Raw genomic sequence first — 113,473 nt, 5'->3', positions numbered from 1 at the left:
AAGTAACCGGCGTGGACCTCACCCAGCATGCAGAGTCTGCCTACGAGTTTGGCCTCACGGCCCACGGCCACTTCCGCCAGCAGCAGGCGCACTTGTCGTCGCTGATCAAGGGTGGACGCAAGGAGTCGGAGCAGGCAAAGGAAGACAGCTTCGCCTAGCCGCATCCCCGACGCTGGGGCCGGATTTCGTATCAGCCGAAGCCGTTCCAGAGCCGCTGCCACCAAGTACGTTTGATTGGTTCCCCGGGCTCCGGCTCGGGCGGCGCCGCCGCGGCACGTCGTCCGCGCCAGCGTTCCAGCTCGGCGTCAACATCCCTCAGCTTGGTGATCACTGGCGGCCCACCCTGGAGCTGTCGACGAGCCTCAACGACCCGCTTGTTGAAGTCCTCAAGAATGTCTCGGACCTGTTTCTCCGTGTACTGCTGATCCAGCTTCGCGTCGAGTTCAGCGTCTTCGATCCGTAGGAGAATGGCTGGCGGGCCGATCCCGCTGAGTTGCTCGCGCTGGATCAGACCTTTGACCCACCAGTCCGGGTCATAGTGCTCCCCCAGGCCCGGGATCGGCTTGCCGGCGTATTTGAGGTTGTCGAATTTGCCCTGGTTCATGGCATCCCGGATCAAATATTCGACCCGCGCGGCGTCGTCCACCTTGCGGCGTTTCTCCCGCTCCTCCGCCTCTGCCGCCTCAAGCTCTGCATCTTCCTCGGCATTGCCGCCCCACGATCGGACGGCCCGCAGTTCCGCGCCCCGTTCGAGCTTCCGCCTGAAGGCGTTGTTCCCGGCGCTCACGTTTCGCCACCTCCTCGCACGGCAGTCCTCTCCTGCCGGAAATCGTGGTTCCGGCTCCAGTATTCCGCACTTTGCTGGGCCACGGGGAGGGCTGGGGGCTACTCTCAATCCAAATATCCCCACAGGAAGGGCCGCGCGTGACTACTGTTTCCAATGCATTCATTCCCGTCTCGGATCCGGGCCGGGCAGCCATGTGGTATTCGGAACACCTGTTGCTTCGGATTGTCACCGTTTCGGAGTGGTCGGCAGTTCTAACGGGCGACGGCGGTGCCACAGTTACGCTGATGGGTCCCCTCAGCGGGATCGCGGCTGAGCCCGGGCTGGCTTGGGCGACGTGCGGATTCCTGGTGGAGGACCTCACGGGCATGCGGGATCGTTTGCTCAGGAACGGACATGGTGTGTCGGTGGTGGAGGGCGATCCTGACGTGTGCTTGTTCTTCACCGTCCGGGACCTCGACGGGAACGTCCTGCTGCTCACGGACCGCTAGGCTCCCTCGTTCCACGAACGCCGAAGCCTGTTGCTTCACGCCCCCCTTTGACAGCCTGGCGGCCCCGACACGCCGCAGTTAACGGCGTGTCGGGGCCAGCGTCAGCTCAAAGCAGGTCGTGAAGCAACGCAAGCCAGCTGGCAGGCTAGTGAACGGCCATGCTCGGATCCAGTTGCTCGATGCCCTGGGGAGTCACAAGGACCACGCGGGCCGTGCAAATGTCGTAGAACAAACCCGTGGCCTGCACTCGTCCAGATGCCAGGGCTGGCCCGGTGACCTGGTGCTCTTCGAGCTTCTGGAGCTGGACAGCTACGTTCACCATGCTGAGCTGGTCCAGGCGGCTGTAGCCCTCAGCTTCGGCAGCAAGGGCCACAGGATGACCGTCCAACAGCGCGCGGTAGCTCGGCCGGGCGTGCTCCAGCCAGGCATCGAAGCCCCCACCCAAAGCTGCGGCCGCACCCTCGGCGTCGGCGATAACGGCCTTCATCGCGCCGCAATTGGAGTGGCCGCAGATCACGATCGAGTCCACGGACAAGCCCTTGACCGCGAATGCCAGGGCAGAATCGATCGAGGCATCCCGGCCATCACGGCACACTACGTTGCCGATGTTCCGCAGTGTCAGAAGGTCGCCGGGGCCGCTGCTGGTGATCAGGTTCGGATTGACGCGGGAGTCGACGCAGGCAACAAACAAGGTGTCCGGGTTCTGCCCCTCGGTCAGGTCCTGCACCAGCGGGCGAACCTTGTCTGCGTAGCGTCGATGGTATTTGTCGATGCCAAGGAGGATCGACCGCAACGGAAGCTGCCCGCCGTCGTCGTGCGCTTCCTGGTGGGTACCATCCAGCGGCGACGACTGCCAGGAAGTCCTGGGTGGCAGCGGGAATTCGCGTGGATCCTGACGCTGGGGAGTGCTGTCCGCGGCGTCGGTAAAAGCGGTGGTTCCGTGTTCCTCCAGCATCACCGAGGCGCCGCTGGAGCGGTGCTGCGTCTGCCAGGCGACCAGAACCTCGCGGAAGGCGTGATCAAGGTAATCGGCGTTGAGTTCAACCACTGCGTCCTGTCCTTCGGGCACGGAGTGAAGCACGCGGTTCAGTCGGGGCAGGGCGAAGAAGCTGCAGGACCCGGCGACCGTGACCCGCCACGGCAGCTGCTCCCCGGCGGGAGCATGGGCATGGATCTGGGCACGGAGTACCCGCCACAACACGCAGAGGGCCGCGAGTGCCAGGCCGATAATGACGCCCTCGAGCAAGTTCAGGACAACAACGCATGCCAGCGTGACCACGTAGACCAGGAGGTCGCCGGTGCGCAGGCTGGTTTTGATGTCGGCAACCTTGATGAGCTTGGCGCCGATGACGAGCAACAGGCCTGCGAGCACGGACAACGGAATCAGCTGGATGAGACCGGCGAACAGTGCAGAGAACACCAGGACCCACACGCCGTGCAGGATGGCGGACGCGCGGCTCGCGGCGCCGGCTTCAACGTTGGTGGCGCTGCGGACGATCACGCCCGTCACCGGGAGGCCGCCGAGCATACCGGAGACCATGTTTGCCGAGCCTTGTCCGACGAGTTCCCGGTTGAGGTTGGTGCGCGTGCCTGCATGCATCTTGTCCACCGCCACCGCGGAAAGCAGCGATTCGATGCTTGCGATCAGGGCTACCGTGATGACCGCCATGACCGCACCACGCCAGTTACCGTCCGGCAAACTGGGAAGGGCGACGGCGTCGAACAGGGAACCGCTGAAGCTGATGCGCTCGACGCTGGGCGCAACTGCTGCAGACAAAGCGGTAACAGCGACGACGGCGGCAAGCGGCCCGGGAATCTTCCGCACCGCAGTGGGCAGGTATTTCCACGCCAGAAGAATCGCGACGACGGCCAGTCCCAGCAGCGCCGAATGCAACTCGACATTGGTGATGGCCGCTGGAAGTGCGGTCAGGTTTTCGACGGCGGACCCAGCGGCCTGGCCGCCGAGCAGCACATGCAACTGCTGCAGGATGATCGTGATGCCGATGCCAGCGAGCATGGCTTTGACCACCACCGGCGACACTGCCAGTGCGGCCCGGCCTACGCGGCTGACACCCAGCAGCAACTGCACGACGCCGGCGGCAGCCGTAATCGCACACGTCACCTGCCAGCCGAACTCGTCAACCAGGCCGGCAACGACGACGGTCAGGCCCGCGGCGGGACCGCTCACCTGGAGTGGAGAGCCGCCCAGGCTGCCCGCTACGATTCCTCCGATGGCAGCTGCGATGAGCCCGGCCATGACAGGTGCTCCGGAGGCCGCCGCGATGCCGAGGGACAGCGGAAGGGCAACGAGGAAAACCACCAAGGACGCGGGGAGGTCGGCGCCGAGGTTGCTGAGGAAACTTTGGGCTTTGCGCGGGCTGCCGGACGGGTTCTTGCCGGGCGGATTCTTGCCGGGCGGACTGTGGGAGTCGGTTGATATGGAAGCGGAGTCGTTCGGCTGTGGCACTGGAATTCCTAAGGCTCGGGAACATTGACTCCTCCAGCGTAGGAATCCTGTCATGTTAAATGACAAGATGATGTGATTCTTGTGACAAAACTTGTGAAAAGGCTGCGTCATGTGGCGACAAAGGGGAACTTTTCCGCGGGCGGAACTCGTTGGAAACCCAGCGCAATGCTCACCTCCGTCCCACCTCGGCGCGATGCAATAAATGGCTCGACACCTGGGAAGTCGGCAGTGATGCCCCTCCGCCGTCGTTCTTGCTTCTCGCAGCCCATAAACTAAGGCTCCTTAGTTTAGGCTTGAGTCCATGAGCGACCCCGAAGCCCAACCCGTACGCATCAGTTCCGAGTCCGTTCAACTTCAAGCCCTCGAACCCGTACTCGAACAAATCCGGGCGGCCGTGGGTAACATCCCTGAACTGTTGGCCATTGCCGGGGAGATAGGACACACTGTTCCGAAGCCTGGCGAGGGCAACACAGCCAAGCTCTGGGAACTCCTGGCGTCCGTCACGGCCGTGGACGTGGCCGCCGGACGCGTCCTTGAACCCCACCTGGACGCCCTCGCGATCCTGGCCCAGTCCGGTTCCGAAGCAATCGCGACAGGCCCGTGGGGAGTCTTCGCGGCCGAAGGTCCCGGCATGAAACTCGAGGCCAAGACCGACCCTGCCGGAAACTACGTACTCAACGGCGCCAAACCATGGTGCTCGCTGGCCGCCCAGCTGGACAATGCCATCATCACAGCCCACACGGAGGGCAACGGCAGGACGGCCTTCGCCGTCAGCCTGAAGGACCCTGGAGTATCGTGCGAAACCCCGAGGTGGACCAGCCGGGGCCTGCAGGAAATCCCCAGCGGCACCGTCCACTTAGAGCATGTGAAGGCAGCACCGGTGGGCGACGAGGACTGGTATTTCAAACGTCCCGGCTTCGCGTGGGGTGGCATGGGAGTGGCCTCGTGCTGGTTCGGCGGAGCCGTGGCAATGGCCCGTGACTTCAGGGCAGCCCTGGCCGCGGGCGTAGGAAACGGCCGGAACCCGGACCAGATCGCCCTCGCTTCACTGGGCGAGGTGGACCGGATCCTCACCTCCGTCGGCGGATACCTTGCCGCAACAGCCGAACGGATCGACGCCGGCCGGCTGGCCGATTCAGGTGGAGACGGCTCCAGCGCCTGGAGCGAAGCCTTGCGCGTCCGCGGGACTGTTGCCGCCGCCGTCGAACGTGTCCAAACGGTTGTGAGCCAGAACCTCGGACCGGGCCCGCTGGCTTTCAACGAGGCGTACGGAAAACGAATGGCGGACCTGTCCTTATACATTCGCCAGCACCACGCCCTGAGAGACGACGCGCAGTTGGGCGCCTTGACTCTGGATGGGGACGCCGGATGGTGAGCTTCTCGCACGCAGACACGGGAACAACCGAGGCGGAATGGGCGGCCAGCGGCGTCGCTGCCTTGCCGGAGTTGCCGCTGGACGCAAGCGAACTCACAAGCATGGCCTTTGTGGTGCTCGCCGCGCACCCGGACGACGAAACACTCGGCGCGGGCGGCCTCCTGGCCAAGCTCCACCACAGCGGGGCCACCGTGAAGCTCCTGCTCTGCACTGCCGGCGAAGCGTCGCACCCGGAGTCGCAAACCACGACGTCGGAACAGCTTGCCGCTATCAGGCTCATTGAGTTCGACACGGCTGTGTCCGGGCTGGCTCCCAGCGCGGCGTGGCAATTCCTGGAGCTGCCGGACGGGCGGCTGGCAGCCCATGAAGATCGAATCGAAGAGGCGGTTCGCGGAGCAGCGTCAGGCCATCCGGCGGACAACGTGGTGATCGTGGCGCCGTACCGGTCGGACGGGCACACAGACCACGACACCTTGGGCTCGATCGCAGCCAGGGTTGCCGCCGCCGGAGGCCATGGCCTGCTGGAGTACCCCATTTGGTATTGGCTCTGGGCAGGACCCGGCGATGCCGCTTGGCAGTCATGGGTACGGGTCCCGTTAACAGCGGCGGAGCGGGACGCCAAGAACGACGCGATGGGCGCCCATGCCTCGCAAGTGGAACCATTGTCCGAGCAGCCGGGTGATGAGACGCTGCTGTCCGGGACTTTCCTGGAGCACTTTTCCCGCCACTTCGAGACCTTCGCCTGGCACCCATTCACGGCGGGGAGCAACACAGCAGCAGACGCCGAGCGGATCTTCGACGAGGTCCACTCCCGTGAAAAGGACCCGTGGGACTACTCCTCCAGCTGGTACGAACGCCGCAAGCGTGCCCTGACGTTGGCGGCCTTGCCCAAGGAGTCGTATGATTCCGGCCTGGAAGTGGGCTGTTCCATCGGCACGCTCAGCGAGGAACTCGCCCGGCGCTGCCGGCAATTCCTTGGAGTGGACGCCAGCAGCACGGCATTGCTCCAGGCAACACAGCGGCTCTCCGGATACCCGTCGGCCGAAGCCCGCCGCCTCACTGTGCCGGATGAGTGGCCGGAAGGGACCTTCGACCTGGTGGTGTTGTCCGAGACGGGCTATTACCTTTCGCCGGAAGAACTGAGCGAACTACTGGACCGGATTCGAGCTTCCACCCGACCCGGCGGCACCCTGCTTCTTTGCCATTGGCGGCACCCGATCTCGGGCTGGCAACTGGACGCAGAGGCAGTTCATGCAATGGCCCGCAGCCATCTTGCGTGGCCCGCGCATGGGATCTACCGGGAAAGGGACTTCATGCTGGAGATCCTTATTGCCCCGAGTGAAACGCTGTGACCACTGCGGACCGGCAAAAAATCCGGAGCGTCGCGGTGGTCATGCCGGCCCACAACGAGGAACGGCACATCGGCTCAGCATTGGCGGCGTTGCAGACCGCGGCGGATGCCCTGCAGCGCGAGCACCCCGGAATCGGGGTTTCAATCGCTGTGGTCCTGGACGCCTGCACGGACCGATCCTCCAGCATCACGGCTGCGTACACTTCGGCTGATCTCCGTTTCCTCTCGGTCGAGGTCGGATTTCGCAGCACGGGCGACAGCCGCGACGCCGGCATCCGTGCCGCCCTGGAACGCCTGCCCTTCGCCGCAGGCGCAGGCGCAGGTACGTGGTTGGCCACCACCGACGCCGACTCCACCGTCCCGGGACACTGGCTGGTGCGACAGGTGGAACTTGCCAACGCCGGTGCCGACGCCATCTTGGGATCCGTGGAGCCGGACTCCCGGGACATGGACGAGGCAGTCCTGGAACGCTGGCGGGAACTGCACCCCTTCCGGGAGGACCATCCCCATATTTACGGGGCAAACCTTGGCGTCCGTGCTTCTGCGTACCTGGCCGCGGGCGGCTTTCCCAGGCTAAGGTCCCACGAGGACCGGGTCCTGGTTGAACGCCTTCGGCGGCTCGGGCTGGCGGTCATCGCCACGGACACCACCAAGGTGACAACCTCCGGGCGGCTGCAGGCCCGGGCACCCGAAGGATTCGCGGCCTATCTCCGGACCCTTGGCTCCGGGCTTTCTTCCGTGGCGCGCTAAACCGCCAGTGCCTTCTCCACCGCAGCAATGGCCTTCGCCGTAATCGATTCCCGATCGCCGGAGCCGTCCACCATCAACAGGATTCCGCGTTGCGTGTACGCAGTCACCACAGGCTGCGTCTCATCCCGGTACAGCTCCAGCCGGCGCTGAATCACGGGTTCAGTATCGTCGCTGCGGCCCTGTTCCTGAGCCCGTTGAAGCATGCGGGCAACGAGTTCGGCATCCTCCACATTCAGCACAAGAACCACTTCGAGCGCCTGATGCCTCGCGGCCAATATCTCATCAAGGGCACCAATTTGGATGACAGTGCGCGGGTAGCCGTCAAGGAGGAACCCGTTCCCCGTGTCACCTTCCTCCAGCCGCTGGCGGAGCATGGCCGTGGTGACGTGGTCGGGAACAAATTCGCCCCGGTCCATGTACTCACCCGCTTCTGCGCCGAGTTCTGTCTTGTCCCGAACATGTGCACGGAAGAGGTCTCCCGTAGAGATCGCGGGGATCGAGAAATGCCGGGCGATCACTTCCGCCTGCGTGCCTTTGCCGGAACCTGGAGGGCCCATGATGATCAATCGCGCCATGACACAAGTCCGTTCCAAGAGGCGGCCGGGACTTAAACGATACGCCGGCGACGGCGCGACGCTCCCGCCGTCGCCGGTTTTTCTTGGCGGCCGCTACTGGAGTGAGGCGTTGGCCGGCTCGGCGAGGAGTGCGTCGACCTGACCGATGGCCTCCCGCAGACCTTCCTCCATGCCCATGTCCGACATCATTTGAAGCTGTTCTTCAGAGTCAAAGCGCGTGGACATGGTCATGCGGGTGCGGTCGCCAATGGGCTCAAGCTTGACGGTGGCGTGCGCGGCTCCATGCTCGCCCATGGGGGTGCCCTGATCGTCGGCAAATCCGTAGTCGAATTCGAGGTGGTCCGGGGCGTTGATGCTGGTGAACTGCCACCAGCCGTGGGCCTTTGTTCCGTCGGGCACCGTCATGTAATAGGCGGCCTTGCCTCCGGGCGTGAAATCGTGGGTTTCGAACGTGGCCGGGACGGTAGGCGGCCCCCACCATCGTTCAAGTTGGCGTGGGTCCTCCCAGATTTTCCAAACGCGCTGGACGCCGGCATCGAACTCGGCAACGACTGTGAGGCTGAGGGCCTCCGTATTCTTGTCCACGCTGACCACGGTCATGGCAGATCCCTTCCTAGTCTTCAGCGAGAATTTCGGCGATCCGGTCGGCACGTTGCCGCCAGATCATTTCGTATTGGTCCAGCAGACGCCGGGCTTTTTGCAGTCCATCACGGTTCCCCCGCACGATCTGCTCCCTCCCACGCTTCTCCTTGGTCACCAGGGAGGCCCGTTCCAGGACCGCGACGTGCTTCTGCACGGCCGCGAAACTCATGGTGTAGAGCCCAGCCAATCCGGACACCGAGTACTCCCCGGATGTCACCCTGGCCACAATGTCCCGCCGAGTGCCATCTGCCAACGCGTGGAACAACCGGTCAAGGTCCACATCACTGGAGGGTACGGAATTGAGCTGATCTACAACCATTTGGTTGTACGATATCGCCGTTATGCAGGCGTGTCAACGGTTCGCTAGGAATCATCCAACGGTCACCCCTTGCGGCTCACGACACCCGGAGGTAAGTTTTTTGAAACGTAACAAAGAAAGCGCTTTCCAAAACTTTTAGGTGGACTCGAACATGACCCAGCACGCTCCCATCACGTGGCTCGATGGCGCACCGCCCGCCGCCCTGAGCGGTGGCACAACATGGGGGATGCCCTTTGCACGCGGCACCGTCGCGCAGGCGTCAGAGCTATCCGTTATGGATGCCCGCGGACGCCATGTCAACGCCCAAACCTGGCCGCTCGCGACTTGGCCCGACGGCTCCCTCAAGTGGGCGGGCATCGCCCTGGGCGCGACGGGCAACCCGGCGAGCGCATACTCCGTCACCTCCAGCGAAAAGCAAGCGCACGACGGCGGCCCGGCAGCCGGCGTCGAACGCTCGCCTGAAGTGACGGTCACCGAAAGGGAAGAGTCCGTGACCGTCTCCACCGGGACCCTGGAAATGGTCCTGCCGCGGTCTGGAGCGAGCCTTTTCAGTACGCTGACCCGCGACCGTTCAGTGGTGGCGAAGGACGGACGGCTCGTGAGCCTGCTACAGAACGACGTTGCGGAGGGAGCTGGCAGCACAACGCGCGAAGGCTTCACTGGCGAAGTCACGTCCCTGACGGTCGAGCAGCGCGGCCCCGTTCGCGCCGTCGTGCGTCTGGAAGGCCGCCATCGGGCGGACCTGGGCGAAAGGGAGTGGCTTCCATTCACCGTCCGCTTCTACTTCTATGCCGGCGCGCGGAGCATCCGGTTGATGCATTCGTTCATCTGGGACGGCGATGCCGGGCAGGATTTCCTGGCCGGGCTTGGTGTTCGGTTCACTGTCCCGCTGGAGAGTGAATTGCACGATCGCCACGTCCGGATCGCCGGAGCGGACGGCGGATTCCTTGTGGAGGCGGTCCGCGGACTCACCGGCCTGAGAAGGGATCCGGGTGAGAAATTCCGCCAAGCCCAGGTCGCCGGGGAACCCACTCCGCCGGTGAACGAATGGAGTCCCCTGGTTTCCGAACGGCTCCATCTCATACCCACATGGAACGACTACTCCCTCACGCAGCTGAGCGCGGACGGCTTCGAGCTACGCAAACGCACGGCCCCGGGCCACGGGTGGGTGGGCATCTCCGGCGGGACGCGATCGGCAGGATTCTGCTCCCTGAGCGACCCTCGAGGTGGCCTCGGCGTTGGCATGAGGGACTTCTGGCAGTCGCACCCGGGCCAGCTGGACATCCGCGGAGCGGCCACCCGGGAGGCAACGCTGACCGCTTGGCTCTACTCCCCCGAAGCCCAGCCGATGGACCTGCGTTTCTATCACGACGGTCTCGGCCAGGACACCTTCGAGGAACAACTCGAGGGGCTCGAGATTACGTACGAGGATTACGAGCCTGGATTCGGGAATCCCACGGGAATTGCACGGACCCACGAGCTCACGTTGTTCGCGTACGACGCCACGCCCAGCGCCGAATCCCTCGCCATGGACGCCCGGGCAGCGTCCACTCCCCCGCTATTGCAGCCATCGCCTGAGTACTTGCACTCCGCGGGCGTCTTCGGCGACTGGACGCCGGTGGACCGCAGCACTCCGGCGCGGGCGGCGCTCGAAGACAAGCTCGATTTCCTGTTCGACTTCTACCAAGGCCAAAGAGAGCAGCGCCGCTGGTACGGATTCTGGAACTACGGCGACGTCATGCACACCTACGACTCCGACCGGCACGTCTGGCGCTACGACGTCGGCGGCTACGCGTGGGACAACTCGGAACTCTCACCCGATCTCTGGCTCTGGTACATGTACCTGCGCTCAGGCCGGGCCGACGTCTTCCGCTTTGCCGAGGCAATGACGCGCCACACCGGCGAAGTGGATGTGTACCACCTTGGCCCCTGGCGCGGGCTGGGCTCGCGGCACAACGTGCAGCACTGGGGTTGCAGCGCCAAGCAGCTTCGAATCAGCACCCCGGCCTACCGACGCTTCTACTATTACCTGACCGCCGATGAGCGCACCGGCGATCTCCTCACCGAACTGGTGGACAGCGACCAGAACTTCCTGGGGTTGGACCCGGTCCGCAAAGTGCGTCCCGACGCCGAGACCTACCGCCCGGACCGCGGCGCCTTGGGCGTCGGGCTGGGTACAGACTGGGGCTCGCTCGCCGCCACGTGGCTCACCGACTGGGAACGCACCGGCAACCCCCGTTCACGCGACCGCCTCCTGGGAACCATGGCCGATATCGGCGCCCTCAAGTACGGATTCCTCACCGGCGAGGCGCTCTACGACCTGGACAAAGGAAGGTTCGACGCCGGACGCGAGGTCATCAGCGTCTCGCACCTGAGCGCCGTTTTTGGTTTGGTGGAAATCTGCAGCGAACTGATCAGCCTGGTGCCGGATGCCTCCTTCGAGAAAGCATGGATGCAGTATTGCCGGCTATTCCTGGCTTCGCCGGAGGAGCAGACCGCCGAAGTAGGACAGCCTCTTGCAGGCATCTACCTGACTCAGGCGCACAGCCGGCTCACGGCCTACGCGGCAGCCCGACTGGGGTCCCCGGACCTGGCGGGGTTGGCGTGGGACAGCTTTGCCCAGGGCGGGGAGAACTTGAACCATGCCGAGGCGTTCACGCTGAAAAAGATCCTGCCGCCGCATGTCCTCCAGCCCGTGGACGAGGCTCCGACGGTGTCCACCAATGACACCGCCCAGTTCGGCTTGGCCGTCATCCAAAACCTGGCCCTTGTTGGAGGCGCGCTGCCGGGTGAGGAGGACCCGGCGTCGTAAGTCCTGTTGGTTCCCGACCCTCTTTGCCGCCGCGGCGGGCGGAAAGTGAGCCAAACGGGTTGATTTTGCGCGCTCAAAAAACCAAAAGGGTCAGGAAGTCCCACGGTAAGTAAGCTTATTAATGGATGGCGCATGACGTCGTCTCGGGCAAAACCGAACCGAGTCAGAGGAGGACATTGTGACCACGAAGGTAGACAAGACAATCCTGGTCAACGTTCCGGTGAGTACGGCCTACAGTCAATGGACGCATTTCGAGGAGTTTCCCCGTTTCATGGGCGGAGTGGAACGCGTGACGCGCCTGGGCGAGGACCGTCTGGAATGGGTAGCCGAGATCGCTGGCGTCCATCGCCGCTGGGAAGCAAAGATCGTCCAGCAGGACATGGACCGGGCCGTGGCCTGGGCCGCGGTGGAAGGTGCCAAGAATGCCGGCTGGGTGGACTTCAAGGAAGCCGGACCGAGCCAAACGTCCTTGCATCTGTCGCTGGAATACGAACCGCACGGCGTCCTTGAATTCCTGGGCGACAAATTACATGTGGTTGAAAGGCAGGCGGAGTCGGACTTGAAGAAGTTCAAGGAATACGTCGAGCACAAGGCACCCGAACGGGCTGCTGACACGAGCACCATGGCTACACCTGCCGACACAACAACCGGCACAAGCGCGACAACCAGCACGAGCGCAGCAGCCGGTGCCGCAACAGCGGCCAGCACCAGCGCAGCAGCAGGGGCTTCAACAGGGGCCGACAAGGATGCACCCACCGACGTCCCGATCGTAGATCCCATCACGCACGCCTTCGATCAGACCAACGGCCTGGCAGATCTGGACGGCGATTCCGACGAGACAGCGGACAGCGATACGCGCAGTGCCGCGGAACGGAAGGACGACGAGGGCTTCGGCCCGGGTTACATCCCACCTATGGGCGGGCTGCCCGGCCAGCGGTAGCGGGCACCCCCACAGAAGAAACAACCAGTGCCGCCCGGATCACCAAGATCCGGGCGGCACTCCTGTTAATAACCTCTGGTTGCAAGGGCGTTGTTAAGGGCCGCTAGTTCTGACCGGCATAGGCGACGGCGGGCATCGCCGGCACCTGTATGCCCTCGCCGATGTAGAAGCTCGGGTGCGGCGGCTGGTTGTAGGCCACGTTCTCCCGGGCGACGGACGTACGGTATACGGTGTCGTGCATCAGCGTCCGCAGGCGAACATCGGTGGGAGCCGTGGTGGTGTAGATGCGCAGCTCGGTGCTGTCCGTGGATGGCCAGGCGATCTCTTCACGCCAGTCTCCCAGGATGTCTGCCTGGATGGACGGGTTTCCCTTGGTGGTGTTGTTACTGCGGGCGCCGTCGGCCGTCAGGAGACGGTCGCTCTGTTCGGTTTCCCAATTCCACTTGGAGATGGTCGGAACGCCACGGGACACCGTGGCATCGTAATCGTGGTCCACAATCTCACGGAGGAGATCGCCATCCCACCAGGCCAGGAAGTTCGCTGCGGGAATCTTCTCCGCGATCAGCTCTCCCTTGGCAGACATCAGCTGGCCTACGGGTGAATCCCACGCAGCGGAACCGCCTACCGCCCAACCTTCAGCCCCGGCATATCGGGGATCGATGTCCCCTGCTGCTCCGCGGCCGGTGTCCTTGATGGCCGGGATGCTCCAGAGAACCTCACCCGTGGCAGCGTCACGGAAGGTGGCTCCCCTGTTGCCGCTCTGGCTCATGCTTTCGTGGACAGCGAAGGTTTCAAGGCCGGGCCTGGACGGATCAAGGTCGCTGGTGTGGATCGCGTCGCCATGGCCCAACTTGGTGTTGTAAAGCGGCTGGCCGTTGTCATCGATGGTCATGGAGCCAAAGACGAACTCGTCCTTGCCGTCCTGGTCCACGTCCACTACGGAGAGGTTGTGGTTGCCTTGCCCCTTGTATTGGTCACCGGCCAGGTTGGAATCGAACGTCCACCGCTTCACGAGCTTGCCGTTCACGAGGTCGTACGTCACCAGGACGGTGCGGGTGTAGTAGCCACGGCTGAACATCATGGACGGGTGTTCGCCGTCGAGGTACGCCACGCCCGCAAGGAACCGGTCCACGCGGTTGCCGTAGGTGTCGCCCCAGCTGGAAACGGTGCCGCGCTCGGGTGCGTAAGCCACCGTATCCATGATGGTTCCGGTCTCGCCCTTGAAGACCGTCAGGAATTCCGGGCCGGACAGGACATAACCGGAACTGTTACGGAAGTCGGCGTCGGCGTTTCCGATCACCGTGCCCGCCGCGTCACGGGTGCCGTCCGCTGTCTTGAAGGAAACTTCGGCCTTGCCGTCGCCGTCGAAGTCGTAGGCCAGAACCTGGGTGTAGTGTGCGCCGGCGCGGATGTTGCGTCCCAGATCGATGCGCCACAGCTTGGTGCCGTCCAGCTTGTAGGCATCGACGTAAACGTTGCCCGTGTAGCCGGACTGCGAGTTGTCCTTGGCGTTGGACGGCGCCCACGTCTGAATGACCTCATACTTGCCGTCGCCGTCGAGGTCGGCCACGGTGGCATCGTTGGCCGAGTACGTGTAGGCCTTGCCGTCCGGGGTCACGCCGTCGGCGGGCTTATCGAGCTTGATGGCCAGGTAGTTCTGCGCCAGCGGCGTGACGGCTTCGGTCAATTTGTCCTGGCCTTGGCCATTTCCAACGGTCTTGATGACGTAGCTGGACTCCGCGGTTCCGTCAGGGTCCACGAACATTGTGGCGTTGCGGATGGGCTCCTCGGTGATGTTGACGCCGTCACGCAACACCTGGAAACCGACGGTGTCCTCATCCAGGCCGAGCATTCGCCAGCTCACGGTAACGCCTTGATCGGTTAAGACGGCGACGGGTGCGCGGTCCAGGTATTCCACCTGGCGCTTGAGCGTCGGGCCAGTCTTTTCGGCAGGCACGACGCCGGGAAGACCGGCTTGCGTTGACGGGCCGACCGGGGCCGGAGCTGCTTGGGCGACCGGGAGTCCTGTCAGGGCTATGGCTGCGGCGGCCAGGGAAGCTGATGCTGCCAACGGCAGGCCCCTGAACGCACGGCCGTTGGTACTGCGGGAGGAACACTTCATGGGGTAAGCCAAAGAACATCTCCTTTGATGCTGGGCGGCAGTGGGCCTGCCGAACGCGATTTGGAACGTTTCAATACATGGCAAAGCGCATCCCTCGCAATGGTTCAAGGGGGTGAGAAAACGCTTTCCGCCTCAATGTTTACCAGTGGCAAAACACGGCAGTCAAGAGTTTGACAGAAGTGAACAGGCCGGGACTCGCTTCCTCCTGACCTTCTTTGCTGCCGAAGGGCCCGCAAATCCAACTGATTGGAGTTGTTTTGACGCCGTCGAAGATTCAAAGAAAGTCAGGAGCCCACGCCCGTTCCTCTGAGGGGTAGCGTTCCAAGGGAGTGGTCCACCCTTGAAAGGAACATCATGACTACCTGGCTCATCACTGGCTGCTCCACCGGACTCGGCCGCGCACTGGCCCAAGCCGTGCTCGCGCGGGGCGATAACGCCGTCGTCACCGCCCGCGACGTCTCCAAGCTGCAGGACCTGGCCACAGAATTTCCGACGTCGGCCCTCGCCGTCGCACTCGATGTCACCGAGCAGTCGCAGATTGAAGCCGCCATGAAGGAGGCCGAAGAACGCTTTGGCGCGGTGGACGTCCTGGTCAACAACGCCGGTTATGGTTACCGCGCAGCCATTGAAGAGGGCGACGACGGCGACGTCCGGGCGCTGTTCGATACCAACGTTTTTGGTCCGGTGGCCATGATCAAGGCCGTCCTGCCTGGGATGCGCTCCCGCCTCTCCGGTGCGATCGTGAATATCTCCTCCATTGGCGCCCGGATCTGCCCTCCCGGTTCCGGCTATTACTCAGCAACGAAGGCCGCGCTGGAAGGCCTGTCCGGCTCGTTGCAGAAGGAACTGAAGCCTCTGGGAATCTCCGTGACAGTGGTGGAGCCCGGTGCATTCCGGACCGATTTTGCGGGGCGTTCGCTGACTCAATCTGCCCAGGCGATCCAGGACTACGCAGAGACGGCCGGGAAGCGTCGCAAGGAAAATGACACCGTCCACGGCACCCAGCCCGGCCACCCGGACAAAGCAGCAGAGGTGATTATCGCCGCGGTCCAAGCAGCTGAGACACCAGGCTTCCTGCTGCTGGGCGCCGACGCCGTCTACGCCTACGGTGCGGTGGAAGAGGCCCAGCGTGCCGAGGTGGACCGTTGGCGCGAGCAGAGCCTCAGCACGGGTTACACGGAGTAACTTCAAACGTGTAATCGGTCACACTTGGCCGGATCAGCTTGTCAATCGCGGTAGGCAACATGAACCATGAATGAGGGAATTCGTTCCCATACAAGCTGAATCAGCAATCCTCACCGACGAGGATGCGGCCCCTGCGAAGAAGCTTGGGGCTGTTAACGGCCTGAGTGAAAGTACTGACAATGACGACACATACTGACTCCATCACGCTGAAAATCTGGGACAAGTCGGCAATCGACCACACCATCGACGCCGCCATCCGGGATCTTTCCCCCCGCGCCGCTGCAGAAAACTGCGGCATTGCAGTAACGCTCAGCGGACCGAAAACCTTCACCGTTAGCCTGAGCCGCTAAGCAGCTCAAACGCACCACAAGAGGACGACGCCGGGACCTCCCGGCGTCGTCCTCTTGCGTTTTCTGCATATTGACGCCGTCCGGGAACTCCTGATCAAACCTTGAGACTTCCTTGATGCTTTGCGGGCAGCTTTCTTGCGTTCGCGTTGGAACCCTAAGTGAAACACCACTTCAAGGTTCGAACGGAGGGATCCCAGCATGTATCGGGGCGTCAATTCAGAGACAACTCCTGCACCACGAGGATCCCATCGTGCCCCTGGCGGTGTGGTTACGGTCCTGGTCCCGGCACACAACGAATCCGCTGGCATTACCCAAACCCTTATCTCGCTGAACAACCAGACCCGCCGCCCTGATCGCGTGATCGTGGTGGCCGATAACTGCACTGACGATACTGAAGAACTGGCTTTGGCCCAGGGCGTCGAAGTCTTCCACACGATCGGCAACAAGGATAAGAAGGCCGGTGCCCTGAACTTCGCACTGGGCCAATTTCTTCCCGGAGCTGATCCCGACGACCTGGTTCTGGTGCAGGACGCCGATTCGCAGCTCGCCCCGGACTTCATCGAGAATGCCACCAACAACCTCCTCAACGACGAACTGCTGGGCGCCGTGGGCGGAGTGTTCAGCGGTGGACCCGGAGGCGGATTCGTAGGACACCTGCAACGAAATGAGTACGCCCGCTACGCCAGGGATATAAAGCGCCTCCACGGCAGATGCCTGGTAGTCACAGGGACTGCGGCGTTATTCCGCATTCGAACCCTTCGGGACGTCGTCTCAGCACGATTGAACGGTACGCTTCCTCCCGGAAACGGCGAGGGCGGCGTCTACGATACCTCGGTGCTGACCGAAGACAACGAATTGTCCTTCGCGCTCCTCACCCTCGGATACCGCATAGCTTCACCATCAAACTGCACGCTGGTTACCGAAGTCATGCCCACGTGGCGGGAACTATGGTCGCAGCGGCTTCGCTGGAAGCGCGGAGCCGTGGAGAACTGTGTGCAGTACGGGTGGACCAAAGTCACCAGGGCCTACTGGGGACGGCAGTTCCTCTCCATGCTCGGCCTCCTGGTGACCTTGGCCTATCTCGGATCCATCGTCTTTGCCCTGACCACCGGAATGGGGCTGAATCTCCACCCATTCTGGCTCGCTGTCACCTGCATCTTCGTCCTGGAACGCATAGTAACCCTGCGTTTCCGGGGTTGGAGGTACATGTTGCTTGCCGCAACCATGTACGAAACCGTCATCGACGTTTTCCTCCAGGCAGTCCACGCCAAGGCCTACCTGGACGCCGCACTCAACAGAAAGAAAGTTTGGTAAACGACTCATGTACAACAACCCGGCAGGATCCGTAGGCGCAGCAATTGCGGGAGGGGCCGGCTCCGGCACTCTTGCTATGACCGGCGCCGGGGACCTCTTCTGGTTCGCATTGGCCGCCTTCGCCATGCTGGCTCTTGGCCTGGCCATCAAGAGGATGGTCCCGGTCCGCGCGCAGAAAAACTAGCGCGCACAGAGAAACCATCAAGCCCAGCAAACCCGCAGTTGTGTCGGATCACGCCCCCAGCGCGACACAACTGCGGGTTTGTTGCCCTAACCCGACGTTCCTTAACTTACGAGTGCCGTGTTGGCGGAGTACTTGGATACCGAGGTATACCCGGCCTTCGTTCCTGTAACCCGCACCCGCATGGTGTCTCCCTGATCGGCGCCCACTAGAACGTAGGTCCTGGCAGTTGCCCCAGTGATCGCAACACCGGAGCGGTACCACTGATAAGTCAAGGTGGTTCCCGAGGTCCACGTCCCCGGGTTGGCAGTCAGTGTGGAACCAACAGTGAGCGTCCCTGTGACCGTGGGAGCAGGGGCAAGCAGCGTACCGGCCACCACGGCAGCCGTGGGTGCCGATTCCTTGGTGGCGGTGGCGTAGCCGGCTTTGGTGCCTGTAACCCGGACGGTCAGCGTGGCACCTTGATCCGCTGCTGCAAGGACACGCGTGGGGGCCGTTGCACCGGCGATGGCCGTGCCGTTCTTGAACCACTGATAAGTCAACGCGGTTCCAGTGGTCCACGCGCCTGGGTTGGCAGTCAATGTTGATCCCACTGCCGCCGTTCCGGAGATAGTGGGTGTTGGGGCCGTCAACGGGATGCCCGGTACAAATGAGAAATCACGGATCGTCACGGATTCAGGTGACACATGGGCAGCATCGCCGCCGCCACCTCCGGTAACCCAGAGATTGAAATGGATCTGTTCCTTTGCCGGAAGTGGAACTGTGGAGCCCTGCAAGACCGTCCGCTTCAGCAGCGTTCCTCCGTAGCCTTCGCCGGCAAACGTCTCAAAGGTGAGCTTGCCGGGCTCCCAAACCATCCTGTGGGTAAGGATCGGGGCGTTCGTGACATCGAACGTGACAGTGTTGTTGCCCTGTCCTGGAGGCAGTGTGGCGTCAAACCAATAGCCATGGCCTTGTGTGACAGGCCAGTTCTGGCCATAGGCAGCTCCGCCTCCCCAAGCGGACGCCTCGCAGAGGTCGATCTCCGTGTAGCCAGGTTCCGCCGCGGGGTCGTAGGTGAACAGGCAACCCCAGACCACTTCCTTCTGGAGCGCGCTCACGTCCTTTTCCACAGTGGTGCTGTACGTTCCGTAGCCGAATCCCTCACGCGTGGACTGGAACTCTGCACCCTTGGGAGCCGAACCGGTTGGGTTGGTGATGGACAGTTTGACGTACCCATTGGCGTCCGGGTTGCTTACGTTGTTGGCGTCCCAGCTCGCGTTGTACATCGGAGCCCCGCCCCAGAAGCGCTTCTGCCAGTTGAAACCCTTCCAGGCAAAGCTGCCCACAGGGCCGGGATCCTCAGCCATGGGGGTTGTATCGGCCGCCCGGGATGGGCCCGCTCCAGCGAGCATTGATAAGCCCACCGCCAGCACAACGGCCAAACCTGCTGCTTTTATTCGCCCATGCGGAATGAGCCCTACTGACCATGCCATAGCCGTGTCCTCCATTGATGCGCCCAGACTCGTCGTCGGCAAAAACCGGCGACCGCAAAGACGTTCCACCCCCACGAGGAACGTGCAGTTCCTCGATTATCAAGTAGACGTGAGCCCGTAGGAAGGGAATTGACGAACCAAAACGGGCGATATGCCATCAATTGGATAACGGCAGCGTGGCCGGGAGTAATCTTGGCTTTGTCTATTCATTTCGCGTTCACATCATGACGCCGGGAGGTCGCATCACGATTCGCAGCGCTGGGATCCTGCTGTACCGGCAAGGTTCCACTGGAGAGTTGGAACTCTGGATTGCCCACATGGGTGGGCCTTTTTGGGCGCACAAAGACGAGCATGCGTGGTCAATTCCCAAGGGTGAATACCTTGAGGATGAAGACCCGCTGATTGCTGCCCGACGCGAATTCACCGAGGAAATTGGTACTCCACCGCCACCCGGCGACTACATGTTGTTAGGGGTTTTCAAACAGCCCTCCGGCAAACTCATCACAACTTTCACTGCAGAGGCAGACTCCTTCCAGCCCGATGAAATCGTCAGCAATACCTTTCCCATGGAATGGCCCAAGGGGTCCGGCTCCATCAAGGAATTTCCTGAGATAGACGATGCCCGATGGTTTGGGGAAGCCACGGCCCGGACAAAGCTCGTCAAAGGGCAGCTGCCGATTGTGGACGCTTTGGTCCGGCACCTTGGCGGGAAAGCCCTTTAGAAGCTCTCGTCAAAGTGCCGGAATTAGGCGCCCTTTTTGGTAACAAATTGCCGAATCCAGTCAATGGTCTCCGGGTGGTCCAAGTGCAGGCCATGTTGTGCTCCGGGAACCCTGACAAGCACCGAACGGCAAATGTGCTCGCGGAGCAGGACGGCGTTCGGTAACGGCGTAAGGGCATCCTCGGTGCCATGAATTATCAGAGTCGGGGCCTTGATATCGCCTAGCCGGCTCCAGGCACCGTGCTCACGACTGGCCTTGAAATGCCGCGCCTTGGCCCAGGCCGAAGCGTGGGAAGCGAAGAACGTCTGCGTGGCCTCCGGGTTGTTGCGCACCCAGTCTTCATCAAAGAAGAGCGGTACCAAGCGGTCCATATCCCCGCTGACGAGGGCTTGCAAGGCAGCCTTGGCCGGGGCCATACCCTCCCCCGGCCACTTGCCTCCACTGGTGGCTGCCAGGACCAGCGTCCGTACTTTCTCCGGATAGTCGATGGCCAACCACTGCGCTACGCGTCCGCCCATGGAGTGGCCGTACACGTGTGCTACATCAACGCCCGCAGCTTTGAGGACCTCGGCTGCATCCCCGGCCATCAGCCTCGTGGTGTACCGCACGGCGTCACCCTTGGTGCTGCGGCCAATGCCCCGGTGATCGAAACGGATGACGCGGTAGGAGCGGGAGAGAAGCTTCGCCGTCGGGCCCCAACCGTCCATGGCGGTCGCTTGGCCGGCAATCAACAGCATTGGTTCGCCGTCGCCTTCGGACGTCCAGGCGAGTTCAGCGCCATCGGGGGCCACGGCAAAGTTCACCGTGCCACTGTATCTTCCGGACGACGCCGGCGCTGTGGCGTACGACATAAGGAGCTGCCGTTCGAAGCGTCGAAGCATTAGCGTTGAATAATGACCGCTGAGTACAGGTACGACGTCGAGGTTCTGCATCTTTTGGTGTCGCCGGCGCACGCCTATTTTGGCCGTGCCCGCGAAGGTGCTGCGGACGTTCCGACGACGGATGCTAGGCAGGCCGAGCTTGTGGCCGGCAAGGGCATCGTCGGGGACAGGTTCTTCGGCAAGGCCGCCCACATGGACGCCGCCGTGACGGTATTCGCGGTGGAAGCACTCGAGTCCATCGCCGCTGAACTGGATGCCGGACCTTTCGATCCGTTGGCAACCCGGCGAAACGTAGTGCTTCGCGGGGCCGAGCTGGCTCCGTTGCTGGGGCATGAGTTCACTCTGGAGTCCGGCGGCGACTCCGTGCGGCTAAAGGCAGGCAGGCCGGCACATCCTTGCGCCTGGATGGACCAGATGCTGGCACCGGGGGCACACAAGGCGATGCGCGGCAGGGGTGGGGTTCGCTGCCAGGTGATTTCCGGGGGTCTCCTGCACCGCGGACCTGCTGTCTTGGTAAGCCCCGTGTCATTGGACCCATCCCGGGCGGGCTAGGCCACGGTGCTACGGCCATCCCGGCTTCCCTGATTACAGCAGGCTCACACCTCTTCAGCCGCCGGCGCGGCAAACTGCGCCTCATAGAGTCGTGAATACGCCCCACCAGCAGCGAGCAGCTCAGCGTGTGTCCCCTGTTCCACGATCTGCCCGGATTCCATGACCAGGATGAGATCGGCGTCGCGGATGGTGGAAAGCCGGTGCGCGATGACGAAGCTGGTCCGGTCAGAGCGGAGTGCGTTCATGGCTTTCTGCACCAGGACCTCGGTACGGGTATCCACCGAGCTGGTGGCTTCATCAAGGATCAGCACCGACGGACGGGACAAGAAGGCGCGGGCGATGGTGAGCAGCTGCTTCTCGCCGGCGGAGACATTGCCGCCTTCGTCGTCGAGCACTGTGTCGTAGCCCTCGGGAAGGGAACGGACGAACCGATCCACGTAGGTGGCCTGGGCAGCTTCAAGGATCTCGGGTTCGGAAGCAGTGGGCCGGCCATAGGCGATGTTGTCGCGGATGGTCCCGCCGAACAGCCACGTATCCTGCAGGACCATGCCCATCCGCGAGCGCAGTTCCTGCCGTGACATGGTGGCGATGTCCACGCCGTCGAGGGTTATGCGTCCTGCGTCCAGTTCGTAGAAGCGCATCATGAGGTTCACCAGGGTGGTCTTGCCCGCACCTGTTGGCCCAACGATGGCAATGCTTTGACCGGGCTCGGCCACCAGGCTAAGGTCCGTGATGAGTGGCTTGTCGGGCAGGTACCGGAAGGACACATTCTCGAAGACGAGCCGCCCGCGCGCGGGGCCCCTGGACTGGCCGGAAACAGGTTCCGGGGATTCTTCCTCCTCATCCAGAAGGTCGAACACGCGTTCCGCCGAGGCAACGCCGGATTGGAGCATGTTGGCCATGGATCCCAGTTGCGCCAAGGGCATGGTGAACTGCCGTGAGTATTGGATGAAGGCCTGCACGTCACCCAATTGCATGGCTCCAGAGGCCACTTGCAGGCCGCCCACCACAGCGATGCCCACGTACACCAGGTTTCCGATGAACGTCATGGCCGGCATGATCAGCCCGCTCACGAATTGTGCCCCGAAGCTTGCCTGATACAGCTCGCTGTTCTTGGCGCGGAACTTCGCTTGGACTTCGTTTTGCCGGCCGAAGACCTTCACCAGCGCGTGTCCGGTGTACGTTTCCTCGATCTGCCCGTTGAGCTCGCCGGTGTTTTTCCATTGCGCGACGAACAGTTTCTGTGAACGCTTGGCAATCACCACCGTGGTCCCCAGGGTGAGCGGGATGGTCACCAACGCAATCAGGGCCAGCAGGGGCGAGAGCAGGAACATCATCACCAACACGCCAAGCACGGTCAGCAGCGAGGACACTACCTGGCTGATGGATTGCTGCAGGCTTTGGGAGATGTTGTCGACGTCGTTGGTCACCCGGCTGAGCAGCTCACCACGTTGGATGGAATCGAAATACCGCAGGGGAAGCCGATGGATTTTCGCTTCGATCCGCTCACGGAGGCGGTACACCGTCCGCTGGACGACGCCGTTGAGCACGTAGGCCTGCATCCAACCGAACGCTGAGGCCAGGACATACAGCGCCAGCACCCAGAGCAGCACGGAGGACAGCGCACCGAAATCAATGCCGACGCCGGGTGTCAGGTTCATGGCGCCCAGCATGTCGGCCTTGTTGTTCTCGCCGGAGGCACGCAGGCCAGCAATTACTTGGGCTTTGGAAACCCCTGGGGGCAGTTGTTTGGACACGACGCCGGCGAAGATGAGGTTGGTTCCTTCGCCAAGCAGCCTGGGTCCGATCACGGACAAAGTAACGCTGACCACTGCGAAGACCACCACAAGTGTCAGCCAGAACCGCTCAGGCCGCAACGTGCCCAGGAGCCGCCTGGCCGAGGCACCAAAGTTGGCGGCCTTCTCGGCCGGGATGCTCATTCCAGCGAACGGACCACCACGTCCAGGCCCCATGGGTGGCCGCTGTGGCCCGCGTTGACCAGTTGTCATGGCGCTCATGCCGCCTCCTCCGCAGCTAGCTGGGAGGACACGATTTCCCTGTACGTTTCGGAAGTCTCCAACAGCTCATCGTGCGTTCCCTGCCCAACGATCCTGCCGTCGTCGAGCACTAGTATCTGGTCCGCGTCCGCGATGCTGGAGACGCGCTGGGCGATGATCACCAGCGTGGCACCGTTGGTGTGATGTTTGAGGGCCAGCCGGAGGCGGGCGTCGGTAGCCGTGTCCAGCGAGGAAAACGAATCGTCGAAAATGTACAGTTCCGGCTGTTTCACCAGTGCCCGGGCAATGGCCAGGCGTTGCCGTTGCCCGCCCGAAACGTTGGTGCCGCCTTGGGAAATGGGTGCATCCAGTCCACCTTCCATTTCTTCGACAAAGTCCCGCGCCTGGGCCACTGAAAGGGCCTGCCACAGTTCAGCGTCGCTGGCGTCGGGTTTGCCGTACTGAAGGTTGCTGCGAACAGTGCCTGAGAACAGATATGGCCGTTGGGGCACCAAGCCGATATGCCCCCACAGCAGGTCCGGATGCAGCTCGCGGATGTCCACGCCGTCCATTCGAACCGCGCCTGCAGTGGCGTCGAACAGCCGCGGCATGAGGTTCACCAACGTGGTCTTCCCGGCGCCGGTGCTGCCAATAATCGCCGTGGTCTGGCCGGCCAGGGCGGTAAAGCTGACGCCGCTGAGCACCGGCTGCTCGGCACCCGGGTAGGCGAATCCGACGTCGCGCATCTCCAGTTCGCCCCGCCGGATACCGCCGGTAACAGGATTCGACGGCGGCTGGACACTTGATTCGGTCTCCAGCACCTCCCCGATCCTGTCGGCGGAAACGGACGCGCGCGGGATCATCACGGCCATGAACGTGGCCATCATGACGGACATCAGGATCTGCATGAGGTAGCTGAGGAAAGCGATCAGCGTGCCTACCTGCATGGAACCGTCCTCGATCCGGAACGAGCCGAACCAAATCACCGCCACACTGGAAATGTTCATGACAAGCATGACCACCGGGAACATGAGCGCCATCAAACGGCCTGCACGCAGCGCGACGTCAGTGACGTCGTCGTTCGCCTTTCCGAACCGGGAGGTCTCCATGTCTTCACGCACGAACGCCCGGACCACGCGGATGCCGGTGAGTTGTTCGCGCAGGACACGGTTGACGGCGTCGATCCGAACCTGCATTTTGCGGAACAACGGAACCATCCGGGTAACGATCAGCCCGACGGCCACCAGCAATACCGGCACGCAGACCGCGATCAACCAGGACAGTTGGGCGTCCTGCCGAACTGCCATGATGACGCCGCCAATGCTGAGCATGGGGGCCGCAACCATGAGCGTGCAGGACATGAGGACCAATTGCTGAACCTGCTGGACATCGTTGGTGGACCGTGTGATCAAGGACGGCGCCCCGAACTTGGTGACTTCCTGCTCGGAGAACTCCCCCACCCTGGCAAAGATGGCGTCTCTCAGGTCGCGGCCCATTCCCATGGCTGCCTTCGCGCCGAAGTAAACGGCAACCACGGCACAGGCGATCTGCAGCAGGGTGATCAGCAGCATGAGGCCGCCCATGCGCAGGATGTAATCGGTATCGCCGGTAGCCACGCCGTTATCGATGATGTCGGCGTTGAGCGTAGGCAGGTAAAGGGACGCGATGGATTGCGCCAATTGAAAAACGACGACGGCAACCAGCAACCGCTGGTGCGGCTTCAGGAACCGAACGAGAACCTTCCAAAGCATGGGGACTCCGAACCAACGTAGTGAACCGAAGGCCAGTTTACGTCTGGTTGCTGTGGGCAACTAGAGGGAAAATCAGCCCACTGCTTTCCTGTTCAAACCTTGCAGGGCAGCCTGCGTTCCGGTGCCGCTTTTGGGCAGGTACGTGAAAAGACGGAGGGCAGGGAACTGCGGAACACCCAGCACCATGGGAGCGAAGCTAAGGCGGCCCACCGCCGGGTGGTCGTACACAACATCCACGTGATACGAATCGCCAACCACTTGCCGCTGCCATAATTCGCGGAAAGCTTCCGAGACCTGGCACAGGCCCCGGGCCATGGCATCGAAACGGTGATCGTCAGGGAAGTTGGCTGATTGCGCACGGAACTGCGCCACCATGGAGCGGGCCATCATCTCCTTGTGCACGTGCGGCCGGGCAAGCTCGGGATCCGTGAAGAACCGTTGGAGGCAGCTTTCGCCCACACGCGTATCGAAGGTTTCCGCGGCCGTCGAATTCATGACCACGACCGTCCAAAAAGGGTCCGCGACGTAGCTGGGATTCGCCATGGCATCCACCAGTTGCTGCAGCAGAGCGAGCTGGGCGTCGCCTACGTCGAAGCTGTGGCCGGCAGCCTGTCCCAAAGCCGGCCCACCGGCCGCGCTGTCCTTATTGCCGGTCAGACCCGAACGACGCGCGGACGCGAGCCGCCGGACGTACGTCCGGTCCTCCGGGCTCAGCCGCAGTGCGTTCGAAATGGCATCGAGGATTTCCTCCGAGGCCCCAATGGCCCGCCCCTGCTCCAGCCACGTGTACCAGGAGACGCCGACATTGGCCAGGACGGCCACCTCTTCGCGCCTGAGCCCGGGAGTCCGGCGTCGTGGGCTGACTGGTAATCCGACATCCTGAGGACGGGTCTGCTCGCGGCGCGTGCGGAAGAACTCGCCAAGGCGGGCGTGGTTGGAGCGGGCTTGATGGGAAAGAGGCTGGTCGGCAGGCAATGGGTCTCCAGTAAAAAGACGAGCGTCCGGCCGACCTTCGCGGTGACGCGGGGGTCGGCCGGACGAACCGGTGAGCAGGATCCAAACGGATGTTTCCGTGTTCCTGCAGGATCTGGTTACTGCAGGATCTAGTTACTGCAGGACCCGCTCCCGTTCGGAGCGCACGTCCAACTGCGCGTATTCCTCGGCTGCCAGGCGTGTGGCGTCCTCCGGGCTCATGCGCGGCTCCAGGTTGAAGAGCGAAGCAATCTTCTGGAGGCGTTCCTCCGCCGAACCTGACACAACGTGGAAGGGGATGCCCAACTCGTCCATGGTGTGCTGCAGGATCTCATCCGACATGTTCCGGAATTGATCATTGACCGGGCGGTGTCCGTCAGCAGAGAGCGGAAGCTCGTTCTTCAGGTGCACGAACACATCGAAGGAGTTCTTGACGTGCCTCTTGAAGCTGTTGCCCAGACTGGTCATCACCTCTTCGAAGAACGCCAGTTCCGGAGTCTTCTCCACACTCTCCCCCGCAGCCAGGTGCGCTGAGGCACTGGGGTTCAGCCCGAGGGAAACCCGCACGGACCCGTAGATCCATTCCTGCAGCGATGAACCGTCGGAGATGAAACCTTCCGAGAGCTTGTCCTCGTACACGGCACGCTCCACATGTCGGGTCACGATCATCTGGATGAGCTCCGCGGCGGTGCATTCCTCAAGGGTCTTGCCAGGGGCGGCCTCGGGCAGGATTTCCCGCATGGTCCTGGCCCTGGTGCGGGGCAACCCGGTGTAGTGGGACAGTGCCATGGACGTGAACGTCTTGCCCGAGGAATAGGTGCCCGAAATGCCAATGCGCACAAGGAACTCCTAGTCGTTGACCAGCTGGAGGGTGCCCGCGGCGCTGAGCTTGCCCGCGAATTCGATTGCAGCGTCGCTCAGGTCCGCTTCTGCAACCTGGCGGGTGCCATCGACGTCGCCATTGAGGACCGTGGGAGCGAAGCGAACGTGGGTTGCGTCCTGGATGCCCACAAAGTTCAGCCAGTCAGCGAAGAAGGTGCTGCTGAAGTCGGAGCCGAAAGCGGCCGGAACACCCGGAGCGTAAACCCCGCTGGTGTGGATCGCCAGGGCCTGCTTGCCCTCCATGAGGCCGCGGTAGCCCTGCTCCGGGTCAAAGCCGAAGCTCCAGCCGGGCTGGGTGATGATGTCGATCCACTGCTTCAGCACGTAGGGGACGCCCGAGTTCCACATGGGGATGTTGAAGACATATGCGTCGGCTGCAGCGAACTGATCAAACACAGCGCGTGCGGATTCCCAAGCGGCAACCTGCTCCGGCGTCTGGTCCTGTCCGGTGAAGACAGCCATCTTGGCGGCGGCCGCGATCCGACCGAAAACAGGCAACGCACCGTCGTCGAACAAGTTCAGGGTCTCCAGCTCAAAGCTCTCCGGACCGGCAGCCTGGACGGAGTCGATAAAGTGCCGGGCCAACCGCAGGGAGTCGCTGTTGGCGTAGCGGGGAGAAGCGTTGATGTGGAGGATAGTAGGCATTGGCTTCCTTTCGAGGCTTTGCTGCGGGGACGCTTTGTGCCCCGTATTCGATCCTCACCCGGCCGCTGGGTGCCGCGTAAGAACGCACTTTTTTGTGCCTAGGGCACCTCAAAGTGCCCTCCCCTGGAAGGCTTCACATTGCCGGAGCGGTCCCTAGGATTCTTCCTGTGGAAGAATCCGGAAGCCCCATCACGGGCCAAAGCAGCGGCACGTCCCAGGCTGTGTACACCGACATCGACGGCACCGTCACCGCCTACAACACCATTTTCGAGTTCCTCCGCTTCGACGCCGGCTACTCCCGCCAAGCCGAAGCGGAGGACTTCCTTGAGGGCCTGCGGGCCGCAGCCAGGAATGGCGTACCGCGCTCCGTGACAAACGCCCGATACTTCAGCTGGTGGCGGGGCCGCAGCGTGAGCGAAGTCCAGGAACTCGGCGAGCGCTGGGCAGATTTCCAGGCCTCGTCACCGGATAGCTGGGCCTTCCTGGAACCCGTGGCTTCCCTCCTGGACAAACACACCTCGGAGGGACGGCGCATCGTGGCCGTCACGGCATCGTTTGAGCCGGCTTTGGTACGTGTTCGACGGCGGTGGCCCCACCTTGAGCTGCTGTGCACGTTCCCTACTACCGCCAATGGCATATATACCGGCGACATCGGGGAGGCCCTGGTAGCCGACGCCAAGGCGCGGGCCGTGGCAGCACACGCTGCAGCGTTCTCGGTGGATCTGTCGGGCAGCTTCGCCTACGGGGACCACAGTTCGGACCTTCCTTTCATGGCCTTGGCCGGAGAATCGCTGCTGGTCACCCCGGTTAAGGTTTGAGTCACCGGTTCCCCACCTGCAACAACCCCCAAGTATGCTGTGGCAAGCAGTCCACTTGATGAGGAAAGTATTGGGGATATGACTCTCACGGCTGAACAGAAACGCATGAAGGCCCGGAAGCACTACAACGCTTCCCTGGATCTTTGCCCGGCACGACAGCTGCTTGAGGCCATCAGCAGCAAGTGGGTCACCTTGGTGATGCTCGCGCTGGAGGACGGGCAGCAGCGCCACAGCGACCTCCGCAAACGGATACCCGGCGCAAGCCAGAAAATGTTGACCTCCACCCTCCGCTCGCTTGAACGGGATGGACTGGTCTTACGGCATGTGACCGTCTCCGTCCCCGTGCGAACTGACTACGAGCTCACTCCGCGCGGACATTCGCTGCTGCGGATCATCTTCGAGATGAAGGAGTGGGCCGAGGAACACATGGACGACGTCGCCGCCTCCCGCATGGAACACGACCGCCACCGGCTCGCTTTCAACTAGCGCCGGGACGCCGGACATGCACCTGTTTTGCCTGCACCACGCGGGCGGAACCACGGCCAGTTTTGCGGGCTGGCGTTTTGACGGCGTGCACGTAACCAAGCTCGGATACCGCGGCAGGGATTTCCGTTCCGTTGGTGCCGCCGCGGCCGCCATGGCCGATCGAATCGCAAGCTCGCAGTCCGGTGAGTTGGCGCTCTATGGCCACAGCATGGGCGCCGTGCTCGCCTTCGAGGCCGCCCTTCGGCTTCAGGACACCGGGCGGGTGCTGCACGTGTTCCTGGCAGCCGCGCGGCCGCCGTCTGGAATGTACGACGCCGGCGCTGCCGCGGCAGCCGCTTTCGGCGCCCACTCCGAGCGGGCCCGCGAAGTACTGCTTGAGGATCTGGAATTGTTGGACAGCTATCCCGGGAGGCTGCCCGCCGGCCAGTTGAAGGTGCCGGCCACGGTCCTCTACAGCCCTGATGATCCTGTGGTTACGGCTTCAGAGTCACGGCGCTGGGCGGACTGGTGCGCGCAGAAGCCACGATTGATCGAGGTAGTCGGTGGGGGACATCTGTTCCATATAGGAAACCCGAAGGTCAGGGCGTTTGTGGCAGCCACCCTGTCGGACGCCAGCGTTCACACCGGAACACTTTAGCGCCACGGAAAACGCCCGGCGAAGCCCGGATATGGGCAGCGCCAGGCGTTTTCCGTAGCAGTGAACGAGAAAGCCCTAGGCTCCCGCGCTCACGAGTTCGCGGTCAAGGGCGGTCTTGCCGGCAGCGAATATGGCGGCTATTTCCGCAACGCGCCGCCCTAGGTGCTCTGCGGTAGCGATGTCTGCAGGGTGAACGCCTTCGACACCGACGTCCGAGAATGTCTGCGCGGCGGCACCGTTGAAGTAACCAAAGCGGTTGAGATCGTTTTCCGTGCCCTTGGTGCTCTTCCATCCCGGGAGAAGGCCCAGGTTGATCCAGTTCATGCCGTGCTGGGCTGCGAAAGTGGAGAAGTAGTCCAGGGTGGAATTCTTGTCGCCGGCCTTGCAAGCGGCATTGGTAAAGCCGGCCCCCAGCTTGTTGTGCCATTTCTGCACGGCCCAGCGGCCTGCGGTCTTCTCGGCGAACGCATGGAATGCCGATGGCGCGGTGCCCATGTAGGTAGGGGCGCCGAAAATGATGGCGTCTGCCTGGTCGATGAAATCCCAGGATTCCTGGGTCAGCTCATCCACGCGAAGGAGAGCCGTTGTGGCTCCGGTGGCGGCGGCAGCGGAAACCACTGCGTCTGCCAGGACCTTGGTGTGGCCCGAGCCTGAATAATAAACAACTGCAATCGCCGGAGTGGCCATCAGTGTCCTTCCTGTTTGTTCTGTGTGGTCGTGCGTCTACGTGTGATGGTGTAACTAGATGGCGGGCTGCAGGGCCAGCTTTTCCGTGACCATGCTGGCTGCGGCGCGGGCGCTGCCTGCCTCGGCGAGCTCGAATTCATCCACGCGAACACCGAATTTGTTGCTAAGGATCACGGCGGCTTCAACGAGTGACAATGAATCGATGTCAAGGTCGGCGAACGAGTCGTCCGGTCCCATGTGGCCGAGCTCGTCCATGGTGGACCCAATCGCCCCTACGACGTCCATTGCTGTAATTTCCATTTGCTTCCCCCTTTTACAGGTGGCCCGGGTTGGCCGGCGCCACAGTGGTCCTGCAGGCACCCCGGCCGGCAGGAATCGGTGTCCGGCCCTAGTGCGGGTCGACAACCGAGATCGATGGCCAGGTCATGGCAACGGCTCCCCAGGTAGTCCCTCCGCCAAAGGCAGTCAGGACCACCTTGTCTCCGGGGCTCCTGTGGCCTTTGGTTCCTGCGTCGGTCATGGCCAACGGGATGGATGCGGCTGAGGTATTGCCTACCCTGTCCAGATGGACCTCAGCCTTGGATGCCGGAATGCCGGTCACCGAAGCAACGGTGTTCAGGATCCGGAGATTCGCCTGGTGCGCAATCAAGGAATCCACATCGCCGGCAGCCCAACCAGCGCTTGCGAGCACTGTTTCCACAGAACCGGACATCGCTGCGACTGCCTGCGCGAACACTTCCTTGCCCTGCATTTCAAAGAATGAACCAGGGCCTTCCGGCACGTGGATGAGCGTTTCGCCCTCGCCATCGGAGTGCAGCGTTGACGCCTTGATGGCCCCGGGTTCGTCTGCTGTTCCAGCGGACAAGTAAGCCGCGCCCGCTCCGTCCCCGAAGATCACCGAGGTGGTCCGGTCCCCCGGATCGAGCAAGCGGGTAAAGGTGTCCGCCCCGATCACCAGTGCCGAGTCCACGGATCCCGAACGGATAGCCCAGGTGGCCGTGGTCAAGGCATAGACAAATCCAGAGCAAACTGCGGAGACATCGAAGGCAGCAATGCCCTTCAACCCCAGGTTCGCCGCCACCTTGGGTGCCGTGGCCGGGCAGACCTTGTCCGGCGTCGAGGTCGCCACCAACAAAAGCTGCGCAGATTCGACGCCGGCACTGGCCAACGCCCGCCGACCCGCCGTCGTTGCCAGCACGCTGGTGCTTTCCGTTTCGTCAGAGTGGCGGCGCTCGGCGATGCCTGTCCTGCGCCTGATCCATTCGTCCGAGGTATCCATGACAGCAGACAGGTGCTCGTTGGTGACCACCTTCCTGGGCAGTGCTCCGCCCAGGCCGCGGACAACGGCGGATGCCGCACTCATTTCCTATCCCCTACGGAAGCGCTTACTGCCGCAACCTGGGACGGCAGTTGGTGGGCAACGCTGCAAACTACTTCGCCGCCGTCGAACGTTCCTACGACATCAGCGCAGCGCCACCATCCGCCGTCCTTTTCGATCAACCGGCTCTTGTGCAGCCGCACTGCAAGGCCGGTCCCCTGCCCGCCCCCATTCCTCGGGCAGGAGCCGTTGAGTGTGATGCGGGTTTTGCGCATCCACAAAGTGTTGCTGTCCGCGCGGTCCATGGAATCGAGCCGGTACAGGAGTACCTGTCCCAGCTGCAGCGAGGCAACAAAGTATTCGACGGCGGACAGCGCCTGCGGGTAGGCGGCCTCCAGCCCGCGGCGGTCATCCAGGCTTCGGCCCAGTGAGGACTGCTGGGAGGGCCGCTGGCGGAATGAGACCTGCGCACTGGCCGTTCCTTCACCGGGATCCAGGACCACGTCCAGCAGCGAGACCTGCCGTTCTGCCCACAGCCCACCGTAGAGGCGCGTGCCGGCGTCACCCACCAAAGCTTCCTCCGACGGAGACTGGACTGACGCCAGCCCGAGCTCGGCGTGCTCATGGGCCACTTCCAGTACCGCGGTCATGGACGCAACAGAGCAGCGAAGGACCGAAGCGTGTCCCAGGTCCTGCAGCGTCGCCCGGCATTCGAGATCGCCCAGCGCACCTTCAACAGGCTCACTGCCACCCGAAATGGTCACCGACGCCAGGTAGGCGGCAGGCAACAGCCCGGGAGAATACCGGCTGGCCAACAAAGCCTCCGCCATCCTGGCAGCCAAAACAAGGACATCCGTGGTGCCAAGGTGCGGGGTTTGCTCCGAGTTCCCCTTCATGGACCACGTACCTTCAACGCCAAGGGCTGCGCGGGCAGTGAGCGTGGATTCGGAGACCGTGTGGTTTACGCGGAGTTCCCGCAGCCTGGGGTTGGTGGTCTTGTAGCCGTGGCTGAAGAACCGACCGCGACCATCGCCCAGGAGTTCGTCGATGGATGTGTAACTCCGGGTGTTGGAGTGCAGGGCAAGTGGCATGGGTATTCCTAGGATCGTCATCGGCGGTGATCCTAGAATCCATCTCGCAGCCGACGGCAACCAGTGTCCGTGGATGGTGGTGGTGGGAACACCACCCTCACCGCTTTGGGCGTGTCTCTCCCAGCCCGGACAGTAGGCTGGGAACGTTCGTGTAGATCCGCATCGAAGGGACTTGAGTTTTGGCTTACATCACCGTCGGAAACGAAAACAGCACCGGGATCGAGCTTTATTACGAGGACCATGGGACGGGCCAGCCAGTGGTCCTTATCCACGGCTACCCGCTGGATGGTTCATCGTGGGAGAAGCAAACTGCTGCCCTGCTGGATGCCGGCTACCGCGTTATCACCTATGACCGCCGGGGTTTCGGTAAGTCGAGCAAGCCCACGGTGGGCTACGACTATGACACCTTTGCCGCGGACCTCAAGACCCTCCTGGAAACCCTGGACCTGAACGATGCCGTGTTGGTTGGTTTCTCCATGGGCACCGGCGAGGTTGCACGCTACATCAGCACCTACGGCTCCGCCCGGGTGGCAAAGGCTGTATTCCTCGCATCGTTGGAACCATTCCTCCTGAAGACCGATGACAACCCGGACGGTGTTCCCCAGGACGTCTTCGATGGCCTGTCCCAGGCCGTGAAGGCCGACCGGTACGCCTTCTTCACCGACTTCTTCAAGAACTTCTACAACAGCGATGCCTTCCTGGGGACAGAGCGGCTCAGCCAGGAATCCGTGGACGCCAGCTGGAACCTTGCCAGCCAGTCGGGCGCCTTTGCTTCCGTAGCCGCCCAGCCCACGTGGCTGACCGACTTCCGCGCGGACATCCCCAAGATCGATGTTCCAGCGCTGATCGTCCACGGCACCGCGGACAACATCCTCCCCATCGACGTCACAGGGCGGCGCTTCAAGAAGGCACTGCCCAGCGCCGAGTACCAGGAGATCGAGGGTGCTCCCCACGGTCTGTTGTGGACGCACGGCGCCGAGATCAACGATGCCTTGCTGGCGTTCCTGAAGAAGTAGCAACTCCTACTTTTTGAGGCGGAGCTTTCTGGCTTTCCTGCCGCTATGCAGGTACTCCTGCTGCGCGGCGTCGGCCTTTGCGCGTTCTGCGGCATGGAGCAGACCGTAGGTGAAAGCGCTGTTACTGGCACCGGAGGCAGACCCCAGCTTCAAAAGCTCGGCACGGGCCATGGCGCTGTCCTGGTGTTCACCCAAAATGGTCTGGACATCATGGGCAGCGTCCGCGAGCTTTGCGGCGCGCTTCCCGTGGACACTTTCAGCGGTGGCCGCGGCAAAGCGCAGCTTCTTGGCAGTCTTGCGGACGTTGTGAAACGCAGAGTCACGTGAAGGCCCGACGGCGGCACCCACCGCTGCATCGTGGCGTTTGGCGAGGCGTTTGCCCGCTTTGTTAACGAGCTTGGCTGTGGTCTTGCGTGCCGGCCCGGTTCCTCGCGGTGCAATTGCGGGAGAGTCCAGGAACGCTTCGAGCCCATCCAGGAGCCGGAAATAGCGGGGACTGTTGAGCCGGGTCCTGATTGCTGCCATCGCCGTGTCCCTCCGAACGTTCATCCGTTCATCCAGTTCAGCGTGGAGAGGACCCAAGACCATCTTCATTGGCAGTTCGTCCACATCCTTTCGGAGCCGCTCATGAAGGACCTCTACATCCCGGTAGCGTCCAAGAGTCCGAGCCAATGATTTCAGCTCAAGCTCAAGTTCCTGGACCGGGGAACCCTTGAAAAGCTTGCGGTAACTATGGAGCACCGAACGGATCCGGCGGGTCAGTGAGCGCATCTGATGGACGGAATCGTCACGGTTCATCCGCACATGCGCGTCCTGCAAGAGCAACTTTGCCACTTGGGCGTCGAGGTAGTTCAGGACAGGCACCACGGCCGGTCCCTTGCCGCTGGGGACCTCGCGGCCGGACCCCTTTGCACGCGGCCAGGAATCTCCCAGGGCTGTTGCCAGTTTGGACGACCGCCCGCTGGGGCTTGCCCCGGCGCCAGTGAGCTGGCTTGCCACGGCATCCAAAATGTCGTCGCCGTTGTCCGCGGGCCCGCTGCCGTTGAGTTCCACTTCCCATTCGCGCCATTGTTGTTCATCGGCATTCCCCAGCGACACACGTGCCCGCACGTGGTCATCCACGAACTCCGCAACCCGGCCGCCGTCGTCCTTGTAGATGGGGTAGCTGGTGCGTTCGGTGTTGAGTGTGGCGATTGCCATGACTGCGTGTCCGCGCGTGTAGGCAAGGATCCGGTCCATGAGTTCCACCGGCGCTGTATCGGCCTGGCCCAAGGGTGCATGGATTTCGGTGCGGCGTCCCGGGCTGTGGGGAAGCTTGAGGTGCCATCCGGCGTCGGGGCCTCCTGTCCTGCGCCGCAGCGTGATTCCACGGGCCGCAAGCGCGAGGTCATTCGTGTCGAAATAGACCGCCTCCAGGCTATGGGTGACTGGCTCTCCCACGCGGGCAACGCCGTCGATCCTGTCAAGCGTGGGAAGCGGCGTGGAAGGATCGACGTCGAACTTCCGCTCTGCCTCTACGTTGCTGGACGTAGCCATCACTTCTCCTCACTGGAGCCTGCTCTTCGTAGCACCCTTGGAGGCCGGCCCGTTCGCTGGCCGACCTCCACCGGTATGGGGCTTACACGAACCCTTTAGACCAATGCTCCTCCGCCTTCGTCCACATCACCACCGGATACTGTGCCACGCCAGGCTCCGGTCTCATGGCCTTGGGCCTCGATGAACTTCTTGAACTTGTCCAGGTCCGCGCCCACGCGCAAACTGTCAGCTCCCACTGCCGAGCCGGCCTTTTCCGCGAGGGTGTCCGGCTCCCATTCGATCTCTACATTGACGCGTGTGTGCCCCGCGTCCAACGGTTCAAACGTCACGGTTCCCGCATTGCGCGGGCCGTCCACGCTCGCCCAGCTGACTAATGCATCAGGCACCTGCTCGATGATCTGCGCGTTGTATTCGCGCTTCACGCCGCCCACGTTCGTTGCGAAGTGGAGGGCTGTGTCGTCGATCTGCTGCACGGACTCCACGCCATTCATGAACTCAGGAAAAGTCTCGAACTGCGTCCACTGGTTGTAGGCAACGGACACGGGTACATCTACTTCAACTGACTTACTGACGGTAGCCATAAGGTGTCGCTCCTTCGATGTGTCTTCTCGTAGTGCGTTGTATGTACTGCGCTCTAAAGTGCCGGACTCTTTTGAGCCGGGTAGTGCCGGCGGCGCGCCAGCCGGCTGGCTGCATAACCGGTGGCGCGCCTGTCTTATGGGCGCGCCGGGGTTACGGCCTAACCTGCGTCGAAGTTCTCTTCGTCGTCGTCCTTGGGTGACTGGTCCCGGGGCAGATCATTGCCGCTGCCATCGGCCAGGGAGTCTGTAGGCTGGTCCAGATTCTGCTCGGCCTGGGACTGTTCGTCGATGCCACCGAAGCGGCCTGCGCCCGGTTCGCCTGCGCTGTCCGAGTCCTCAGGATCCAAATGGCTGAGGTTTGGTGCGCCGGTTGCGTATGTTTCGCCATCAGGGCTGTCCTCGCTCAGGCCGGCTTCGCTGAGGTCCTCTTCCACGCGGGGCTGCGCCTGCGATCCGCCCGCTTCCTGCTCTGCTGTGGGGGTGCCGTAGCCTCCCGCTTCCTCTTCAGGCGTGGCGTTCTGCTTGTCCATGTGACCTGTCCTTTCCGTGCGGTGGAACGTGTTAATGGAACACTTCGAACCTATAAGGACGGTTGGCGACGTGTCCATGCTTTGAAGAAATTAGTCAGCAAACTTAGCAATTTCATGCTTGAGGCGCTATCGTGGCAGCCCCGATTCATAAGCCACGAAGTCCGGACGAAGCACCACCTCCCGTGAACCCATCATCGCGACGTCCTCCCACAGCACCAGGAACGATCCCCGATGCCACCAACGCAGGAGCTGCGCCACCGGCCACGGCTGCGTCATACCTTGCCGCTCATACCCAAGAAAAGACGACGCCGTCCGCGGACTCACAATGATGCCCACCACGCGAGCTTGGCTCAGGAGCTGGGTAGGCGCAGAATCCAGGGCGAAGCGGACGTCTGAAACCTCTCCCAGCCGTTCACCACTGCTATCCACCACCTCACTGCCCAGCATGTCAGTCAGGATCATGGCTACCACCCGGGATCCGCCCGATCACATGGGTCCGAAGCCACCGCTCCACCCACGACGCGTCGAGTGAGTCCGAACGCACGCCAACCGAGATGACGGTGTCGACGCCGGACACGACGTCCCATGGAATGCGGATCAGCCTGTTCGACGGCGGCCTGCCGCCGAAGATCCGCGTGCCCAGTACCGGACCTGTTAGCAGTGCCGTAATGCTCGGCGATGCAGCACCTTCGGGAATGGGCTCGTCAGGTGCGGGGCCACTCAACTCGAGGTCGTCGACAGTGGTGACGGGTACGCCGTCGACGTCCAACACCTGACGGTCCAGCAAGTGCAGCTGCGCGTCCAGGACCAACCCTGCCGGACGCGGCGCAGGCCTGATTTCATGCGGCTGGATCTTCCTGCGTTTGGCGGTACTCATGCGCCTGCTCCGGTAATGATCATGAGTGGAATGGCAGCCAAGGACGCGGCAAGGATGATCACCAAATAGACCAACCCGGCGATGTTCACGGCCCTGTTGTTGACGTGCTCACCCATGTATTGGGGATCGTTCGCGACAATCAGGATGGGCAAATAGGTCAGAGGCAGCGCGATCGCGGAGAACACCACGGAGTACTCAGTGACCAGGATGGGGTCTACGCCAGTGGCGAGGACAGCGGCACCCGCCAGAAGGACCACGATCATGGACATATGGAACCTGGCGGCCTGCGCCGGGCGCCGGAACTTTCCCCATGACCATCCAAAGAACTGCGCCAACGTGTAGCCGCTGGACAGCGTGGTCTCCAGCGCCGCACCGAAGGTTGCGGCCACAAGGCCCACAATCAGCACGGCCAAGGCAAGTTGGCCTCCGGCCAGGGCAACGGGCAAAGCCACTTGCGAAAGCGTGGTGACGCTGATTCCCGCAGGCAGGAGAACGACGGCGGCGCACGCGGCGATTGCCACGGAAAGGAACCCGCCCAGCGGGAATCCGAGCAGAACGTTCATTCGGGCCTGGAGCAGATCCTTGACCTTCCACCGTTCCTCCACAGCGCCCGAGGAGAAGAAGAAGACCTCGTAGGGGGTCATGGCAGCACCGAAGAGAGCGATGGCAAAGTACCAATACACGCCAGCGCCTTCCTCCTGAGGCACCGACGGCGTGAACGCTTGGGTGGCCAGGACACCCCAATCGGGCTTGAGCAGGAAAAGCGCCACTGCAAAGACCACCAAGGAGAGTCCCAGGAGACCCGTGACGTTCTCCATGATTTTGAACTTCACGCGCCAAATCACCAGCCAGACGGCCAGCAGCGCGACAGGGACCCAGAGCAGGTAGGCTACGCCGCTGGCCAACTGCAGGGCCAGGGCGATGCCGCCGATCTCGGCGGTGACCGTCATCAGGTTGATCAGGAAGGAAGCGCCAAGGTTGGCCAGTCCGGCGCGCGGTCCCATGCGTTCGCGAATCACCTCGAACGTAGCCCGGCCGGATACCGCTGCCACCCGTCCTGACATGTTGGCAAAAAGGCAGATTCCGACGACGCCGACCACCACCACCCACGCCAGGGAAAGTCCAAAGCGGGAGCCTACTACGGCGTTGGTCACCAAATCCCCGATGTCAACGAAGCCCCCGATTGCCGTCAGGATGCCCAGTGCAACGCCGAGGAGCCGCTTCACTGGATGCCGGCCTTGGTCATGAGGGCTTTGAGCTGGTCCGTTGCACTGCGCAGTTCGGCCAGGACTTGGGGCAGGCCATGCTCGCCTGAACCCGATTGCCCCTGTTCGGGGCCACTGGGTTCCGGGCTACCGGGTTGCCGGCTACCGGCAGGAGCCGTCAACGCGTCGCGTGCATGCAGCAGCGCGCGCGAGACTGTGGCGAAGGATGCCAACATGTCATCACGGAGCGACTTTTCCTCCTCCGTGGGAGCCGTGAAACCTTCAACTTCATCGGTAGCGGACTCGACCTCGCCCAACATGTCATCCGCAGCAGTAGAGCCGGCAGCCGCCGTCGTGCTGTTCTTGATCCTGATTTCCACCGCCAGGGTAGTGGCCTGGACGGCAGAGAAGACGTCCTTGGCTGGTCCCTTAAGCGCCTCCGGGGAAGGACGTTGTGAGCATGCCGTCAATGCTCCGGCGAGTACCGCCAGAGCCAGAAGAATCGTCGTCAGGCGCTTGCCGTACCGGCTCACGATGGCTGCGGAACCTGGCAACCGGCTTGTGGATCCATGCCTGTGTAATTAAGGGGCCCGGCCACAATATTCAGGGCGATGGTCGCAAACTGCGAACACTGCGCGGGTGGGGCGTTGTAATAGCCGCGTTGGCCGGCCGCTATTGCTCCAATGACGAGCCACACAACTACGAACAGCCCAATAATTGAACCGATTCGCATTTCTTCCCCAATCGATAAACGGAATTACTGCCCAGCTATTAGTACTGGCTGGGTGACCAAAGGGCGCGGTCGGGCCCGGGATCCCTTCCCTGGCCGCGACCGCAAAACCCATGTCAATCCGAAGGATTGGTTTCGGTAGTCAAACCGCGATCGTCTGCGGTCCGCTCATCTTTTTCTTCTGCCGGCCCGGGTGGATTCGCTGATTCATTTCCCCCGGCATCGGCGGCATCTTCCGAACCTTCCCCGGATGCGTCGCCAACAGGTACCTGATCGCTGGAGTCGGGCGCCCCAAGATCGCGTGGGATCGGATGACCTGGCGTCGTGATCCCATCGTGCACCTGACTGAAGCCGGCAACTTCGGTTGGATCAGTTGTCATACGCGCGACCGGCCCCGGCCCAGAACCCAGCCAATGAGCGCCAGGACCAGCAAGATAATTCCTACCCACAGCAGGAAACTCAGGGCCTGGTTAAAACCGCCAACAAGCAGCAGCACGATCGCAATGACGCCGGCAATCACCAATAGTGTGTTCATCTAAGCTACGCATCCCTTCAAACAAATTTGTCCAGTTAGGAAGGCGTCCGCTGGGACTCCAATTGGAGCTCCACCCCAAAGCAACGGGCACCGAACGGAGAAATGTTCTCTCCTTATTCCGTACTTACCCCAAATGACAACAGTTCAAACAGAACCGCCGCCCTCGAAGCACGTGCACAGCATCATGATAGGCGCGCATTGTGTTCCGGCGAAGTATTTCAACAGGAAACTTAGTACCTCTTCGCCGAAAAAGCTCCAAGTGCCTGGCTGATCTCCCGCGCAGTACCCGCGGCGGCCTCTCCGTATTCCTGATACTTGGCAGGCACGATCCTGCTTGACGGCCCGGAAATGGAGATTGATCCTGCCGCCACACCGCCTGGTCCCAACAAGGGAACACCGATTGAGGTGATTCCCGTACTGAGGCCCTGCTCATTGATGGAGTATCCGCGTGCACGGGTTTCCGCGATCATGGCCCGGAGCTGCGCCGGGTCCACCACCGTTTGCGGCGTTAAGGCTTCAAGGGGCGTGGCCAGATAGTCATCCACGATTTCGTCCTCAGCAGCGGACAAATAGGCAATTCCGGTGGAGGACGCGTGCATCGGCAAGCGGGATCCCAGCGGCAGGAAAGCCCGCAGGACATGGGGCGTGTCGAGGCGTTCGATGATGAGCATGTACCCGCGGTCCGGGACCGCGAGGTGGACAGTCTCCGTGGTGTCCAGCTGCAATGCATTCAGGGGGCCCATGGCGGCGTCGCGGATAACCGAGCCGCTGCTGCCCCGGCTGGCCACGGCGAAAGCATGGTTGGTCAGCACCCACTTTCCGGCCTGCGCTTCAGACTGCGCCACCCATCCCAATTCCGCCAGGGTCCTGAGCATGCGAAGGACCGTAGCCTTGGGGACATCCACCTCACGGCTCAGCTCCGACAGGCCTGCCGGTTGGTTGTCCGATACGGCTTCAAGAACCCGGATAGCCGTGACGACACTCTGCGTACTCATTCACACTCCCCCTTGACCGCTCACTTTCTTATGACCTACGGTACAGGCGATTTCCCAAAATGAACCAATGGTTCATCCAGTGAACCGACGATGTTTGATTGGAGAACGGGTCTTGGAACAACAAATAGCTGCCCTCGCCATCTTTGTAGGCGTCTTTGTCCTGGCGACCCTGCGCAAAGTGCACATTGGCGTGCTCATGTTCGCAGCGGCCGCGGGCGTTGGCATTTGGATGGCTGGAATGACCATCGACAAAGTGGTGGCGGGGTTCCCCATCGGGATCCTCGTCCTGCTGGTAGGAGTCACGTATTTCTTCTCGATCGCCCAGGCCAACGGAACGATCGACCGCATCATCGAGCTGGCCATCACCAAAGTGGGTGACCGGGCTTTCTTTCTTCCCATCGCCTTTTTCGCGCTCACCATCGGCATATCGGCCATGGGCTCCCCCTTGGCAGGCCTGGTCATGGCACCCATTGGCATGCCGCTTGCCAAACGCTATGGCATCGACCGCATGCTGATGGGGATCGCCATTGGGTCCGGTTTGAGCGCAGGCGGCTTCGCCCCCACCAGCTTGTTCGGCATTGTCACGTACGGCACAGCCCGTGCGGCTGGGATTGACCTTGATCCCCTGGTCCTGTTCAGCGTCGCACTGGGAACCAATCTCCTTCTGCTGGCCGCCGCTTACGTCATGTTCGGTGGGTTCAGGCTTCTCAACACGCGTACCGCTGACGGTTTCGGCACCCAGCTGCCATCCTTCAGCGCAAGCCGCCCGACGCCGTCGCACCCCTTTGAGCGCGAAGGCAACATTGCCCGAGGGAAGCAAGCAGCCGTCCAGGTCCTTGACGCGGCCGCGGCGACGGAGGTACCGGCGTCGGAAGTACCGGCGTCGGCCTCAAAGCTCAACCGCAACCAAATCATCACAGTGCTGTGCATGGCAGGGCTGGTTGTCACCGTCATCCTCATGTCGGTCCTGGGCTCAAATCCGGACATCGGCGTTCTCTGCTTCGCATTCGCCTCGGTCCTCACCCTTTGCGATCCGCAATCCGGCAAATCGGCAGTGGCCAAGATCGACTGGTCCACGGTGTTGCTGGTTGGTGGGATCATCACGTTCGTCGGAGTCCTTCAGACCATGGGAGCCGTCGCGATGCTCGGCGAAGCAGCGGGCGCCGTCGGGACTCCCCTGCTGGCCGCACTGGTGATCTGCGGGATCGGCGGACTCATCTCCGCGTTCGCCTCCACCACCGGAATGCTCGCGGCGCTGGTTCCCCTGGCCCTTCCGCTCGTGGCTTCCGGAGACATTGCCGGGTGGGCGGTCATCGCCGCGCTGGGCGTGTGTTCATCGATCGTGGACGTCTCACCGTTCTCGACCGTCGGCGCCACCTTCGTGGCCACGGTAAATGCAGACGAGCGGCCCCGTGTCACCAGGCTCCTTACCCGTTGGGGCCTGTCCATGGTGGTGGTCGGACCACTCCTGCTGGTCGGCGCCTTGGTGATTCCATCCAGCCTCTAGCTTCCTTTGCACACTCTTCTACGCACGAAAGGTGCCCACCATGCTCAAACCACTCCGCGGAATCACCGTGGTCGATCTCAGCCGAGCCCTCGCGGGACCCTACTGCACCGCACTCCTGGCCGACATGGGCGCCAGGATCATCAAGGTCGAAAGCATCAACGGCGGCGATACCGCCCGTCAATGGCCCCCCTTCCAGGATGGCCACAGCCTGTACTTCGATTCCGTGAACCGGAACAAGACCTCGGTTTGCGTTGATTTCTACTCAGCAGAGGGACGCGACATCCTCTCCACGCTGATAGCCGGAGCCGACGTCCTGGTGGAGAACTTCAAGCCCGGCACCCTGGCGAAAATGGGGTTCGCCGCTTCGCGGTTGGAAGAACTCAATCCCGGGCTTGTAGTGGGATCCGTCACCGGGTTCGGCAACACCGGGCCCCTTAAAGACGACGCCGGCCTGGATCAAGTCATCCAAGGGATGTCCGGGCTGATGTCGGTCACCGGGCCGGGTCACGGTGAAACCTACCGCGTGGGAATACCGATCGTGGACATCACCTCCGGAATGGTGTGCGCGTTTGGGATCCTCGCAGCGCTGCTCGGAGTCCGCAATGGTGAGCGCGTTGGCAAAGTGTCCACGTCCCTTCTGGAGACGGCGCTGAACCTGTCCGCCTTCCAGGGACAGCAGGCGCTCAGCCTTAAGGAAGCGCCCACAGCGCAGGGCAACAACCATCCCGTCATCGCCCCCTACGGCAAGTTTTCCACCGCCACCGAATCCATCAACATCGCTGTGGGCAGCGACAAACAGTGGAAGGCATTCTGTAGCCTGCTGGATATTCCCAAGGCTGTACAGGATCCCCGGTTTATCACAGGGGCGGACCGCTCGGCCAACAGGCAGCAGCTTAGCGAACTCATTGAGGCGTCCTTGGTGGCCAAACCGGCAGACGAATGGGTGGCGCTGATCAGCCAGGCGGGAATCCCCTGCGGCCCCATCTACGACTACACGCGGGCCCTGGCCTCCGAACAGGTCGCCGCGCTGGGCCTTGTCCAGAACAGCCAGCGGCGGGACGGCTCTGAGCTGCCCCTCCTACGCGGACCGCTGAGCCTGGACGGGGAACCCAGCGAAATCCTGTCGCCCCCGCCGCTGCTTGGCGAACACACCACCGAAGTACTCATGGAGCTGGGAATGACCTACGACGACGTCACGCGGCTTGAGCGCGAGGGCCGCGTTCTATGCGGGCCTGCCTCGGCTCCGGCCAAGATTGGAGCACGGCGATGAGCACAGTTTCCCAAGCTGCCCGTGTTTCCGCGGGCCGTGTTTCATATGCCAGCCGTGTGGGCCGCATAGCGGTTTCCGTGGCTGATGGCATCGCTACCGTGGAAATCTGCAACGCTGCCCAGCGCAATGCCCTAACCAAGGCAATGTGCCTGGAAATCCAGGAGCTGATGCCCCGGCTCGATACCGATCCCGACATTGCCGTGGTGGCACTGCGCGGTGCGGGCGACACTTTCTGCGCGGGCGCTTCCATCAGGGAACTCTCGTCAGTGCTGTTGGACCCCCAGCCGGACGGGTCCATTGTTGACCATCTCAGCCTGGCCGATCACGCCATTGCCTCGCTTTCCAAGCCCACTGTCGCCTTGGTGGATGGCGCCTGCATGGGCGGAGGATGGCAGATCGCCTCGGCGTGCGACTTCATCATCGCCAACCAGCGCGCCGTCTTCGGGCTGACTCCGGCCAAGATCGGCATCATCTACCCACGCCCGGGCATTGAACGGCTGGTCCGGCTGGTGGGGCACGCCAACGCCAAATACATCCTCCTTACCGGGCAAACATTCACTGCAGACCAAGCCCAAGCGCTGGGTTTGGTGGCCGACGTCGTTCCTTCCGCATCCTTTGAGCAACAGTGCGAGGCGCTTCTCGGGTCGCTGCGGAACCGTTCGCGCTTCTCGATGCATTCCATGAAGCGGTTGGTGGACCTGGATGCCTCGGACGGGCAAACGGACATCGATCAGGAGTGGGCCGCCGCCTGGTCCGCCATGCCTGACAGCCCTGACATGGAGATCGGCATCAGCGCCTTCCTGAATCGGGAGCAACCCCGGTTTACTTGGCGGCCCTTTGGGTAAACGGTTCTTGACTGGGAAGTGATCTATGCCTCAAACAGGGCACACCACCGGCCTCCCCTCCGTTGGAAGAGAGACGACGGGAGGCCCCATGCTCATTGTTCTGACAGGAATAGACGGCTCAGGAAAGACGACGGCGGCCCGCGCCTTGGTGGACTCGGCTCGCGCTGAGGGGCACAACGCGCTGCTGCTTAGCAACCATGCTGCACGCAGACGGATGTCGCTCGTTGCGGAGCGATTTGGGTGGAAGTTGCCGCCACGCGGTGCCGATTTGGTAGAGACGTGCATCCGCGTGGTCAACGTCCTTGTTTCGCATGCCCGAGCCCTGCGGTTCGACGGCTTGGTGGTCATGGACAGGCACCTGCACTGCCAACTGGCCCTGCGCCTCGCGGCTGGATTGAGGCGGGGCTGGTTCCTCCCGTGGCTGCAGGAAAAGCTCCCGGCCCCGGACCTCGTAGTCCACTTCGAGGTTGACCCGCGGTGTGCCCACCAACGGATCAGGGCACGCGGCACTGATCATGAAGAGTTGGCAGACCTGGAAGCGTTCCGAACTGCTTACGGCTCCCTGCCCGAGTTCGACGACTTCATGCGGGTTGACGCCAACGGAACGCCAGAGGACACGCTCGCCCAGCTGAACCAGGTGATCTCCGGGAAGGAAACCGTCCGGGTTTGAACCCAACTGAGTCGCATTAGAGCGCGTTTAGAGCCGTCAAAACGCGCTCAGCTGCGACTCAGTTGGGCGGACGCCGGCGATTAGTCGCGGTTTCGTCGCGGCTCCAGGGAACATTCCAGCGCTTTATTCTCCTGAGCTTGGCGTTGGCCACTTCCACCGGCCATCAGCCGTAATCTCGTAGGACACTTGGCCGAACAGAAGGTCACTGGTGCCCGCAGGGTCGCCGCCGTGGGCCCGGTATTTCGCCTTGCTCTCTGCGCCACGTCGTTTGAGGAATCGCAAGAGCCACCACACTGACGCGGCCGCGCAGAGCAACGGAATAATGACCAGCGGCCATTGCCGCACACCAGCCCAGTGCAGGATGAACAAAGGGACCGTATAACCAAGGCCGCCCAAGACCACCACCTGAAACCCGACCCAGAACCGAAGTTCACCGTTCGACGGCCGGTTGTCAATGTCGAAGCGGTAGTCATCCAGTGATTTCACGCTGTCTTTTCTATCAGATCGCGTCGGCGGCTCCGATGGGTCGTTCACGTGGAACCCTCGAGGCCGCGAGGTTCCGAGTGCAATGCCGAAGGCGGCGGTCACCAATGCCTGAATGTGGTTACACGACGGTAGTTGCGCCCCGTCCATGCGTACCCTTACGCCTGGTCGTCGTCTTGGATGACACGCTGACGAATGGCTTCCCTGTCATCCCAGAATCGTGAGCCGAGGAATACACCTACCACCGGCCCTACGAGGGACAGGATACCGACGACCACTGGGCTAGGTGTTTCTCCGTTTAAGACCAGGAGCGTCAGCCATGTGACAGACGCAAAGGTGAGCGTTGCGGCTGTCGCAATGAGGAAGATAAATGTTGGCTTTTTCAAAGGTTCTTTTTTCTTGCTACTGCGTTTGGTTATTACTTAATGAGGTCAGACGCTTGATCCAGCATGGCCTCGAGCTTAGGAAGGTCGGAGTCCGAGACGGCCGTTCCAGACGACTGGGCCAGAAGAACGACGCCGCCTTTGGCTGCGGTTAGGATCAACTGATCCTGCGCGCTTCCCGGCGCTATGGCTGATGACTTGTACGCCAGCGCTCCTGGCGTTTTCGCGGAAGTCGGCATGCTTTTTGTGCTCACTTCGACAGCCTGTCCGAGGATAGTTGCCTGTGTGGCTCCGCATGAGGCCACATTGGTGGACTTCGCAGCCATTAGCGCTTTTACCTTTTCTTCGGACACTCCAGAAACCAGGGTCAGCAACACCAGGGATTGGGCAGTCGAACTCGCCGATGCGCCGATACCAACGGTAGCCCCTTCCTCCAGCAATGCACCGCCCCCCACCGCAAACTGGGCGCATTCCGCCGGCTCAACGGTGCTGTTGGTGATAACCTCTTTCGCCTGTTTGAGGGTGTCCTGCAAGCGATCGTCCGGCATCACCAAAAGGCGTACATCATTGGAATCCCGAACATCGTCAATAATCTTGCCAAGCTCTGCTTTTGTGTAGGTCCTGAAGGGGACCTCGGCTAGCGCCGTTGGCTCGTTCGTCGGGGCTGACGTTGTACTACTGGACGCGCCTCCGCCGCCACATGCAGTAAGGCCCATGACCAGCAGAGCGGACACAGCCAAGCCACGCAGAGCGTTCTTATTCATTTGTTTCCCAAAAAGGTTCGAGTGATGTGCTGACAGGCGTCAGTCTGGACAAGAATACAAGTTAAAGAGGCATGGCCGAGAACCGGCGCTAGAACAAGACGTCCGTGGAAGTTCCCACCGGGCTGGAGCCTCCCGCGGAGCCTTTTAAACCGGCACGGAACCGTCGTCCAGATCCGAATCCGGAACTTCCCGTGCGGAAAAATGAATCGGCCGACGCGCGGCCCTTACCCTTTCCGCGTTTGGAGTTACAACCGTTGAATCTCCCCAAAGCCCCGGAGTAGGGTGGCCGGACCGTCCAACCACATCATCGTCTGGGAAAGATCTGGGAGAACCATGACACATGTGAGACGCCAACTGGCTGCGGTCACCGCAGCCCTGGCCCTGAGCGTGACTAGCGGAGCGGTGGCGGGTCCTGCCTTCGCCGATCCTCGCGAAACTGACAAAAACCCCACTGCCACCGGGTACGGCGGCGCGGTAAGCACGGTGGATCCGGAGGCTTCAGCGGCCGCCATCGAAGTCCTCCGCAAGGGCGGTAACGCTGCGGACGCGGCTGTGGCCGCAGCTGCCACGCTGGGCGTCACGGAACCGTATAGCGCAGGCATCGGAGGCGGCGGCTACTTCGTGTTCTACGACGCCAAGTCCAAGAAAGTCAGCACCATTGATGGCCGCGAAACGGCGCCGGCAACTATGCCGAACGATGCTTTCATCGATCCCGCCACCGGCAAGCCCTATCTCTTTACGACCAAGAGGCCCGAACTGCCAACCAGCGGCGTCTCTGTCGGCGTCCCCGGCACCCCGGCCACGTGGGAACGCGCACTTGAGCGTTGGGGGACGTTGAACTTGGGCGAGGCACTGAAGCCGGCAATCAAGGTAGCCAACAGAGGGTTCGTGGTAGACGAGACGTTCCGGAACCAGACTCTGGACAACAAGTTCCGTTTCAACACCTTCACCTCCACCCAGGACCTTTTCCTCCCCGGTGGCGACGCTCCCGCCGTCGGGAGTATCTTCAAGAACCCCGAACTGGCCGAGACCTACCGCCTGCTGGCAAAGCAAGGCACCAGCGCTTTCTACACGGGTCCGCTCGCAGAAGAAATTGTCTCCGCAGTAAAAGCACCGCCTAAATCCGGCGAGACTGACCTGCCCGTACCGGTCGGGTTCATGACAACGGACGATCTCGCCGGGTACAAGGCTCTCGACCAGGATCCAACGCACGTGGAGTACCGCGGCTATGACGTCTATGGAATGGCGCCATCCAGCAGCGGTGGAACCACTGTTGGCGAGTCGCTGAACATCCTGGAAAACTTCGAGCTCAAGGACATGCAGCCGGTGGACGCGCTGCACCACTATTTCGAGGCCAGCTCGTTGGCGTTCGCCGACCGTGGCGCTTATGTGGGCGATCCGGCCTTCGTTGATGTTCCCACTGATGTCCTCACAGACCCGATTTTCGGGAAGGAACGCGCCTGCAAGATTGATCCGACTGTTGCAGCTCCCAAGCCGGTTACCCCGGGAGACATAACAACGTACGACGGCGCGTGCCCGGCCGCGGCTGCACCGCTCGCCGACGAGACGGACACCGAGAACATTTCCACCACCAACCTGACGGTCGCCGACAAATGGGGAAACGTGGTGGAGTACACCCTGACCATTGAGCAAACAGGTGGATCCGGAATCGTCGTCCCGGGCCGCGGATTCCTCTTGAACAACGAGTTGACTGACTTCAGCGCCGAATACAAGGCGACTGATCCCAACAGGATCCAGCCAGGCAAACGTCCCCGTTCTTCGATGTCGCCCACCATCATCCTGCAAGACGGCAACCCGTTCCTGGCCCTCGGTTCGCCGGGCGGATCCACCATCATAACCACCGTGCTGCAGACCATCCTGAACCGCATTGACCTGGGGATGGATATCTCCGAGGCAATCGCCGCTCCGCGGGCTGCTCCTCGAAACGGTCTCACCGTGAGTTCCGAGCCAGCGTTCATTGATGCTTACGGCCCCGCGTTGGAATCATTGGGGCACGATCTGGTTCCGGCCGGTGATGCCTTCACCTCATTAGCCGAAATCGGGGCGGCAACGGCGATTGAGTTCGGCGAAGGCGGAAAGCTCACGGCTGCAGCTGAGCCGACGCGTCGTGGAGGTGGATCGGCGATGGTTTTGAAGCCAAGCAGCGGGCCGTGATTGATGTACGTACTAGCCAGGAAACAGGCCTCGGACTGTCGCATGAAGCTTGTCCAATGCAGGGCTCCCTTGGGTGCCGGCAGGTTGGGTGCCGGCAGCGAACTTCATGAGTCCGCGGCAGGCAAGTCCCGCGTCTGTCAGTTCACCGCTCAACAGGAAGTCCATCAGCTCGTCACTTGGCAATAGCCGAACGAAGCCCGCCTCGGACGCGTCCCACAAGGGGTCGTTGCCGGGGCGGGCTTCTGCTGCGATGACGAGGTGTTTGCACCTGCTTGAGTTGGCGGACCACCACTCGGATCCTGCGTAGTAGATGGCCGACGAACCATAGCCCGTTTCCTCCGCCAACTCGCGTTGGGCCGCATCTACCGGAGTTTCATTCTCGTTCAAGTAGCCCCCGGGCAGTTCAAGCAAGGTCTTCCCTGGCCCGACGCGGAACTGCTCAAACAGCACCACCTCCGTTCCGCCCTCCGTGAAGGCGAGAACCGCGGCGGAGTCCGGGCTGGCAATCACGTCCCAGGTTGAAACTGAGCCGTCAGCTTCCAGGTACGTGTCCTGGTTGATGGTGACAAAACCTTTGTACGCCCGCGTAGTCCAGAGTTTTCGCCACAATTCGTCCAAATTGCTCACTCTTGGCGGTTGGTCTTGAGTTCCCGGCAGAATCTCCACAACATCACCAACGAAGCCGCCGCGATGATGATTCCGGAAATAAGGGACCAAACAGATTCGCTGCTGCTTGAGAGGAAAATATAGACGGCGTAAGAGGCCATGGTGAGGGCGAGAAGAAGCCATACCAGCGGTTTACGATTCACAATGAGTTCCTTGATTTCTTGATGGTTATCAGGCCAAGTCACGCTTGGAGAACACGTCGCAGGCTGCCCCCAAGACGATTAACAGCGATGCAAGAGCCCCGGAGAAAGACCCCGACGGCGGTATGTGGACTGCCGCTTGATTCGCCCAGTCGGCAGCTTGGAACGGAAAGAGGTACGCCCCGGCATTGCCCAGGGGCAGGACCTGCGGAACCACCAGACTCAGCGGAACTGCGAAGAGGCTCACAAGATGGCTCCGAATGAAGGACCCGATCGCGAATCCCCAAACGGATCCCATCGCCGCCATTCCGGCGAAGGCCAGCACCACCTGTGGGCTGACCTGCCATCCTTCTGGAAATAGTGCTCCGGACAAGCCGAAGGCGGCGCCGACGATCACACCGCTCAGGAGTGCTGCAAGAACTGTTGTCAGGGCTCGGGCAATAAATGCCGGGATCCTTTGGAACAACAGGACCCGGCGGGTAAGGCACCCCGCCCGGAAGTCGGCCGTGAACGAGCAGGAGCCCATCACGCCCGCACCTGTGAGCATGAGCGACAGGCCTGCCTCTCGGAGAGGTCCTTCGGGAGAAGGACCACCCGTGGTGGGTTCCAGATTGGCTGCCACCAGGAGCGTGCCCAGTAGACCGAGAACAAGCGCGGACGCAGTCCCGGAGCCTTTCCACAGCCACGGCCGGCGAAGATCGGCAAGAAGCGCGGGCACCACCTAGAACTCCTTTCTCTGGAGCACCGCGACGAGGCAGGCGCCAGCTGCGAGTAGCCACGCCAGCGACACCAGGAACGCGGAGCCTGGTGGAAGAAGGCCCTCAAAAGGCAGGGAGGCAATGCCCGCCAAAGCGCCGGAGGGCAGCCATCGCCCTATTTCGGGCTCGTTTGCCACGACGGGCAGTTCGACGGCGAGCGGTATCAACATGGTGACGATCGTCGTCGCGTAGTAATGCCGAATAATCCAGCCCAGCGAGCAACCCCACAGGGAAGCAACAGCTGACGCGGCCACGACGCCGGGCAAGGACCGCCAGGACTCTGGGGAGAAGAGTTCTGCGCGCAATTCCGGCGTCAGGGTGAAAACGACGCTGGCTCCCCAAGCCAGAATTCCCGCCGCCAGGGTGCCAAGGCCAACCACGAGCGCAGCAGCGTACTTGACCGCCACAAGCTGCACTGACCCGGACATCACTAGGCTGTGTCGGAGCGTCCCGTAGTAGGACTCGCGTGTCACCAGGTAGCTCCCGGCAAACGTGGCCACGATCGTAATGCTGGTGGCCAGAGCCCAAAACGCTTGAATATTTTCCGTCGCGGACAGCTGATCTGCACTATCCGGCCAGCCCAGGAAGTTGGCCACGAACCAGGGCACCAAGGCGCTGAAGGCCAGGATGCCCAGAATCGAATAGCCGCTGAAGTACCTCAGTAGCTCTGCGCGTAGTCCACAGGCCCAGTTGGAGTGGGGACGCCCCGTCACCGGGCACCCTCCAGGATCTTGAAATACGCCGATTCGAGGCTGCCGCCACCAAGAACCTTCGCTTCCTCAAGGGTCCCGTGGAACAACGTCCGCTGCTTCAGGATGACGACGTCTTGGACCACTTGTTCGAGCTCCAATAGCTGGTGGCTTGAAACCAAGGCACTCCCGCCGGATTCGGCGAACCCGTGGAGAAAGCCGCGCAGCCACTGGATGCCTTCCGGGTCCAGACCGTTGGCAGGCTCGTCGAGGACAAGCAGCCGGGGGTTTCCGATGATCGCGGATGCAATCCCGAGCCGTTGTTTCATGCCCAGCGAGTAGTCCCGGACCTTCCTGTCCGCGTGGGCTGCAAGATCCACCTGGTCCAGGACCCGCTCAACGTTTTCCCTACCCACCCCTGCTGCCAACCGGCAGATCTGCAGATGGCGGCGCCCCGTTAATCCGGGCTCCACTTCCATCCCGTCCAAGTTCACTCCAACCTTGGTGGCCGGCCTCTTGAGCGAGCGATAGTCCAGTCCGAAGACCGTTGCACGACCCGACGTCGCCTTCACCAGGCCTGTCAGCCCGGCGAGCGCCGTACTCTTTCCGGCACCGTTGGGGCCGATCAATCCCACAACCCGCCCGGCACTCACATTGAACGTTAGATCGTCGACGGCAAGCTGTTGGCCCCTTCGCTTGCTGAATCCCTCGAAGCTGGCGTGGATTGTCATGAGTGCCCTTTCGTTGAGTCGTCGGGTTCGGCTTGTCCGGGCCATAACGGCGAGTGTGAAATGGCTTGCCAGAGCCACTCCGCCACATTCGTTTGACGCCCGCTGGTTACCTCCGCCCGCCCCGATGCAGGGAGGGTGGCGCTTCCTTCCAACTGGCCGACGTACGCCAACACGGGCAGGGTGGTGTCTGCGAGCGCTATCGGGACGACGGTGTCCACCGGTGCCATGGTTGACGACGGCGGGTGGTCGCCAATAATGGCCCGGCCGAGGTTTTGATGGATGATCATTCCCTGCGACTGCAAGGTGACGCTGTCGCCCGGTTCCAGCGATTGATCGGCAGCTTGGTTGGAAGTCACGATGAGCAGCTGACCATTCACATAGGTGTAGCCCGCAATGGTCATAGGACGTACAGGGATTACGACGAGAAGCGTCCCGATGGCAAGAGTTCCCAGGAGCATGATGACGGCATGCCTCCACACTGGGCTGCCATTCTGCGCGGCCATGCGGAAAAACTGAATCAAGCTTCTGCAAGCCACCACGATGAGCAGGCAGAGGACGGCAAACACCACAATGTGCCCTGCATAACCGAGCTGCAGGAAAATCGGCACGATGCGTTGGAAGCCAATGACCATGAAGCCGACACCTGCAATGGAGCTCGCCAACCCGAACCAGGGAAGCAAACCGTTACCACGAAAGGTGGCGCGCGCTCCAAGAAACCTTGAGCAAAGGACGTCGGCCAATGCCTTTATGGATTTCCGGCGAAGGTGGGGAATGTCCACAGCGGACATCAAGGCAACGTAACCGTCCAACTTGATGAACGGGAAGAGATTCAAGATGGCGACGGCCCAACAAATGACCCCATACAGCAGCGCCGCATCTTTCACCGAGGAAGCCGGTAGGAAAGCCTGCGCCGCCAGCGCAATGCTCCCTAAGCCAAGATGCACCAGGGGCCCGGCCAGGGCAATCACAACCCGCTGCTTCCGGGAGCTCAACCGCCAGCCATCGGTTACGTCGCAGAAGAATGCCGGAGATAGGTAGAACAACATGATGCCAATGCGTCGAGGCGTACCGCCAAAGTAGCTGAGGGCCATTCCATGGCCGAGTTCATGCAGCAACGTGGAGGCCAACATCGCACCTGCAACATTGACGTATACATCCAGGGCCAGTGGGCGTGCCAAGACCCGCCAAACGTCCGGCCCAGCTGCCAGGGCGCCGAGGATGCCGCCTATGAGGAGCAAGGCAACCGGCAACGCAGCTATTGGCCGCGCCATGGCAGCAACAACAGGCCGGAATATCGTCAGGAACGGCGCCGGATTGAACAAGGTGAACTGCACCGTTAACGGTGCCCGGAACTGGACCCTGCGTTCCCTCGGCGGGTGCGCACCGCCGTCGAAGATGCCGGTGTGCGTCAGCTGGCGAACGATTCCCATGACGTCGGCGGCAGTCCAAGGAGGCCCAAGGCGGTGGGCAACCTGGGCAGGATTTTTCTCGCCGTCAATTGTCCTGAGCACAGCAGCTACATCTGCTGAAACGCGAGCTTTGGGCACACTGTTCATGGCAACAATCCAAGGACCGCCATCGCGTAACGGTTGATCAATGGAGGCCGATGCGGCCAGCTGTACCGGCCACTGAGCTGGTACCGGAACCTTGGGTGGTCCGGACAGATATGGCCTTCTCATATCAGTGGGTGCGGTGTTGTGGACGAGCCGGATGGGTCACCGACAGATCCTGGGGGCATACGGACCAGTCCTTTGGTTTCATCCATCGTCAACGGAACCGCGCCTGGGCAAATCGCCTTGCCGGCTACCCAGCCGAGCTCCTGAATGGCTGCTGGGAGGCGGTGGGTGAGGCTGACCCAGTGCGACTGAATGTCACGCCTCGCCAAGTACTTCACCAGGGCATCGACGTTCGGTACGTGATTGACCGGCGGAAAGTGGGCGGGTCTGAAGGTTCGAACCCACAAATGCAGTTCAGCCAAGGCCTGCCCGGTGGTCCAGAAGTCAGCACGGGATTCGTCGTCTGTCACCTGCGATGATGAAACTGTTGAGGGCGTTCGTGCCAGGAAGAGTTCGCGGATCTGCAGGCCTTCCTGGAGGGCTCCCGCCAGTGCGACGACGGGATCGGCTGCTGCCTTGAGGCCAACGGCACCGAAGTGCCCGGGCTCCCGGGGGCCGGTGATGACGCAGACCGCTACATGCAACGGACTTTCATCGTGCGGGACAAACGCGAGGGTGGGCTCAATGCCTGCAGCGCGTGCAGCCGCCACGAGCCGCAGGAAACTCCGTGTCCCGGGCGCGTCGAGCACGTCTGCCGGCATTGCCCCAGACACAAACTTGTTGAGCGGAATCCTCTGGCGCCATGCGGAAAGGAAGGCATCCCGCTCAATGACTTCGCTGATGCCGGATACTTGCGCAAAGCGTTCTGACGGCCCGGAAGCTGCGCCGTTCGGCGAAGGGTCAAAGAAGCGGCTCCAAGGTTCGGGAGACGTGGAGGCTCCGGCGCTGTAGTCCACCACGGCAGCTGGCATGTGCGATTCCTGGCCCGTCAGCAAATCCGTTGCCCGGTACCACGGGAAGTCGAAGGCGAGGGCAGATGCGCGGCCCAACCCTGCGGTGACGAAATCGATGCGCTTGTCCGTTCCGACGCTCCCGGCAAGAAGATGTTCGACGTCAGCCGCCCCGGGCACCAACGCGAAACGCTCAACGGCCTCGCCAGCGCCCCGTGTCATGGAGGACCGCTTCTTCACGTCAAAAGCTCCGACGGCGGTTGCGAACCCTTTCCCATCCGGGCGCCCATTTGCCAGCGAAGCTACGGTGCGCCAGAGCCCAACATCGTTGGGCAGGTAGACCGTCGCCTCGGACACCAGCCCGAACGAAGGATCAAGAGTACGTACAGGATCGATGCTCACCTGCCACACACCCACAACTCGATGTCGTTCAGCCCCGGCACCGGGGTGGCGATGCGGACCGGCCGCCGTTCGAGGATAGTGAGACCCTCTGCCAGCACTTCCTCCTCGATGAGGCTGTTACTGACGAAAGCGATGTCGCTCGAATACGCGGACGATCGGTACGTACCCTCTTCATTGAAGCCGACATGGATCATGGTCACGTGTCTGGCCCCGTTCATCGGATCACGACTTTCCATGGTGATGAGGAATGCGTCCTCGCCCAGCGCCGAAACTGTCGTCCCGCCGTCGTGTCCTTCCGAGGCCTGGTGACTGTCCGCGTTGAGTACTGTCAAGAGGAAGCGGCCGTCGAGCGTCAAGCAGTCACGGACGCGTCCGAACAACTCCCTCCTGCCATGAGAATCCAGGAGCGTGATGGAACTTGCGCCGAGAACGACGCAACCGTAGCCGCCGTCGACCTCAAATCGGGACATGTCCGCTTCGACCAATTCCACCGCCACCCCGCGGGGATTGAACGCCGTGGTTGCGATTCTTTCCGCGAGTATCGCGAGCATTTCCGGCGAAGAATCGACGGCGGTCAGCGGACGTCCGAGGGCAAGGAGAGGGCGGGTGATCCGGCCCGATCCCGCAGCCAGTTCAAGAATGGGGCCGGTGGTTTTTCGTGCCGCAGCCAGGATCTCGGGAAGTTCGGTCAGGTCGCCAGCAGTGATCTGATCGTAAAGGCGTGACCCTGAAACGCTGTACAAATCCTCGGGTGGATCCATATGGCCAAGGACGCGCAGGATGGCATCGGCGGACTTGTCGGGTGGGGTATTCATCAGCTCGTGTTCTCCGGGAGTTGGTTGGTGTCCGGGTTACACGCGGGCGGCAGCGAAAGGTTGCGCCGCCCGCGTGCACCAGCTAGGTGGCGGCGATTCCGACAAAGATGCCGGCGATGATGATGACGTCACCAACGCGCATGTACCACGGCGTATCGTCCGGGGTGTCGAGGTTCTCCAGTTCTTCGATGGTCAGCTGCAGGTTCGGGTTTGCGATCATTGCGTTCTCCTTTCTTTGTTGTTGGTCTTTTGTCGTTTTCCCGTTCCGTTTCCGGGACGGTTAGGTAATGCTGACGGCGATAATGCCGATGGCAACTCCCTGGGACACTCCGATGAACCAGTTGTTGAAGTCCGGGGTTTCCAGCGACTCGATCTCCTGGATGGAGATGTTGAGCTGTTTCTGCATTTGCGTTCACCTCCCTTCGCTGTGGGTTGACGGACTGCGCGTATTCGTCAGGTGATGCTGACGGCGATCCCGATCAATGCGAGGCCCACGGTGATGCCGTGGATGCGTTCGCTCCAGTCGTCAGGGACGTCGATGCTTTCCAGTTCCTGGACGTTGAGGTCCAAAGTCCTGGGTGCAAGAGTGCTGCTCATGGTGCTCACCCCCTTTCCCTTACCGCTCGTAGCTCGCCCACTGGGCCTGGCAAGATTTGTTGTTCCAGCCCTGCTTTGGAGAGGACATACTGGATCTGCACGGCATCAATGCCCCGCAGCATCGGCAAACCACCGCCCCAGTTCCGGAGGGCGGCCTCGGAAGTCTTCATCAGCGCCTGCTCCCCGATAACGTCCAGACCCGCAATGCCCCACCGCCACATCAATTGGTTGATGCCTTTGGCGGGGTTGGGATCCAATGAAGGATCCGCATCTACAACCACGGACCAGAGCTTCAGGAGTCTGTGTTGGTCTCCCCAGGCTGCGTTTCCCTTGGCTATCTCAGCCCAGATGGGACCCATCACCGAGGCGGTGGCGGTCATCTTTCGGGCCCCAGTGACGTGGGCGAGTTCGTTGGCGACATACCAGTGCTTCGCTCCGTACGGATCACGGCCGATCAGGGCCCAGCCGGTGTGGGTCTCCATGCTGAGGTGGGCTGCCGTCAGTCTCAGCTCGGGCGCATCCTCACGTGTCACTCGATTCCCGAGCCGGACGATCCGCGCCAAAAGTGAGTGGCCGTCGTCGTCGAACACGCTTGAGCTGCTGCCAATCATGGTCCCTGCCACCCGGAGGAACGCTTCAAGCAACCCTTCGAAAAGCAGCTGCGTGGGCAGGGTGGCGAGATTGTCGGCGTCGAGCACGGCCACGTCACCTGTGAGGTGACGTGAGGAGATCAAACGGCGTCCGACGGCGGTGTCCAGGCACGCTACTGCGCTGACTTCAGCGCCGGTCCCCACGGTTGACGGCATGAGGATGGTGCGGGAGCGCTCGTTTGGATAGGCGACCGGAGGCAGGACTATCAGACCCGAACGTTTGGCATGGCGTTCGACGAAGACCGTGAGGCTCGGGTCCGCAGTGAACAATGCCGCGAGTTTCACTGCATCCATCACGGAACCGCCGCCAAGTCCCACAACTGTCCGAAGTCCGTGTTTGCGGACAAAGCTGCCCACAACCCGCAGGGTTTCGACTGTGACCGGGGCAGCGTTCAGCTCCAGTGTTGGCGCTCCCTTTAGGTCGCGCGCCAACAACGCATCCCTCTGACCCGTGAGTGCCTTGTCCACCACGAGTCCGGTCCGGCCACGGGTGAGTCCGCCAATATATTTGGGTGCCATCCCTGGGTCGAGGACGACGCATCGCGTGTTCCATATGCGATCGGCGATCATGCGAAAACACCGTCGCGTTCCGCCTTTGCCAGCCCATCGACCATGGCCGCATGCAGTTCCCCGAAGTTCTCCCGTGTATAGATCAGTGCTGGCAGCAGCTGGATACGGCCTGGCCCAGGCTGCACGATAGCCCCGGCTTGATGGATCCGCCGGACGACAGCCAGGACACCGTTCGGAGAAAGGGGTGATCCACTGTCGGTTCGCAGCAGGACGCCCCGCATGCACCCCCGTCCAGAGGTCCCGGCTACCCCTGGACTTGCCTGGAGTTTGGCAATGAGCTGGTCGAGGCCTTCTGACACACGGTGAGTCAGAGTGTTGTGGTCAAGCCTTTTCATCTCGGAGATCGTGGCGAGAACCGCGGCACAGGTAGCTGGGGTTCCGGCTTGGGTTTCGCCGTGGACAAAGACGGCCTCGTTCTTATCGAAGAGCTGGCTTATGCGCTGGCCGATGAGGAGGGCGGCACATGCGCTGGTGCCGTTGGTAAGTCCCTTGGAAGTGACAACGACGTCCGGGGCTTCCCGCCACTCATCTGAAGCGAACCACCCTCCGATACGGCCGAACCCGGTGGCGACTTCGTCAGCTACGACGAGGAAGCCATGCTCATCCCGGTGTTTGAGGAGTGCAGCCAGGAAGGCGTCCGGTACAACTTCCGCACCCGAACCAAGGACGGGCTCAACCACCACTGCTGCTACGCGGTGCCCCTCCCGTTGCATGAGTTGGGCCAACTCCACGCCTCCGTCGTCGAACCGGATATGCCGGACGTTCCGCCTGTCCACCCCATATACGGCTTGGCCGAGGTCGTCGCCGCTGAGTGCCTGGCTGCCGTAGGTGAGCCCGTGGTAGCTGCCGCTTAGCCCGATGACGAGTTTGCGTTCGGGTTGTTTGTCCAGGACGAAGTAGTGGCGCGCGAGTTTCATAACGGCGTCGTTGGCGGCACCTCCCGACGTCGAGAAGAGAACGCGCTCGAAGTGATGCTTCGGCAATTCAAGGAGTGCCGTGGCTGCCTCAATGGCCTTGCGGTGCGCAGTCCGGAAAAGCGGCAGGTAGGAGGCTGTTTCCAGTTCATTGGCTACTGATTCTGCAATCTGTGCATTGCCATAGCCAAGGTTCGTGTTCCACAGGCCGCTCTTTGCGCAGAGTCGTCGCTGCCCGTCCTCGAAATTTACATGGACCCCCTGGGCCCTGACCGCTGTGTAGCTTGCTGCCTCGAAATCGTGCTGGCTTACAAGTGGAACCCAGAGCGGGATCTGTGCCTGGTGTTTTAGAGGTACGGTCATCGTTTAGTGCCGATGAGGTCAATGCCGAGCTGCTCGAACTGATTCAGGATTGCCGTCACGGATCCTGTTGCTACGGCCTCTGGGAGGTTGAGGGCCGGCGCTATGAGCGCGGCAGCAGCGCTGACGTCCTGCAGGTTGGAGATGGCCTCGATGATGGTAGCTGCGTCAATCCCGACCTTGAAGACCCGTCCGGACTGGGTGTCCAAAAGACTGTGCTCGCCACCATGTCGAATGATGAACGGCGCACCTGGCGATGGCAGCTCGCCATTTGTGGATGCTCCGTAGAGGCTTAGGCCGAAGCCAACAAATTGAGTGCTGGCACTGTCCTCCCTGGAGATGAACTTCCAGGCATCCAACGCTGCCAGGTAGCGGGGAATCCATGGTCTGGCGGCCAGCGATTCGCGAACACTTCGGGGGTCGCGAATGGAAGCAATCGAAGACTCCGGCTGGAGCGCGAGCGATCTTCTTTGGAGATCGGAAAAGGGATCGCCGATTCGGCCGATCTTCGCGCCGTACGGACCACTGAGGACTGTTCCGTCGGCCGCAATGTGCAGCCTCGCGAGATCCTGGCAGCTTTGTCCGGTCAACAATCCACGTTCGGCCAAGACTGCGTTGACCTCGATGAGCTGACGAATAAAGTGGCCCGAACGGCGGGCTTCGTCGGCGTCGTCGAAGAATGCCAGCCAATCATCGTCGGAGGTGATGCGGACAAGCGTGACCCCGACAAGATTCACGAAGGGAATGGCTACGTAATCCTGTATCTCCAGGCTGAGCGTGCCGTTCACCAAGAGTTCTTCTCCGGTGGCATCGAACGAGCCGGACACGGCTGTGATGGCTTCGTCGTCCCTGTCGCCATTGAGGGCAAGGATGACGGAGCCCTCACCGGCCAATGTTTTTGCGTAGTCAGTGTGCTCGGGATTCTCCACGAAAACTACGTGGCCTGCGATGCGCCCCGGTATGCCGGTAATCCACTGATCTACCGCCGCGGCAATGGTCTGTTGTTCATTCAGCGTCAATTACCCAACCCCCAATAATTTCCCTCGTTCTTGGAACGAAGCTATGGGCTGGAGAAGGTGCCACAGAGGAGGAAATCGAAACTAGGTGGTGGAATGCCCCAAAGATAAGTGCCGCGTGGGGCTATCTAGGTGGAGGGGAATGGTGGTCTAGGTGGTGGAATCAATGCCCGATCATGTCGAGGCAGCCGCCATCCATGACGCCTCCACCTGGGGCGATGTCCACCTCGCCATCCAGCGACACGTATCCATAGACGCAACCGGCAGTGAAGAATCTTTGGGGAAACCTACGATGAACGCGAACTCAGCCAAGCGGATCCGAAGCTACTGGCTAGGTTTAGCCATCTCTTATGGGCTGGCCCTCACTGTTGCGACCGTGACCGATCGGGAGACCGCCTCAGATGCACCAGCAATTAGCCTCCTCGCGTCTGCCTTCACGGCCGCGGCGATCCTCATTCATGGAACGTCCATAGCGATCTGGGCCGGACCCCTCCTGGGTGGGGTCACCGCCGTCGTCATGTATTTGGTGCTGGCCAAGTATGGACGGTTCTACAGTTCGTGTTCTGCGGGCGCGGATCGGCCTTCCGAATAGGCAATTCATGACGCGTAGTCGTGACTGCCACAGACCCCGACGGAGTCAAGGCCACCTTCTATTTGTCGCGGGGACAGCATGCCAAGGGCAGCACTTTCTAATGAATTGACTGGAAATGAAACGATGATTCGTCTATAGTGCCTAATCTATTTTTGGGTGCGCTCATATGACTTGCTGCTCGCCACGACGTCCTATACTGTGATCCATGCATTAATTCAGCAACAGAAATATTTGGGGGGAAAATGGGGAAATTATGTAAGCAAATGGCCGTTATCGCAAGCGCGGCCCTGCTTATCGGACTTGCGGCCACGCCGGCGAGTGCCGAAGTCGGAAAGAAGCTCTCCAATGCTGAAATTGAAGCGCAAATTGATCAGTTTGTTGCAAACAACCCTCAGGACATTGTTGGGCTCAACAAACTTTCAAAGAAGTTGACGGGACAGAGCACCCGAATCTCGCTGAACAATGAGGGTGAGGTCAGCGCGGAGCATGCCCAAGCTGTCCTGAATGGCGAGAGCACGGGGCTTCAGCCGATGGCTTTCCCGCAGGACGCCTTCAATGTCTTCGTCACGTACGTGCCGCTGGCACAGGGAAGCCGCCAGTTGAAGGTCTATGGCCAGTGGAACTGGCGGGATGACTTCGTCGGCCAAGGCGCCCCCGAGGACTTGGCTTCCTTGCAGTTCACTTATCCTGACTGTGTTCGGCACGGAAATCTCCTGGCCAATACCGGCAAGTATGATGGAACGGTCACCAATCGTGCCACCCTGCGGGACGCCGGTGTGGGCTCAAAGTCCCCCATTTGGAATATTGCAGATGGTACTTCCGGTTTCGCAAACCTGACCGACAATGGGTACGTCACATCGACGCTGAACGCGGCCAATTGCACAGTTGGTGGTCCGGCGCAGGTGGGAATTGCATTCTCGTACGAGGCAAACCGTGGTGGGAGTGTCGCCAGCGTGTCTGTTGGTTGGGGATTCCTGAACATTGGATATAACAGCCAGGGTGACGTCCTGCGCAAGTCTTCCCAGCCGATCTATGGAGCCCTCTAACTTGGATCTCACTCTCACGCTTTTTGTACCGCTGATCTTTGCGGCAATATTCCTGTATGTCCTTTACGGTGTCATTTATCGTGCCGTAAAGAATGCAATCAAGGATGCTCGTCGTGAACTTGAAAACGATGCGTTGACCAGCCAGGATTCCGGCGGTGCTGAGTCGTAGATTTTGATCTCATGCAGCGAGCCCCGAGATAGCCCTCGGGGCTCGCTGTTGTACGGCAAAGACTCATGGATACTTGATTCCGGCTTTCGAAGCAAGCATCAGTGACAAAACCCTACAGAACCGTCGTCCGCGACAATGACAGATCCTTCGTCTCGCGGAAGAACAACACCACAACCACCGCGGACACCAAGGCCATCCCCATCAGGTAGAACGCCGGAGCCAACGGCGTCCCAAAGCCAGCCACCAATCCGGTCGCCACGAACGGAGCCGTCCCACCGAACAGGACGTAGGCCAAGGTGTAACCGATCGCAGACCCGGAAGCACGGACCGACGAGGGGAACATCTCCACCAGGGCCGGAACGTTGGACGTACCAATCACCGCAACCAAAGCACCCAGGACACTGGTGCCCAAGATCGCGAAACCGAGTCCCAAAGGCATAATGGAGAATGCCGGAATCGTCATGACGACGAATCCCACACACGCCACCAGCAGCATCCGCTTGCGGCCGTAACGGTCGCTGGCACGCGCGGCCAGAGGGCACACTGCTGTGTACACCAGCATCGTGACTACGCTCGTGATCATCGATTCAGTGCTTGAGTAGTGAAGGCTCGAGGTCATGTACGCGATCATGTAGCTGCTCATCAGGTAGTAAGCGATCGCGTTGGTGATGCTGTAGCCAAACAGCGTGAAGATCTGCCGTGCGCAAAGCCGGATGGCATCACCCAAGGGCTTCTTCGCCACCTTGCCCTTCTTCTCCAGGCCACGGAATACCGGAGTGTCGTCCACCTTGGAGCGGATGTAGAGGCCAATGAGGCCGAGCGGGGCTGCGAGCAGGAAGGGGATTCGCCAGCCCCAAGCCTGAAGGTCGGCCGGGCTCAGAGTCGCAGTAATGGCCGCGCCGAGCAACGCACCGGCAACCGAAGCCAGGCCGACAGTGGCCGGGATGATGCTGGCGTAGGTGGCGCGCTTACCTTCCGGTGCATACTCCACGATGAACGCCGAGGATCCTGTGTACTCACCACCTGTGGTGAAGCCCTGAACCGCACGGAACACGAAAAGCAGAATCGGAGCCCAAATACCGATCACAGCAAAAGTCGGCAGGATACCGATGCAGAACGTGGCCGCGCTCATGATCAGCACGCACAGGCCGAGCATCTTGTTGCGGCCGATCCGGTCACCGTAACGTCCAAAGAAGGCCGCGCCGAGCGGCCTGGCGATGAAGCCGCCGGCGAAGATCGCCCACACGGCCAGGAGTGACGCCGTCGTAGAGTAATCCGGGAAGAAGAGCTTCGCGATGGTCACGGACATGACCGCATAAGCCGCGGAGTCGAACCATTCCACGAAATTTCCGACGGCGGCTGCCGCAGCGACGCGCTTGAGGCTGCGCCGGGGGAAGACTCAGTTTCAGCGACTTTCTCGGTCATCGTATTCATGATTGTTGTCCTTCGGTGCGGGGAGAGGCTACAACGTGTGGGAGTTCGCGGAGCTGGGCCCGCTGGACTTTTCCGGTGGCCGACTTAGGCAGCGCGGAGACGTATTCAATGAATCGCGGGTAAGCGAAGCGGGAGAAGTTCTCCTTCACATGCGCCACGATGGTTTCGCTCAGGTCCGCTCCCCCCGCGTGACCGGGCATCAGTTCGATCCAGGCCTTGATGGACTGGCCGCGGAGCTCATCGGGCACGCCGGTCACCGACACGTCCCGCACGGGATCGAGTTCGCGAATGACTGCCTCCAGCTCGTACGGCCCCACACGGTAGCCGGACGTTTTGATGACGTCATCGGTCCTCCCCAGGAACCAGAAGTAGCCGTCGTCGTCCGCGTAGGCTTGGTCCTTCGTGTGGTACCAATCGCCACCGAACGCGGCGGCTGACGCCTCCGGCATATTCCAGTATCCCAAGGGAAACTGCGGGTTGGATCGCGCACGCAAGCAGATCTCACCCGTCTCGCCGGCCGCCACTTCCTGCCCATTCTCGTCCAGCAGGCGAACTTCCCATCCAGGAAGTGGACGCCCCATGGAGCCCGGTTTCACCGGGACATCCGGGTAGTTCCCCAGCAGCGGGTAGGACTCTGTGGAACCGTAGTAATCCAAAAGTGTGACCCCGTACTGCGACTCGAACCACGTAATCAGGTCCGGCGTTAGCGGCTCATTGGACGAGCAAACCGTCCGCAGGGACAGCGGGAAGCGAGCACCGGCGTCGGGCACGTCCTCGCGCATCTTTCGCAGGAACGTCGGATTGACCAGGGCGCTGGTGACGCGGTGGCGGCTCATGGCGTCCAGCAGCGCCGCGGGGTCGAAGCCGCCTTCCGGCCGGAACACGAGGTGCGTGGCGCCGAGCCGAAGCGGGCCCATGAGTTTGGCGAGCGACCACGCCCAGTCCCCCGCGCCGTAGAACACATCGCCGTCGCCGAGTTGGTGGCAGTACTCGAACTCGTTGTGGCCGAGGAGCGTGCGGTGCGCGTGGACGATTCCCTTGGCGCGGCCGGTGGTTCCCGAAGTGTAGAAGATGAGGGCGGGGTCGTCGGCTTTGGTTTCGACGTTCTGGAATTCAGTGGTTTCGGTGGCGATTTCCGGGCTGTCGATGTCGATAAAGGTGCCGTCGAAGTCCTCGAACAGGTGCTTCGCAGACTCCTCGGCGATGATCACCGACGCACCGCTGTCCTCAAGCCTGAATCGGATGGGTTCCGCGGCCCAGAGCAGCGACATCGTGACCAGGATGGCGCCGGTCCGCAGCACGCCCAGATACGCAGCCGGGGTATCGGAGCGCTGCGGCAGCAGGACGGCGACGCGGTCGCCCTTCTTGATGCCGGCTCGTTGGAGGGTTGCTGCGATTTGCCGTGAACGGTCCTGGATTTCGCCCCAGCTCACCTCCCGTTGACCTTCGACGGCGGACTCCAGGATGAGAGCCCGCTTGTCCCTTGGGTGGTGGTCGGCGACGTCGACGGCCATGTTGTAGAGCTCGGGAACCTCCCAGCGGTGGGAGTTTCGTAGTTCGGTGTAGCGGTCTTGGGTTGCTGTGGTTGTCATCGTTTTGCCTCCTGCTTCTGTTGCATCGCGGCTTAGCGGCGGCCAGCGAGGAAGCGGGCCATCTCGCGCTGGGGTTCGCCCGTGCCGTAGGCCTCGCGGTGGACTCGCTTGGCTTCTGCCATGGCGTCCGCCAGGTCGTCATCTTCCAAGCTGCGCAAACGGTTCTTCGTCAGTCGGACCGCACCCGGAGGAAGGAGGCTCAAGCGCGAGGCGAGGTCCTTCGCGTAAGCCAGCACGCCGCCGTCGTCCGCTAAGTAGTTGAGGAGGCCGAGACGCTGGGCCTCGGCAGCGTCCACCAGTTCACCGGTGAGGACGAACTGGGAGGTCTTGGACTTGCCGAGGATGCTCCACATGGCCCAGATCCCGGTGATGCTTGGGATGCCGGAGAGGACTTCGGGCTGGCCCATGCGTACTTTGGAGTCGCCGACGCGGAGATCCGCTAGCAGTGAGTACTGGAAACCAGAGCCTGCGGCGACGCCGTTGACTGCGGCAATGGTGATCTGATCGAGGTCGCGTACGGCGCGGTAAAGACGGTCAAAACCGTCAATCCAAGCCTCGGCGGACTCGTGGTCCTCCGGGTTCATGGACGCAGTCTCGGCCAGGTCCTGTCCGGCGCAGAACGCGCGGCCGGTTCCCGTGAGGATGACGGTGCGGATTTCGTCGTTGCCTTTGAGGCCTTCCAGGTGGCCGATGAGTTCGTTGCGCATGGCTTCGGTCCACGCGTTGAGCTTGTCCGGGCGGTTGAGGGTGATGATGGCGGTGGGGCCGGTCTGTTCGAAGAGGACATCTTGGGACATTGGGGCGTTTCCTTTGGTTCGTAGGGCTTCTTGGTTCCCATCTGACCATCGGCGAATGTGACCCGTCTAACATCAATATCTACTCGCCTTGATACCAAACTGATATGGTGCGCAGATGGACCTCCACCATCTCAAGTACTTCGTGGTGCTCTCCGAGGAGCTCCATTTCGGCCGCGCGGCACAACGTTTGCACATGGCCCAGCCGCCACTTTCGCAGCGGATCAAGGACCTGGAGAAAGAACTCGGGGTGCAGTTGTTCCATCGGCGACGCACCGGCGTCGAGCTGTCCGAGGCCGGGGCCTTGCTGCTGGAACACGCGCGCGGAGTTCTGGATCACGTGGCCATGGCGCAGGAATCGATGCGGCGGATCCGGCCTGGCGCTTCGGGCATCCTGCAGGTGGCCGTGCCGCCGGACACGAACCCTGTGGCGCTGTCCACGATGGTTTCTTCGTTTAGCTCGCTTGCCCCTGATGTCCTGTTGAACTTGCACGAGCTCACCACCGTGGAGCAGGTTGAGCGACTGCGCGACGGCGAACTGGACGTTGCGGTGGTCCGTCACCCTTTGAGCAGCGTGGGTTTCGAGTCGGGGCCGGTGTTCTCGCGTGCATTGGGTGTGGTGCTGAATGCCTCGCACCCGTTGGCTTCTGCGTCTTCTGTGCGCTTGGGCGACTTGGCCGGGAGCTCGCTGATCATCTTCCCGCGGCACATGGCGCCCACCCTGTACGACTCGTTCCTGCACACGTGCCGGGACGCTGGGTACTTGCCCGCGGCCATTGTTCACGCCAGGAACCAGCACTTCACTCACGGACTGATCCTGGCCGGCCGGGGTGTGCACTTCAATGAGGAGCCGTGGACGCCTCTTCCCGCTGGAATTGTGTGGCGGCCGCTGGTTGGTGACCCGTTGGCTTGGCGGACGTCGGCGCTGTGGTTGAAGAGTCGGCGGTCAGCAGAGACGGATGCGTTCGTGGCGGCTGTTGGGGCGGGGCTCAGTGCGGGCGGGCATGGGTGAACGGACCCCCTTTGCATCTGATCACCGATCCCAGTGATGCGATGTCAAAATAATACCGTTTTCGGTATAGTCCTGACATTGCAAGATAGCCAATGGGATGGCAAAACAATACCGCTCACGGTAGAATCTTGACATGAGGACAACCTATCGAGACGTACTGCGTGAGATCGCCTACGACAACCATGGCTATGTCACCACCGCGGATGCAGTGGGCGCTGGCGTGCCCGCCGTGGAACTGCCAAAGCTCACAGCCCGCGGCGGCCTCGATCACGTCGGATACGGCCTCTACCGTATGACTGACATCCCGCCGACCGACGATGACCAGTTCGCCGAAGCGACCTTGCGCGCAGGAGACGACGCCTACCTTCGCGGAGAATCCGTTCTCGCCCTCCTCGGCCTGGGGGACGTGAATCCTACGAAGATCACCGTGGGAACCGGCCGTCGTGTCCGCCGCGCAATGCCCGCCTATGTGAAGGTCACCCAGGCGCAGGCCGGAACGAAGGTTACACGCTACCGCGGGATCCGCGCCCAACAGCTCAGCGAAGCTCTCCTCGAATGTCTGGGCCGGGTCCCCAGCACGCGACTGCGAGATGCGGCAGTCAAGGCCCGTGCTGAGGGATTCCTGACAACGGCGGAGTGGAACCGTGTGCGCAAGGAACTCGCCGCATGAGTTATGACAGCCCGCCTCGTAACCTCGCCGCTCTTAACCAGAGAATGAAGAACTTAGAAGTAGACGAAACCCTCGCCCTTCGCCGGCGGACGACGATGGCTCTGGTCGTGATCGGACAAATGCTTCCCGAGGGTGCGGTGAAAGGTGGCAGCGCGATGGCGCTGCGATACGGCTCCAGTACTAGGTTCACCCGCGACCTTGACGCCGCCCGTACAGGAGGCCTGGCGGCATTCCGCGCCGACTTCGAAGAGCGCCTTCGCAAAGGATGGAGTGGTTTTACTGGACGTCTGGTTGAGCGAAAAGCCCCGAAACCCAAGGGAATTCCCACCTCGTACGTGATGAAGCCATTCGATGTGAAGCTCGACTACCAGGGGAAGCCGTGGTGCACAGTGCCCTTCGAACTCGGTCACAACGAGATCGGTGATGCTGACGATCCCGAGTTCGCTCTGGCGCCCAGCATCAGCGAAATGTTCACTTCTGTGGGCCTCCCCGCTCCAGACCCAGTGGCGGTAATGCCCGCAGACCACCAGATTGCCCAAAAAATACACGCGTCCACAGTGTCTGGTAGCGATCGCGCCCGAGACCTCGTAGACCTGCAACTCCTAGGCGCCCGCGAGCAGATTGACCTAGCGACGGTCCGGGCCACTTGTGTTCGACTATTCGACTACCGGAGGGCTCATGTCTGGCCTCCGACAGTTGTAGAGGGCGCGGAGTGGGTGACCCTGTACGCTGAGGCCGCCGAGGGCCTTGATGTCGTACCTGATGTCGCTCCCGCCATCGAGTGGCTGAACCAGTTCATCGCCCGGATTGACCAGGCCTCGCCAAGCAATATGACGACGCTCTCTGAAGTTGGGTGACCCATGCCGCAGCGGAGATCCAATGGAGTCTCCTGATACCAGCGCGCAGTGGAGCGTACCTCCGCGGAAGTCGCCAACTATTTCGCCCCCAAGCCCTCGAAATCTCGGACTTCTTTCGTGACAACTGGAACCGCCGTCACCGTGCTCCTGTTTGCGGCCGATTCCTCCACGCCGGCCAACACCCGCTGGATCTGAAGCCCGTCGTCGAACGACGGCGACGGTGCCTCACGGTCGCGAATGGCAAGCAGGAAGTCCGGGATCTGGTGCGTGAACGTGTGCTCCCAACCGATGATGTGCCCCTGCGGCCACCACGCACCAACGTACGGTTGCTCGGGCTCATTCACCAGAATCCGCCGGAATCCCTGCTCCCGCACCGGAAGCGTGGCGTCCAGAAAGCCGAGTTCATTCAGGTTCTCCAGATCAAATGTCAGCGACCCGAGTGACCCGTAAATTTCGATCTTGAGCGAGTTCTTTTGGCCCGTGGCCACCCGGGATGCCTCCACCGACGCGCTGATGTTTCCCGTCATGCCAAGAGTGGCCCACGCGGCGTCGTCTACTGTCACTTTCTCCAAACCGCCAGGACCGGGGCGCTCGGTGACGAAAGTCCTCAACGTTCCGGTCACCTCAGTGACGGTTTGGCCCGTGAGGTGCTGGACCTGGTCGATGGCGTGGGAGCCGATATCACCCAAAGCCCCCGAGCCCGCGGTTTCTTTGCGGAGCCGCCAACTCATGGGCGCTTCGGCGTCGGAAAGCCAGTCCTGCAGGTAGGCGGCACGGATGTGCCGCACAGTTCCGAGACGTCCCTCGGCAATCAACTCGCGGGCCAATGCCAGTGCAGGCACGCGTCGATAGTTGAACCCGATCATGGACTTCACTCCGCGAGCCTGAGCCGAGGCAGCCGCGTCAGCCATCAACTCAGCCTCACCCAAAGTGTTGGCGAGCGGCTTTTCCACGAGCACGTGCTTGCCCGCCTCCAAGGCGGCGATGGCGATTTCGGCGTGCATCCAGCCCGGCGCGCAGATATCCACGATGTCGATGTCGTCCCGCGAAATCACGGAACGCCAATCCGTGGCGGATTCGGCCCAGCCGTACTTGGCGGCAGCCTCTGCAACCAAGGCGGCGTCCCGGCCGACGAGCACTTTCTGCTCGAAGGCCGGGACGTCGAAGAAGCTGGCCACATTCCGCCACGCATTCGAGTGGGCCTTCCCCATGAAGGCGTAGCCGATCGCGGCCACGCCCAGGGGGCGGCCAGCGGGAAGAAAGGAAGTGGTCATGGTCAAGCTCCTTGAAATGAATACGGAAGAGGGTGCCTAGGCTTCTTCGAACCATTTCCGCGCAGGATTGGAAACCTCGGGCGCCTCCCGGAAAACGCCCGGCTGAGCCACCCAGCCAACCCCGTTCGCGATGACCTTCTGGATCTGCGGCTGGTGATACACCGGGTATTCCTGGTCGCCGGGGCTGAAGTAGAAGATCCGGCCCTTTCCACGCGAGAACGTCACGCCTGAGCGGAATACCTCTCCCCCGGTAAACGAGCTGATGAAGATCAGGTCATCGGGTTCCGGAATGTCGAACAGTTCGCCGTACATTTCCTGCTGAGGAATGACGATCGGGCTTTCGATGCCGGCCGCGATCGGGTGCGACGGCTTCACGGTCCACACCAGCTCCCGTTCACCTTCGTTGCGCCACTTGAGCGAGCACGTCGTCCCCAGCAATCGAGTGAAAATCTTGGCGAAGTGCCCGGAGTGGAGAACCACCAGGCCCATGCCGCCGAGGACGTGGCGTTGCACGCGCTCCACCACTTCATCAGCGACTTCCCCATGCGCGATGTGCCCCCACCACAGCAGCACGTCCGTTTGCTTCAGGACTTCCTCGGACAGCCCATGCTCGGGATCTGCCAAGGTAGCTGTGGAAATTTCAGAGTCAGGGTAGTAGGCACGAAGCCCGGCAGCGATGGCGCCATGGATGCCTTCCGGATACATCTCGGCCATCGTTGAAGGATCGTTGCGGGCCTCGTGCACGGCCTCATTCCACACAACAATCTTGAGTTTTGAATCAGACATTTCAGAGCACCACTTCACGTTGTTCGAGGGCGGATTTGTAGCAAGCATCCAGGACCAGGGCACGGCTCAGAGCAAGCGACCCGTCGTGGCTTCCCCACACCGTCTCGCCACCGCGCACGGCCGCAATGAAATCGTCGACGACGGCCTGGTGGGCTCGCCCGGGTTCGGCCACCACTTCAAAATCGGCGTTTTCGCCGTCCTTCTCGGTGAAGACGTGGACGTCCGCTACCGGGTTCTCGGAGGCGCCGACCGAGCGCAAGTCCGCTCCGCCGTCGGTCCCGTAAACAGTGAAGTCCATCAAGTCCCGCTCGTCGCGGTAGGTTGCCCATCCCGCCTCCAGGATCAAGGTGCCGCCGCCTTCCAGCCGAATGAACGCAGATGCGAAGTCTTCTACTTCAAACTTATGGCTGGAGTTCGACGCCGTATAGCGGGCGTTGCCGCCGAGGCCGCGCGGGCCAAGTTCGGAATGGGTCGACGCCGAGACGGCCAGTACTTTGGGCTCGCCAAGGAGGTGAAGCGAGTAGTCCAGGACGTGCACGCCGATGTCAGCCAGCGGCCCGCCGCCGGCGAGCTCCGGGTTGGTGAACCAGCTGCCCAGCATCGGAATGCCTTGGCGCCTAAGCCAGGATGCCTTGGCGTAGTACGGGCGACCGAGCGTTCCGGCGTCGATCACTTCCTTGAGCGCCTGGATGTCGCCACGGCGGCGGTGGTTGAACGCGACGTCAAGGACGCGGCCGGCCTTGCGGGCGGCGTCCACCATCTGTTGACCCTCGACGGCGTTGCGCGCCAACGGCTTTTCGCTCAGCACATGCAATCCGCGCTCAAGCGACGCAATGGCGATCGGCGCGTGCAGGAACGTGGGCACGGCGACGCTGACGGCGTCGAGGCCTTCAAGCTCGATCATGTCTTCCCAGCGGGCGAAGGCGTGGGGAATGCTGTACTCCTCCTTCAGCTGGGCAAGAAGTTCTTGTTCCATCCCTGCGACGGCGACAATTTCGACGCCGGGAATGTTGCTGTACGCCTTGAGGTGCTGCTGGCCGGCCCAACCGATGCCCACAACTCCCACTTTGAGGGTTGCGGACGGGGCTTGCTGCTGAATGCTCACGTTGTTCCTGTTCTTTCTGGGGTTTCTAGGTTTGGGGTTAGCCTTTGACGGCGCCGGCTGTCATGCCGGACACGATGCGCTTCTGGCATACGAGCACGAGAATGACGAGTGGGATGGTGATGATCACCGATGCGGCGCTGATGGTGCCCAGGGGTTGGTCGAACTCGCTGGTGCCGCTGAAGAATGCAATCGCCACTGGGACTGGGCGGCCCTCCGGCGAGGTGGTCAGCGTGACGGCGAGGAGGAATTCGTTCCAGACCGAGATGAAGACAAGGATCGCCGTCGTGGCCAGGCCCGGAACTGCCAGCGGCAGGATCACCTTGCGGAAGGCGACAAACGGCGTCGCGCCATCCATGTACGCGGACTCCTCGAGCTCACGTGGGATCTCCTTGAAGAACGACGTCAGCGTGTAAATGGCCAACGGCAAAGCGAACGTCAGCTTCGGGATGATGAGGCCCAGCAAGGTGTCGTACAGGCCGATCTCGCGCCAGATGGAGAACATCGGGGCCGCGATGGCAATGGCCGGGAACGTGGTCACCGAGAGGATCAGCGTCAGGATCATCGCCTTGCGGCGCATCTTCAGCCTGGCCAGCGCATACGCGGCGAAGGACGCGAAGACCAGGGCCACAGTTGTAGTCACGACGGCGATAATCACCGAATTGCGCAAGGCCAAGAGGAACTCGGGGTTCTGAAAAACCACCAGATAGTTCTCGAGGGTCGGCTGGCTCGGGAAAAGCTCGCCCTGGGACAGGCTCGCTCCCTTCTTAAGGGAGGTGTTCACCAGCCAGTAGAAAGGGATGAGCGAGAAGCCCATGACGGCCACCACGAACACCCACACCAGGGGGTGCAGTTTCGATTCTCCACGCAAGCGACGCTTCGGTGCCTTGGGGCGCGTGGCAAGTTCCGGCGTTCTGCAGTCAGCGTGCTCATTGTTCCTCCTTCGCGACGTCGCGGATGTTGCCGCCGGCGAAGCGGACGTAGATGACCGAGACCACCATGACGGTGAGGAAGGTCAGGATGGACAGCGCCGAGCCTTCGCCCACCAGCCGGTTTTCGCGCAGTTGCGTGTAGGCGAGCATGGACATGGATTCGGTGCCGTTGGCGCCGCGGGTGAGCACGAACGGGAGGTCGAAGACGCGGAGGGCGTCCATGGTGCGGAAAATCGCGGCGAGGACAATCGCCGGGCGAAGGAGCGGCAGGGTGATGTTCACGAAAGTTTGCCATTTGCTGGCGCCGTCGAGCTCCGCGGCCTCGTACGTTTCAGCGGAGATGACCTGCAGGCCGGCCAGGATGATGAGCGCCGCGAAGGGCGTGGTCTTCCAGACGTCGGCCATGACGATCACGGCCATTGCGTAGCCGTGCTCACCGAGCCACACCACATCGCCGCCGGGCAGCCCCAGCGTGGAGAGGACGTTGGTGACCAGGCCCATGTTGGGCTGGAACATCGTTTGCCAGGTGATGGCGCTAACCACGGTGATGATCGCGTACGGCAGCAGAACTACGGTGCGCAGGACGGCGCGGCCCTTGAACGCGAGGTTGAGGAGCAGCGCCATGGCCGTGCCGAGGATGAGTTCCAGGCTGACCGAGAGGCCTGCGAAGAGGAACGTCTGGCCAAACGCGGCCCACCACTCTTGGCTTGCGAGGGCGTTGATGTAGTTTTCCAGGCCGACAAAGCGGGACAGGCCGGCGGTGCGGACGCTGTACTGGTTCAGGGAGAGCCAGATCGCGTAGCCGATGGGGACCGCCGCAACCAGGGCCATGATCACCAGCGACGGGGCGGTCATGCGGAACGCGAGCTTGCGCTCGGCGCGGTCGCGGCCGCTTACGCGGCTTGGGGCGATTGTTCTGGTGGCCATGATTAGAAGCTCGCCTTTGCCGCCGTGATTTCCTCGGCCATCTTCCTCACGGCTTCCTCGGTGGAGGCGGTACCGGAGAGGACGGCGTAGACGTTCTTGTAGATCGCCTGCGAGATCTGCGGGTAAACCGGGGAGATCGGGCGCGGCTTGGCACCCTTCACGGAGGCGAGGAGTTCCGTGGCGAACGGCATCTTCTCCAGTACCGCCGCGTCAGAGTAGGCAGCTTCGTTCACGGGTGCCTGCGAGTAGTCCATGGCCACGTGCTTCTGCCAGTCCGGGGTGGTGGCGAAGTCGATGAACGCGACAGCCCCGGCCTGGTTGGTGGAGTGGGCCGAGATCGCGAGGTTCCAGCCGCCCAGCACGCCGGAGGCCTTGCCGCCTTCCCATGCCGGCAACGGCGCCACGTCAAAGCTCGACGCCAGCGGCGTTGCGTTGAGCAGCCGGTATACGTGCGGCCAGTTGCGCTGGTATCCAAAGTCGCCGGACTCGTAGGCGAGGCGGGCCGGGTCTTCGTTGTAGGTGAGGACGGCGCGGTCGGCTGAGCCGTTCTTGAGGCCGTCGCTCATGAAGTTGAGGACGTCGCGGGTTTCCTTGGAGTCGATTTTGACGTCGCCCTGGTCGTTGAGCACCTCGCCGCCTGCACTGTAGAGCATTTCGAGGAAGTTCACCGTGAGCCCCTCGTACTGCTTGCCCTGGTAGACGTACCCGTTGCCGGGAGCCTTGGCTGCTTCCGCGTAGAGCTGCTGCCAGGACTCGGGCTTGGCCACCTTGTCCTTCTGGTAGTAGATCAATCCGGCGTTGGTGAAGAACGGCGAGGCCCAGTACTTGTCCTGGTACTTGGTGGTTTCCACAGTGGAGGGGATGAGCCGGTCCTTGTTGGCTTCCACCAGCTTGGTCTGGTCCAGCAGCCAGCCCTGGGAGGCGAACTCGGAGGTCCAGATGACGTCCGTGAGGAAGAGGTCGCACTCGGTGGACTTGCCTTCGAGCCGCTGCACGATCTGCGTGCGGGCTTCGTCCGTGGTGGCGCCGATCTCGGTGTACTTGGCCGTGACCTTGCCGTTCGCCTTGGTGAACGCCTCCGCAGTGCCCTTATAGATGCCGCTCGCGTCCTTGACGCCGCAGATGTTCACGTTGCCGCTGGCATTAGCGCCCGACGCCGGGTCGGCAGCTGCCGCTTGTTCCGCACCTTGAGGTGCTGCTCCCCCGCCGCACGCGCTGAGGAGGAGGGCTGCGGCTAAGGCGGTGGCTGCGAGGGCTTTGCGGTTTCGTTTGTTCTGGAGCGGAGAAGTAGGTCGGTTCAAGTCCACGAGTGGCTCCTTTGGTGTCTGTGGGCGGTGGCGTTCAGCGCGCGTTTTGGCTGTGGTGCGTCCTGAGCCTGGCTTCATTGCCGGTGTTGCTTGTTAGCCTTTTGGAATCGATTCCAAAAGGCTATATGAAAACGGCCTTGCGGCCGTGGAATCGATTCCAAAGAAGTGTGACAGTCGCCACGCGGAGCTGTCAACCCTCGTTATTTCGTGGAGTCTCGGATGACGAGTTGATGCGGGAGGAAGGTCCTGCCCCTGCGGTGCGCGCCTTCGACAGTCATGCGTTCCAGGAGTTCGGCGAAAGCTACGAGGCCCATTTCGTAGGCTGGTTGCCTCACGGTGGTTAGCTCTGGAACGCACATTTCCGCCTGTGCCGAGTCATCAAAGCCGGCTACGGCGATGTCGTCTGGAACTCGTATTCCGGCGTCCGTGAGTTCCCGGACGCACCCTGCGGCGACTACGTCAGTGCCGCAGAAGACGGCGTCGGGGAGGTTCTTTGTTTCCAGGAGTTTCTTCGTGAGATCGCGGCCGGCGTGGAATCCGAAGTTGCCTTCGCCCAGCAGGATCTGGTCCGATTCCAAGCCCGACTCAGTGAGTGCCTGGCGGAAACCTTCCTCGCGTAGCCGGCCCGATCGGGCTCCCCTGTGGGCGATCATTGCCAGCTTCTTGGCGCCTGTGTCGATCAGATGTTTGGTGATGTCGTAGGCTGCTTGGCGGTCATCGATGGACACTCCGAATGCTGCTTCTGCGTCGACGATCTCACAGACCTGGATCACGCTTAGTTGCTCAGCGACAGTGTTGACGTCCTCGTCCGGCATCGTTGGGGAAAAGATGACCAGTCCGTCGACGGAGCCGTTCCGCAGCATGTCCACGAGCTGCTGCTCGCGATCCAGGTCCCCGTCGGTTGCAGCGATAAGGCTGACGTAACCCGAGTCGGCCGCTGCGTCGCCGACACCTCGGAAGACTTCGCTGATCACGAGGGAGTCCAGGTTCTTGGCGAGGGCAAGAACGCGCATAGTTCGGTCTCTCCGGAGGTCCCGGGCCGAGGCGAGAGGACGATAGCTGAGCTGAAGGATGGCGGCGTTGACCTTTTCCTTGGCCGACGCGCTGACAGCCGGACTCCCGTTCAGGACACGCGACACCGTCCCCACGGACACGCCCGCCGTCCTGGCGACGTCCTGAACTGTCGGCCGAGCCATTCGATTGTCCTTCCGCGAGCAGTGCGGCCTTTGCTGCCACGTCTTTGCCATGCCCACTCTAGCGAGTCTACTTACGCCCCACGCAGTGGGAATCCGCGACTCAGCGGCTCATATCAACTGACCAACTCTCCCGAAGGCCCAGCGAGATACTGTGGCGTGAAAAACCTTGGGCACCGCCACCCTCATGCACCGCAGATTCGCGGCCCAGACCGACCGCGGCCGGCACGTCGTCTCTCCGGGGCTAAAGGACCGGCAGTCGAACGAGAACCCAGGCAGCGCGTCAGGGGGCACGGCCAAGGTGTGGGCGAGCTCTCGGAAGCCCAAAAGTTGGGATGCATCTTGACCAGAATGAGACTTAACCCACGTTGACAGCAACGTAGGAACGTACGCACAATGTACATACGTAAGGGAGCAAAACTCATGGAAATCAAGACCAACAAAAATCAGCGTATCGCCGTGCGCGCAACTGAGCGGCAAGAGAATTTAATCCGGAGAGCGGCCGAGGCTACGGATCGTTCCATGACCGACTTCATCCTTGAGAGTGCAAGTACGGAGGCTGAGAGAGTGCTAGCCGATCGTCGATGGTTCATGCTGAATGATGCGCAATGGAGTGAATTCAACAGGCTGCTGGATGCACCCCTGCCACCCTCACCCAAGCTCGACAACCTAGCGCAGCGCCGCAGCCCTTTCGGCGGATCTGATAAGTGACCTCCGACTTTACCCCTCCACGGAAGCTCGAACGAAGCGACGACTGCAGCACTTTTGACTCGGGCGCTGCCGAAATAGATGAGTGGCTACGTCGTTTTGCATATGAGAACCTTCGGGCAAACAACGCCATTACATATGTGACGTGCCTGGATGGCAGGGTCGTGGGCTTTTACTCCATAGCTGTTGCTGGAGTCGCCAAGGCCCAGGTCAACCCCGAACTCACCAAGGGCGGTGCACCATCCGACATACCCTGCATTCTCCTGGCCCGGCTCGCGGTCGATAACGGTCACCAGAATCAAGGGATCGGTGTTGGGCTCCTCCAAGACGCCTTGTATCGGGCCGCAAATATCAGCGAATCGGTAGGAGCCCGCGCTGTGCTTATCCATGCCCGGGATGAGAACGCTCGTGCATTCTACGAACACCATGCAGAGTGCTTCAGGTCTCCGGTCGCAGAGTTGCAGCTCATGATACCTATGAAGTCAGTCCGAAAGTCCTTTTTAGGGAAGTGAAGTATGCAAACTCAGCATATGGCGGGTGTGACTCAGCCACTCCACAGCTGACACGCCTTTAACAAGCGGCTGGTCACTCATAAGTGACTCGGGCGTCCAAAGCCAGCCGCCTTCACTATCCCAACCAGTCGGGTCCGATGCGTTGACCAAGTCCAAGGCTCCCATAAAGTTCCTTTCGGCAATCAAGCAGCAGATAAGATTTATCTGCCCAAGCCACGGGTCGCCGCCTTGTTCATACTTCAACAGCATGCCCCGGGCCGTCACTGGATCTGTGGGTATCAAGGTAAATGCACATAGTCTGCGCAGAGCAAAACTCCCGGGATTTCGACCGGCAACCTCGGTTGCGAACTCTTGAGCACTTCTTATTTCCCCGGAACCAACGAGGTGGAGAATGTCTTCAACAACATCACCCTCTGAAACCCCAGTGAGAATGAAATCTGGCTCATCAGGCCAGAGCGTATGCTGGCGGACAAGCGCACTTGCCGCAAGAATGGCCGAAGCAGGTTTTTCATTCAACCACCGGATGTCAACGCCGCTCCTTTTGGCAGTTTCGGTGGGCTCCAAAGCAAAGCTCAACTCCCAGGACACCGATTCAGGTTCCCAGGCATGCATAAAGGGCTTGCTAAAGCGGTCCAACACCCACTGAGTAGCAGAAGCTCCCCCCGAGCAGGACATGCAATTCAACGGCACCACCACTGGAAGCGGATCGCCAATGCGCCAATCAATTATATGAGCTACAGCGGTCGATCCCAGCCAATCATCAATTACTCCGCGGAATTTTCCCGTCGAGCTCGCAACCAGCACGTCAACGAAAGTGTCAGGAGCATCTGCAGCCTGCATATCAACCGCTTGCTCAAAACACTCGAGCCAGTCTCGGGCCTGATAGGGAATGCCGTCCCGGCTGCCTTCGCGCTTAGAATATGACCAAGCAATTGCGATATGGAGTGCGATTTTCCGCCGCAGGGCGACGGCCATATGACTGCGGACAACCGCGTCCGCAGGAATTCCTCGCTCAGCCAGGCGAGCCAAAGCTGTTGTTGCCCAGATTGACCTCTGAAGACCAGACCCTACCCACGGCTCGGAAAGAATGCTGGACTCAACGCAGGCCAACAATGCAGCCGTCGAAGCCGCGGCACTTGGCCCTTCTGGCCCCAACGCCTGCGCGTCTGGTTCATTCTGCACCACGGCCCGGTAAGCGTCCAGCTCACGACGCGCCCAACCGAGGAATTCCGAGCAGTTCGCAGGACTCGCACATCTAACATGCCCATCCTCAGCACAAGCCGACGCCAAGTCATGCACGCTCCGCACGGTATCTATGCTGCCAATCATTACCCCACCCCTTCACCGACTCCAAGAGCAATCCTAGTTTGGGATCGATGGCCAGCAGCTCACATTGGCCGCCACTTTCTTCGTTCAAGCCCGAAGCGTCTCAAAACTCCCACTTCCATGGGATGGCATGGCACCGCAGGGCAACCTTCAGGTGAGAACGTCCGCTGGTATCCCAAATTCCCACCCCCTTGACTCCCACCCCCACCTTCCCTAAACTTTTCATAAAGCAGAATCTAAATTCCACAAAGCGGAAACTGAAGCCAAGCGCCAAGGCAGCAGCCAAGCAACCCGGAAGATAGATCAAAGCCCCTCCTCGGAAGGACCTACGATGACGTACACAGTGAACTGCTCCATCCTCTTGACGGAGCTGCCCTTGCTCGAGCGCCCCGCCGCCGCGAAGGCAGCCGGTTTTGACGCCGTCGAGTTCTGGTGGCCCTTCGAGACCTCCGTCCCCACCGACGCCCAAGTAACCGAGTTCGAGACCGCCATCAAGGACGCCGGCGTTCAGCTCACGGGCCTGAACTTCAACGCCGGCAACATGCCTGGCGGCGACCGCGGCCTGGTTTCCTGGCCCGCACGCTCCACCGAGTTCCAGGACAACATCGACGTCGTCGCCGGCATCGGTGAGCGCCTCGGCTGCAAGGCCTTCAACGCCCTCTACGGCAACCGCGTCGACGGCGAATCGCCTGAAAAGCAGGACGCCATTGGTGCCGAGAACCTCGCAACCGCAGCAGCCGGCGTCGCCCGTATCGGCGGAACTGTCCTCCTCGAACCGGTGAGCGGCGCACCCAAGTACCCGCTCCTCACGGCTGAAGACGCACTCAAGGTCATCGCTCGCGTCAAGGCAGAATCCGGTGCACAGAACGTCAAGCTCCTCGCCGACTTCTACCACCTGGCAGTCAACGGCGACGACGTCGAATCCGTCATCGAGAACCACGCCAAGGACTTCGGCCACATCCAGATCGCCGACAACCCCGGCCGCGGCGCACCCGGAACCGGCAACCTGCCCCTCGGCGAATGGATCGCCCGCAGCCGCGAACTCGGCTACGACGGCTACATCGGACTCGAGTACAAGGAACCGCAGGAAACGGCATTCAGCTGGGCCATCCGCCAGCGCGCCGCAGCCAACTAAGCCCCGCGCGCCCAAGTAAGTAGCAGCAGAGCGCGTTTAGAACCCTCAAAACGCGCACTAATGCGACCTAGTTGGGTAAGCACACCTGAGTTAAAAGACACACAGACTTCCCCGGAAAGAGAACCACAATGAGCAACGTTGCAGTCATCGGCCTCGGAATCATGGGCCTCCCCATGGCCATCAACCTCGTCAAGGCCGGCCACACGGTCACCGGTTTCAACCGCAGCCAGGACAAGATCGACAAACTCGTCTCCGAGGGCGGCCAGGGTGCCACCAGCATCGCGGACGCAGTCAAGGACGCCGACGTCGTCATCACCATGGTCCCGGACTCCCCCGATGTTGAGGGCGTAGTCAGCGGCAAGGACGGCGTCTTCGCCAACGCGAAGAAGGGCACCATCTGGATCGACGCATCCAGCATCCGCCCGGACGTCGCCAAGCGCCTCTCGGAAGAAGCAGTAGAAGCCGGCATCCGCCCCCTGGATGCACCAGTGAGTGGCGGCGAACAGGGCGCCATCGACGCCGTCCTGTCCATCATGGTCGGCGGCGAAGCTGCAGACTTCGAGGCAGCACAGGATGTCCTCAACGCAGTGGGCAAGACCATCGTCCACGTCGGCCCGTCCGGCTCCGGCCAGACCGTCAAGGCAGCAAACCAGCTGATCGTAGCCGTCAATATTCAGGTCCTTGGCGAAGCAATCGCCTTCCTCGAGGCTTACGGCGTAGACACCAACGCAGCACTGAAGGTCCTCGGCGGCGGCTTGGCCGGTTCCAAGGTCCTGGACCAAAAGGGTCAGAAGATGCTCGACCGCAACTTCGACCCCGGTTTCCGCCTGGCCCTTCACCACAAGGACCTTGGCATCGTCACCTCCGCAGCCCGCGAAGCCAACGTCGCTGTCCCGCTCGGCGCAGTCGTTGCCCAGCTCGTCGCCGCAACCGTCAACCAGGGCGACGGCGGCCTCGACCACTCGGGCCTCTTCAAGCAGGTTCTCCAGCTCAGCGGCCGGAAGTAACCCAGCCGCCCAAGAGGCAACACAGCAACACAGCAGGGAACCCGCCGTCGTACATAAACGACGGCGGCTCCCTCACCACACCCAAAAACACCACAGACTTCGCCCGAAAAGGGCAAAAACAAGGAGTACACCATGGCTAAGATGCGCACCGTTGACGCGGCAGTCGCCATCCTGGAAAAGGAAGGCGCCACCGAGGCTTTCGGCCTGCCAGGCGCAGCGATCAACCCCTTCTACTCAGCAATGCGTGCCCACGGCGGTATCCGCCACACGCTGGCCCGCCACGTTGAAGGCGCCAGCCACATGGCTGACGGCTACAGCCGTGCTGCTGATGGCAACATCGGTATCTGCATCGGTACGTCGGGCCCCGCCGGCACCGACATGATCACCGGACTGTACGCAGCATGGGCGGATTCCATCCCCATGCTCTGCATCACCGGCCAGGCACCCGTTGCCAAGCTGCACAAGGAAGACTTCCAGGCCGTGGACATCGAGTCCATCGCCAAGCCGGTCACCAAGATGGCCATGACCATCCTGGAACCGGGCCAGGTTCCGGGCGCATTCCAGAAGGCGTTCCAGCTGATGCGCTCGGGTCGTCCGGGCCCGGTCTTGCTGGACCTACCCATCGACGTGCAGATGGCCGAGATCGAGTTCGACATCGAGACCTACGAGCCCCTGCCCATCGAGAAGCCCAAGGCTTCCCGCAAGCAGCTGGAAAAGGCCCTGGACATGCTGACGTCGGCCAAGCACCCGCTGATCGTTGCCGGTGGCGGCATCATCAACGCCGGCGCTTCGGCCCAGTTGGTTGAGTTGGCCGAAATCCTGAACGTTCCGGTTATCCCCACGCTGATGGGCTGGGGCGCCATCCCGGACGACCACCAGCTGATGGCCGGCATGGTTGGCCTGCAGACCTCGCACCGCTACGGCAACGAGACGTTCCTGCAGAGCGACTTCGTGATCGGGATCGGCAACCGTTGGGCCAACCGCCACACCGGTGGCCTGGACACCTACACGGCCGGCCGCAAGTTCGTTCACATCGACATCGAGCCGACGCAGATCGGTCGCGTTTTCTCGCCGGACTTGGGCATCGCGTCCGACGCCGGTGCGGCGCTGGCTGGCCTGATCGAGCTGGCACGCGAGCGCCAGTCGGCTAAGACACTGCCGGACTACTCGGGTTGGGTTGCCGAGTGCCAGGAGCGCAAGGGTTCCCTGCACCGCAAGACCAACTTCGACAACGTGCCCATCAAGCCGCAGCGCGTGTACCAGGAGATGAACAAGGCCTTCGGCCGCGACACCACTTACGTGTCCACCATTGGCCTGTCGCAGATCGCCGGCGCACAGATGCTGCACGTATTCGGTGCCCGCAAGTGGATCAACGCAGGCCAGGCTGGCCCGCTGGGTTGGACCGCTCCGGCAGCACTGGGTGTTGTAAGGGGAACCCCGGATGCCACCGTTGTTGCCTTGTCCGGTGACTACGACTTCCAGTTCATGATCGAGGAACTGGCCGTGGGAGCGCAGTTCAACCTGCCGTACATCCACGTTGTGGTGAACAACAGCTACCTGGGCCTGATCCGTCAGAGCCAGCGCGGCTTCAACATGGAACAGAACGTTTCCCTGGCCTTCGAAAACATCAACTCCCCGGAGACCAACGGCTACGGGGTGGACCACATCAAAGTGGCCGAGGGCTTGGGCTGCAAGGCTATCCGCGTTGAGAACCCGAACGACATGCCTGCCGCTTTCGACAAGGCCAAGGCACTGATGGGCGAGTTCAAGGTTCCCGTGGTTGTTGAAGTGATCCTGGAAAAGATCACCAACATCTCCATGGGCGTTGAGATCAACGGCGTGAACGAGTTCGAAGAGCTGGCAGAAACCGCGGCGGACGCACCCACCGCGATCCTCGCCAAGGCTTAAAGGAAAAGGAGGCACCGGAATGCGTGTTGTCATCGCCCCGGACAAATTCAAGGGCTCACTGTCCGCGCCCGACGTCGCCAGGCATCTCGCAACAGGATTGCTGGCAGGCTTCGGCCAAACAGGCCTTGAGGCAACACGCATTCCGGTAGCCGACGGCGGCGAAGGAACCATCGACGCCGCCATCGGTTCCGGCTTCACCCGCCGGACCACCACCGTCACCGGCCCGCTCGGGGAACCGGTGAAGGCCGACTTCGCAGTGCGGGACCAGGAAGCTGTCATCGAAATGGCGGCAGCTTCCGGTCTCGCTCTCCTCCCGGACGGCCCCACGTCGCAGACGGCGAAAACCGCAACCAGCATCGGCACGGGCGAACTCATCCGCGCCGCGCTGGACCTCGGTTGCCGCAAGATCATCCTGGGTGTGGGCGGCAGCGCCAACACCGACGCCGGCGCTGGAGTCCTTCAGGGCCTCGGCGCAGTGTTCCTGGACAAGGACGGCAACGAGCTCCCCGGTGGCGGCGCGGCTCTCGCAGAAATCGACAGCATCGACTTCTCCAACTTCGACGTCCGCGTCGAGGCAACAGAGTTCGTGCTGGCGTCCGACGTCGACAATCCCCTTTTGGGGGCCAGCGGAGCCCCAGCCATCTTCGGTCCGCAAAAGGGCGCGACGCCGGACGACGTCACCGAACTGGACGCCGCAGCGAGCCACTTCGTCGACGTGCTCGCAGCAGCAACCGGCCAGCACGCCAAGTACGCAGCCAAGGCAGAAGGCGCGGGAGCAGCAGGCGGCGTTGGCTACATTGCCATAGCGGCACTGAAGGCAGAGCGGCGGCCGGGCATCGACGTCGTACTTGAATTCACTGGGCTCGAACAAAGGCTGAAGGGCGCGGACGTGGTGATCACCGGAGAGGGCAGCTTGGACGAGCAAAGCCTGCTCGGCAAGACGCCCATGGGCGTCGCGCGAGCGGCGGCCCGCCAAGGGGTTCCCGTGATCGCAGTCTGCGGCCGGAGTACCCTGAGCCGGGAACAACTCACGGATGCCGGCTTCCACACGGTCCACGCACTGACCGATCTGGAAAAAGATGTCCAAAAATGTATCGCTGAAGCAGGTCCGTTGCTTGAACAATTGGGTAAGCACATAGGCGTGTACCTGGCGGAGCGGACCGGCAACCCCGACAACAAGGAGTACCTCAATGTCTGAAGCAATTGGCGCCTATGACCTCGTTATCCGGGGCCAGCGCATCCTGACCACCGCCGGCCTCGCAGCACGCGAAGTTGGCATCCGCGACGGCATCATCGTCGCCATCGAACCCTTGGGCAACGGCCTGACGGGCAACGAGGTCATCGAACTCGCAGACGACGAAACCCTCATCCCCGGCCTCGTGGACACCCACGTCCACGTCAACGAGCCCGGCCGCACCGAGTGGGAAGGCTTCGCCTCCGCCACCCGCGCCGCAGCCGCCGGCGGTGTCACCACCATCATCGACATGCCACTGAACTCCATCCCGCCCACCACCACCGTGGACGGCCTGGAGCAGAAGCGCGTGGTCGCCAAGGACCAGGCGTTCGTGGACGTCGGATTCTGGGGCGGTGCCATCCCGGGCAACAAGAAGGACCTCCGCCCGCTGCACGACGAAGGCGTGTTCGGCTTCAAGTGCTTCCTCCTGCACTCGGGCGTGGACGAGTTCCCGCACCTGGATGCGGACGAGATGGAAGAGGACATGGCTGAGCTCAAGTCCTTCGACTCCCTCATGATCGTGCACGCCGAGGACTCTCACGCGATCGACCGCGCCCCGCACCCCGGCGGCGACCACTACGAGACCTTTCTCGCCTCCCGCCCCCGCGGCGCCGAGAACAAGGCAATCGCCGAGGTCATCGAACGCGCCCGCTGGACCGGCGCCCGCGCCCACATCCTGCACCTTTCATCCTCCGACGCCCTGCCGATGATCGCCTCAGCAAAGCGCGACGGCGTCAACCTCACCGTTGAGACGTGCCCGCACTACCTGACGCTCATGGCCGAAGAAATCCCCGACGGCGCCACGGCGTACAAGTGCTGCCCGCCCATCCGTGAAGCCTCCAACCGCGAGCTCCTTTGGAAGGGCCTGCAGGACGGCACCATCGACTGCATCGTGTCGGACCACTCCCCCTCCACGCTGGACTTGAAGGACCTGGAAAACGGCGACTTCGCAGTGGCCTGGGGCGGCGTCTCCTCGCTCCAGCTGGGCCTGTCCCTGATCTGGACCGAAGCCCGCCACCGCGGCATCCCGCTGGAGCAGGTCGTGTCCTGGATGGCCGAGAAGCCCGCTGCCTTGGCCCGCCTGCACAACAAGGGACAGCTCGCCCTGGGCTACGACGCCGACTTCTCCATCTTCGCCCCGGACGAGGCCTTCGTTGTGGACGTCACCAAGCTCAAGCACAAGAACCCGATCACGCCGTACGACGGCCGTCCCCTGGCCGGCGTCGTCCGCAAAACTTACCTGCGCGGCACCCCGATCGATGGCCAGAACCCCGGCGGCAAGCTGCTCCGCCGCGGCAACGTTTAGGGTCCACCGTCATGGCAGTCAATGCCTACGGGCCACCGCCGTTCCGTGACCCCGCAGCGCGGGCCATGGGTCGGCGGCCGGGACTCAAGACACAGCCCGGCCTGAGCGCGCGCGGCCTTGCTCTTTGGGTCAACCCGGCCGAGGGCGACGAGATTGATCCTGCAGTCTGGGAACGGGCAGCACGCCTTGTGCTGGCCCGGGCCATGAAACTTGCCCCGGAGGCGGAAGTCCGCATCTGGCCCGCCATCGGGGCAGAACACTCCGGCGTCGGCGATACTTCCTGGGGCGGCACTCCGCAGGAAGCCGCCGACGCCGGTACCCACCCTTTCGGGACGGACGCAGTGTCCCTCGCGGACGCACTGGCTGACGGAAACTCCCCGTCGAACGGACGAATCACCTCCGCACGCGAGGGTGATGGGTCCGTTGGCCGGGGTCGGATCGGAAGCGGCAGTGCCGCCGTCGAGCCCGTCATGTTGGCCGGGCGCCGTAGTCAACTTGCAATCGACCTCGCGGCTGAAGTAGTACTGCTCGACGGCGAGCCGGTTGCCTTTACTGGCATGGAATACAAGCTGTTGCGCTACCTCGTAGTGAACTGCTCCAGGGCCATCAGTCGTGAAGAATTGCAACGTTTCCTGGAGTCATTTGACCTCCCCGGCGCGGCATTTCGCTCCATTGACGTTTATGTTGGAAGGGTGAGGCGGAAGCTCGGAAGCGCCCGCCACACTGTCGCCACCGTCCGTGGTGGTGGCTACCAGTTCGTGCCAGGGCCTTATGCCACAGTGCGCGGACCTGCGGAATACAGCATCTGATTTCGCTGTTGTAAAAGATCAATGCACCGCAATTTTCGAATGACCGCTGTTGTTTTAAATGCATGCCGGCTGCAAGCCGGTGAAACGTAAAGGATCGCCATGACCCAGAAACTCCTCGTCGGAACGCAAGCACCTGACTTCGCGCTGCTCGACGCCGACGGCACCAAGGTCTCGCTGTCCGATTACCGCGGACGCAACGTCATTGTGTACTTCTACCCCAAGGCAGCCACCCCCGGCTGCACCACCGAGGCCTGCGATTTCCGCGACAACCTCGCAAGCCTGCAGGGCAACGGCTACGACGTCATCGGGATCTCCCCCGACGGCCCCGAGGCCCTCGCAAAGTTCACTGGTGAATTTGCGCTGACCTTCCCGCTGCTCTCCGATGAGGACCACTCCGTGGCCCTTGCCTACGGCGCCTGGGGCGAGAAGCTGGTTGACGGCGAAATCGTCGAGGGCCTGGTCCGCTCCACCGTTGTGCTCGACGGCGAAGGCACCGTCAAGCTCACCCAGTACCAGGTCAGCGCCCAGGGCCACGTCCAGGCCCTGAAGGAAGAGCTGGGCGTCTAACCCTCTCGCACATCCCGCGGCTTTAGGGCAATCCCTCTCGCACATCCTGCGGCTTTAGGGCAATCCCTCTCGCACATAACTGCACAAATTTTGTAACGCCCGCCCACTATTGTGAGCGGGCGTTACACGTACCTTTACTAAACGTGACAAAAGCTCCGCGGCAGTAGTTAATGGAGCCATGGTCTCAACCGCGTCCCCACGCCATGCTGTAGTCATCGAAGATGACGCCGACATCCGTGGCCTCCTCGTTCTGGTCCTTGAGCAGCTCGATTTCGTGGTGACAGAAGCGCCCGACGGTCTTTCCGGCGTCGAGGCTGTCCGTAACACCAACGCCGAACTGGTGACGCTGGACATCAACCTCCCGGACATCGATGGCATGGAAGTTTGCCGGCGCCTCCGGGAGTTCTCGGACGCTTACATCATGATGCTCACGGCCCGTGCCGACGAGATTGACCGGCTCACCGGTTTGGACACCGGCGCGGACGATTACATCAACAAACCGTTCAGCCCTAAGGAACTGCAGGCCCGCATCCGGGCGCTGTTCCGCAGGGCACGCACGCCCGCCGAGGACACGCGCCAGACTGACGAACTCGCCCGCGCTGCGGTTGTGCAGACAAGCCTCCTCCCGCAGGAAACGGTGCGGCTGAACGATTACGACGTCGCTGGCGCATTCCGCCCATCGCGCAGCGTGGGTGGGGACTTCTACGACTGGTACCAGACCAGCGACGGCATGCACCTGACGTTCGCCGACGCCATGGGCAAAGGCATGGGCGCGGCCTTGATAGCGGCCACCGTCCGCGCCGTCATGAGGTCCGTGGCGGATACCCCGGCAATTGCTGACGCCTTCGGCTCCGCCAGCGCCACGCTGACCTCCGACCTGGACCAGTCAGGGTCCTTCGTGACCATGTTCCATGCGCGCCTGGACAGTGCCTCGGGCAGGCTTAGCTATGTCGACGCCGGTCATGGACTTGGGCTGCACGTCCCGGCCGAGGGGGCGGCACGGAGGTTGGTTTCCGCGGGGCCACCCGTCGGGATCCTGGAGGGACAGCAATGGCCGGCCTCGGAACTGCAGCTGGAGCCCGGCGATTCGCTGGTGATTGTCAGCGACGGCGTGCTCGACGCGCACGATTCCCTTGAAGAGTTTGTGAGGAACGTAGAGAAGGCGGCGCGGAGCGGGGGCAGCTCGGAAGACGTCTGCGCTGCCCTGCTTGAGCTGGCACCGGCGGACACCGCGGAAGATGACGTGACCGCCGTCGTGGTTCACCGACGGCGTGGGGTTCACCCAACACTCGATGCAGGGCTGGAACGCAACCACAGCGGAGTTGCTTAGATCATCCGGTACTAGCCACGAAAAAAAGGGGGGAACGTGACGCGATTCTGGACTCGGCTTTGTGTTGTCCTAACGGTCATTCTGGGCGTGAACTACGTGGCGTGGCGCTGGCTGGCTTCGCTGAACTGGGAAGCGTGGTGGATCGCTGTTCCGTTGGTGATTGCCGAGACCTACAGCCTCATTGACGTCATGCTCTTCGGCATGACGGTGTGGAACCTGAAGATCCGCAAGCCACCGCCCGCGGCGCCGGACACCGCTACGGTGGACGTTTTCATCACCACGTACAACGAACCCCTAGACCTGGTGATGACCACGGCCCTCGCCGCCAAGGACATCCGCTGGCCGCACAGTACCTGGATCCTGGACGACGGCGACCGCCCTGAGATGCGCGAGCTCGCCGAGTCGAACGGAATCGGCTACGTGACCCGCGGTGCCGATTGGACACCGGACATGCCGCGGCACGCCAAAGCCGGGAACCTGAACAACGCGCTCATGATTACATCGGGCGAGTACCTGTTGATTCTCGACGCCGACCAGATCCCCGAGCCGGACATCCTGGACAAGACGCTGGGCTACTTCAACGATGACCGTGTGGCGTTGGTCCAAACGCCCCAGTACTTCGTCAACGTTCCCGCCGACGATCCCCTGGGCAGCCAGGCTCCCCTGTTCTACGGCCCCATCCAGCAAGGCAAGGACGGCTGGAACGCGGCGTTCTTCTGCGGCTCCAACGCCATCCTGCGCAGGGAAGCCCTCATGCAGCTTGGTTTGGTGGGCTACGTCAAGGCCACCGAGAAGAGTGTGCGCCGTGCTCTGGCTGCGTCGCGCACCGCTATTAAGAAGGCCCGGCGGTCGCCCGAGGCTGAAAACCCGCTGGTCGAGCAAATGTTGAACGAGGTGGAAACCGCAACCGAAAACGCCCAGCAGGAACTCGAAGCCGGGGCTTCCCTGAGCGAGATCACGTACCGTGTGCGCCGCAAAGTGGACGACGCCGTGCGCACACTCGTGGCCGCCGACTTCTCAGCGCTCCAATCCGACCTCGAAGAAATCGCCGCCATGGAACTGGCCCACGTCGGCGAGTCTGGTGTCACAACAGTGGCGAGTGACGCCGTCGACCGAATGTCCGGACGCGACTGGTCGCCGCTCGGCGCCCTCGAATCGGTCCACGCAGTCCTGGACGCCATTTCCGTGGAACGAACCGACGAAGCCCAGCCGATCATGCCCTTGGCCACGATCTCCGTCACCGAAGACATGGCTACCGCGATGCGCCTGCACGCCCTCGGCTGGAAGAGCGTCTACCACCACGAAGTCCTCGCGAACGGGCTGGCTCCCGAGGACATCAAGACCATGCTGACCCAACGCCTTCGCTGGGCCCAAGGCACTATGCAGGTCCTCCTGCGCGAGAACCCTCTCGTCCAACGCCGCCTCACATGGGGCCAGCGGCTCATGTACTTCTCCACCATGTGGAGCTACCTGAGCGGCTTCGCGGCCGTCGTCTACTTTGCGGCCCCGATCATCTATCTGACGCTCGGCATCCTTCCCGTGACCAGCCTGAGCTTCGACTTCTTCATCCGTTTCATCCCGTTCATGGTGGTAAACCAGATGCTGTTCGTCATCGCCGGGCACGGGATCCCCACCTGGCGCGGACAGCAGTACAGCCTCGCTCTGTTCCCCACCTGGATCAAGGCCTGCACGACGGCGGCACGCAACGTGTGGTTCGGACGTCCCCTCGGATTCGCCGTCACCCCCAAGGCCAGGCAGAGTGGCGGCCCCAGTTGGAGCCTGATTCGTCCACAGATCATCGTTGCTGCGTTGCTTGCCCTTGCACTGGTTGTTGGGCTTGCCCGGCTTCTTTCTGGCCTGTCGGAGCCCCTCGGAACCCTGGTGAATGTAGCGTGGGTAGCCTTCGACCTTGTGGTCCTGAGCGTCCTGGTCAAGGCAGTTTTGTACAAGGGCTTTGTCCCTGAGGAATTGGCGGGTCCGGAAGGTCCTGGACGCCCCGAAGAGAGGAATGCTGATGCAGTTTAGCTACGAGGTCAAAGACTCCTACGCGGAGGTGAAGAGCGTCGGCCGGTTGAACATGGTGGCCGCTCCGAAGCTGCGGGAACTAGTGGCAGAGGTTGTGGCTGGTGGATCCAGCCGCGTTGTAGTGAACCTTGCAGAAACGGACTTCATGGATTCCTCCGGCCTCGGAGCCCTCATCGGTTGCCTCAAAGCGGCCCGACAGGCAGGCGGCGATTTACGGATCTCCGGCGTGCAGCCCCAGGTCAAAATGGTCCTGGAACTTACCAACATGGACCGCGTTCTGACCGCGTATTCCTCAGCCGAGGAGGCGTTCGGAAATGACTGAAGTCATCGCACGCAGGGGCTACCACGGGCCGTCCAACGAGGAAGCAATCGAAGCCATCCACGGCGAGCTTGACGCATTGTGGGACGACGCCTCCTTCGTCCCTGACATGGACCGGATGACCTTCACCACCGCAGTCATTGAAGCCGCCGCCAACATCGTGCAACACGCCCTTCCCGTGGGCGAGAAGCCCGTGGAGATCGGTGTGGACATCAGCGTCCGGCCCACCCGCCTGGTGGCCAGGGTCAGTGCGTTCAACGCCCGCGAGCCCTTCGCTGAAGACATGCAGCCCGACATGCCGGACGAGGACGCAGAATCCGGGCGGGGCCTTGCGCTCATCGAGGCCTTGGTGACAACCGTGACCTTCGAACGCCAGGACGGCACCAACACGTGGATCCTGACCCGCAACACCTGATCCTCGCTCACATCCCACGCCTTTTCGGGCGATCCTCGCTCACATCCCGCCGGTTTCCGGGCGATCCTCGCTCACGTCCCGCAACCCTGGGACGCGGCGTGGGGTGTTCTGCCCATCGCCAGACATGACGCAACTGTGAAAGCATTCCGTGAGGCCCGACGTCGAGGGCTTGATGAAACTGGGGGATGACATGGACCGCGGAAAGGGCCGCACTGCACGGAAAGTACTGGCAGCTGCTCTGATACTTGGGGCGGCAATCATGGTGGGCTGCTCCGCTCCCGACGGCCCCCATACCGAACCCAGCAGTCCCCCTCCGGTGACTGCCGAGCCTGCCCCGGTTGCAGAGAGCTTCACAAAGTACGACGCCCTGCGCAGGGATCTGATCGCGGCATTGGAGAAGACGATGCCGGCAATCACCTGGGCTGTGGACAAGCCTGCCACCATGGCTCTGGCGAGCGACGGCCGGTGCATATTCCACCCGGCGAGCATGAAGAGCAGTGCAGATATTGTGGAGCCATCCAAGAATTTTGAAGACGTCTTCGCTACGGCCGATCCCATCCTTAAGCAGCACGAATTCCCCGCCTTCGATGGAATTGATGCAGTTCCCGGCGGCTGGACAGTAACCCGCAGCACGGACGGAACCGGTGCCACAGTAATCCTTGAGTCCAAAAGCCCGGCATATCTGCGCATAAACGTTCCCGTGGATTCCAAGACCTGCGACCCCACGGAGCTTCCGGCGAGCTAAGGGGAAGTTCTACCCATCGCCATGAGCAGCTCCCACAGATAACTTGGCTTAGGCTTCAGCTTCAAACATAGGGGGACAGACAGATGCCGGGATTCTACGGTGCTGACGTTGATCAACTTCGGGCGCTCGCCAAGACAATGTCCCGGCATTCGGACAAAATGAGCACGCTTTCGCTGGAATTGGGCCAGCTCATATCCAGCGCGCCGTGGGAGGGCCGCGACGCAGTGATGTTCCGGGCGGCTTGGGAGTCGGAGCACCGCCCCATGCTGAAGCTGATTTCCGGCGAGTTGCAAAGCCAGGCCAACGAACTGAGCCGCAATGCAGACGAGCAGGACAAGACCAGTTCGGAAGGCAGCCGTAGCGGTGACGCAGGCAAACAGGATTCAAATCCTCCCGGCGATCCGGGGCCGTTGGATCCTGATACCTCGGATGTGGATGTTCCAGGCGACGTCCGTAAAGATCCCGATGCGGGCGATCCGAGCGATATCCACCAAGGGCAAATCGGCGACTGCTGGCTCTTGGCGGGCATAGGCTCTGTGGCACAGACGTTGGAGCGCGAAGGCAAACTCGACGAGTTCCTTGCCTCCCACATGCGTCCCGTGGGAGACCCTCCAACGCATTGGGTTGTGACTCTGTACGAAGACGGCGAACCCGTCGAAGTGACGGTGGAGGCCAAGTCCACTGAAGGTGGAGTTCGGGGCGCCGACGGCCAGCCGAACTGGCTTTCCATTTATGAACGTGCTGCGGCCGAGCACCGTGGCGGTTCATACGATGACATTGATGGCGGGTTCAGCAACGATGCAATGGAGCTCATGACGGGACAGTCCGCGGATAAGGACGGCGAACTGGACCTCGACGAGATCGACGACAAACTAGCTGACGGTCAGGCGGTCTCGGTTGGCACCCAAGACGTCAAGGACGACGACTTTGACTGGTTCTGGGAGCCGGACGAGGTCAGCCGCACGGATGTCGTCCCCAACCACGCCTACATAGTGGTGGACGTAAAGACCAACGACGACGGCGAGAAAGTTGTGGTTCTGGCCAACCCGTGGGGCCCGGCCGGAGGCAAGCTGGACGGCGAGCAGAAGGCCGGCACCCTGGAACTGACCGAGGATGAGTACAAGGAAAACTTTGACTCCGTGTACTCCGTGGGCGTGAAGGAAGGATGACCGTGGAACAGCTGGTTACAGTCAAGCAAGGCATGCAGCCCACTTTTGACGGCGTCAGGGTGGGGGTTGTGAAGATCGGAATTGCCGACGGTGCTCCCGCCATCCAGTTCTGGATCCGCACCGCCGAACAGGAACGAAAGCAAGCCTTCCGCGCAGGTCAGTCGGTCGCCCTTCCGGGGGCTGGCCTCCTGACGATCGCTTCGATCCAGCCCGCCGATGGCACCACCCCGGCTTCCGCGACTCTGGCGTACGACGCCGGTCACGTCACCGAGTGATCGCGGGCGCCGGCATGATGTGAGAGAACATCCGGCGAAACCGGTCAGGATGTGAGCGAACATCGGAAGTACGGATGCTCGCTCACTTACGCCTTGTCGATGGCCTCTTTGAGTGCGCCCAGCACCAACGTCACCGAGGCGCTGTTTGCGTTGGGCCCCATCATCCCGATGCGCCAGACAGTATCCGCGAACTCGCCCACGCCCGAACCGATCTCCATACTGAAGTTCTCGAGGAGGTAAGCGCGGACGGCGGCCGAGCTGACGCCGTCGGGCACCTTCACGGTGGTGAGGCTCGGCAGCCGTGCGCCTTCAGCGGCAAACAGCTCAAGTCCCATCTCCTGCAGTCCGCTCTGCAGTGCAGCGCCGGCAGCGCGGTGGCGGGCTTGTACGACGTCGAGCCCCTCGGCGAGGATGCGGTCGAGGGCGGCTTCGAGGCCGGCGATCATGGTGACCGGCGCCGTGTGATGGTAGGTGCGGGCTCCGCTGGCTGCGCCGACGTAGCCGCCGAGCAGGCCGATATCCAGGTACCACGAGCGCGGATCCTTGATGCGCCGCTCAAAGGCCCGGTCCGAGACCGTGAACGGCGAAAGCCCTGGTGGCACGCCCAGGCACTTTTGAGTCCCGGCATATCCGACGTCGATCCCCCAGTCGTCTGCCCGAAGTTCCAGTCCGCCGATGGACGTCACGGCGTCGGTGATCAACAGGGCGTCGCCCTTGCCTGCGCCCAGCGCAGCGATGTCGGAGAGAACGCCGACGGAAGTCTCGGCATGAACGGCGGCGATCACCTTGGGATGAGGGTGCGCCGCGAGCACGCGGTCAGCATCAACGGGCTGGCCCCACTCGTGGTCAACACGGACGACAGTAGCCCCGCAACGCCTGGCGACCTCGCACATGCGCGCTCCGAAGAGCCCGTTGACAGCGATCACCGCCACGTCGCCGTCGGAGACCGTGTTCACGAATGCTGCCTCCATGCCGCCTGAACCTGTGGCACTCAGCGGGAGCGTGCGCGCATTCGAAGTACCCCAGACGGCCCGCAGCCCCTCGCACGTCCGGTCCAGGCGTTCGATGAAGGCGGGATCCAAATGCCCGAGCACCGGGTAGGCCAGCGCGGCCATGGCCTCGGGGTAGCAGTTGCTCGGGCCGGGACCGAACAGGAACCTGGACGTCAGTATGTCTGGCATGTGCGAACTCCTTCAGCTGGTTCTCGTCATTCTGCCCCAGCGTGCGGTGCGGGGCGAGCCACACCGGCTGCCCCAAGCCCAAACTGCTAAGGTTACTCACCACTACGGAGGCCGCCGCGGTGAGGGGACAAGGGTGACGACTGAAGGAAAAGAGCAACCGGAGCAGGGCGTCCGCGGCGAGGTCAGCCAGGACCGGTTCGTCGCAGGGCAGGACCTAACACGGTGGAAATCCCCGGTAGGCCGCGTCCTGGCGGGAGCTGCACAGCGGATCACCACACTGCTGGGCCCTTATGCAGCGCTGATCATCACGTTGGCCGTAGGACTTGTCATTGCCGTGTCCCTCGCAGTGGCTTTTGGTGAGGTTTACGAGTCGGTCACTGAAGCCGACGGGGTTGCGGGCCTTGACCACCCGGTCCTTGACGCCGCCAGGTCCGTTCGCTCCCCCGCACTGGATCTCGCCGTCACTGCCTACACGAATGTTGGCGGCACGGTTGGCATGCCCATTATCGCGGTGGGGATCATGATCGCCTTGGCCACGAAGCGCCGCTCCTGGACTCCTGTCATCCTGATGCTGACGGCGGGCTTGGGCTCACTTCTCATGACTGTTTTGGGCAAGCCTTTGTTTGGCCGCACCCGCCCTGACCTCGCGGACGCGATTCCGCCGTACGAGCACTCGCCGTCGTTTCCCAGCGGCCACTCCCTGAATTCAATCGTGATCGCAGGAATCGTGGCTTATTTGATCATTCTTCGCCTCAAAACGGCAAAGGCCAGAATCATCACGGTGGTGGTGGCGTCGGCGTTTGCCGCAACCATGGGCTTGAGTCGTGTCTACCTCGGGCACCACTGGCTCACTGATGTCCTGGCCGCCTGGATTCTCGGGATAGCCTGGCTTGCTTTGGTCATTACGGCGCACCGCCTCTACCTGACTGTGAGAACGCGGCGCTCCGGCGCGGTACTCTCTTGACACCAGCCTAAGTGCTCGGCTTAACTATTTACGTATGCTGAAATAACAGTTCCATGATGCGGAATCAGTAGAAGCAAGCTTCCTCCTGCCGGAAAGCAGGAGTTCCGCATAGCCCACACCATGGATGCCAGCATTTGCACGAGGATGACACAAGCATGGAGCTTGCAGTATTCAACAGTGTTGACCGGGACGAGGCCATCAGGACCCTGACCCCTTGCCTGGATATCAGCCGCTGGGTTGAGGACGTCGCGGACGCCCGACCCTTCACGAGCGTCGACGAACTGCTGGGGCAGGCCCGCCAAGCTGCCGAGCCGTTCACACCGGAAGAGGTGGAGTCCGCACTGGCCCACCACCCCCGGATCGGCGAGCGGCCCAAGGCCCAAACCACCGAAGCGGCCATGTCCCGTTCGGAACAGTCCGGAGTGGACCCCAGCGACGACGGCACGGCCGCTGCCCTCGCCGAGGGAAACCGCGCCTACGAAGAGAAGTTCGGCAGGGTCTTCCTGATCCGCGCGGCAGGACGCAGCGCCCAGGAGATCCTCGGCTCCCTTCAGGAGCGGCTCAACCACACCCCCGAAGAAGAAGACGTAATCGTGGCTGGCCAGCTGCGGGAGATCGCCTTGCTGCGACTCGCAGGCGTGATCAGCGAAGGAGAAAATTCATGACCGTTTCGCAAGTAACCACGCACATCCTGGACACCGGTTCCGGACGCCCGGCGGCGGGGGTCGCCGTCGTACTTTACGTCCGCGAAGGCGATAGCTGGACCCTGGTCGCAAAGGGCGAGACCGACGCCGACGGCCGCATCAAGGATCTCGGTCCGGAGCGGATTCCCGGCGGCGCCTACCGTCTGAACTTCGCCACTGGCGATTACTACGAGGGCCTTGGCACGGAAACGTTCTTCCCGGAAGTGGACCTGAACTTCACGGTTTCGGACGCCGGTGAGCACTATCACGTGCCGCTGCTGCTGAGCCCGTTCGCGTTTTCGACGTACCGCGGCAGCTGACTTGTGTACAGATAATGCCCCTACGGAGCAATCCGAGGGGCATTATCTGTACACAAACAGGGAACGGTAGGCTGGAAGGCATGGCTTCTGAGGACACCAACGCCCCATCCGGAAATGGCACTGCCCGCCGCGAAATTACTGTTCGCCGGGCACCCAGGTTCGTTCCGTTCATGATTCTGGGTGCCATTGTGGGTGCAATCGCCGCCGCCTTCATCGCGTACGGCCGGCCTGCGGACCCCGCCTTCGACGCCAGCACCGTCTTCGGTTTCTTCCTGGTGGCCTGCGTTTCCGGCGGCGTCATCCTGTTCTCGATCCTCGCCCTGGTTCTGGACCGGATCAGCGTCAAGCGGACCAAGCGGGCGGTAGTGGAGGCCGTTCCGGATTCGGTTCCGGATGAGGGTCCAGAGCACGACGGCGGCCGCTAGGCAGCCAGCCCAGCGCACCTCTTTCCGGGGTGCCACTGTGAGACACGCCGCATTTTGGCCGAATCGGGCCTGTTCATGGGGTCACAAAGCCGGAGCGGGAACTTACCACGGCCACAACATGAGACAATCGACCAGTGGCACGTGGCGACGGAAAACTTTCTCATGATCTTCTCCCCGGCGAAAAAGGCCCTCAGGACGCTTGTGGCGTCTTTGGGGTCTGGGCTCCCGGTGAAGAAGTAGCAAAACTCACCTATTACGGGCTGTATGCGCTGCAGCACCGCGGACAAGAGTCGGCTGGTATTGCTACCAGTGACGGCAAGCGCATCAATGTCTATAAAGACATGGGCCTTGTGTCCCAGGTCTTCGATGAGACGACCCTGAACACCCTCACCGGACACCTGGCCGTTGGCCACTGCCGGTACTCCACCACTGGTGCAAGCCACTGGGCCAATGCGCAGCCCACCTTGGGCGCAACCGCGACCGGTACGGTTGCCCTGGCCCACAACGGCAACCTGACCAACACTGCTGAGCTCCGGGAAATGATCCTCGAGCGCAACGATGGCCAGTTGACCGGTGAAATGAAGCAGGGCAACACCTCTGACACTGCCCTCGTGACGGCCCTCCTTGAGGGTGAAGAGGGCAAGACCCTGGAGCAGACCGCACTGGAGCTGCTGCCCAAGATCAAGGGTGGCTTCTGCTTCGTCTTCATGGACGAAGGAACCCTCTACGCTGCCCGCGATACGTACGGCATCCGCCCGCTGTGTCTGGGACGGCTGGACCGCGGTTGGGTTGTCGCTTCCGAGCAGGCCGGCCTGGCTACCGTTGGTGCGAGCTTCATCCGTGAGATCGAGCCCGGCGAGTTCATTGCCATCGACGAGGACGGCGTCCGCTCCCAGCGCTTCGCCGAGGCAACGCCCGCCGGCTGTGTCTTCGAGTACGTCTACCTCGCCCGTCCGGACGCGGCCATCGCAGGCCGCTCCGTGTACGAAGCCCGTGTTGAGATGGGCCGCCAGCTGGCCCGGGAAAACACCCACGAGGCCGACATCGTCATTCCGGTGCCCGAATCCGGTACCCCGGCAGCAGTCGGTTACGCCGAGCAGTCGGGCATCCCTTTCGCGCACGGCTTCGTCAAGAACGCCTACGTTGGCCGCACGTTCATCCAGCCGTCGCAGACCCTGCGCCAGCTCGGCATCCGCCTCAAGCTCAACGCCCTTGAATCCGTGATCCGCGGCAAGCGTGTTGTTGTGGTGGATGACTCGATCGTCCGCGGCAACACGCAGCGGGCCATTGTGCGGATGCTCCGCGAAGCAGGTGCCGCGGCTGTCCACGTGAAGATTTCTTCTCCGCCGGTCCAGTGGCCCTGCTTCTACGGCATCGACTTCGCTTCCCGAGCGGAGCTGATTGCCAACGGCGCCACGATCGAGGAAATCTCCCAGGCAATCGGCGCCGACTCGCTGGCCTACATCTCCGAAGACGGCATGATCGGTGCAACCCAGCAGCCGCGCGAACGCCTCTGCACCGCGTGCTTCACTGGCCAGTACCCGATTGAGCTGCCGCATGCTGACAAGCTGGGCAAGAACCTGCTGGAGCGCACGGACCTCGGCGGATTGCCACCTGTTGCTGAGTCCCCCGCCGACTCCGAGGATCCGGCCGAAAAGCCCGGAGCTACGGGCTGCGATCCGGGCCCGGATGCTGAATTCGAGAACCTGCTGACCGACGCTGATCGTTTGACCGACGCCGACAAGAAAGAGTCTGTATGACCTCCGCAACCCCCGCCGCTGGAAGCACCCCGAATTCAACGGGCATCACCTACGCCTCCGCGGGTGTCGACGTCGAAGCGGGAGACCGCGCAGTCGAGCTCATGAAGGACGCCGTGAAGGCGACCCACAACACCTCGGTGATTGGCGGCGTCGGCGGCTTCGCAGGCCTGTACGACGTCTCGAAGCTGCTCACCTACAAGAAGCCGTTGCTGGCCACGTCCACTGACGGCGTGGGGACCAAGGTTGCTATTGCGCAGGCCATGGACATCCACGACACCATCGGTTTCGACCTCGTGGGCATGGTTGTGGACGACATCGTGGTGGTCGGCGCTGAGCCCCTCTACATGACCGACTACATTGCCTGCGGCAAGGTTGTCCCGGAGCGTATCGCAGACATCGTCCGCGGTATCGCAGCTGCTTGCTCTGTTGCCGGCACCGCCCTGGTTGGCGGCGAGACCGCTGAGCACCCGGGCCTGCTGGGTGAGCACGAATACGACGTCGCCGGTGCCGCTACCGGTGTTGTCGAAGCTGACGCCTTGCTCGGCCCGGACCGCGTCCGCGCCGACGACGTCGTGATCGGCATGGCATCTTCCGGCCTCCACTCCAACGGCTACTCCTTGGTTCGCCGCGTCATCAACCACGCCGGCTGGGCCCTGGACCGCCAGGTTTCCGAACTCGGCCGCACCCTTGGCGAGGAGCTGCTGGAGCCCACCCGCGTCTACGCAGCTGACTGCCTGGACCTCGCCCGCACATTCCCCGTATCGGCCGGCGCAGCCGTCCACGGCTTCAGCCATGTCACCGGTGGTGGCCTCGCTGCCAACCTGGCGCGTGTCCTCCCGCAGGGCCTGGTGGCCACGGTTGACCGCAACACCTGGGAGCTGCCCGCCATCTTCAAGCTGGTTTCCGAGCTGGGCAACGTGCCCCTCGCCGACCTTGAGCGCACGCTGAACCTCGGCGTGGGCATGGTGGCCATCGTGTCCCCGGAAGCCGCTGACGCTGCCGTGGCACGCCTCAACGAGCGCGGCCTGCCGTCCTGGATCATGGGAACCGTTACTGCGGATTCTGACTCGATCGACAAGACCGGCCCGGACTACGTCCAGGGTGCCAAAGGTGTCGACGGCGGTGCCGTACGTTTGGTGAACGCCTACGCCTAAGCGCGTTTCCTCTTAGTCACGAGCGGCCGGGCAGTTGATCTCAACTGCCCGGCCGCTCTTTGTTTTGCTGCTTGTAGGTTCCTGACCTGTATTGATCGTTCCGGAGTTTGCCCTCCGACGCCAGGATGGTCAGATCTGGATCAAGCTGAGAACGCCGCCTTGGGGATCCTGGATGGTCGCCAGAGATCCTGTTTCCGGCCTGTCTTCCGGCTCCACGAGCACCACCCCACCCGCGGCTAGCGCTGCTTCGGCGGCTTTACGAATATCCGCCACGCCGAAATAGATCTGCCAACCGGCTTCCTCGCCCTCTTCGGCAGGGACAACCCCCGCCACCTCATCGCCTTTCACTATCAGCGTGCTGTAGCTGCCGCCGTCGTCCTGGGGGTATTCGGTGACTTCATGCCCGAAAAGCTGCTGGAAAAACGCGATGGCTGCCTGCGGTTCCGGAGTCAGCAGTTCAGCCCAAGCCAAGGCGCCAGCCTCATTGAAAAGGTGGCTTCCAATGTGGGTACCCGCTTGCCAGATCCCCGTGGTTCCGCCGCCGGGCGCCTCGATGAAGGCCAGGACGCCGGTATCGGCCACCTGCTCCGGGCCGAACGCGAGCTTCCCACCAGCATGGACGGCGTCTTCCGCTATCTCCTCAGCGTCCGTTGCGGCGAGATAGATGTTCCACTGGCCATGCTTGCCTGCAGCCTCCTGCATGGGATTCTGCGGAGCGATAACCGCCACCAGGTCCTTGCCCACAAAGGCCTGAGCGTAGCTGCGGCCGTCAGGTGTAGGCAGGTCCGTGAACGTCCAGTCGAACAACTTGCCGTAGAAGGCCTTGGCTGCGGAAACGTCCGGGGTCTGCAGATCGGCCCAGCAGGGTTCACCACTTGAATAATGCGTCCGGGAAGTCATGCGGCGAGTCCTGTCATGATGCTGAATGCTGCGCCGGCAGGGTCCATGAGCACAGCCATCCGCCCGATTCCTGGAACATCGAAAGCCGGAGCGATCACGTGAGCTCCAAACTCAACAGCCTGCGCCACAGCCGCGTCCACGTCCTCGACGCCGAAGTACGTCATCCAGAAAGGCGAAAGTCCTTCAATCGGCAGCTTGAGGGCACCGGCAATCCTCTTTCCGTCCACCAGCAGGCTGGTGTACTCCTGAAGATCACCTGCGGGTGCAGTTTCGCTGCTGCATCCTGTCACGGCCTCGTAGAACTTCACGGCCTTGGGGACGTCGTCAGTCTGTAGTTCATTCCAGATCATGGTGCCCGGCTCATTGACCAAGCCGGACCCGGGATGGGTTCCAGCTTCCCAGAAGCCGATCTGCGCGCCCGTGGGATCAATGGCGAAGAACATCCGTCCGCTGCCGTTCGGCACGTCGTCAGGCTCGAACAGGATGGACCCGCCGGCGGCCACAGCCCGCTGGGCCGCGTCATCCACGGAGTCCACAGCAATGTAGTTGGCCCAATAGGACGGCATTCCCTCTGGAGCATCCGGCATTTGCTGCATCATGCCCGCGACTTTGCGGCCATGGAGAGAGGCCATGTAGTAGGTCATGCCGTTACCGGCGTCCATGGGATCCAGCTCCCAGCCAAAGAGCCCGCTGTAAAACTTCTTGGAAACCTCAACGTCGGTGGAGGACAGGTCCACCCAACATGGAGTCCCCTGCTTGTACCTCTCGACCACCGGCATGCCGTTCCCTTTCTATGAGCTGCGTCCCCCATCAACTTAGTACCGGGCTCTGACAAGGACAACGCTCCGCCGTCTTTCCGTTGCTGGCACGGCTCGCAGACCAGATTACCCGGGCAGCCGGACAGGTTGGACGGCGTCTTCAACGCTCGGGCGCGGAAGGCGTCGGGACAGCACCGCCATGACGACGACAGCCAGCACTACCGGAACACACACAGCAAGGACGATGTTCTGCGGCGATTGGCCAGCCGACAACAGGATGCCACCCAATGCGGGGCCTGCAATGGAGCCCAAGCGGCCCAACGCAGCCGCCCACGCGACGCCGGAGGTCCGCGAGGAGGCCGGATAAACGGACACCGCCACCGCCGCCTGTCCCACCATGCTGCTGGCCAACCCCATGCCAACGCCTGCGAACAGGAGCAAGAGTTGCCACTCCCCGGGTTGTCCCAAGGCAATCACCAGCAGGAACGAAATAGCTGCCAATGCGGCAACTACCAGCATCCAACTGGTCTTGAACCGTACCGAGAAGATCATGAGCAAAAGGGCTCCCAGTATTCCGCCGATACCAAGTGAGGCCGCTCCCAAGGGAGCCATTGCCAGGCTCAGGCCGAAATTGGTGAGCAGAGTTGGCAGCCACGACGAGAACGCGTAGAACGTGGCAAAGATCAGGAAAGCAAAGAGCCAGAGAAGGGTGGTTGGTAGAGCCAAACCGCGCCGGAACAGGCTCTGGACAGTTTCCTGACCGGCCTTCGAGGACGGCTTGGGCGCATCAGCCTCGGTGATTCCGAACCACATGACAGGAAGCAGGACAATGGGAAGTACCGCCCCGAGCCAGAAGATGGATTGCCAGCCAAGGTCGCTGATCAGCTTTCCGCCGCTCAGACCCGCCGCCAACGACCCCGCCGACAGGCCCATGGTCACGAAAACGGCAATCCGTTCACGCTGGCCGCCGTCCCGGCCCGCTGTCGCGAGGGAAATAGCCGACGGCAGTACCGCCCCCAATCCGACGCCTGTCAGGAAGCGGGCAATCGTCATGAACGGTATTCCTGAAGACGTCGCGGTGAGGGCGGAACCCAGGGCGAATGCCACCACGCCTGCCAGCAGCATCCCCCGGAGCCCAAACCGGAGGGACAGCCGGCCACAGATCACATAGCCCAATACCACTCCGGCGTTGGTGGCAATCAGCGGGGCCGCGAAAGCCGCGGGTGATAGCGCCCAGTTCTTCGCCAGGCCCGGCACCGCAAGGCCCAATGACGCCGTATCGAAACCGTCGAGCAGCACGGCCAGGAAGGCTAGGACTATGACCAACCGACGGGACACGCCACTGGTGGCGGCCTGCGGTGGAATAGGCTTCCCAGCGGAAGTACTGGATTCAAGCATGATATTTCCTTTCGGGCGAGGGAATTGGGCCGCCGGACGAACGTCCGGCAGCGCGTGAAAGAGTTGGTTAGGTACTAGTGGCCCAAGGATCCGTGAGTCACGGTGCCAGCCGCCATGGTCAGTTCCACGTCGATTCCGCTGATCTCTTCGGGTTCCACGGTCCTCGGGTCCGCAGAGAGAACTACGAGGTCCGCTAGCATTCCTGCTCGGATAGTGCCGGTTCTGTGTTCGTCGGCTGCACACCACGCACTGCCGCTGGTATACATCGCCAGGGCCTCTGCCGCGCTTACGGCCCATTCGAGACCCAGTACTCCTGCTGAGCGGCTCCGCCGGGTGACGGAGCTGGACATGCCAAGGAGTGGCTGGAAGGGCGCCACAGGACTATCCGATCCGCCGCCCACGGGTGCCTCAAGACGGGCAAGATACTGGGACAAGGGCGCGATATTGGAAGCCCTCTCAGGACCGAGGTACTCAGAGAATCCAGCACCCAAGGCAAAGTGCAGCGGTTCCTGCGCTGCCACCCCTACACCCATGGCATTGAGCCTGCTCCAGTGGTCGTCGTGGGGATACAACATGTGGATGAGGGTCCATCGGGCATTGGAGATGGGGCTCCACGAATGCGATGCCTCAAATGCATCAAGAGCCATGTCAATGCCAGCGTCGCCAACGCAGTGCGCACCTACAGGAAGGCCCGCACGGTTGGCTGCCAGGCAAATGGCTTCCAGCTCAGCTGCTGATTGGAAGGATTTGCCACGTGGGAAGTCGGGGTCATCCTGCCTCTCATAAGGTTCCCGATAGAAGCCGGTCTCCACACCGCCATCTACACAAACCTTCACGCCCAGCGTCCGAAGCCAGACATCCTCGAGCTCTGCTTCCACTGCACCGGAATCGAGCAGCTTCACTGCCTCAGCCGCCGTACCAGCCGGTGTCGGAAGCTTCCACATCATGGATACGCGGACCTTCTGCGGCCCTTCCCCGTAGATGGTTTTGTAGGCCTCCATTTCGTCCAACGTCAGCCCGGGATCGATGACCGAAGTGATGCCCGCCGCACTGTACCGCTTCTGAACTTCCTCCAGCGCTGCACGGTAGTGATCCATGCTGGGTTTGGGCAGCTGACTAAGTAATCCTGCTACGTATCCGCTCCCCACGATCTGGCCGGTAAGCTTCCCACCATCACGAAGATAACTCGCGCCCTCTGGAGCATGGCTGTGGTCCGCGATCCCGAAGAGCGATAAAGCAAGCGAATTCAGCACCACATTGTGTCCTCCCCTGCGAAGGACCACGGGATTCCCAGGGGCCACGGAGTCCAGCTCGGTTCGAGTTGGCATCCTGCCTTCGGCCAGCCCGCTTTCGTGCCAGTCACTTGCGGTTACTACCCACGCTCCGGTCTCGGTGGCTTCCACCTGCCCTTGAACGGCCTTCATGAGCTCCGCGATAGTGCTGGCTTGGGCCAGGGAAGGGAGCAGCATCCCCATGCCTGTGGACAACATATGGTTGTGGGAGTCGTGGAATCCCGGACACACAAACCTGCCGCGTAGGTCCACTACCTTGGTGTGCGGTCCTGCCAGACGCAGCGCCTCCACGTCATTGCCTGCATACACAATCCACGGGCCAGCTACGGCAATGGCCGACACCAGACCGTTGGGGCTCGTTGGGTCCGCCAGAACGGTTCCATGATGAAAGATGACATCGGGCAGTTTTCCCTCAATTCGTGACGTCCGTTCCACTCGTGCCTCCTACCGGCCGCAGCCTGATGTTTCGAATTCTTTATGACCGTCATAAAGAGTCGATACCTTGATTGAGACTGTAGACCCGGGATTGGACCTGCGCAATGGTTTTGACGATTTTGGTATACCAAATTTTCAAACGCAAAAAGGCCCGCAGGGTACGCCAATGACTGGCGTGGCCTACGGGCCTCTTTCAGAGATATTCGGCATCCGGAGATGCGCGACGACCTTAATGTACGACGGCGGTACGCAAGTCAGTGCCACAGGCACCGATTATTTGCGACAGCTATCCGATACGGCGGGTGTCTACCTCGTCGTCATCGTCTTCCGCGTACTTGTCCTCATATGCCGAGTAGTCCGGCTCCGGGGGATCTTCGGGGAAGTGGCTTTTCACACGACTGGATGGGCCCGTGAGCTCACGCTCAAGTGCCGAATAGTCAGTGTTCGGGGAGTAGTACTTGATGTCCCGAGCCTGCTTGGTAGCTTTTGCCTTTTGACGGCCGCGCCCCATGGCGTGACCCCCTTTTGTACTTGGACCGGAGGTGGTCACCTTGGCTATCGGTGAGGCCCCGGAATGTTTGGTCAATTTGTCGTATGTCTAGATTACATGCTTTCAGGGGTGCCTGCGTGCCACCCTGGACCTGCGTCGGGTACAACTGCAGCCCAAACCGCTCCCCACCACCTCCAATACACCCAAAAATTGGGTAGAGTCTGCCTCAATGCGGCTCCAGAGCAGGAAGGCAGACTCCGGGATATGAGCGAGGACACCACCCCACCACGTGATGATTCAACGCGCGATAAAGGCGAGGCCGGGGTGCCACCCGCGCCCAAGGTACCGCCCACGCCGCCGCAGGCCCCGGGACAGCAGCCGAAGCAACCTTCGGGAACACAGCCCGAGGCTTCAGGCCTGCAGCCGGACCCTGCGCCGGATCTGGACCCGGACTTCGTGCCTAATCCCAGCGACCAGCCCGATCCTGCGCTGCCGCCCGACTCCGGCCAGCCCGAGCACTCAGGCCAGGCAGAATATCCCGGCCAGCCACAGTACCCGGGCCAGCCAGCAGGCCCGTACCAGCCGGGCGATCCCTACCAGCCAGCGGGCCCCTACCAGTCAGCCAGCCCCTACCAACCCGGGGATCCCACGCATGATCCTACAAACGCTCCGCATGGGGACCCTGTAAAACGCCAGCGGTTTGTCATCGGCGCGATTGTGGTGGGCGTCCTGGTGCTCATCGGCGTCGTGATCTGGGTGCTGTTGAACCTGCTGGGGACGCGCCCGGAAGCTGTTGTCACTACACCGAGCCCGACCGCAAGCCTTGGCCCCCTACCGCGGGACACCGAAGCCAAGGATTTCCAGGTGGGTGACTGCTTTGCCGACTTCGATCCCAATGCCCCCAAGGCCAGGGCCGTTCCCTGTGACACGGAGCATTCAGCCCAACTGGGCGCCGTCCACATATATCCAGCAGATGATTCCTTCCCCGGCACGAATGCGCTGAAGGACAAGGGCCGCGAAGTCTGCGGCAACGTCAAGCTGAATCACGAGGTGGCCGATAAGTACGTGCTGCTTCAGCAGAACGTTTACCCGAGCACCACGAGTTGGGATCGGGGCGACCGCCGCGTTGATTGCTTCATCGTTGTGGATTCGGGCAACACCATCAAGGAAGACCTCCTCAACAGGTAGCGCCCGGCCTACTTCTTGCGAACCAGTAGTCCAGTGCCCACCGTCGGGCCGCCGTCCGGACCTGTCAGCGCCTCGAATCCCTCAATGGTGAGTTCGTCGAGGTCGGCCGCGGTATCCACCAGGACAGTATCGCCGTCGCTGATCTCGCCGGCCAGGATCTCCTTTGCCAGGCGGTCTCCGATTTCGCGCTGGACGAGGCGTCGCAGGGGTCGCGCACCGTACGCGGAGTCATAGCCTGACATCGCGAGCCAGGCACGGGCTGCATCGGTCACTTCGAGGGTCAAGCGGCGGTCCCGCAGTCGCTTGGTGAGTTCGGCAACGTGGAGCTCCACGATCCGGGCAAGCTCCTCCACTGACAGTGGATCGAACAGAACGATCTCGTCCAGACGATTCAGGAACTCCGGCTTGAACGAGGCCTGTACCACCGCCATGACGGCATCGCGCTTGGCTTTGGCATCCAGGGACGGGTCCACCAGGAACTGGCTTCCAGAGTTGGACGTCAGCACCAGGATCGTATTGCGGAAGTCCACCGTCCGTCCTTGACCGTCTGTGAGCCGGCCATCATCAAGAACCTGCAGCAGGATGTCGAACACCTCTGGATGGGCCTTTTCCACCTCGTCGAGCAGCACAACAGAGTATGGGCGACGACGAACGGCTTCCGTTAGCTGTCCGCCTTCTTCGTAGCCAACGTATCCCGGAGGGGCACCGACCAGGCGCGCTACAGAGTGCTTCTCTCCATACTCGGACATATCGATCCGGATCATGGCGCGCTCATCGTCAAAGAGGAAGTCGGCCAAGGCCTTTGCCAGCTCGGTCTTGCCAACGCCGGTTGGGCCGAGGAACAGGAACGAGCCCGTGGGGCGGTTGGGATCGCTAATGCCGGCCCGCGCACGGCGGACGGCGTCCGAAACTGCCTGCACAGCCTTGGTTTGGCCGATCAGGCGCTTGCCGAGTTCCTCCTCCATGTGCAGCAGCTTTTGGGATTCACCCTGCAGCATGCGCCCAGCCGGAATGCCGGTCCAGGCGGAGATGACCTCGGCGATGTCGTCTGCAGTCACTTCCTCTGCGACCATGAGCTCGGGCTTTGCATCGCCCCGGGCAGACTCCTCCTCTGCAGCCGCATTGAGCTCACGTTCAAGGGCAGGAAGCTCGCCATAAAGTATCCGCGACGCTGACTCAAGGTCGCCTTCGCGCTGGTACTTTTCGGCGGCAGATCGCAGCTCGTCGATCTTCGCCTTAAGGTCACCCACCCTGTTGAGTCCGGCCTTCTCAGCTTCCCACCGGGCGTTGAGGGCCCTGAGTGCTTCCTTCTTGTCCGCCATATCGGCGCGGAGTGCCGCCAGGCGCTCGACCGATGCAGGATCAGTCTCACCCTGAAGCGCCAGTTCTTCCATGGTCAGGCGGTCGACGGAACGGCGGAGCTGGTCGATCTCCTCCGGCGCAGAGTCAATCTCCATCCGAAGCCGTGACGCGGCCTCATCCACAAGGTCGATCGCTTTATCCGGAAGCTGACGGCCCGAGATGTAACGGTTGGAGAGGGTTGCTGCTGCGACCAAGGCGGAGTCGGCGATTGCCACCTTGTGGTGGGCCTCGTACCGCTCCTTGAGGCCGCGAAGAATGCCAATGGTGTCCTCGACGCTCGGCTCGCCCACGTAGACCTGCTGGAAGCGGCGTTCCAAGGCAGGGTCCTTCTCGATGTTTTCGCGATACTCATCCAAGGTGGTGGCACCAATGAGGCGCAGCTCGCCGCGGGCCAGCATCGGCTTGAGCATGTTGCCCGCGTCCATGGCACTCTCACCCGTGGCACCGGCTCCAACAACGGTATGGATTTCATCGATGAACGTGACGATCTGGCCGTTGGAGTTCTTGATCTCCTCCAGAACCGCCTTGAGCCGCTCCTCGAACTCACCGCGGTACTTGGCGCCTGCCACCATGGAGGCCATGTCCAAGGCAATGAGGGTCTTGCCACGGAGGCTCTCCGGAACATCGCCGGCAACCATCCGCTGGGCCAGGCCTTCAACGACGGCAGTTTTACCCACGCCAGGCTCACCAATGAGGACAGGATTGTTCTTGGTGCGGCGGCTCAGGACCTGAACCACTCGACGGATCTCGCTGTCGCGCCCGATAACGGGATCCAGCTTCCCTGAACGGGCGATGGCAGTGAGGTCCGTGCCGAACTTCTCCAAGGCCTGGAACGTATTTTCGGGATCCGGCGAGTTGACCTTTCGATCGCCCCGGACACCCGGCAGGGCGGCAAGCAGCGCTTCGTGGGAGGCCCCGGCGTCGCGCATTAATTTGCCCACGGCGTCACTGCCGGCCGAAAGCCCCAACAGCAGGTGCTCCGTAGAGACAAAGGAGTCGCCGAGTTTGTCGGCCTCGTTCTGGGCAGCCTGAATGGCCTGCATCGACTGCCGGGACAGCTGGGCTTGCTGGACCGAGCTGCCCGAAGAGGACGGCAGCGACTTGATGGCCGAACTGGCCTGAACGCTCACGGCGTCCGGATCAGCACCCGTGGCGCGCAGGAGAGCGACAGCGACGCCCTCGCGCTGGTCCATGAGGGCCTTGAGTAGATGCGCCGGCTCCAACTGCGGGTTGCCCGCAGTGGAGGCATTCATGGCGGCCGCAGAAAGGGCCTCCTGGCTTTTGGTGGTGAATTTGACGTCCAAAGAGAGCTCCCTTTCTGGAGTGTGACCAATACTTTCAAAGTTGAGTCTACTACGCTCAACTTTGCTTTTTGATCCACTGTGTTCCATGTTTGCCCACGGCGAAACAGGTGTCCAGACCTAACGACGGCTATGTGAATAACAGGAGGCCGGAAGCCATCACCCGTAGGCTGAGGCCATGGAATCAATCTCCACTGTGGAACAACTGGAACAATTGATCGGCCTACCCCTGGACCGGGTGCGCCGAAAAGTGCGCACCTCACTGAGCGATTTCGACCGGCAGTGGCTGGCCGCCAGTCCCTTCTGCGTCATCTCGACGGCGGATGCCCAAGGCCGGGTGGACGCGTCACCAAAGGGCGACCCTGCCGGATTCATCGAGGTCCTGGATGACTCCACGATTGCAATCCCGGAACGCCCCGGAAACAAGCTCGCCTTCGGCTTTCGCAACATACTGGAAAACCCGAACGTCGGGATTCTGTCCGTGGTTCCGGGACGCACTGACACGCTGCGAATCAACGGAACGGCATGCATCGTCAGCGACGCCGACTTCTTCGGGAAGATGACGGTCAAAGGCCACCGGCCGCGCGCCGCAGTCGTGGTCTCCGTAGAGGAAGTATTCACACACTGCGGCAAGGCGTTCATGCGCAGCGGCTTGTGGGAACCGGCAACCTGGGACTCGGAGGGCTTGCCGAGCATCGCGATGCTCTCCAAAACCTATGTTCAGCCCGACGCTCCGCTGCAGGACCTTGAAACCTACTACGGGTCCGCTTACGCTGAGCGTCTTTACCGGGAGTAGGCCTCAGGCAGGATAGATCGAAACCAGCGCTGACTTCACGACGAACCGCACGTCCAGGCCCGGTGCCAGTCCGAGATCGGCAGAGGCCGCAGGAGTGATATCGGCGGATAAGGTGCTGCGCTCCCCCCAGCCCGGTCCGGCCGCCCTGACACGGATCTGGTCCCCATGGGGCTCAAGGTCCGTGATGGTGACGGGAAACGAGTTGCGGGGACTACCGTGCACATCGCCCAGGAAGACGGAGACGGCCGACGGCGGGAACGCCGCGACGCCTGCTTGGCCGGGCGTGGGTGACCACACGGGATCGTGCTGTCCGGCGAAAAACCGGCCATCCGGCGTCGTGATTCCCTGTTCTGTGATGATTCCGCTGACGAGGTTGAGCCCCGCAAGTCCGGCGGCGAAGTGGCTGCGGGGGCGTTCCAGGACTTGCCGGGTTGGGCCTTCCTCCACAATCCGCCCATTTTCAACGACAATGACGCGGTCTGCGAGCATGTAAGCATCCAGGACATCGTGCGTGACGATGATGGCCTGCCGCCCCGAAAGGACCCGCTTGAGCACCCTGCGCAGCAACGGAGCTGCGTGAATGTCCAGGGCTGCCATGGGTTCGTCGAGCAACAGGAGTGCTGGATCGGCCGCGAGTGCGCGCGCCACGGCCACGCGCTGGGCCTGCCCGCCGGACAGCTGGGCGGGCTTCCGTGACGCGAGCGGCAGTGCGTCGACTTCGGCCAGCCAATGGCGGGCCGTTTCGCGCGCCACAGCCTTCGACGCACCAGTGCTGCGCGGGCCGAAAGCCACATTGTCCAGGGCATTAAGGTGCGGAAACAACAGGGCTTTCTGGGCCAACAGCGCCGTGCCGCGAAGGTGCGGCGCCCTCCAGAGCCGAGCGCCGCCGTCGAGCTCGAACAACTGCGAGTAACCGATCCGGGCAGTGCCGGAATCCGGCCGCAGCAGCCCGGCAATCACACCAAGCAACGTCGACTTGCCCGCACCATTTGGCCCCAGAACCGCCACGGTTTCCGAAGGACCAAGGCTCAGGGACATGTCGAAATCCCTGGCATCAAGGCGTGCCCGCAGCTCAAAACTCACGGCTGAACCTCCACCCGGGCGCCAGCATTGCGACGACCATAGCTGAGTCCTACAACCGCCATGGCGACTGCCACGAGGACGAGCGACAATGCGACAGCGGAATCGGCGTCGGTCTCGCGTTGCAGGTAAATTTCCAGCGGAAGGGTTCGGGTTACGCCTTCCAAACTGCCGGCGAACGTGAGCGTGGCGCCAAACTCGCCCAGGCTCCGGGCGAACGACAACACCGCTCCGGAAGCCAATCCCGGCAAGACGAGCGGCACGGTCACGCGGCGCAGGACGGTTGTGGGACGCGCGCCCAACGTTGCGGCGACCAACTCGTAACGGTTCCCCGCTGATCGCAGCGCCCCTTCGAGGCTGACCACCAGAAACGGCAAAGCCACGAAGGTTTGGGCGAGGACGACGGCGGTGGTGGAGAAGGCGATCTGGATACCGGCCACTTCGAGCGACTTCCCCAGCAGGCCTTGGCGGCCGAACGTGTACAAGAGGGCAATACCTCCGACGACGGGCGGCAGCACCAGCGGCAACAGGACGAACGCCCTGAGCAACCGTTGGCCCGGGAAGGGGCTGCGCGCAAGAACCAACGCCAGCGGAATGCCCAGGACGATGCACAACGCCGTGCTCGCCGCTGACGTGCGGAGGCTCAGCCAGAGCGCAGTGACTGAGGATTCCGACGTGATCAGTGGAATGAACTGCGGCCAGTTGACCTTGGCCACCATCGCCACCAGCGGCAGCAGGACAAAAAGTGCCCCAGCTGCTGCGATGACGTAAATCCATGGTGGAACGCCGGTATAGCCGGTGCCACTGCGACGGTTCATGAAGTCCTTACCGGGATCCTTACGGGGTGCCGAATCCGGCGTCGTTCAGCACCTTCTTGCCCTCGCTGCTGGTGACCATGCCGATGAATGCCGTGGCGAGTTCCTTGTTCCTGCTCGCGCCCACTGTAGCAATCGGGTAGGTGTTCACGGCTTTGTCCGACTCCGGGAAAGGGATGCCCTTGACCTTGTCGCCTGCGTTTCTGATGTCTGTGACGTAGACAAGGCCGGCGTCGGCCTCCTGCGAGGTGACCTTGCCGAGCACGTCGGTTACCGACGACTCCTCGCTGACCGGTTTCAGCGTGGTTCCGGTCGCCGTCTCAATGGTTTCGGCGGCAGACCCACACGGAACCTGCGGCGCGCAGACCACTACTTTTACACCCGGTTTGCCGAGGTCGGCAAAGGAAGCGATCGACGCCGGGTTGCTGGGCGGGACGGCGATCTCCAGGACGTTGGTGGCAAAGTTGGTTGCAGTGCCGTCGACCAATTTTGCATCAGAAAGCCTGGTCATGTTCTTGGTGTCGGCGGATGCGAAGACGTCAGCCGGTGCACCCTGGGTAATCTGCGTGACCAGGTCAGAGGAACCGGCGAAGTTCAGTGTGACTTTGGTGCCGGGGTTCTTCGCCTCAAAGTCGCTGGCCAGCTTGGTGAACGTTGCCTTCAGGGAGGCCGCAGCAAAGACGGTGATCGTGCCATTGGGCTGATTCCCGGTTGCCGCTGGGCCCGTGGTGCTGGAAGCACAGCCGGCCATGGTTGCCGCCAAGGCTACTGTGGCAAAGAGCGCGCTTGTCGTGCGTGTGCGCTTCATACGATGCTCTTTCCTTGGGGCGTTTCGATGATGACGGTGGTGGCCTTGACCACGGCAGTAGCGACTGAGCCGAGTTCGAGCCCGAGTTCACGGACGGCTTCGCTGCTCATCAGGGAAACGACGCGGAACGGTCCGCATTGAAGCTCTACCTGGGCCATGACTTTGTCCGCCGTAATACCCGTAACGAGTCCCACAAAACGATTGCGGGCCGAACTTCCAGACCGCGCAGGGTCATCAGGGAGGTGCGACTGGTCGCGTGCAAGCTTGGCGAGTTCCAGCCCATCCACAGCCAGCCTGCCCGATGCGTCCTTTTGGGCGGTCAGGGTTCCGTTCTCCGTCCAGCGCCTCACTGTGTCATCGCTGACTCCCAAAAACCGGGCTGCGTCGGAAATTCGTATTTGCGGCATGAGACGAGTCTAGATCCGTAGATGCGGATTGAGAGTCATGATTTCACCGCAAACGAAATATGACTTCGTGGTCGCCGTCGAACGCAGTGGGCGAACCGCGTGAGGCGAAGCGAAAGCCTTCCGTAAGCATTACCCATAGCCCGCCGGGGGCCGCAGCCGTACTCTGTTCTAGGGAGAGAGTCTCAGGCGCGAAGGAGCGTCCCATGGAATGGATTCGTCCGGACAACCCGGATTATGACGAAGCCCGTAAGCTCTTCAACGCGATGATCGACCGCAGACCGGCCGTCATTGCAAAGTGTTCAGATCCCGCCGAAGTGGCCGAAGCGCTCAGCTATGCGCGGACCCACAATCTGGATGTCGCCGTGCGTTCCGGCGGGCATTCAGTGGCTGGCATGTCTACGAACGACGACGGATTGGTAGTGGACGTCCGTCCCATGAAATCCATCAGCGTTGACCCCGAGGCGAAAACTGCCACGGTGGGCGCCGGAGTGACGTGGAGCGAGTTCGACCGCGCCACGCAGCAGCATGGGCTCGCAGTCACGGGTGGTCGCGCATCTACCACGGGCGTTTCCGGTTTCACCTTGGGCGGCGGCTCAGGCTGGCTGGAACGCTCCTACGGTTTTGCGTGCGACAACCTGCTCTCCGTCGACCTGGTGACTGCGTCCGGCGAACGTGTCACTGCCAACGCGGGCGAGAATTCGGAATTGTTCTGGGCGCTCCACGGCGGAGGCGGAAATTTCGGCGTGGCGACCTCGCTCACCTTCCAACTCCACGACCTCGGCCCTACGGTCATGGCCGGGCTTATGCTGTTCCCCGGCGAGGAAGCCACAGGCCTGTCCCGCGCCTTCCGGGGATTGGCACTTGAGGTTCCCGACGCCGTCGGGACAGCCCTCGTGTACCTCACCGCCCCGCCGGAAGAGTTCGTGCCGGAAGACATGGTGGGCAAACTCGCCGTCGGAATGGCCTACCTGTATGCAGGCGACCTTGAGGCCGGAGAAGAGCATGCGAAACCATTCCGCGAACTCGGGCCAACAGTAGACCTCGTCTCGCCCATGCAGTACGCCGATTTCCAGTGCATGATCGATGACCCTCCGGACCATTACAACTATTGGAGCGCCGACTATCACAACGAACTCAACGACGATGCCCTGGATCTCTTCGTAGCCTCCGCCAACCGGCTGCCAGGTGCGCACTCACAGCAGCTCATTGCACGCTGGGGAGGAGCAGTGAGCGGACCGGCGGCTGCGAACACCCCACTGCAACACCGTGGCGCCGCTTGGGTCAGCCACCCGTTTGGCTTGTCCGAGACCCGTGAGGGCGGTCAGGAAGCCAAGGCCTGGGTCAAGCAGTTCCGCCAGGAAATCGCTCCGCACACCACGGGCGGAGTGTGGCTGAATTTCATCGGTGACGAAGGCCAGGACCGGATCATGGCGGCCTATGGAGAGCAGAACTATCGGCGGCTCTCCAAGGTCAAAGCCGCGTTCGATCCTGACAACGTGTTCCGCGGCAACCAGAACATCCTGCCGGCGGAGCGCTGAGTTCCCCACGCTCCTTCCCAGTTGCTGTGAATCACACGGGCAGTGAAGCCTGTGTTTACGGGGCGGACGCTCGGCGGTAGCCGCTCCGATGACCGGTAACTGGGAAGGATCGTTTGGCTTACACTTTGCCCATGGCCGTATACGTCGATCCTCCCCTGTGGCCTGCGCACGGGACGGTGTTTTCGCACCTCGTGTCCGACAAGTCCCTTGACGAGTTGCACGCGTTCGCGGCAGCCGCCGGAGTTCCGGAGAGGGCCTTTGACGGTGACCACTACGACGTACCTGAACGGCGCTACGATGACCTCGTTGCTGCGGGGGCAATCCCTGTGGAAGCCCGGGTCCTGGTCCGCAAACTTATCGCCAGCGGCCTTCGAATTCCTGCCCGGGAACGGAGCAAGGCCTTGACAGTGCCTCTGATGGAGCGTTGGAACAGCATCTACCCTGGGCACGAAG

General features: G+C 62.1%; 118 protein-coding genes and 1 pseudogene (2 of these 119 running past the window's edge). 54 read left to right on the top strand and 65 right to left on the bottom strand.

Going from position 1 to position 113,473, the window contains the following annotated elements:
* Positions 1-158: the final stretch of an ammonium transporter gene (locus AC6I97_RS06290; RefSeq protein ID WP_224088915.1), read on the top strand. 1,165 nt of this gene lie to the left of the window's left edge; the window shows 158 of its 1,323 coding nt (coding positions 1,166-1,323); its start codon lies beyond the left edge, outside the window; the stop codon is at positions 156-158.
* 32 nt (positions 159-190) lie between these two features.
* Here the strand turns inward: AC6I97_RS06290 and AC6I97_RS06285 are convergent, their stop codons facing one another.
* Positions 191-787, bottom strand: coding sequence for a DnaJ family domain-containing protein (locus tag AC6I97_RS06285; protein WP_497944415.1), 597 nt, complete (start codon positions 785-787; stop codon positions 191-193).
* Positions 788-924: 137 nt separating this feature from the next.
* Between AC6I97_RS06285 and AC6I97_RS06280 the strand changes: the two genes are divergently transcribed.
* Positions 925-1,275 (top strand): VOC family protein, encoded by a 351-nt coding sequence (locus tag AC6I97_RS06280; RefSeq protein WP_497944414.1) that lies wholly within the window; start codon positions 925-927, stop codon positions 1,273-1,275.
* 145 nt (positions 1,276-1,420) lie between these two features.
* On the opposite strand, the gene AC6I97_RS06275 is transcribed toward AC6I97_RS06280, so the two are convergent.
* The gene (locus tag AC6I97_RS06275; RefSeq protein ID WP_497944413.1) at positions 1,421-3,742 is read right to left on the bottom strand and encodes a SulP family inorganic anion transporter; all 2,322 of its coding nucleotides are present in this window, start codon (positions 3,740-3,742) and stop codon (positions 1,421-1,423) included.
* 301 nt (positions 3,743-4,043) lie between these two features.
* Between AC6I97_RS06275 and AC6I97_RS06270 the strand changes: the two genes are divergently transcribed.
* Genes AC6I97_RS06270 through AC6I97_RS06260 form a run of 3 tightly spaced genes read left to right on the top strand, consistent with a single transcriptional unit; the run spans position 4,044 to position 7,218 of the window.
* Positions 4,044-5,117 (top strand): acyl-CoA dehydrogenase family protein, encoded by a 1,074-nt coding sequence (locus AC6I97_RS06270; protein ID WP_497944412.1) that lies wholly within the window; start codon positions 4,044-4,046, stop codon positions 5,115-5,117.
* Positions 5,111-6,469: a PIG-L family deacetylase gene (locus tag AC6I97_RS06265; RefSeq protein WP_224088920.1), complete on the top strand. Its 1,359-nt coding sequence runs from the start codon at positions 5,111-5,113 to the stop codon at positions 6,467-6,469. The genes AC6I97_RS06270 and AC6I97_RS06265 overlap by 7 nt, the downstream gene beginning before the upstream one ends.
* 41 nt (positions 6,470-6,510) lie before the next feature.
* Positions 6,511-7,218 carry a glycosyltransferase family 2 protein gene (locus AC6I97_RS06260; protein ID WP_497946951.1) on the top strand — a complete coding sequence of 236 codons (708 nt, stop codon included), beginning with the start codon at positions 6,511-6,513 and terminating at the stop codon, positions 7,216-7,218.
* Here AC6I97_RS06260 and AC6I97_RS06255 read toward each other — a convergent pair.
* From AC6I97_RS06255 to AC6I97_RS06245, 3 genes are all read right to left on the bottom strand, one after another.
* Positions 7,215-7,793: an adenylate kinase gene (locus AC6I97_RS06255; protein ID WP_224165356.1), complete on the bottom strand. Its 579-nt coding sequence runs from the start codon at positions 7,791-7,793 to the stop codon at positions 7,215-7,217. The genes AC6I97_RS06260 and AC6I97_RS06255 overlap by 4 nt on opposite strands.
* A gap of 93 nt (positions 7,794-7,886) precedes the next feature.
* Entirely contained in the window at positions 7,887-8,393 is a 507-nt protein-coding gene (locus AC6I97_RS06250; RefSeq protein WP_497944411.1) for an SRPBCC family protein, read from the bottom strand.
* A 13-nt stretch (positions 8,394-8,406) separates the two neighbouring features.
* Positions 8,407-8,754, bottom strand: a complete 348-nt coding sequence (locus AC6I97_RS06245; RefSeq protein WP_224165358.1) for an ArsR/SmtB family transcription factor — start codon at positions 8,752-8,754, stop codon at positions 8,407-8,409.
* A 151-nt stretch (positions 8,755-8,905) separates the two neighbouring features.
* On the opposite strand from AC6I97_RS06245, the gene AC6I97_RS06240 reads away from it, so the two are divergent.
* Both AC6I97_RS06240 and AC6I97_RS06235 read left to right on the top strand, forming a co-directional pair.
* Positions 8,906-11,566 (top strand): exo-rhamnogalacturonan lyase family protein, encoded by a 2,661-nt coding sequence (locus tag AC6I97_RS06240; RefSeq protein ID WP_497944410.1) that lies wholly within the window; start codon positions 8,906-8,908, stop codon positions 11,564-11,566.
* A 178-nt stretch (positions 11,567-11,744) separates the two neighbouring features.
* A complete protein-coding gene (locus AC6I97_RS06235; protein WP_497944409.1) occupies positions 11,745-12,506 on the top strand; it encodes an SRPBCC family protein in 762 nt (253 codons plus the stop codon).
* Positions 12,507-12,609: 103 nt separating this feature from the next.
* Here the strand turns inward: AC6I97_RS06235 and AC6I97_RS06230 are convergent, their stop codons facing one another.
* Positions 12,610-14,628: a rhamnogalacturonan lyase gene (locus AC6I97_RS06230; RefSeq protein ID WP_497944408.1), complete on the bottom strand. Its 2,019-nt coding sequence runs from the start codon at positions 14,626-14,628 to the stop codon at positions 12,610-12,612.
* Positions 14,629-14,982: 354 nt separating this feature from the next.
* Here AC6I97_RS06230 and AC6I97_RS06225 point away from each other — a divergent pair, with 354 nt between their 5' ends.
* From AC6I97_RS06225 to AC6I97_RS06210, 4 genes are all read left to right on the top strand, one after another.
* Positions 14,983-15,813 carry an oxidoreductase gene (locus tag AC6I97_RS06225; RefSeq protein ID WP_497944407.1) on the top strand — a complete coding sequence of 277 codons (831 nt, stop codon included), beginning with the start codon at positions 14,983-14,985 and terminating at the stop codon, positions 15,811-15,813.
* Positions 15,814-15,992: 179 nt separating this feature from the next.
* Entirely contained in the window at positions 15,993-16,163 is a 171-nt protein-coding gene (locus AC6I97_RS06220) for a hypothetical protein (RefSeq protein ID WP_216926503.1), read from the top strand.
* Positions 16,164-16,361: 198 nt separating this feature from the next.
* Positions 16,362-17,477: a glycosyltransferase family 2 protein gene (locus AC6I97_RS06215; protein WP_309928404.1), complete on the top strand. Its 1,116-nt coding sequence runs from the start codon at positions 16,362-16,364 to the stop codon at positions 17,475-17,477.
* Positions 17,478-17,484: 7 nt separating this feature from the next.
* On the top strand, positions 17,485-17,661 hold the full coding sequence (locus AC6I97_RS06210; RefSeq protein WP_224088936.1) for a hypothetical protein: 177 nt from the start codon (positions 17,485-17,487) through the stop codon (positions 17,659-17,661).
* Between the two features lie 101 nt (positions 17,662-17,762).
* Here the strand turns inward: AC6I97_RS06210 and AC6I97_RS06205 are convergent, their stop codons facing one another.
* The gene (locus AC6I97_RS06205; protein WP_309928405.1) at positions 17,763-19,133 is read right to left on the bottom strand and encodes a hypothetical protein; all 1,371 of its coding nucleotides are present in this window, start codon (positions 19,131-19,133) and stop codon (positions 17,763-17,765) included.
* A 242-nt stretch (positions 19,134-19,375) separates the two neighbouring features.
* Between AC6I97_RS06205 and AC6I97_RS06200 the strand changes: the two genes are divergently transcribed.
* A complete protein-coding gene (locus AC6I97_RS06200) occupies positions 19,376-19,855 on the top strand; it encodes an NUDIX hydrolase (protein ID WP_309928664.1) in 480 nt (159 codons plus the stop codon).
* Between the two features lie 23 nt (positions 19,856-19,878).
* On the opposite strand, the gene AC6I97_RS06195 is transcribed toward AC6I97_RS06200, so the two are convergent.
* Entirely contained in the window at positions 19,879-20,658 is a 780-nt protein-coding gene (locus tag AC6I97_RS06195; protein WP_497944406.1) for an alpha/beta fold hydrolase, read from the bottom strand.
* Positions 20,659-20,748: 90 nt separating this feature from the next.
* On the opposite strand from AC6I97_RS06195, the gene AC6I97_RS06190 reads away from it, so the two are divergent.
* Complete coding sequence (locus AC6I97_RS06190) at positions 20,749-21,288, top strand: MOSC domain-containing protein (RefSeq protein WP_497944405.1); 540 nt, start codon at positions 20,749-20,751, stop codon at positions 21,286-21,288.
* A 44-nt stretch (positions 21,289-21,332) separates the two neighbouring features.
* On the opposite strand, the gene AC6I97_RS06185 is transcribed toward AC6I97_RS06190, so the two are convergent.
* The 5 genes from AC6I97_RS06185 to AC6I97_RS06165 form a co-directional block, all read right to left on the bottom strand.
* Positions 21,333-23,306 carry an ABC transporter ATP-binding protein gene (locus tag AC6I97_RS06185; RefSeq protein WP_497944404.1) on the bottom strand — a complete coding sequence of 658 codons (1,974 nt, stop codon included), beginning with the start codon at positions 23,304-23,306 and terminating at the stop codon, positions 21,333-21,335.
* A complete protein-coding gene (locus tag AC6I97_RS06180) occupies positions 23,303-25,036 on the bottom strand; it encodes an ABC transporter ATP-binding protein (protein ID WP_497944403.1) in 1,734 nt (577 codons plus the stop codon). Before AC6I97_RS06180 ends, AC6I97_RS06185 begins: the two co-directional genes overlap by 4 nt.
* A gap of 72 nt (positions 25,037-25,108) precedes the next feature.
* Positions 25,109-26,011, bottom strand: coding sequence for a helix-turn-helix transcriptional regulator (locus AC6I97_RS06175; protein WP_497944402.1), 903 nt, complete (start codon positions 26,009-26,011; stop codon positions 25,109-25,111).
* Positions 26,012-26,143: 132 nt separating this feature from the next.
* The gene (locus tag AC6I97_RS06170) at positions 26,144-26,848 is read right to left on the bottom strand and encodes an AAA family ATPase (RefSeq protein WP_497944401.1); all 705 of its coding nucleotides are present in this window, start codon (positions 26,846-26,848) and stop codon (positions 26,144-26,146) included.
* 9 nt (positions 26,849-26,857) lie between these two features.
* On the bottom strand, positions 26,858-27,535 hold the full coding sequence (locus tag AC6I97_RS06165) for an FMN-dependent NADH-azoreductase (protein WP_224088943.1): 678 nt from the start codon (positions 27,533-27,535) through the stop codon (positions 26,858-26,860).
* Positions 27,536-27,702: 167 nt separating this feature from the next.
* On the opposite strand from AC6I97_RS06165, the gene AC6I97_RS06160 reads away from it, so the two are divergent.
* The 3 genes from AC6I97_RS06160 to AC6I97_RS06150 all read left to right on the top strand — a co-directional run bounded on the left by AC6I97_RS06160 (position 27,703) and on the right by AC6I97_RS06150 (position 29,476).
* A complete protein-coding gene (locus AC6I97_RS06160; RefSeq protein WP_497944400.1) occupies positions 27,703-28,353 on the top strand; it encodes an HAD family hydrolase in 651 nt (216 codons plus the stop codon).
* Positions 28,354-28,431: 78 nt separating this feature from the next.
* Positions 28,432-28,839 carry a winged helix-turn-helix transcriptional regulator gene (locus AC6I97_RS06155; protein ID WP_223934520.1) on the top strand — a complete coding sequence of 136 codons (408 nt, stop codon included), beginning with the start codon at positions 28,432-28,434 and terminating at the stop codon, positions 28,837-28,839.
* Positions 28,840-28,855: 16 nt separating this feature from the next.
* Positions 28,856-29,476, top strand: a complete 621-nt coding sequence (locus AC6I97_RS06150) for a thioesterase II family protein (RefSeq protein WP_497944399.1) — start codon at positions 28,856-28,858, stop codon at positions 29,474-29,476.
* Between the two features lie 75 nt (positions 29,477-29,551).
* On the opposite strand, the gene AC6I97_RS06145 is transcribed toward AC6I97_RS06150, so the two are convergent.
* The 4 genes from AC6I97_RS06145 to AC6I97_RS06130 form a co-directional block, all read right to left on the bottom strand.
* Complete coding sequence (locus tag AC6I97_RS06145) at positions 29,552-30,163, bottom strand: flavodoxin family protein (protein WP_497944398.1); 612 nt, start codon at positions 30,161-30,163, stop codon at positions 29,552-29,554.
* 54 nt (positions 30,164-30,217) lie between these two features.
* Positions 30,218-30,463, bottom strand: a complete 246-nt coding sequence (locus tag AC6I97_RS06140) for an acyl carrier protein (protein ID WP_224088948.1) — start codon at positions 30,461-30,463, stop codon at positions 30,218-30,220.
* 88 nt (positions 30,464-30,551) lie between these two features.
* Entirely contained in the window at positions 30,552-31,526 is a 975-nt protein-coding gene (locus AC6I97_RS06135; RefSeq protein WP_309928416.1) for a beta-ketoacyl-ACP synthase III, read from the bottom strand.
* Positions 31,523-32,572, bottom strand: a complete 1,050-nt coding sequence (locus AC6I97_RS06130; RefSeq protein ID WP_497944397.1) for an AvrD family protein — start codon at positions 32,570-32,572, stop codon at positions 31,523-31,525. The genes AC6I97_RS06135 and AC6I97_RS06130 overlap by 4 nt, the downstream gene beginning before the upstream one ends.
* 179 nt (positions 32,573-32,751) lie before the next feature.
* On the opposite strand from AC6I97_RS06130, the gene AC6I97_RS06125 reads away from it, so the two are divergent.
* Positions 32,752-33,588: an alpha/beta fold hydrolase gene (locus AC6I97_RS06125; RefSeq protein WP_497944396.1), complete on the top strand. Its 837-nt coding sequence runs from the start codon at positions 32,752-32,754 to the stop codon at positions 33,586-33,588.
* A gap of 6 nt (positions 33,589-33,594) precedes the next feature.
* Here AC6I97_RS06125 and AC6I97_RS06120 read toward each other — a convergent pair whose 3' ends face one another.
* From AC6I97_RS06120 to AC6I97_RS06075, 10 genes are all read right to left on the bottom strand, one after another.
* Positions 33,595-35,124 (bottom strand): CYTH and CHAD domain-containing protein, encoded by a 1,530-nt coding sequence (locus AC6I97_RS06120; protein WP_497944395.1) that lies wholly within the window; start codon positions 35,122-35,124, stop codon positions 33,595-33,597.
* Positions 35,125-35,219: 95 nt separating this feature from the next.
* Entirely contained in the window at positions 35,220-35,705 is a 486-nt protein-coding gene (locus tag AC6I97_RS06115) for an SRPBCC family protein (RefSeq protein WP_497944394.1), read from the bottom strand.
* A gap of 158 nt (positions 35,706-35,863) precedes the next feature.
* Entirely contained in the window at positions 35,864-36,235 is a 372-nt protein-coding gene (locus tag AC6I97_RS06110) for a hypothetical protein (protein WP_309928421.1), read from the bottom strand.
* Between the two features lie 126 nt (positions 36,236-36,361).
* Positions 36,362-36,697, bottom strand: a complete 336-nt coding sequence (locus tag AC6I97_RS06105; RefSeq protein WP_497944393.1) for a PRC-barrel domain-containing protein — start codon at positions 36,695-36,697, stop codon at positions 36,362-36,364.
* Complete coding sequence (locus AC6I97_RS06100; RefSeq protein ID WP_497944392.1) at positions 36,684-37,112, bottom strand: hypothetical protein; 429 nt, start codon at positions 37,110-37,112, stop codon at positions 36,684-36,686. Before AC6I97_RS06100 ends, AC6I97_RS06105 begins: the two co-directional genes overlap by 14 nt.
* Positions 37,109-38,338, bottom strand: a complete 1,230-nt coding sequence (locus tag AC6I97_RS06095) for an Nramp family divalent metal transporter (RefSeq protein WP_224088961.1) — start codon at positions 38,336-38,338, stop codon at positions 37,109-37,111. Before AC6I97_RS06095 ends, AC6I97_RS06100 begins: the two co-directional genes overlap by 4 nt.
* The gene (locus AC6I97_RS06090) at positions 38,335-38,850 is read right to left on the bottom strand and encodes a hypothetical protein (RefSeq protein ID WP_497944391.1); all 516 of its coding nucleotides are present in this window, start codon (positions 38,848-38,850) and stop codon (positions 38,335-38,337) included. The genes AC6I97_RS06095 and AC6I97_RS06090 overlap by 4 nt, the downstream gene beginning before the upstream one ends.
* Positions 38,847-39,050 carry a hypothetical protein gene (locus tag AC6I97_RS06085; protein ID WP_224088966.1) on the bottom strand — a complete coding sequence of 68 codons (204 nt, stop codon included), beginning with the start codon at positions 39,048-39,050 and terminating at the stop codon, positions 38,847-38,849. Before AC6I97_RS06085 ends, AC6I97_RS06090 begins: the two co-directional genes overlap by 4 nt.
* A gap of 373 nt (positions 39,051-39,423) precedes the next feature.
* On the bottom strand, positions 39,424-39,582 hold the full coding sequence (locus tag AC6I97_RS06080) for a hypothetical protein (RefSeq protein WP_216926527.1): 159 nt from the start codon (positions 39,580-39,582) through the stop codon (positions 39,424-39,426).
* 230 nt (positions 39,583-39,812) lie between these two features.
* Entirely contained in the window at positions 39,813-40,577 is a 765-nt protein-coding gene (locus AC6I97_RS06075) for an IclR family transcriptional regulator (RefSeq protein WP_224088968.1), read from the bottom strand.
* Positions 40,578-40,689: 112 nt separating this feature from the next.
* On the opposite strand from AC6I97_RS06075, the gene AC6I97_RS06070 reads away from it, so the two are divergent.
* From AC6I97_RS06070 to AC6I97_RS06055, 4 genes are all read left to right on the top strand, one after another.
* Positions 40,690-42,084, top strand: coding sequence for an SLC13 family permease (locus AC6I97_RS06070; RefSeq protein WP_497944390.1), 1,395 nt, complete (start codon positions 40,690-40,692; stop codon positions 42,082-42,084).
* 40 nt (positions 42,085-42,124) lie between these two features.
* Entirely contained in the window at positions 42,125-43,354 is a 1,230-nt protein-coding gene (locus AC6I97_RS06065; RefSeq protein WP_497944389.1) for a CaiB/BaiF CoA transferase family protein, read from the top strand.
* Positions 43,351-44,199, top strand: coding sequence for an enoyl-CoA hydratase/isomerase family protein (locus tag AC6I97_RS06060; RefSeq protein WP_497944388.1), 849 nt, complete (start codon positions 43,351-43,353; stop codon positions 44,197-44,199). Before AC6I97_RS06065 ends, AC6I97_RS06060 begins: the two co-directional genes overlap by 4 nt.
* Before the next feature lie 88 nt (positions 44,200-44,287).
* Positions 44,288-44,869: an AAA family ATPase gene (locus AC6I97_RS06055; protein ID WP_497944387.1), complete on the top strand. Its 582-nt coding sequence runs from the start codon at positions 44,288-44,290 to the stop codon at positions 44,867-44,869.
* 123 nt (positions 44,870-44,992) lie between these two features.
* Here AC6I97_RS06055 and AC6I97_RS06050 read toward each other — a convergent pair whose 3' ends face one another.
* Complete coding sequence (locus AC6I97_RS06050; protein ID WP_497944386.1) at positions 44,993-45,355, bottom strand: hypothetical protein; 363 nt, start codon at positions 45,353-45,355, stop codon at positions 44,993-44,995.
* 415 nt (positions 45,356-45,770) lie between these two features.
* Positions 45,771-46,469: a hypothetical protein gene (locus AC6I97_RS06045; RefSeq protein WP_497944385.1), complete on the bottom strand. Its 699-nt coding sequence runs from the start codon at positions 46,467-46,469 to the stop codon at positions 45,771-45,773.
* Positions 46,470-46,832: 363 nt separating this feature from the next.
* Here AC6I97_RS06045 and ggt point away from each other — a divergent pair, with 363 nt between their 5' ends.
* A complete protein-coding gene (ggt, locus tag AC6I97_RS06040) occupies positions 46,833-48,674 on the top strand; it encodes a gamma-glutamyltransferase (protein ID WP_497944384.1) in 1,842 nt (613 codons plus the stop codon).
* 12 nt (positions 48,675-48,686) lie between these two features.
* Here ggt and AC6I97_RS06035 read toward each other — a convergent pair whose 3' ends face one another.
* The 14 genes from AC6I97_RS06035 to mpaB form a co-directional block, all read right to left on the bottom strand.
* Entirely contained in the window at positions 48,687-49,301 is a 615-nt protein-coding gene (locus AC6I97_RS06035) for an NUDIX hydrolase (RefSeq protein ID WP_497944383.1), read from the bottom strand.
* Positions 49,298-49,483 carry a hypothetical protein gene (locus AC6I97_RS06030; protein WP_224165391.1) on the bottom strand — a complete coding sequence of 62 codons (186 nt, stop codon included), beginning with the start codon at positions 49,481-49,483 and terminating at the stop codon, positions 49,298-49,300. Before AC6I97_RS06030 ends, AC6I97_RS06035 begins: the two co-directional genes overlap by 4 nt.
* A gap of 28 nt (positions 49,484-49,511) precedes the next feature.
* Positions 49,512-50,201 carry a hypothetical protein gene (locus tag AC6I97_RS06025; RefSeq protein WP_497944382.1) on the bottom strand — a complete coding sequence of 230 codons (690 nt, stop codon included), beginning with the start codon at positions 50,199-50,201 and terminating at the stop codon, positions 49,512-49,514.
* Complete coding sequence (locus AC6I97_RS06020) at positions 50,202-50,951, bottom strand: hypothetical protein (protein ID WP_497944381.1); 750 nt, start codon at positions 50,949-50,951, stop codon at positions 50,202-50,204.
* The gene (locus AC6I97_RS06015) at positions 50,948-51,658 is read right to left on the bottom strand and encodes an ABC transporter ATP-binding protein (RefSeq protein ID WP_497944380.1); all 711 of its coding nucleotides are present in this window, start codon (positions 51,656-51,658) and stop codon (positions 50,948-50,950) included. The genes AC6I97_RS06020 and AC6I97_RS06015 overlap by 4 nt, the downstream gene beginning before the upstream one ends.
* Complete coding sequence (gene mpaP, locus AC6I97_RS06010; RefSeq protein ID WP_497944379.1) at positions 51,655-53,337, bottom strand: daptide biosynthesis intramembrane metalloprotease; 1,683 nt, start codon at positions 53,335-53,337, stop codon at positions 51,655-51,657. Before mpaP ends, AC6I97_RS06015 begins: the two co-directional genes overlap by 4 nt.
* Entirely contained in the window at positions 53,334-54,566 is a 1,233-nt protein-coding gene (locus AC6I97_RS06005) for a YcaO-like family protein (RefSeq protein WP_497944378.1), read from the bottom strand. The genes mpaP and AC6I97_RS06005 overlap by 4 nt, the downstream gene beginning before the upstream one ends.
* Positions 54,563-55,381, bottom strand: a complete 819-nt coding sequence (mpaM, locus tag AC6I97_RS06000; RefSeq protein ID WP_497944377.1) for a daptide-type RiPP biosynthesis methyltransferase — start codon at positions 55,379-55,381, stop codon at positions 54,563-54,565. Before mpaM ends, AC6I97_RS06005 begins: the two co-directional genes overlap by 4 nt.
* An 82-nt stretch (positions 55,382-55,463) precedes the next feature.
* Positions 55,464-55,601: a daptide-type RiPP gene (locus AC6I97_RS05995; RefSeq protein WP_224088985.1), complete on the bottom strand. Its 138-nt coding sequence runs from the start codon at positions 55,599-55,601 to the stop codon at positions 55,464-55,466.
* Positions 55,602-55,661: 60 nt separating this feature from the next.
* Positions 55,662-55,787, bottom strand: coding sequence for a daptide-type RiPP (locus AC6I97_RS05990; RefSeq protein WP_263422270.1), 126 nt, complete (start codon positions 55,785-55,787; stop codon positions 55,662-55,664).
* 47 nt (positions 55,788-55,834) lie between these two features.
* Positions 55,835-55,978, bottom strand: coding sequence for a daptide-type RiPP (locus AC6I97_RS05985; protein WP_224165398.1), 144 nt, complete (start codon positions 55,976-55,978; stop codon positions 55,835-55,837).
* A 5-nt stretch (positions 55,979-55,983) separates the two neighbouring features.
* Entirely contained in the window at positions 55,984-57,198 is a 1,215-nt protein-coding gene (gene mpaC / locus AC6I97_RS05980; RefSeq protein ID WP_497944376.1) for a daptide-type RiPP biosynthesis dehydogenase, read from the bottom strand.
* Entirely contained in the window at positions 57,195-58,475 is a 1,281-nt protein-coding gene (mpaD, locus tag AC6I97_RS05975; protein ID WP_497944375.1) for a daptide-type RiPP biosynthesis aminotransferase, read from the bottom strand. Before mpaD ends, mpaC begins: the two co-directional genes overlap by 4 nt.
* Complete coding sequence (gene mpaB / locus AC6I97_RS05970) at positions 58,472-59,491, bottom strand: daptide biosynthesis RiPP recognition protein (RefSeq protein WP_497944374.1); 1,020 nt, start codon at positions 59,489-59,491, stop codon at positions 58,472-58,474. Before mpaB ends, mpaD begins: the two co-directional genes overlap by 4 nt.
* A gap of 163 nt (positions 59,492-59,654) precedes the next feature.
* Between mpaB and AC6I97_RS05965 the strand changes: the two genes are divergently transcribed.
* The 3 genes from AC6I97_RS05965 (at position 59,655) to AC6I97_RS05955 (ending at position 61,295) form a co-directional block, all read left to right on the top strand.
* Complete coding sequence (locus AC6I97_RS05965) at positions 59,655-60,080, top strand: hypothetical protein (RefSeq protein WP_497944373.1); 426 nt, start codon at positions 59,655-59,657, stop codon at positions 60,078-60,080.
* A 263-nt stretch (positions 60,081-60,343) separates the two neighbouring features.
* Entirely contained in the window at positions 60,344-61,126 is a 783-nt protein-coding gene (locus tag AC6I97_RS05960; protein ID WP_497944372.1) for a hypothetical protein, read from the top strand.
* A gap of 1 nt (position 61,127) precedes the next feature.
* Positions 61,128-61,295: a hypothetical protein gene (locus AC6I97_RS05955; protein ID WP_224088992.1), complete on the top strand. Its 168-nt coding sequence runs from the start codon at positions 61,128-61,130 to the stop codon at positions 61,293-61,295.
* A gap of 112 nt (positions 61,296-61,407) precedes the next feature.
* Here the strand turns inward: AC6I97_RS05955 and AC6I97_RS05950 are convergent, their stop codons facing one another.
* The 3 genes from AC6I97_RS05950 to AC6I97_RS05940 all read right to left on the bottom strand — a co-directional run bounded on the left by AC6I97_RS05950 (position 61,408) and on the right by AC6I97_RS05940 (position 65,118).
* A complete protein-coding gene (locus AC6I97_RS05950) occupies positions 61,408-62,637 on the bottom strand; it encodes an MFS transporter (protein WP_497944371.1) in 1,230 nt (409 codons plus the stop codon).
* An 88-nt stretch (positions 62,638-62,725) separates the two neighbouring features.
* On the bottom strand, positions 62,726-64,321 hold the full coding sequence (locus tag AC6I97_RS05945) for an acetate--CoA ligase (RefSeq protein ID WP_497944370.1): 1,596 nt from the start codon (positions 64,319-64,321) through the stop codon (positions 62,726-62,728).
* 32 nt (positions 64,322-64,353) lie between these two features.
* On the bottom strand, positions 64,354-65,118 hold the full coding sequence (locus AC6I97_RS05940; RefSeq protein WP_497944369.1) for an enoyl-CoA hydratase/isomerase family protein: 765 nt from the start codon (positions 65,116-65,118) through the stop codon (positions 64,354-64,356).
* A 115-nt stretch (positions 65,119-65,233) separates the two neighbouring features.
* Here AC6I97_RS05940 and AC6I97_RS05935 point away from each other — a divergent pair, with 115 nt between their 5' ends.
* From AC6I97_RS05935 to AC6I97_RS05925, 3 genes are all read left to right on the top strand, one after another.
* Positions 65,234-66,127 carry a LysR family transcriptional regulator gene (locus tag AC6I97_RS05935; protein WP_224088999.1) on the top strand — a complete coding sequence of 298 codons (894 nt, stop codon included), beginning with the start codon at positions 65,234-65,236 and terminating at the stop codon, positions 66,125-66,127.
* Positions 66,128-66,260: 133 nt separating this feature from the next.
* Positions 66,261-66,797: a type IV toxin-antitoxin system AbiEi family antitoxin domain-containing protein gene (locus tag AC6I97_RS05930; RefSeq protein ID WP_497944368.1), complete on the top strand. Its 537-nt coding sequence runs from the start codon at positions 66,261-66,263 to the stop codon at positions 66,795-66,797.
* On the top strand, positions 66,794-67,654 hold the full coding sequence (locus AC6I97_RS05925; protein WP_497944367.1) for a nucleotidyl transferase AbiEii/AbiGii toxin family protein: 861 nt from the start codon (positions 66,794-66,796) through the stop codon (positions 67,652-67,654). The genes AC6I97_RS05930 and AC6I97_RS05925 overlap by 4 nt, the downstream gene beginning before the upstream one ends.
* Positions 67,655-67,731: 77 nt before the next feature.
* Here AC6I97_RS05925 and AC6I97_RS05920 read toward each other — a convergent pair whose 3' ends face one another.
* From AC6I97_RS05920 to AC6I97_RS05890, 7 genes are all read right to left on the bottom strand, one after another.
* On the bottom strand, positions 67,732-68,928 hold the full coding sequence (locus AC6I97_RS05920) for a Gfo/Idh/MocA family protein (RefSeq protein ID WP_497944366.1): 1,197 nt from the start codon (positions 68,926-68,928) through the stop codon (positions 67,732-67,734).
* A gap of 36 nt (positions 68,929-68,964) precedes the next feature.
* The gene (locus tag AC6I97_RS05915) at positions 68,965-69,714 is read right to left on the bottom strand and encodes a ThuA domain-containing protein (protein WP_497944365.1); all 750 of its coding nucleotides are present in this window, start codon (positions 69,712-69,714) and stop codon (positions 68,965-68,967) included.
* 1 nt (position 69,715) lies between these two features.
* Entirely contained in the window at positions 69,716-70,819 is a 1,104-nt protein-coding gene (locus AC6I97_RS05910; RefSeq protein ID WP_497944364.1) for a Gfo/Idh/MocA family protein, read from the bottom strand.
* A 37-nt stretch (positions 70,820-70,856) separates the two neighbouring features.
* Positions 70,857-71,687 (bottom strand): carbohydrate ABC transporter permease, encoded by an 831-nt coding sequence (locus AC6I97_RS05905; protein ID WP_497944363.1) that lies wholly within the window; start codon positions 71,685-71,687, stop codon positions 70,857-70,859.
* Positions 71,688-71,745: 58 nt separating this feature from the next.
* Positions 71,746-72,675, bottom strand: a complete 930-nt coding sequence (locus tag AC6I97_RS05900) for a carbohydrate ABC transporter permease (RefSeq protein ID WP_497944362.1) — start codon at positions 72,673-72,675, stop codon at positions 71,746-71,748.
* A gap of 2 nt (positions 72,676-72,677) precedes the next feature.
* On the bottom strand, positions 72,678-73,982 hold the full coding sequence (locus tag AC6I97_RS05895) for an ABC transporter substrate-binding protein (RefSeq protein ID WP_497944361.1): 1,305 nt from the start codon (positions 73,980-73,982) through the stop codon (positions 72,678-72,680).
* A gap of 200 nt (positions 73,983-74,182) precedes the next feature.
* On the bottom strand, positions 74,183-75,178 hold the full coding sequence (locus tag AC6I97_RS05890; RefSeq protein ID WP_497944360.1) for a LacI family DNA-binding transcriptional regulator: 996 nt from the start codon (positions 75,176-75,178) through the stop codon (positions 74,183-74,185).
* A 420-nt stretch (positions 75,179-75,598) separates the two neighbouring features.
* Here AC6I97_RS05890 and AC6I97_RS05885 point away from each other — a divergent pair, with 420 nt between their 5' ends.
* Together AC6I97_RS05885 and AC6I97_RS05880 are read left to right on the top strand one after the other, a co-directional pair.
* A complete protein-coding gene (locus AC6I97_RS05885) occupies positions 75,599-75,886 on the top strand; it encodes a type II toxin-antitoxin system TacA family antitoxin (protein WP_497944359.1) in 288 nt (95 codons plus the stop codon).
* The gene (locus AC6I97_RS05880) at positions 75,883-76,395 is read left to right on the top strand and encodes a GNAT family N-acetyltransferase (protein ID WP_497944358.1); all 513 of its coding nucleotides are present in this window, start codon (positions 75,883-75,885) and stop codon (positions 76,393-76,395) included. The genes AC6I97_RS05885 and AC6I97_RS05880 overlap by 4 nt, the downstream gene beginning before the upstream one ends.
* Here AC6I97_RS05880 and AC6I97_RS05875 read toward each other — a convergent pair.
* A complete protein-coding gene (locus AC6I97_RS05875; protein WP_497944357.1) occupies positions 76,384-77,580 on the bottom strand; it encodes a hypothetical protein in 1,197 nt (398 codons plus the stop codon). The genes AC6I97_RS05880 and AC6I97_RS05875 overlap by 12 nt on opposite strands.
* A 472-nt stretch (positions 77,581-78,052) precedes the next feature.
* On the opposite strand from AC6I97_RS05875, the gene AC6I97_RS05870 reads away from it, so the two are divergent.
* The 14 genes and pseudogenes from AC6I97_RS05870 to AC6I97_RS05805 all read left to right on the top strand — a co-directional run bounded on the left by AC6I97_RS05870 (position 78,053) and on the right by AC6I97_RS05805 (position 91,965).
* Positions 78,053-78,856: a hydroxypyruvate isomerase family protein gene (locus AC6I97_RS05870; RefSeq protein WP_497944356.1), complete on the top strand. Its 804-nt coding sequence runs from the start codon at positions 78,053-78,055 to the stop codon at positions 78,854-78,856.
* 110 nt (positions 78,857-78,966) lie between these two features.
* Positions 78,967-79,863 (top strand): annotated as a pseudogene (locus tag AC6I97_RS05865) (2-hydroxy-3-oxopropionate reductase); the annotation flags it as partial.
* A 132-nt stretch (positions 79,864-79,995) separates the two neighbouring features.
* Positions 79,996-81,771 carry a glyoxylate carboligase gene (gcl, locus tag AC6I97_RS05860; protein WP_309928470.1) on the top strand — a complete coding sequence of 592 codons (1,776 nt, stop codon included), beginning with the start codon at positions 79,996-79,998 and terminating at the stop codon, positions 81,769-81,771.
* A gap of 19 nt (positions 81,772-81,790) precedes the next feature.
* Complete coding sequence (locus tag AC6I97_RS05855; RefSeq protein WP_497944355.1) at positions 81,791-82,969, top strand: glycerate kinase; 1,179 nt, start codon at positions 81,791-81,793, stop codon at positions 82,967-82,969.
* Positions 82,962-84,311: an allantoinase AllB gene (allB, locus tag AC6I97_RS05850; protein ID WP_224165429.1), complete on the top strand. Its 1,350-nt coding sequence runs from the start codon at positions 82,962-82,964 to the stop codon at positions 84,309-84,311. The genes AC6I97_RS05855 and allB overlap by 8 nt, the downstream gene beginning before the upstream one ends.
* Before the next feature lie 11 nt (positions 84,312-84,322).
* Positions 84,323-85,120: a winged helix-turn-helix domain-containing protein gene (locus AC6I97_RS05845; RefSeq protein WP_497944354.1), complete on the top strand. Its 798-nt coding sequence runs from the start codon at positions 84,323-84,325 to the stop codon at positions 85,118-85,120.
* A 99-nt stretch (positions 85,121-85,219) separates the two neighbouring features.
* Positions 85,220-85,687, top strand: a complete 468-nt coding sequence (gene bcp, locus AC6I97_RS05840) for a thioredoxin-dependent thiol peroxidase (protein WP_224089058.1) — start codon at positions 85,220-85,222, stop codon at positions 85,685-85,687.
* Positions 85,688-85,865: 178 nt separating this feature from the next.
* Positions 85,866-87,017 carry a PP2C family protein-serine/threonine phosphatase gene (locus AC6I97_RS05835; protein ID WP_497944353.1) on the top strand — a complete coding sequence of 384 codons (1,152 nt, stop codon included), beginning with the start codon at positions 85,866-85,868 and terminating at the stop codon, positions 87,015-87,017.
* A gap of 36 nt (positions 87,018-87,053) precedes the next feature.
* Positions 87,054-89,042 carry a glycosyltransferase family 2 protein gene (locus AC6I97_RS05830; protein ID WP_497944352.1) on the top strand — a complete coding sequence of 663 codons (1,989 nt, stop codon included), beginning with the start codon at positions 87,054-87,056 and terminating at the stop codon, positions 89,040-89,042.
* Entirely contained in the window at positions 89,032-89,364 is a 333-nt protein-coding gene (locus AC6I97_RS05825; RefSeq protein WP_224089065.1) for an STAS domain-containing protein, read from the top strand. Before AC6I97_RS05830 ends, AC6I97_RS05825 begins: the two co-directional genes overlap by 11 nt.
* Positions 89,357-89,776, top strand: a complete 420-nt coding sequence (locus AC6I97_RS05820) for an ATP-binding protein (RefSeq protein ID WP_497944351.1) — start codon at positions 89,357-89,359, stop codon at positions 89,774-89,776. The genes AC6I97_RS05825 and AC6I97_RS05820 overlap by 8 nt, the downstream gene beginning before the upstream one ends.
* Positions 89,777-89,924: 148 nt before the next feature.
* A complete protein-coding gene (locus tag AC6I97_RS05815) occupies positions 89,925-90,521 on the top strand; it encodes a hypothetical protein (protein WP_497944350.1) in 597 nt (198 codons plus the stop codon).
* 83 nt (positions 90,522-90,604) lie between these two features.
* Complete coding sequence (locus tag AC6I97_RS05810) at positions 90,605-91,690, top strand: C2 family cysteine protease (protein ID WP_497944349.1); 1,086 nt, start codon at positions 90,605-90,607, stop codon at positions 91,688-91,690.
* Entirely contained in the window at positions 91,687-91,965 is a 279-nt protein-coding gene (locus tag AC6I97_RS05805; protein ID WP_497944348.1) for a hypothetical protein, read from the top strand. Before AC6I97_RS05810 ends, AC6I97_RS05805 begins: the two co-directional genes overlap by 4 nt.
* A gap of 86 nt (positions 91,966-92,051) precedes the next feature.
* Here the strand turns inward: AC6I97_RS05805 and AC6I97_RS05800 are convergent, their stop codons facing one another.
* A complete protein-coding gene (locus tag AC6I97_RS05800) occupies positions 92,052-93,146 on the bottom strand; it encodes a pyridoxal-phosphate-dependent aminotransferase family protein (RefSeq protein ID WP_497944347.1) in 1,095 nt (364 codons plus the stop codon).
* 133 nt (positions 93,147-93,279) lie between these two features.
* On the opposite strand from AC6I97_RS05800, the gene AC6I97_RS05795 reads away from it, so the two are divergent.
* The 6 genes from AC6I97_RS05795 (at position 93,280) to purM (ending at position 98,452) form a co-directional block, all read left to right on the top strand.
* Positions 93,280-94,110, top strand: coding sequence for a phosphatase PAP2 family protein (locus tag AC6I97_RS05795; protein WP_309928480.1), 831 nt, complete (start codon positions 93,280-93,282; stop codon positions 94,108-94,110).
* 155 nt (positions 94,111-94,265) lie between these two features.
* Complete coding sequence (gene uraD, locus AC6I97_RS05790) at positions 94,266-94,775, top strand: 2-oxo-4-hydroxy-4-carboxy-5-ureidoimidazoline decarboxylase (RefSeq protein WP_224089081.1); 510 nt, start codon at positions 94,266-94,268, stop codon at positions 94,773-94,775.
* Positions 94,772-95,113: a hydroxyisourate hydrolase gene (uraH, locus tag AC6I97_RS05785; RefSeq protein ID WP_224089084.1), complete on the top strand. Its 342-nt coding sequence runs from the start codon at positions 94,772-94,774 to the stop codon at positions 95,111-95,113. Before uraD ends, uraH begins: the two co-directional genes overlap by 4 nt.
* Before the next feature lie 80 nt (positions 95,114-95,193).
* Positions 95,194-95,538 (top strand): hypothetical protein, encoded by a 345-nt coding sequence (locus AC6I97_RS05780; RefSeq protein ID WP_224089086.1) that lies wholly within the window; start codon positions 95,194-95,196, stop codon positions 95,536-95,538.
* A gap of 134 nt (positions 95,539-95,672) precedes the next feature.
* Positions 95,673-97,298: an amidophosphoribosyltransferase gene (gene purF / locus AC6I97_RS05775; RefSeq protein WP_224089088.1), complete on the top strand. Its 1,626-nt coding sequence runs from the start codon at positions 95,673-95,675 to the stop codon at positions 97,296-97,298.
* On the top strand, positions 97,295-98,452 hold the full coding sequence (gene purM / locus AC6I97_RS05770) for a phosphoribosylformylglycinamidine cyclo-ligase (protein ID WP_497944346.1): 1,158 nt from the start codon (positions 97,295-97,297) through the stop codon (positions 98,450-98,452). The genes purF and purM overlap by 4 nt, the downstream gene beginning before the upstream one ends.
* A 129-nt stretch (positions 98,453-98,581) precedes the next feature.
* On the opposite strand, the gene AC6I97_RS05765 is transcribed toward purM, so the two are convergent.
* The 5 genes from AC6I97_RS05765 to AC6I97_RS05745 form a co-directional block, all read right to left on the bottom strand.
* Positions 98,582-99,352, bottom strand: a complete 771-nt coding sequence (locus tag AC6I97_RS05765; protein ID WP_224089091.1) for a VOC family protein — start codon at positions 99,350-99,352, stop codon at positions 98,582-98,584.
* Positions 99,349-100,131, bottom strand: a complete 783-nt coding sequence (locus AC6I97_RS05760; protein ID WP_497944345.1) for a VOC family protein — start codon at positions 100,129-100,131, stop codon at positions 99,349-99,351. The genes AC6I97_RS05765 and AC6I97_RS05760 overlap by 4 nt, the downstream gene beginning before the upstream one ends.
* Before the next feature lie 105 nt (positions 100,132-100,236).
* Positions 100,237-101,508, bottom strand: a complete 1,272-nt coding sequence (locus AC6I97_RS05755) for an MFS transporter (protein ID WP_497944344.1) — start codon at positions 101,506-101,508, stop codon at positions 100,237-100,239.
* A 74-nt stretch (positions 101,509-101,582) separates the two neighbouring features.
* Positions 101,583-103,235 carry an amidohydrolase gene (locus AC6I97_RS05750; RefSeq protein ID WP_497944343.1) on the bottom strand — a complete coding sequence of 551 codons (1,653 nt, stop codon included), beginning with the start codon at positions 103,233-103,235 and terminating at the stop codon, positions 101,583-101,585.
* Between the two features lie 286 nt (positions 103,236-103,521).
* On the bottom strand, positions 103,522-103,746 hold the full coding sequence (locus AC6I97_RS05745) for a DUF3073 domain-containing protein (RefSeq protein ID WP_024818182.1): 225 nt from the start codon (positions 103,744-103,746) through the stop codon (positions 103,522-103,524).
* Between the two features lie 243 nt (positions 103,747-103,989).
* On the opposite strand from AC6I97_RS05745, the gene AC6I97_RS05740 reads away from it, so the two are divergent.
* Complete coding sequence (locus AC6I97_RS05740; protein ID WP_497944342.1) at positions 103,990-104,913, top strand: septum formation family protein; 924 nt, start codon at positions 103,990-103,992, stop codon at positions 104,911-104,913.
* Between the two features lie 8 nt (positions 104,914-104,921).
* Here the strand turns inward: AC6I97_RS05740 and clpB are convergent, their stop codons facing one another.
* Complete coding sequence (gene clpB, locus AC6I97_RS05735) at positions 104,922-107,579, bottom strand: ATP-dependent chaperone ClpB (RefSeq protein WP_497944341.1); 2,658 nt, start codon at positions 107,577-107,579, stop codon at positions 104,922-104,924.
* A gap of 175 nt (positions 107,580-107,754) precedes the next feature.
* Here clpB and AC6I97_RS05730 point away from each other — a divergent pair, with 175 nt between their 5' ends.
* On the top strand, positions 107,755-108,372 hold the full coding sequence (locus AC6I97_RS05730) for an MSMEG_1061 family FMN-dependent PPOX-type flavoprotein (protein WP_497944340.1): 618 nt from the start codon (positions 107,755-107,757) through the stop codon (positions 108,370-108,372).
* A 3-nt stretch (positions 108,373-108,375) separates the two neighbouring features.
* Here AC6I97_RS05730 and AC6I97_RS05725 read toward each other — a convergent pair whose 3' ends face one another.
* The 4 genes from AC6I97_RS05725 to AC6I97_RS05710 are packed head-to-tail and all read right to left on the bottom strand — an operon-like array spanning position 108,376 to position 111,482.
* Positions 108,376-109,455, bottom strand: coding sequence for a sulfate/molybdate ABC transporter ATP-binding protein (locus AC6I97_RS05725; RefSeq protein ID WP_497944339.1), 1,080 nt, complete (start codon positions 109,453-109,455; stop codon positions 108,376-108,378).
* Positions 109,452-110,270 (bottom strand): ABC transporter permease, encoded by an 819-nt coding sequence (locus AC6I97_RS05720; protein WP_497944338.1) that lies wholly within the window; start codon positions 110,268-110,270, stop codon positions 109,452-109,454. The genes AC6I97_RS05725 and AC6I97_RS05720 overlap by 4 nt, the downstream gene beginning before the upstream one ends.
* A 19-nt stretch (positions 110,271-110,289) precedes the next feature.
* On the bottom strand, positions 110,290-111,075 hold the full coding sequence (gene modA / locus AC6I97_RS05715; RefSeq protein ID WP_497944337.1) for a molybdate ABC transporter substrate-binding protein: 786 nt from the start codon (positions 111,073-111,075) through the stop codon (positions 110,290-110,292).
* The gene (locus AC6I97_RS05710) at positions 111,072-111,482 is read right to left on the bottom strand and encodes a TOBE domain-containing protein (RefSeq protein ID WP_224089103.1); all 411 of its coding nucleotides are present in this window, start codon (positions 111,480-111,482) and stop codon (positions 111,072-111,074) included. The genes modA and AC6I97_RS05710 overlap by 4 nt, the downstream gene beginning before the upstream one ends.
* Before the next feature lie 203 nt (positions 111,483-111,685).
* Between AC6I97_RS05710 and AC6I97_RS05705 the strand changes: the two genes are divergently transcribed.
* Entirely contained in the window at positions 111,686-113,020 is a 1,335-nt protein-coding gene (locus AC6I97_RS05705; RefSeq protein ID WP_497944336.1) for an FAD-binding oxidoreductase, read from the top strand.
* Between the two features lie 131 nt (positions 113,021-113,151).
* Positions 113,152-113,473, top strand: the beginning of a protein-coding gene (locus tag AC6I97_RS05700; RefSeq protein ID WP_497944335.1) for a DUF4031 domain-containing protein. It continues 548 nt past the right edge of the window; only the first 322 of its 870 coding nucleotides appear in the window; the start codon lies at positions 113,152-113,154; its stop codon lies off the right edge, out of view.

Source organism: Arthrobacter sp. TmtSoilC48 (assembly GCF_059739425.1).
This window is presented reverse-complemented; position numbering and strand designations above follow the sequence as displayed.

Coding starts and splice junctions, on each gene's coding strand:
- AC6I97_RS06100 (WP_497944392.1), bottom strand. CDS start 37,112: ATGAGTACCGCCAAACGCAGGAAGATCCAGCCGCATGAAATCAGGCCT.
- bcp (WP_224089058.1), top strand. CDS start 85,220: ATGACCCAGAAACTCCTCGTCGGAACGCAAGCACCTGACTTCGCGCTG.
- AC6I97_RS06065 (WP_497944389.1), top strand. CDS start 42,125: ATGCTCAAACCACTCCGCGGAATCACCGTGGTCGATCTCAGCCGAGCC.
- uraH (WP_224089084.1), top strand. CDS start 94,772: ATGACCGTTTCGCAAGTAACCACGCACATCCTGGACACCGGTTCCGGA.
- AC6I97_RS06015 (WP_497944380.1), bottom strand. CDS start 51,658: ATGACAATCCACGCCAGCTTCGAGGGATTCAGCAAGCGAAGGGGCCAA.
- AC6I97_RS06180 (WP_497944403.1), bottom strand. CDS start 25,036: ATGCTTTGGAAGGTTCTCGTTCGGTTCCTGAAGCCGCACCAGCGGTTG.
- AC6I97_RS05990 (WP_263422270.1), bottom strand. CDS start 55,787: ATGCAGAAACAGCTCAACATCTCCATCCAGGAGATCGAGTCGCTGGAA.
- AC6I97_RS05995 (WP_224088985.1), bottom strand. CDS start 55,601: ATGATCGCAAACCCGAACCTGCAGCTGACCATCGAAGAACTGGAGAAC.
- AC6I97_RS05755 (WP_497944344.1), bottom strand. CDS start 101,508: ATGCTTGAATCCAGTACTTCCGCTGGGAAGCCTATTCCACCGCAGGCC.
- mpaC (WP_497944376.1), bottom strand. CDS start 57,198: ATGATCGCCGATCGCATATGGAACACGCGATGCGTCGTCCTCGACCCA.
- AC6I97_RS06140 (WP_224088948.1), bottom strand. CDS start 30,463: ATGGAAATTACAGCAATGGACGTCGTAGGGGCGATTGGGTCCACCATG.
- mpaM (WP_497944377.1), bottom strand. CDS start 55,381: ATGAATACCCCACCCGACAAGTCCGCCGATGCCATCCTGCGCGTCCTT.
- AC6I97_RS05720 (WP_497944338.1), bottom strand. CDS start 110,270: ATGAACCGTCGCAGTGGCACCGGCTATACCGGCGTTCCACCATGGATT.
- AC6I97_RS05920 (WP_497944366.1), bottom strand. CDS start 68,928: ATGACCACTTCCTTTCTTCCCGCTGGCCGCCCCCTGGGCGTGGCCGCG.
- AC6I97_RS05765 (WP_224089091.1), bottom strand. CDS start 99,352: ATGACTTCCCGGACGCATTATTCAAGTGGTGAACCCTGCTGGGCCGAT.
- AC6I97_RS06165 (WP_224088943.1), bottom strand. CDS start 27,535: ATGCCTACTATCCTCCACATCAACGCTTCTCCCCGCTACGCCAACAGC.
- allB (WP_224165429.1), top strand. CDS start 82,962: ATGTCTGAAGCAATTGGCGCCTATGACCTCGTTATCCGGGGCCAGCGC.
- AC6I97_RS05835 (WP_497944353.1), top strand. CDS start 85,866: ATGGTCTCAACCGCGTCCCCACGCCATGCTGTAGTCATCGAAGATGAC.
- AC6I97_RS05960 (WP_497944372.1), top strand. CDS start 60,344: ATGGCCGTTATCGCAAGCGCGGCCCTGCTTATCGGACTTGCGGCCACG.
- AC6I97_RS05935 (WP_224088999.1), top strand. CDS start 65,234: ATGGACCTCCACCATCTCAAGTACTTCGTGGTGCTCTCCGAGGAGCTC.
- AC6I97_RS06155 (WP_223934520.1), top strand. CDS start 28,432: ATGACTCTCACGGCTGAACAGAAACGCATGAAGGCCCGGAAGCACTAC.
- AC6I97_RS05705 (WP_497944336.1), top strand. CDS start 111,686: ATGGAATGGATTCGTCCGGACAACCCGGATTATGACGAAGCCCGTAAG.
- AC6I97_RS05940 (WP_497944369.1), bottom strand. CDS start 65,118: ATGTCCCAAGATGTCCTCTTCGAACAGACCGGCCCCACCGCCATCATC.
- AC6I97_RS06245 (WP_224165358.1), bottom strand. CDS start 8,754: ATGGTTGTAGATCAGCTCAATTCCGTACCCTCCAGTGATGTGGACCTT.
- AC6I97_RS05745 (WP_024818182.1), bottom strand. CDS start 103,746: ATGGGGCGCGGCCGTCAAAAGGCAAAAGCTACCAAGCAGGCTCGGGAC.
- AC6I97_RS05820 (WP_497944351.1), top strand. CDS start 89,357: ATGACTGAAGTCATCGCACGCAGGGGCTACCACGGGCCGTCCAACGAG.
- AC6I97_RS06270 (WP_497944412.1), top strand. CDS start 4,044: ATGAGCGACCCCGAAGCCCAACCCGTACGCATCAGTTCCGAGTCCGTT.
- AC6I97_RS06230 (WP_497944408.1), bottom strand. CDS start 14,628: ATGAAGTGTTCCTCCCGCAGTACCAACGGCCGTGCGTTCAGGGGCCTG.
- AC6I97_RS06250 (WP_497944411.1), bottom strand. CDS start 8,393: ATGACCGTGGTCAGCGTGGACAAGAATACGGAGGCCCTCAGCCTCACA.
- gcl (WP_309928470.1), top strand. CDS start 79,996: ATGGCTAAGATGCGCACCGTTGACGCGGCAGTCGCCATCCTGGAAAAG.
- AC6I97_RS05915 (WP_497944365.1), bottom strand. CDS start 69,714: ATGTCTGATTCAAAACTCAAGATTGTTGTGTGGAATGAGGCCGTGCAC.
- AC6I97_RS06115 (WP_497944394.1), bottom strand. CDS start 35,705: ATGGCTACCGTCAGTAAGTCAGTTGAAGTAGATGTACCCGTGTCCGTT.
- AC6I97_RS05740 (WP_497944342.1), top strand. CDS start 103,990: ATGAGCGAGGACACCACCCCACCACGTGATGATTCAACGCGCGATAAA.
- AC6I97_RS05760 (WP_497944345.1), bottom strand. CDS start 100,131: ATGCCGGTGGTCGAGAGGTACAAGCAGGGGACTCCATGTTGGGTGGAC.
- AC6I97_RS05890 (WP_497944360.1), bottom strand. CDS start 75,178: ATGGCTCGGCCGACAGTTCAGGACGTCGCCAGGACGGCGGGCGTGTCC.
- AC6I97_RS06145 (WP_497944398.1), bottom strand. CDS start 30,163: ATGGCCACTCCGGCGATTGCAGTTGTTTATTATTCAGGCTCGGGCCAC.
- AC6I97_RS05985 (WP_224165398.1), bottom strand. CDS start 55,978: ATGAGCAGCACTCTTGCACCCAGGACTTTGGACCTCAACGTCCAGGAA.
- AC6I97_RS06240 (WP_497944410.1), top strand. CDS start 8,906: ATGACCCAGCACGCTCCCATCACGTGGCTCGATGGCGCACCGCCCGCC.
- AC6I97_RS06120 (WP_497944395.1), bottom strand. CDS start 35,124: ATGGCTACGTCCAGCAACGTAGAGGCAGAGCGGAAGTTCGACGTCGAT.
- mpaP (WP_497944379.1), bottom strand. CDS start 53,337: ATGAGAAGGCCATATCTGTCCGGACCACCCAAGGTTCCGGTACCAGCT.
- AC6I97_RS05800 (WP_497944347.1), bottom strand. CDS start 93,146: ATGCCAGACATACTGACGTCCAGGTTCCTGTTCGGTCCCGGCCCGAGC.
- AC6I97_RS06265 (WP_224088920.1), top strand. CDS start 5,111: ATGGTGAGCTTCTCGCACGCAGACACGGGAACAACCGAGGCGGAATGG.
- AC6I97_RS06190 (WP_497944405.1), top strand. CDS start 20,749: ATGACCGCTGAGTACAGGTACGACGTCGAGGTTCTGCATCTTTTGGTG.
- AC6I97_RS05885 (WP_497944359.1), top strand. CDS start 75,599: ATGGAAATCAAGACCAACAAAAATCAGCGTATCGCCGTGCGCGCAACT.
- AC6I97_RS06060 (WP_497944388.1), top strand. CDS start 43,351: ATGAGCACAGTTTCCCAAGCTGCCCGTGTTTCCGCGGGCCGTGTTTCA.
- mpaD (WP_497944375.1), bottom strand. CDS start 58,475: ATGACCGTACCTCTAAAACACCAGGCACAGATCCCGCTCTGGGTTCCA.
- AC6I97_RS06185 (WP_497944404.1), bottom strand. CDS start 23,306: ATGAGCGCCATGACAACTGGTCAACGCGGGCCACAGCGGCCACCCATG.
- AC6I97_RS05730 (WP_497944340.1), top strand. CDS start 107,755: ATGGAATCAATCTCCACTGTGGAACAACTGGAACAATTGATCGGCCTA.
- AC6I97_RS06205 (WP_309928405.1), bottom strand. CDS start 19,133: ATGGCATGGTCAGTAGGGCTCATTCCGCATGGGCGAATAAAAGCAGCA.
- AC6I97_RS06215 (WP_309928404.1), top strand. CDS start 16,362: ATGTATCGGGGCGTCAATTCAGAGACAACTCCTGCACCACGAGGATCC.
- AC6I97_RS06210 (WP_224088936.1), top strand. CDS start 17,485: ATGTACAACAACCCGGCAGGATCCGTAGGCGCAGCAATTGCGGGAGGG.
- AC6I97_RS05780 (WP_224089086.1), top strand. CDS start 95,194: ATGGCTTCTGAGGACACCAACGCCCCATCCGGAAATGGCACTGCCCGC.
- AC6I97_RS06085 (WP_224088966.1), bottom strand. CDS start 39,050: ATGCGAATCGGTTCAATTATTGGGCTGTTCGTAGTTGTGTGGCTCGTC.
- AC6I97_RS06055 (WP_497944387.1), top strand. CDS start 44,288: ATGCTCATTGTTCTGACAGGAATAGACGGCTCAGGAAAGACGACGGCG.
- AC6I97_RS06075 (WP_224088968.1), bottom strand. CDS start 40,577: ATGAGTACGCAGAGTGTCGTCACGGCTATCCGGGTTCTTGAAGCCGTA.
- AC6I97_RS05965 (WP_497944373.1), top strand. CDS start 59,655: ATGCCCGATCATGTCGAGGCAGCCGCCATCCATGACGCCTCCACCTGG.
- AC6I97_RS06260 (WP_497946951.1), top strand. CDS start 6,511: ATGCCGGCCCACAACGAGGAACGGCACATCGGCTCAGCATTGGCGGCG.
- AC6I97_RS06220 (WP_216926503.1), top strand. CDS start 15,993: ATGACGACACATACTGACTCCATCACGCTGAAAATCTGGGACAAGTCG.
- AC6I97_RS05925 (WP_497944367.1), top strand. CDS start 66,794: ATGAGTTATGACAGCCCGCCTCGTAACCTCGCCGCTCTTAACCAGAGA.
- AC6I97_RS05825 (WP_224089065.1), top strand. CDS start 89,032: ATGCAGTTTAGCTACGAGGTCAAAGACTCCTACGCGGAGGTGAAGAGC.
- AC6I97_RS05855 (WP_497944355.1), top strand. CDS start 81,791: ATGCGTGTTGTCATCGCCCCGGACAAATTCAAGGGCTCACTGTCCGCG.
- modA (WP_497944337.1), bottom strand. CDS start 111,075: ATGAAGCGCACACGCACGACAAGCGCGCTCTTTGCCACAGTAGCCTTG.
- uraD (WP_224089081.1), top strand. CDS start 94,266: ATGGAGCTTGCAGTATTCAACAGTGTTGACCGGGACGAGGCCATCAGG.
- AC6I97_RS05805 (WP_497944348.1), top strand. CDS start 91,687: ATGACCGTGGAACAGCTGGTTACAGTCAAGCAAGGCATGCAGCCCACT.
- AC6I97_RS06135 (WP_309928416.1), bottom strand. CDS start 31,526: ATGAGTGCGGCATCCGCCGTTGTCCGCGGCCTGGGCGGAGCACTGCCC.
- AC6I97_RS06110 (WP_309928421.1), bottom strand. CDS start 36,235: ATGGACAAGCAGAACGCCACGCCTGAAGAGGAAGCGGGAGGCTACGGC.
- AC6I97_RS05900 (WP_497944362.1), bottom strand. CDS start 72,675: ATGGCCACCAGAACAATCGCCCCAAGCCGCGTAAGCGGCCGCGACCGC.
- AC6I97_RS05930 (WP_497944368.1), top strand. CDS start 66,261: ATGAGGACAACCTATCGAGACGTACTGCGTGAGATCGCCTACGACAAC.
- AC6I97_RS05945 (WP_497944370.1), bottom strand. CDS start 64,321: ATGACAACCACAGCAACCCAAGACCGCTACACCGAACTACGAAACTCC.
- AC6I97_RS06105 (WP_497944393.1), bottom strand. CDS start 36,697: ATGATCCTGACTGACATGCTGGGCAGTGAGGTGGTGGATAGCAGTGGT.
- AC6I97_RS06150 (WP_497944399.1), top strand. CDS start 28,856: ATGCACCTGTTTTGCCTGCACCACGCGGGCGGAACCACGGCCAGTTTT.
- AC6I97_RS05845 (WP_497944354.1), top strand. CDS start 84,323: ATGGCAGTCAATGCCTACGGGCCACCGCCGTTCCGTGACCCCGCAGCG.
- AC6I97_RS05710 (WP_224089103.1), bottom strand. CDS start 111,482: ATGCCGCAAATACGAATTTCCGACGCAGCCCGGTTTTTGGGAGTCAGC.
- AC6I97_RS06255 (WP_224165356.1), bottom strand. CDS start 7,793: ATGGCGCGATTGATCATCATGGGCCCTCCAGGTTCCGGCAAAGGCACG.
- AC6I97_RS06225 (WP_497944407.1), top strand. CDS start 14,983: ATGACTACCTGGCTCATCACTGGCTGCTCCACCGGACTCGGCCGCGCA.
- ggt (WP_497944384.1), top strand. CDS start 46,833: ATGACACATGTGAGACGCCAACTGGCTGCGGTCACCGCAGCCCTGGCC.
- AC6I97_RS05870 (WP_497944356.1), top strand. CDS start 78,053: ATGACGTACACAGTGAACTGCTCCATCCTCTTGACGGAGCTGCCCTTG.
- AC6I97_RS06080 (WP_216926527.1), bottom strand. CDS start 39,582: ATGAACACACTATTGGTGATTGCCGGCGTCATTGCGATCGTGCTGCTG.
- AC6I97_RS06130 (WP_497944397.1), bottom strand. CDS start 32,572: ATGCCACTTGCCCTGCACTCCAACACCCGGAGTTACACATCCATCGAC.
- purM (WP_497944346.1), top strand. CDS start 97,295: ATGACCTCCGCAACCCCCGCCGCTGGAAGCACCCCGAATTCAACGGGC.
- AC6I97_RS05810 (WP_497944349.1), top strand. CDS start 90,605: ATGCCGGGATTCTACGGTGCTGACGTTGATCAACTTCGGGCGCTCGCC.